General features: G+C 71.2%; 98 protein-coding genes, 1 tRNA gene, 5 pseudogenes and 1 riboswitch (1 of these 105 cut by a window edge). Of the genes and pseudogenes, 43 read left to right on the plus strand and 61 right to left on the minus strand.

All coding sequences use genetic code 11. The features are described 5' to 3' along the window. Positions 1–188 precede the first annotated feature (188 nt). On the plus strand, positions 189–422 hold the full coding sequence (locus ACZ4O3_RS13135; RefSeq protein WP_467722190.1) for a hypothetical protein: 234 nt from the start codon (positions 189–191) through the stop codon (positions 420–422). A gap of 204 nt (positions 423–626) precedes the next feature. On the opposite strand, the gene ACZ4O3_RS13140 is transcribed toward ACZ4O3_RS13135, so the two are convergent. Next, the gene (locus ACZ4O3_RS13140; protein ID WP_467722191.1) at positions 627–1,634 is read right to left on the minus strand and encodes a stage II sporulation protein M; all 1,008 of its coding nucleotides are present in this window, start codon (positions 1,632–1,634) and stop codon (positions 627–629) included. 130 nt (positions 1,635–1,764) lie between these two features. Between ACZ4O3_RS13140 and ACZ4O3_RS13145 the strand changes: the two genes are divergently transcribed. Then, the gene (locus ACZ4O3_RS13145) at positions 1,765–2,805 is read left to right on the plus strand and encodes an RDD family protein (RefSeq protein ID WP_467722192.1); all 1,041 of its coding nucleotides are present in this window, start codon (positions 1,765–1,767) and stop codon (positions 2,803–2,805) included. 29 nt (positions 2,806–2,834) lie between these two features. On the opposite strand, the gene ACZ4O3_RS13150 is transcribed toward ACZ4O3_RS13145, so the two are convergent. The 9 genes from ACZ4O3_RS13150 to ACZ4O3_RS13190 all read right to left on the minus strand — a co-directional run bounded on the left by ACZ4O3_RS13150 (position 2,835) and on the right by ACZ4O3_RS13190 (position 13,754). Continuing rightward, positions 2,835–3,497 (minus strand): hypothetical protein, encoded by a 663-nt coding sequence (locus ACZ4O3_RS13150; RefSeq protein WP_467722193.1) that lies wholly within the window; start codon positions 3,495–3,497, stop codon positions 2,835–2,837. A 259-nt stretch (positions 3,498–3,756) separates the two neighbouring features. Beyond that, positions 3,757–5,214, minus strand: coding sequence for an adenosylhomocysteinase (gene ahcY, locus ACZ4O3_RS13155; RefSeq protein ID WP_360495236.1), 1,458 nt, complete (start codon positions 5,212–5,214; stop codon positions 3,757–3,759). Positions 5,215–5,876: 662 nt separating this feature from the next. Then, positions 5,877–6,857: a cation diffusion facilitator family transporter gene (locus tag ACZ4O3_RS13160; RefSeq protein WP_362722191.1), complete on the minus strand. Its 981-nt coding sequence runs from the start codon at positions 6,855–6,857 to the stop codon at positions 5,877–5,879. A 170-nt stretch (positions 6,858–7,027) separates the two neighbouring features. Then, positions 7,028–8,179 (minus strand): mannose-6-phosphate isomerase, class I, encoded by a 1,152-nt coding sequence (gene manA, locus ACZ4O3_RS13165; RefSeq protein WP_467722194.1) that lies wholly within the window; start codon positions 8,177–8,179, stop codon positions 7,028–7,030. A 254-nt stretch (positions 8,180–8,433) separates the two neighbouring features. Continuing rightward, positions 8,434–9,561 carry an SIS domain-containing protein gene (locus ACZ4O3_RS13170; protein ID WP_385002509.1) on the minus strand — a complete coding sequence of 376 codons (1,128 nt, stop codon included), beginning with the start codon at positions 9,559–9,561 and terminating at the stop codon, positions 8,434–8,436. Positions 9,562–9,648: 87 nt separating this feature from the next. Further along, the gene (locus tag ACZ4O3_RS13175) at positions 9,649–9,819 is read right to left on the minus strand and encodes a Trm112 family protein (RefSeq protein ID WP_351329004.1); all 171 of its coding nucleotides are present in this window, start codon (positions 9,817–9,819) and stop codon (positions 9,649–9,651) included. A 78-nt stretch (positions 9,820–9,897) separates the two neighbouring features. Continuing rightward, a complete protein-coding gene (locus ACZ4O3_RS13180; RefSeq protein ID WP_467722195.1) occupies positions 9,898–11,262 on the minus strand; it encodes a phosphomannomutase/phosphoglucomutase in 1,365 nt (454 codons plus the stop codon). 333 nt (positions 11,263–11,595) lie between these two features. Next, the gene (locus ACZ4O3_RS13185) at positions 11,596–13,212 is read right to left on the minus strand and encodes an L-lactate permease (RefSeq protein ID WP_467722196.1); all 1,617 of its coding nucleotides are present in this window, start codon (positions 13,210–13,212) and stop codon (positions 11,596–11,598) included. 170 nt (positions 13,213–13,382) lie between these two features. Beyond that, positions 13,383–13,754 (minus strand): DUF3499 domain-containing protein, encoded by a 372-nt coding sequence (locus ACZ4O3_RS13190; protein ID WP_362724919.1) that lies wholly within the window; start codon positions 13,752–13,754, stop codon positions 13,383–13,385. Between the two features lie 329 nt (positions 13,755–14,083). Here ACZ4O3_RS13190 and ACZ4O3_RS13195 point away from each other — a divergent pair, with 329 nt between their 5' ends. After that, positions 14,084–14,536, plus strand: a complete 453-nt coding sequence (locus tag ACZ4O3_RS13195; protein WP_351329022.1) for a metallopeptidase family protein — start codon at positions 14,084–14,086, stop codon at positions 14,534–14,536. 48 nt (positions 14,537–14,584) lie between these two features. Here the strand turns inward: ACZ4O3_RS13195 and ACZ4O3_RS13200 are convergent, their stop codons facing one another. The 3 genes from ACZ4O3_RS13200 to ACZ4O3_RS13210 all read right to left on the minus strand — a co-directional run bounded on the left by ACZ4O3_RS13200 (position 14,585) and on the right by ACZ4O3_RS13210 (position 20,226). After that, positions 14,585–16,075: a DUF5719 family protein gene (locus ACZ4O3_RS13200; protein ID WP_467722197.1), complete on the minus strand. Its 1,491-nt coding sequence runs from the start codon at positions 16,073–16,075 to the stop codon at positions 14,585–14,587. Further along, positions 16,072–19,779 (minus strand): glycosyltransferase family 2 protein, encoded by a 3,708-nt coding sequence (locus tag ACZ4O3_RS13205; protein ID WP_467722198.1) that lies wholly within the window; start codon positions 19,777–19,779, stop codon positions 16,072–16,074. The genes ACZ4O3_RS13200 and ACZ4O3_RS13205 overlap by 4 nt, the downstream gene beginning before the upstream one ends. Before the next feature lie 183 nt (positions 19,780–19,962). Then, a complete protein-coding gene (locus tag ACZ4O3_RS13210; RefSeq protein WP_003975777.1) occupies positions 19,963–20,226 on the minus strand; it encodes a WhiB family transcriptional regulator in 264 nt (87 codons plus the stop codon). 617 nt (positions 20,227–20,843) lie between these two features. Between ACZ4O3_RS13210 and ACZ4O3_RS13215 the strand changes: the two genes are divergently transcribed. From ACZ4O3_RS13215 to ACZ4O3_RS13230, 4 genes are all read left to right on the plus strand, one after another. Continuing rightward, positions 20,844–21,338: a cysteine dioxygenase gene (locus ACZ4O3_RS13215; RefSeq protein ID WP_362727579.1), complete on the plus strand. Its 495-nt coding sequence runs from the start codon at positions 20,844–20,846 to the stop codon at positions 21,336–21,338. A 33-nt stretch (positions 21,339–21,371) separates the two neighbouring features. Then, positions 21,372–22,331 (plus strand): 2-phospho-L-lactate transferase, encoded by a 960-nt coding sequence (gene cofD / locus ACZ4O3_RS13220; protein WP_362727577.1) that lies wholly within the window; start codon positions 21,372–21,374, stop codon positions 22,329–22,331. Then, complete coding sequence (locus tag ACZ4O3_RS13225) at positions 22,328–23,683, plus strand: coenzyme F420-0:L-glutamate ligase (protein ID WP_467722199.1); 1,356 nt, start codon at positions 22,328–22,330, stop codon at positions 23,681–23,683. Before cofD ends, ACZ4O3_RS13225 begins: the two co-directional genes overlap by 4 nt. Before the next feature lie 139 nt (positions 23,684–23,822). Continuing rightward, positions 23,823–24,836 (plus strand): DNA-3-methyladenine glycosylase family protein, encoded by a 1,014-nt coding sequence (locus tag ACZ4O3_RS13230; RefSeq protein WP_467722200.1) that lies wholly within the window; start codon positions 23,823–23,825, stop codon positions 24,834–24,836. 84 nt (positions 24,837–24,920) lie between these two features. On the opposite strand, the gene manB is transcribed toward ACZ4O3_RS13230, so the two are convergent. Then, the gene (gene manB / locus ACZ4O3_RS13235; protein ID WP_362729365.1) at positions 24,921–26,003 is read right to left on the minus strand and encodes a mannose-1-phosphate guanylyltransferase; all 1,083 of its coding nucleotides are present in this window, start codon (positions 26,001–26,003) and stop codon (positions 24,921–24,923) included. A gap of 165 nt (positions 26,004–26,168) precedes the next feature. Beyond that, positions 26,169–27,292 (minus strand): annotated as a pseudogene (locus ACZ4O3_RS13240) (peptidoglycan recognition protein family protein). A 110-nt stretch (positions 27,293–27,402) separates the two neighbouring features. Here ACZ4O3_RS13240 and ACZ4O3_RS13245 point away from each other — a divergent pair. The 5 genes from ACZ4O3_RS13245 to ACZ4O3_RS13265 all read left to right on the plus strand — a co-directional run bounded on the left by ACZ4O3_RS13245 (position 27,403) and on the right by ACZ4O3_RS13265 (position 34,149). Next, complete coding sequence (locus tag ACZ4O3_RS13245) at positions 27,403–28,158, plus strand: TIGR03089 family protein (RefSeq protein WP_362722310.1); 756 nt, start codon at positions 27,403–27,405, stop codon at positions 28,156–28,158. 352 nt (positions 28,159–28,510) lie between these two features. Beyond that, complete coding sequence (locus ACZ4O3_RS13250) at positions 28,511–29,635, plus strand: LCP family protein (RefSeq protein ID WP_467722201.1); 1,125 nt, start codon at positions 28,511–28,513, stop codon at positions 29,633–29,635. 242 nt (positions 29,636–29,877) lie between these two features. Then, on the plus strand, positions 29,878–31,608 hold the full coding sequence (locus ACZ4O3_RS13255; RefSeq protein WP_362722305.1) for an LCP family protein: 1,731 nt from the start codon (positions 29,878–29,880) through the stop codon (positions 31,606–31,608). Positions 31,609–31,850: 242 nt separating this feature from the next. Continuing rightward, complete coding sequence (locus tag ACZ4O3_RS13260; protein ID WP_467722428.1) at positions 31,851–33,461, plus strand: LCP family protein; 1,611 nt, start codon at positions 31,851–31,853, stop codon at positions 33,459–33,461. Between the two features lie 154 nt (positions 33,462–33,615). After that, entirely contained in the window at positions 33,616–34,149 is a 534-nt protein-coding gene (locus ACZ4O3_RS13265; protein WP_362722303.1) for a hypothetical protein, read from the plus strand. Between the two features lie 122 nt (positions 34,150–34,271). Here the strand turns inward: ACZ4O3_RS13265 and ACZ4O3_RS13270 are convergent, their stop codons facing one another. Continuing rightward, positions 34,272–35,309, minus strand: a complete 1,038-nt coding sequence (locus ACZ4O3_RS13270; protein WP_362722300.1) for a glycosyltransferase family 2 protein — start codon at positions 35,307–35,309, stop codon at positions 34,272–34,274. 126 nt (positions 35,310–35,435) lie between these two features. Between ACZ4O3_RS13270 and ACZ4O3_RS13275 the strand changes: the two genes are divergently transcribed. Then, complete coding sequence (locus ACZ4O3_RS13275) at positions 35,436–36,941, plus strand: LCP family protein (protein WP_467722202.1); 1,506 nt, start codon at positions 35,436–35,438, stop codon at positions 36,939–36,941. A gap of 159 nt (positions 36,942–37,100) precedes the next feature. On the opposite strand, the gene ACZ4O3_RS13280 is transcribed toward ACZ4O3_RS13275, so the two are convergent. Beyond that, complete coding sequence (locus tag ACZ4O3_RS13280) at positions 37,101–37,649, minus strand: acyl-CoA thioesterase (protein WP_467722203.1); 549 nt, start codon at positions 37,647–37,649, stop codon at positions 37,101–37,103. Positions 37,650–37,768: 119 nt separating this feature from the next. Between ACZ4O3_RS13280 and ACZ4O3_RS13285 the strand changes: the two genes are divergently transcribed. After that, positions 37,769–39,040 (plus strand): LCP family protein, encoded by a 1,272-nt coding sequence (locus tag ACZ4O3_RS13285; protein WP_467722204.1) that lies wholly within the window; start codon positions 37,769–37,771, stop codon positions 39,038–39,040. Positions 39,041–39,103: 63 nt separating this feature from the next. Here the strand turns inward: ACZ4O3_RS13285 and ACZ4O3_RS13290 are convergent, their stop codons facing one another. Next, the gene (locus tag ACZ4O3_RS13290; protein WP_362727904.1) at positions 39,104–39,469 is read right to left on the minus strand and encodes a four-helix bundle copper-binding protein; all 366 of its coding nucleotides are present in this window, start codon (positions 39,467–39,469) and stop codon (positions 39,104–39,106) included. 474 nt (positions 39,470–39,943) lie between these two features. Here ACZ4O3_RS13290 and ACZ4O3_RS13295 point away from each other — a divergent pair, with 474 nt between their 5' ends. The 3 genes and pseudogenes from ACZ4O3_RS13295 to ACZ4O3_RS13305 all read left to right on the plus strand — a co-directional run. Next, a complete protein-coding gene (locus ACZ4O3_RS13295; protein WP_467722205.1) occupies positions 39,944–40,135 on the plus strand; it encodes a hypothetical protein in 192 nt (63 codons plus the stop codon). Next, complete coding sequence (locus tag ACZ4O3_RS13300) at positions 40,119–40,643, plus strand: DUF6879 family protein (RefSeq protein WP_467722206.1); 525 nt, start codon at positions 40,119–40,121, stop codon at positions 40,641–40,643. Before ACZ4O3_RS13295 ends, ACZ4O3_RS13300 begins: the two co-directional genes overlap by 17 nt. Continuing rightward, positions 40,640–41,182: pseudogene (locus ACZ4O3_RS13305) on the plus strand (Scr1 family TA system antitoxin-like transcriptional regulator); the annotation flags it as partial. The gene ACZ4O3_RS13300 and the pseudogene ACZ4O3_RS13305, both read left to right, overlap by 4 nt. Here ACZ4O3_RS13305 and ACZ4O3_RS13310 read toward each other — a convergent pair. The 3 genes from ACZ4O3_RS13310 to ACZ4O3_RS13320 form a co-directional block, all read right to left on the minus strand. Beyond that, on the minus strand, positions 41,127–42,539 hold the full coding sequence (locus ACZ4O3_RS13310) for a DUF3987 domain-containing protein (protein WP_467722207.1): 1,413 nt from the start codon (positions 42,537–42,539) through the stop codon (positions 41,127–41,129). The pseudogene ACZ4O3_RS13305 and the gene ACZ4O3_RS13310 sit on opposite strands and share 56 nt — an antisense overlap. 88 nt (positions 42,540–42,627) lie before the next feature. Further along, positions 42,628–43,350, minus strand: coding sequence for an Lsr2 family DNA-binding protein (locus ACZ4O3_RS13315; protein WP_467722208.1), 723 nt, complete (start codon positions 43,348–43,350; stop codon positions 42,628–42,630). Between the two features lie 386 nt (positions 43,351–43,736). Next, positions 43,737–44,288 carry a hypothetical protein gene (locus ACZ4O3_RS13320; protein ID WP_467722209.1) on the minus strand — a complete coding sequence of 184 codons (552 nt, stop codon included), beginning with the start codon at positions 44,286–44,288 and terminating at the stop codon, positions 43,737–43,739. A 146-nt stretch (positions 44,289–44,434) separates the two neighbouring features. Between ACZ4O3_RS13320 and ACZ4O3_RS13325 the strand changes: the two genes are divergently transcribed. Beyond that, on the plus strand, positions 44,435–45,610 hold the full coding sequence (locus ACZ4O3_RS13325) for a tyrosine-type recombinase/integrase (protein WP_467722210.1): 1,176 nt from the start codon (positions 44,435–44,437) through the stop codon (positions 45,608–45,610). A gap of 199 nt (positions 45,611–45,809) precedes the next feature. Here the strand turns inward: ACZ4O3_RS13325 and ACZ4O3_RS13330 are convergent, their stop codons facing one another. Further along, entirely contained in the window at positions 45,810–46,967 is a 1,158-nt protein-coding gene (locus tag ACZ4O3_RS13330; protein WP_362727906.1) for an acyl-CoA dehydrogenase, read from the minus strand. A 178-nt stretch (positions 46,968–47,145) separates the two neighbouring features. Here ACZ4O3_RS13330 and ACZ4O3_RS13335 point away from each other — a divergent pair, with 178 nt between their 5' ends. After that, a complete protein-coding gene (locus tag ACZ4O3_RS13335; RefSeq protein ID WP_362727908.1) occupies positions 47,146–48,489 on the plus strand; it encodes a UDP-glucose dehydrogenase family protein in 1,344 nt (447 codons plus the stop codon). Positions 48,490–48,610: 121 nt separating this feature from the next. Here ACZ4O3_RS13335 and ACZ4O3_RS13340 read toward each other — a convergent pair whose 3' ends face one another. Next, positions 48,611–49,117, minus strand: a complete 507-nt coding sequence (locus ACZ4O3_RS13340; protein ID WP_467722211.1) for a CGNR zinc finger domain-containing protein — start codon at positions 49,115–49,117, stop codon at positions 48,611–48,613. 130 nt (positions 49,118–49,247) lie between these two features. Here ACZ4O3_RS13340 and ACZ4O3_RS13345 point away from each other — a divergent pair, with 130 nt between their 5' ends. After that, the gene (locus tag ACZ4O3_RS13345) at positions 49,248–49,607 is read left to right on the plus strand and encodes a VOC family protein (RefSeq protein WP_362718569.1); all 360 of its coding nucleotides are present in this window, start codon (positions 49,248–49,250) and stop codon (positions 49,605–49,607) included. Positions 49,608–49,621: 14 nt separating this feature from the next. After that, positions 49,622–50,008: a VOC family protein gene (locus ACZ4O3_RS13350; protein WP_362718566.1), complete on the plus strand. Its 387-nt coding sequence runs from the start codon at positions 49,622–49,624 to the stop codon at positions 50,006–50,008. 41 nt (positions 50,009–50,049) lie between these two features. On the opposite strand, the gene ACZ4O3_RS13355 is transcribed toward ACZ4O3_RS13350, so the two are convergent. The 4 genes from ACZ4O3_RS13355 to ACZ4O3_RS13370 form a co-directional block, all read right to left on the minus strand. Beyond that, entirely contained in the window at positions 50,050–51,144 is a 1,095-nt protein-coding gene (locus ACZ4O3_RS13355) for a dipeptidase (RefSeq protein WP_362718563.1), read from the minus strand. Positions 51,145–51,300: 156 nt separating this feature from the next. Beyond that, positions 51,301–52,479: a dipeptidase gene (locus ACZ4O3_RS13360; protein ID WP_385002612.1), complete on the minus strand. Its 1,179-nt coding sequence runs from the start codon at positions 52,477–52,479 to the stop codon at positions 51,301–51,303. A 21-nt stretch (positions 52,480–52,500) separates the two neighbouring features. Beyond that, positions 52,501–53,025: a 5-(carboxyamino)imidazole ribonucleotide mutase gene (purE, locus tag ACZ4O3_RS13365; protein WP_362718558.1), complete on the minus strand. Its 525-nt coding sequence runs from the start codon at positions 53,023–53,025 to the stop codon at positions 52,501–52,503. Then, a complete protein-coding gene (locus ACZ4O3_RS13370; RefSeq protein ID WP_362718555.1) occupies positions 53,022–54,161 on the minus strand; it encodes a 5-(carboxyamino)imidazole ribonucleotide synthase in 1,140 nt (379 codons plus the stop codon). Before ACZ4O3_RS13370 ends, purE begins: the two co-directional genes overlap by 4 nt. A 206-nt stretch (positions 54,162–54,367) precedes the next feature. Between ACZ4O3_RS13370 and ACZ4O3_RS13375 the strand changes: the two genes are divergently transcribed. Next, entirely contained in the window at positions 54,368–54,877 is a 510-nt protein-coding gene (locus ACZ4O3_RS13375) for a GtrA family protein (protein WP_362718552.1), read from the plus strand. A 15-nt stretch (positions 54,878–54,892) separates the two neighbouring features. Here the strand turns inward: ACZ4O3_RS13375 and ACZ4O3_RS13380 are convergent, their stop codons facing one another. Both ACZ4O3_RS13380 and ACZ4O3_RS13385 read right to left on the minus strand, forming a co-directional pair. Further along, positions 54,893–56,167 (minus strand): ATP-binding protein, encoded by a 1,275-nt coding sequence (locus ACZ4O3_RS13380; RefSeq protein WP_362718549.1) that lies wholly within the window; start codon positions 56,165–56,167, stop codon positions 54,893–54,895. Positions 56,168–56,318: 151 nt separating this feature from the next. Further along, complete coding sequence (locus tag ACZ4O3_RS13385) at positions 56,319–56,996, minus strand: response regulator transcription factor (RefSeq protein ID WP_007382513.1); 678 nt, start codon at positions 56,994–56,996, stop codon at positions 56,319–56,321. Between the two features lie 494 nt (positions 56,997–57,490). Here ACZ4O3_RS13385 and ACZ4O3_RS13390 point away from each other — a divergent pair, with 494 nt between their 5' ends. Next, on the plus strand, positions 57,491–58,987 hold the full coding sequence (locus ACZ4O3_RS13390; protein WP_467722212.1) for an oligopeptide:H+ symporter: 1,497 nt from the start codon (positions 57,491–57,493) through the stop codon (positions 58,985–58,987). Positions 58,988–59,121: 134 nt separating this feature from the next. Here ACZ4O3_RS13390 and ACZ4O3_RS13395 read toward each other — a convergent pair whose 3' ends face one another. From ACZ4O3_RS13395 to ACZ4O3_RS13420, 6 genes are all read right to left on the minus strand, one after another. Beyond that, on the minus strand, positions 59,122–60,429 hold the full coding sequence (locus ACZ4O3_RS13395) for a hypothetical protein (RefSeq protein ID WP_467722213.1): 1,308 nt from the start codon (positions 60,427–60,429) through the stop codon (positions 59,122–59,124). Positions 60,430–60,431: 2 nt separating this feature from the next. After that, the gene (locus ACZ4O3_RS13400) at positions 60,432–61,502 is read right to left on the minus strand and encodes a hypothetical protein (RefSeq protein ID WP_362721059.1); all 1,071 of its coding nucleotides are present in this window, start codon (positions 61,500–61,502) and stop codon (positions 60,432–60,434) included. After that, positions 61,499–62,356: a COG1470 family protein gene (locus ACZ4O3_RS13405; protein ID WP_467722214.1), complete on the minus strand. Its 858-nt coding sequence runs from the start codon at positions 62,354–62,356 to the stop codon at positions 61,499–61,501. Before ACZ4O3_RS13405 ends, ACZ4O3_RS13400 begins: the two co-directional genes overlap by 4 nt. 29 nt (positions 62,357–62,385) lie before the next feature. Further along, the gene (locus tag ACZ4O3_RS13410; protein WP_467722215.1) at positions 62,386–63,096 is read right to left on the minus strand and encodes an LPXTG cell wall anchor domain-containing protein; all 711 of its coding nucleotides are present in this window, start codon (positions 63,094–63,096) and stop codon (positions 62,386–62,388) included. 200 nt (positions 63,097–63,296) lie between these two features. Continuing rightward, positions 63,297–63,815, minus strand: a complete 519-nt coding sequence (locus ACZ4O3_RS13415; protein ID WP_385002586.1) for an ATP-binding protein — start codon at positions 63,813–63,815, stop codon at positions 63,297–63,299. A gap of 175 nt (positions 63,816–63,990) precedes the next feature. Continuing rightward, positions 63,991–64,386: an STAS domain-containing protein gene (locus ACZ4O3_RS13420; RefSeq protein WP_362720395.1), complete on the minus strand. Its 396-nt coding sequence runs from the start codon at positions 64,384–64,386 to the stop codon at positions 63,991–63,993. 305 nt (positions 64,387–64,691) lie between these two features. Between ACZ4O3_RS13420 and ACZ4O3_RS13425 the strand changes: the two genes are divergently transcribed. After that, complete coding sequence (locus ACZ4O3_RS13425; RefSeq protein WP_362720397.1) at positions 64,692–65,585, plus strand: RNA polymerase sigma factor SigF; 894 nt, start codon at positions 64,692–64,694, stop codon at positions 65,583–65,585. Between the two features lie 236 nt (positions 65,586–65,821). Beyond that, the gene (locus tag ACZ4O3_RS13430) at positions 65,822–67,354 is read left to right on the plus strand and encodes a ricin-type beta-trefoil lectin domain protein (protein WP_467722216.1); all 1,533 of its coding nucleotides are present in this window, start codon (positions 65,822–65,824) and stop codon (positions 67,352–67,354) included. Position 67,355: 1 nt separating this feature from the next. Here ACZ4O3_RS13430 and hutI read toward each other — a convergent pair whose 3' ends face one another. The 4 genes from hutI to hutU form a co-directional block, all read right to left on the minus strand. After that, a complete protein-coding gene (gene hutI / locus ACZ4O3_RS13435) occupies positions 67,356–68,534 on the minus strand; it encodes an imidazolonepropionase (RefSeq protein ID WP_467722217.1) in 1,179 nt (392 codons plus the stop codon). A 20-nt stretch (positions 68,535–68,554) separates the two neighbouring features. Then, positions 68,555–69,916, minus strand: a complete 1,362-nt coding sequence (locus ACZ4O3_RS13440; RefSeq protein ID WP_467722429.1) for a formimidoylglutamate deiminase — start codon at positions 69,914–69,916, stop codon at positions 68,555–68,557. Then, the gene (locus tag ACZ4O3_RS13445) at positions 69,907–71,109 is read right to left on the minus strand and encodes an allantoate amidohydrolase (RefSeq protein WP_467722431.1); all 1,203 of its coding nucleotides are present in this window, start codon (positions 71,107–71,109) and stop codon (positions 69,907–69,909) included. Before ACZ4O3_RS13445 ends, ACZ4O3_RS13440 begins: the two co-directional genes overlap by 10 nt. Positions 71,110–71,225: 116 nt before the next feature. Next, positions 71,226–72,890 (minus strand): urocanate hydratase, encoded by a 1,665-nt coding sequence (gene hutU / locus ACZ4O3_RS13450; protein WP_362720405.1) that lies wholly within the window; start codon positions 72,888–72,890, stop codon positions 71,226–71,228. Positions 72,891–73,027: 137 nt separating this feature from the next. On the opposite strand from hutU, the gene ACZ4O3_RS13455 reads away from it, so the two are divergent. The 5 genes from ACZ4O3_RS13455 (at position 73,028) to ACZ4O3_RS13475 (ending at position 76,745) form a co-directional block, all read left to right on the plus strand. Then, positions 73,028–74,470, plus strand: a complete 1,443-nt coding sequence (locus ACZ4O3_RS13455) for a type III PLP-dependent enzyme domain-containing protein (RefSeq protein WP_467722218.1) — start codon at positions 73,028–73,030, stop codon at positions 74,468–74,470. Positions 74,471–74,641: 171 nt separating this feature from the next. Further along, on the plus strand, positions 74,642–75,031 hold the full coding sequence (locus tag ACZ4O3_RS13460; RefSeq protein WP_360495101.1) for a hypothetical protein: 390 nt from the start codon (positions 74,642–74,644) through the stop codon (positions 75,029–75,031). Further along, positions 75,028–75,819, plus strand: coding sequence for a transcriptional regulator (locus tag ACZ4O3_RS13465; protein WP_467722219.1), 792 nt, complete (start codon positions 75,028–75,030; stop codon positions 75,817–75,819). The genes ACZ4O3_RS13460 and ACZ4O3_RS13465 overlap by 4 nt, the downstream gene beginning before the upstream one ends. Positions 75,820–75,850: 31 nt before the next feature. Next, positions 75,851–76,354, plus strand: a complete 504-nt coding sequence (locus tag ACZ4O3_RS13470; protein ID WP_385002567.1) for a roadblock/LC7 domain-containing protein — start codon at positions 75,851–75,853, stop codon at positions 76,352–76,354. Positions 76,355–76,370: 16 nt separating this feature from the next. Continuing rightward, positions 76,371–76,745: a roadblock/LC7 domain-containing protein gene (locus ACZ4O3_RS13475; protein WP_362729318.1), complete on the plus strand. Its 375-nt coding sequence runs from the start codon at positions 76,371–76,373 to the stop codon at positions 76,743–76,745. A 16-nt stretch (positions 76,746–76,761) separates the two neighbouring features. Here the strand turns inward: ACZ4O3_RS13475 and ACZ4O3_RS13480 are convergent, their stop codons facing one another. The 3 genes from ACZ4O3_RS13480 to ACZ4O3_RS13490 form a co-directional block, all read right to left on the minus strand. Then, entirely contained in the window at positions 76,762–77,364 is a 603-nt protein-coding gene (locus tag ACZ4O3_RS13480; RefSeq protein WP_385002563.1) for a hypothetical protein, read from the minus strand. Between the two features lie 118 nt (positions 77,365–77,482). Next, the gene (locus ACZ4O3_RS13485; protein WP_467722220.1) at positions 77,483–78,325 is read right to left on the minus strand and encodes a MurR/RpiR family transcriptional regulator; all 843 of its coding nucleotides are present in this window, start codon (positions 78,323–78,325) and stop codon (positions 77,483–77,485) included. Further along, positions 78,322–79,830 (minus strand): aromatic amino acid ammonia-lyase, encoded by a 1,509-nt coding sequence (locus ACZ4O3_RS13490; protein WP_467722433.1) that lies wholly within the window; start codon positions 79,828–79,830, stop codon positions 78,322–78,324. The genes ACZ4O3_RS13485 and ACZ4O3_RS13490 overlap by 4 nt, the downstream gene beginning before the upstream one ends. 117 nt (positions 79,831–79,947) lie before the next feature. On the opposite strand from ACZ4O3_RS13490, the pseudogene ACZ4O3_RS13495 reads away from it, so the two are divergent. The 5 genes and pseudogenes from ACZ4O3_RS13495 to ACZ4O3_RS13515 all read left to right on the plus strand — a co-directional run. Beyond that, a pseudogene (locus tag ACZ4O3_RS13495) lies at positions 79,948–80,103 on the plus strand (ABC transporter ATP-binding protein); the annotation flags it as partial. Further along, positions 80,098–80,570 (plus strand): annotated as a pseudogene (locus ACZ4O3_RS13500) (glycine betaine ABC transporter substrate-binding protein); the annotation flags it as partial. The pseudogenes ACZ4O3_RS13495 and ACZ4O3_RS13500, both read left to right, overlap by 6 nt. Positions 80,571–80,717: 147 nt before the next feature. Next, a complete protein-coding gene (locus tag ACZ4O3_RS13505; protein WP_467722221.1) occupies positions 80,718–81,404 on the plus strand; it encodes a carbonic anhydrase in 687 nt (228 codons plus the stop codon). A gap of 72 nt (positions 81,405–81,476) precedes the next feature. Further along, entirely contained in the window at positions 81,477–81,896 is a 420-nt protein-coding gene (locus tag ACZ4O3_RS13510) for a hypothetical protein (RefSeq protein ID WP_385000955.1), read from the plus strand. Positions 81,897–81,959: 63 nt separating this feature from the next. Continuing rightward, positions 81,960–82,226 (plus strand): annotated as a pseudogene (locus ACZ4O3_RS13515) (MmyB family transcriptional regulator); the annotation flags it as partial. 364 nt (positions 82,227–82,590) lie between these two features. Here the strand turns inward: ACZ4O3_RS13515 and ACZ4O3_RS13520 are convergent. Next, the gene (locus tag ACZ4O3_RS13520) at positions 82,591–83,982 is read right to left on the minus strand and encodes a cystathionine beta-synthase (protein WP_362728114.1); all 1,392 of its coding nucleotides are present in this window, start codon (positions 83,980–83,982) and stop codon (positions 82,591–82,593) included. A gap of 161 nt (positions 83,983–84,143) precedes the next feature. On the opposite strand from ACZ4O3_RS13520, the gene ACZ4O3_RS13525 reads away from it, so the two are divergent. The 3 genes from ACZ4O3_RS13525 (at position 84,144) to ACZ4O3_RS13535 (ending at position 87,727) form a co-directional block, all read left to right on the plus strand. Then, a complete protein-coding gene (locus ACZ4O3_RS13525) occupies positions 84,144–85,199 on the plus strand; it encodes an SGNH/GDSL hydrolase family protein (protein WP_467722222.1) in 1,056 nt (351 codons plus the stop codon). Positions 85,200–85,439: 240 nt separating this feature from the next. Then, positions 85,440–86,660 (plus strand): acetyl-CoA C-acetyltransferase, encoded by a 1,221-nt coding sequence (locus ACZ4O3_RS13530; protein ID WP_467722223.1) that lies wholly within the window; start codon positions 85,440–85,442, stop codon positions 86,658–86,660. Between the two features lie 272 nt (positions 86,661–86,932). Beyond that, positions 86,933–87,727, plus strand: coding sequence for a hypothetical protein (locus ACZ4O3_RS13535; protein ID WP_467722224.1), 795 nt, complete (start codon positions 86,933–86,935; stop codon positions 87,725–87,727). A gap of 138 nt (positions 87,728–87,865) precedes the next feature. Here ACZ4O3_RS13535 and ACZ4O3_RS13540 read toward each other — a convergent pair whose 3' ends face one another. Continuing rightward, positions 87,866–88,177 carry a hypothetical protein gene (locus ACZ4O3_RS13540; protein ID WP_362728701.1) on the minus strand — a complete coding sequence of 104 codons (312 nt, stop codon included), beginning with the start codon at positions 88,175–88,177 and terminating at the stop codon, positions 87,866–87,868. Between the two features lie 118 nt (positions 88,178–88,295). Here ACZ4O3_RS13540 and ACZ4O3_RS13545 point away from each other — a divergent pair, with 118 nt between their 5' ends. Beyond that, on the plus strand, positions 88,296–88,526 hold the full coding sequence (locus ACZ4O3_RS13545) for a DUF4287 domain-containing protein (RefSeq protein ID WP_351706537.1): 231 nt from the start codon (positions 88,296–88,298) through the stop codon (positions 88,524–88,526). A gap of 85 nt (positions 88,527–88,611) precedes the next feature. Here the strand turns inward: ACZ4O3_RS13545 and ACZ4O3_RS13550 are convergent, their stop codons facing one another. From ACZ4O3_RS13550 to ACZ4O3_RS13575, 6 genes are all read right to left on the minus strand, one after another. Then, entirely contained in the window at positions 88,612–89,472 is an 861-nt protein-coding gene (locus ACZ4O3_RS13550) for a Bax inhibitor-1/YccA family protein (protein ID WP_467722225.1), read from the minus strand. A gap of 197 nt (positions 89,473–89,669) precedes the next feature. Further along, a complete protein-coding gene (locus ACZ4O3_RS13555; protein ID WP_467722226.1) occupies positions 89,670–90,848 on the minus strand; it encodes a 4-hydroxybenzoate 3-monooxygenase in 1,179 nt (392 codons plus the stop codon). Positions 90,849–91,082: 234 nt separating this feature from the next. Then, positions 91,083–91,757: a hypothetical protein gene (locus tag ACZ4O3_RS13560; RefSeq protein ID WP_467722227.1), complete on the minus strand. Its 675-nt coding sequence runs from the start codon at positions 91,755–91,757 to the stop codon at positions 91,083–91,085. A 70-nt stretch (positions 91,758–91,827) separates the two neighbouring features. Then, entirely contained in the window at positions 91,828–93,741 is a 1,914-nt protein-coding gene (locus ACZ4O3_RS13565; protein WP_467722228.1) for a zinc metalloprotease, read from the minus strand. Between the two features lie 105 nt (positions 93,742–93,846). Beyond that, on the minus strand, positions 93,847–94,065 hold the full coding sequence (locus ACZ4O3_RS13570) for a hypothetical protein (RefSeq protein ID WP_362726808.1): 219 nt from the start codon (positions 94,063–94,065) through the stop codon (positions 93,847–93,849). 69 nt (positions 94,066–94,134) lie between these two features. Further along, positions 94,135–94,350: a hypothetical protein gene (locus tag ACZ4O3_RS13575; protein ID WP_362726805.1), complete on the minus strand. Its 216-nt coding sequence runs from the start codon at positions 94,348–94,350 to the stop codon at positions 94,135–94,137. Between the two features lie 229 nt (positions 94,351–94,579). On the opposite strand from ACZ4O3_RS13575, the gene ACZ4O3_RS13580 reads away from it, so the two are divergent. Then, on the plus strand, positions 94,580–94,990 hold the full coding sequence (locus ACZ4O3_RS13580) for a helix-turn-helix transcriptional regulator (protein WP_362726803.1): 411 nt from the start codon (positions 94,580–94,582) through the stop codon (positions 94,988–94,990). Positions 94,991–95,235: 245 nt separating this feature from the next. Continuing rightward, entirely contained in the window at positions 95,236–95,487 is a 252-nt protein-coding gene (locus tag ACZ4O3_RS13585; RefSeq protein ID WP_362726800.1) for a hypothetical protein, read from the plus strand. A 72-nt stretch (positions 95,488–95,559) separates the two neighbouring features. On the opposite strand, the gene ACZ4O3_RS13590 is transcribed toward ACZ4O3_RS13585, so the two are convergent. The 3 genes from ACZ4O3_RS13590 to ACZ4O3_RS13600 all read right to left on the minus strand — a co-directional run bounded on the left by ACZ4O3_RS13590 (position 95,560) and on the right by ACZ4O3_RS13600 (position 101,148). After that, a complete protein-coding gene (locus ACZ4O3_RS13590; RefSeq protein ID WP_467722229.1) occupies positions 95,560–99,333 on the minus strand; it encodes a S8 family serine peptidase in 3,774 nt (1,257 codons plus the stop codon). 256 nt (positions 99,334–99,589) lie between these two features. Beyond that, positions 99,590–100,588 carry a LuxR family transcriptional regulator gene (locus ACZ4O3_RS13595; RefSeq protein ID WP_467722230.1) on the minus strand — a complete coding sequence of 333 codons (999 nt, stop codon included), beginning with the start codon at positions 100,586–100,588 and terminating at the stop codon, positions 99,590–99,592. A 477-nt stretch (positions 100,589–101,065) separates the two neighbouring features. Beyond that, positions 101,066–101,148, minus strand: a tRNA-Leu gene (locus ACZ4O3_RS13600). A gap of 425 nt (positions 101,149–101,573) precedes the next feature. Here ACZ4O3_RS13600 and ACZ4O3_RS13605 point away from each other — a divergent pair. Together ACZ4O3_RS13605 and ACZ4O3_RS13610 are read left to right on the plus strand one after the other, a co-directional pair. Further along, positions 101,574–102,392, plus strand: a complete 819-nt coding sequence (locus ACZ4O3_RS13605) for an ABC transporter ATP-binding protein (protein ID WP_467722434.1) — start codon at positions 101,574–101,576, stop codon at positions 102,390–102,392. Then, positions 102,392–104,920, plus strand: coding sequence for an ABC transporter permease (locus ACZ4O3_RS13610; RefSeq protein WP_467722231.1), 2,529 nt, complete (start codon positions 102,392–102,394; stop codon positions 104,918–104,920). Before ACZ4O3_RS13605 ends, ACZ4O3_RS13610 begins: the two co-directional genes overlap by 1 nt. A gap of 62 nt (positions 104,921–104,982) precedes the next feature. Here ACZ4O3_RS13610 and ACZ4O3_RS13615 read toward each other — a convergent pair whose 3' ends face one another. The 8 genes from ACZ4O3_RS13615 to ACZ4O3_RS13650 form a co-directional block, all read right to left on the minus strand. Beyond that, entirely contained in the window at positions 104,983–106,272 is a 1,290-nt protein-coding gene (locus tag ACZ4O3_RS13615) for a cyclopropane-fatty-acyl-phospholipid synthase family protein (protein ID WP_362727631.1), read from the minus strand. A 215-nt stretch (positions 106,273–106,487) separates the two neighbouring features. After that, positions 106,488–107,867 (minus strand): NAD(P)/FAD-dependent oxidoreductase, encoded by a 1,380-nt coding sequence (locus ACZ4O3_RS13620; RefSeq protein WP_351489219.1) that lies wholly within the window; start codon positions 107,865–107,867, stop codon positions 106,488–106,490. Positions 107,868–108,331: 464 nt separating this feature from the next. Beyond that, positions 108,332–109,327 carry a Ppx/GppA phosphatase family protein gene (locus tag ACZ4O3_RS13625; protein WP_362727633.1) on the minus strand — a complete coding sequence of 332 codons (996 nt, stop codon included), beginning with the start codon at positions 109,325–109,327 and terminating at the stop codon, positions 108,332–108,334. Beyond that, the gene (locus ACZ4O3_RS13630) at positions 109,324–109,854 is read right to left on the minus strand and encodes a DUF501 domain-containing protein (protein WP_385001008.1); all 531 of its coding nucleotides are present in this window, start codon (positions 109,852–109,854) and stop codon (positions 109,324–109,326) included. Before ACZ4O3_RS13630 ends, ACZ4O3_RS13625 begins: the two co-directional genes overlap by 4 nt. 29 nt (positions 109,855–109,883) lie before the next feature. Next, positions 109,884–110,360, minus strand: coding sequence for an FtsB family cell division protein (locus tag ACZ4O3_RS13635; RefSeq protein WP_467722232.1), 477 nt, complete (start codon positions 110,358–110,360; stop codon positions 109,884–109,886). Positions 110,361–110,466: 106 nt separating this feature from the next. Beyond that, positions 110,467–111,753: a phosphopyruvate hydratase gene (gene eno, locus ACZ4O3_RS13640; RefSeq protein WP_351320945.1), complete on the minus strand. Its 1,287-nt coding sequence runs from the start codon at positions 111,751–111,753 to the stop codon at positions 110,467–110,469. Positions 111,754–112,142: 389 nt separating this feature from the next. Beyond that, entirely contained in the window at positions 112,143–112,814 is a 672-nt protein-coding gene (locus ACZ4O3_RS13645; RefSeq protein WP_467722233.1) for a transglycosylase family protein, read from the minus strand. 3 nt (positions 112,815–112,817) lie between these two features. After that, positions 112,818–112,989, minus strand: a riboswitch (cyclic di-AMP (ydaO/yuaA leader). 208 nt (positions 112,990–113,197) lie between these two features. Then, positions 113,198–113,248, minus strand: the 3' end of a protein-coding gene (locus ACZ4O3_RS13650; RefSeq protein ID WP_362727409.1) for a transglycosylase family protein. 957 nt of this gene lie beyond the right edge of the window; 51 of the gene's 1,008 nt are visible here — the last part of the coding sequence; its start codon lies off the right edge, out of view; it ends in the stop codon at positions 113,198–113,200.

Genomic DNA, 113,248 nt, shown 5'->3' on the forward strand with positions numbered 1-113,248 from the left:
GCCAGGATCAAACTCTCCGTGAATGCTTTCCCGCTGTGCTTATCTAAAAGCGCGGGACGACACACACGAGAGCGGAACCACCGGAGGAATGATCCGATGGTTCACAGCGTCCTCGCTGTGTTTTTCTTCAAAGGAACCTCGCCCCAACCGAAGAATCGGCCGGAGACGGGGTATCAACATATCTGGCGTTGACTTTTGGCACGCTGTTGAGTTCTCAAGGAACGGTCGCTTCCTTTGTACTCACCCTCTCGGGCTTTCCTCCGGGCTTCCCTTCGGTGTTTCCAACCTTACCAGATCCGTTTTCCGTTCCGTTCCCGGTCGGAATTCATTTCCAGTGGCCGTTGGAAGGCCTTGCCTATTTGATTGCCTTCCGGCTCTCTTTCGGCGTTTCCAACTTTATCAGAAGTTCTTGGCCGGTCTGACCGGCCACTCATTTCTGAGTAAATCGGAGAGTGGCTTCGATGTTCGGAGTTGACTCTCCGTTATGAAGCAGATCGACTCTAACGATCGGCCCCGAACTTGTCCAGTTCTAGGCAACTGTTTGAATCTACCTCCCCGACGGGCCCGTGTCAACGGGTCTTCCGGGGCGAAGAGGAGACTAGCAGCTCACGGGAGGTCTTCGCACATCAAGCAGCCGTCGGGACGAACGCGCTGCGCTCGGCTTCATCAAGGTCGCCCGTCTCGCCGGCCCGGGCAGCACGGCCGCCGAGGACGAAGACGTAGGTGAGGAAGGCCAGCTCAGCGACGACCCCGATGCTGATACGGGCCCAGGTGGGCAGACCGGACGGGGTGACGAAGCCTTCGATGGCACCGGAGACGAACAGGACCAGAGCCAGCCCGATCGCCATGCCCACCGCGGCGCGCCCCTCTTCGGCCAGGGCGTTACGGCGACTGCGCGGGCCCGGGTCGATGACGGTCCAGCCGAGGCGGAGCCCGGTGCCCGCGGCGACGAAGACCGCGGTGAGCTCGAGCAGCCCGTGCGGGAGGACCAGGCCCAGGAACGTGTCGAGACGTCCGGCCGAGGACATCAGGCCGAAGCCCACGCCCAGGTTGAGCATGTTCTCGAAGAGGATGTAGATGACCGGGAGGCCCAGGAACACCCCCAGGACCAGGCACATCGCGGCGGCCTGGGCGTTGTTCGTCCACACCTGGGCGGCGAACGAAGCCGCGGGATGGCTGGAGTAATAGGTCTCGTACTCACCCCCGGGACGGGTCAGCTCGCGGAGCTGGCTGGGGGCGGCGATGGTCGACTGCACGTCCGGGTGCGTGCCGATCCACCACCCCAGGAGGATCGCGGCCGCGGTGGATATGAGCGCGGTGGGCACCCACCAGTGACGGGACCGGTAGACGGCGGCCGGAAACCCCTGACCGAGGAAGCGAGCCACGTCGCGCCAGGAGGCGCGGCGCGCCCCTGTCACCGCGCTGCGCGCGCGTGCCACGAGCTGGCTGAGCCGGCCGACGAGCTGCGGGTCGGGCGCGCTGGACTGGATCAGGGAGAGGTGCGTGGCAGTGCGCTGATACAGGGCGACGAGTTCGTCGGCTTCGGCTCCGTTGAGGCGCCGCTGGCGGCGCAGGAGCGCGTCGAGGCGGTCCCACTCGGCTCGGTGTGCGGAGACGAAGACGTCGAGGTCCATCGGGTCTGCCTGCTCCTCGGCTGGTCGTCGACTGCCTGTCTCAGCTGTCGGCTTGTCGTACTGCGGCGCGATGCGCTCTCAGCTTGGCAGACTTGCGCTGTACGGGGCAGACCAAGGGAAGGCGGCAAGCGTGAGTGAGCTGGTGACAGGCGAGGCGGTGGCGCTCGAACTGCGTCCCGCGAGGCTGCCCAGCAGGGCGCTGGCCGTTCTGCTGGACCTGGTCGTGGCCATGACCGTGTACATCGGTGTGTCCATAGGCCTGGTGGCGGCCACGGCCTCGTTGGACGATGCCGCGCAGGTGGCACTGTCGCTCGCGGCCTTCCTGTTGCTGCTGGTGGGCGGGCCGATCGCGGTGGAGACGCTGAGCCATGGGCGCTCGCTCGGGAAGATGGCATGCGGACTGCGTGTGGTGCGCGACGACGGCGGGCCCATTCGGTTCCGGCACGCTCTGGTGCGTGGTGCCCTCGGCGTGGTCGAGATTCTGATGACGTTCGGGGTCGTCGCCTGTATCGCCTCGCTGGTCTCGGCGCGCGGCCGTCGGCTGGGAGACGTGTTCGCGGGGACTCTGGTCGTACGCGAGCGGGTGCCGGTCGGGCAGACCAGGTTCATTCCACCGCCTCCTCCCTGGCTGGCGGGACGTTTCGCCGAGCTGGATCTGTCGGCTGTTCCGGACGGGTTGTGGCTTGCCGTCCGGCAGTACCTGACGCGGATGCAGCAGCTCGATCCGCAGGTCTCCTGGACGATGGCGGAGCAGCTCGCGACCGACCTCGCGGCCCGGACGGGGACTCCGGCGCCACGGGAGATTCCACCGGCGGCGTATCTGGCGGCCGTGGTGCAGGAACGGCAGGCGCGAGAGGCCCGGCGGGCCTTCGCCGGCCAGGCCCAGGCCCCCCTGGAAACCGGCGCACCGAACGCGTACGCCCCACCATCGGGCCTTCCCTACGGCTATGGCGGCCCCTCGCTGCCGGGCGCGCCCCATGGCTACGTCCCTCCCGTACCCGGTGCGCCGAGCGGCTTCGCCCCACCGGTGCCTCCGGCGCCTTCGTATCGCCCCGATCCCACCGCCCCGGCCATGTCGTATCCCCCGTCGGCGGGGCAGCCCCAGGTTCCCGGACCCGCCGCTCCCCCGGCGGACGAGCGGCCCTCCACCGGGTTCGTGCCGCCGGCCTAGGGCGCACCCGGACCCGGCGCCGCTCCGGGTCAGTCCTCGAAGGCGTCGAAGTCGTCGGTGCCGGCGGCGTTGTCGGCGTTGTCGAAGACGGACGGTGGCGACCGCAGGTCCTCCAGCTCGATCCCGGGCGCCGCCAGGACCACGTCACCGGCGAGGTGAACGGCGTGCTGCTCCCCCGTGTCCAGGGCTGTGACCTGGTATTCGTCCACGGTCAGAGGACCATTGTCAGTGGCGTGTGCTTCGCTTTTCACCAAGGCCCAGGACTGGTCCACCGTGCGGGGGGCGAGGACCGGGTCCGTGAAGGCCACGAGGCGTACGCGGGTAGCGGAGGCGGAGGGGGTGAGGCGCAGGAGACGGGCGGTGGCGACCAGGAACGCGGGAGACGTGCCGGTGAAGGCGTGGGCGCGCACATGGCCTTCGGTGGCATGAGCGCCGGTGGGGTCCGTGCGGACCCAGGTGACACCGTCGAGGGCGGCTCCGCGAACCCGCCAGCTCGCGGCGTGGAGTTCGAGGCGGATGGGGCGGCCGAGGTGGTCCAGGGCGAGATCGACCGAGCCGCTGTGGTCACCGGAGGGGGTGGTGACCTGGGAGACATAACGCCAGCCGGAGGGGCCGGGGGCGCATTGGAAGTGTTCTTCACCGAGGGGGGTGCGATCGTGCGGATCGTGGAGCGAATATCGGCCGCGGGGCATGGGGGTCCTGGGTCTTGGCGGGCTGCCGGTCCGGGGCTCGGTCCTGCGGTACGGCCGCGCGGGTAGGCCGGCGGGGCCAGTGGGGCCAAAGGGGCGGGCCCCCGACACGGGGGTGCGGGGGCCTGCCTCGATGGGCCGGAACGCTTACCTCCAGGAAGGCGCGTCAGTGCACTGCCGTGCTCTTCCGGAGGCGGGCCGCGGACTGGGCTGAGGTATCGCGGTGGCGATACCTCAGCGGCGATACTTCAGCGACGCTCTCTCAGTAGCGGTAGTGGTCCGACTTGTACGGGCCCTCGACCTTGACGCCGATGTACGAGGCCTGCTCGGGGCGGAGCGTCGTGAGCTTCACGCCGAGCGCGTCCAGGTGCAGACGGGCGACCTTCTCGTCGAGGTGCTTGGGCAGCGTGTAGACGCCGACCGGGTACTCGTCGGGCTTGGTGAACAGCTCGATCTGGGCCAGGGTCTGGTCCGCGAAGGAGTTGGACATCACGAACGACGGGTGACCGGTGGCGTTGCCCAGGTTCAGCAGGCGGCCCTCGGACAGGACGATGATCACCTTGCCGTCGGGGAACTTCCAGGTGTGAACCTGCGGCTTGACCTCGTCCTTGACGATGCCGGGGATCTTGGCGAGGCCGGCCATGTCGATCTCGTTGTCGAAGTGACCGATGTTGCCGACGATGGCCTGGTGCTTCATCTTGGCCATGTCCGAGGCCATGATGATGTCCTTGTTACCGGTCGTGGTGACGAAGATGTCGGCCTTGTCGATGACCTCGTCGAGGGTCGTGACCTGGTAGCCGTCCATCGCCGCCTGCAGGGCACAGATGGGGTCGATCTCCGTGACGATGACCCGGGCACCCTGTCCACGCAGGGACTCCGCGCAGCCCTTGCCGACGTCGCCGTAGCCGCAGACGACCACGGTCTTGCCACCGATGAGGACGTCGGTGGCGCGGTTGATGCCGTCGATCAGGGAGTGGCGGCAGCCGTACTTGTTGTCGAACTTCGACTTGGTGACGGCGTCGTTGACGTTGATCGCCGGGAACAGGAGCTCGCCGTCGCGCTGCATCTCGTACAGGCGGTGGACGCCCGTCGTGGTCTCCTCGGTCACGCCGCGGATCTCGGAGGCCAGCTGGGTCCACTTCTGCGAGCCGTCCGTGATGGTCCGGTGCAGGAGTTCGAGGATGACGCGGTGCTCGTCGGACTCGGCGGTGTCGACGGACGGCACCTTGCCGTCCTTCTCGTACTCGACGCCCTTGTGGACGAGGAGGGTGGCGTCACCACCGTCGTCGAGGATCATGTTCGGGCCGCCGGTGGGGGTGTTCGGCCAGGTCAGCGCCTGCTCCGTGCACCACCAGTACTCCTCCAGCGTCTCGCCCTTCCAGGCGAAGACGGGGACGCCCTGCGGGTTGTCCGGCGTGCCGTTCGGGCCGACGGCGATGGCGGCGGCCGCGTGGTCCTGGGTGGAGAAGATGTTGCAGGACGCCCAGCGGACCTCGGCGCCGAGGGCGACCAGGGTCTCGATCAGGACGGCGGTCTGCACGGTCATGTGCAGGGAGCCGGTGACGCGCGCGCCGGCCAGCGGCTGCGCGTCGGCGTACTCCCTGCGGATCGCCATCAGGCCGGGCATCTCGTGCTCGGCGAGGGTGATCTCCTTGCGGCCGAAGTCGGCCAGGGAGAGGTCGGCGACCTTGAAGTCCTGTCGGTTGTCGACAGTCGTCATTGCGAGCTGCTCCTCGGTATCGGGTCGAGGGTGGGTACGGCTGGTCTGCGCGGCGGCGGACACAGGGGTGCCCGAGAAGAGGACACAGGCATGCCCGCGTGCGCGCAGCGCAGTCCGTCGGAGGCCCTCTCTCCCTCGGCCGGTCCGTAGGGGACCGCCCGACCGCCATCAGCAGCGACGTCTGGCTCCGTCCCAAGCTACACCGGTGGGCGGGGCGTCCCCAGCCCGCCTCCGAACAGTTCAGGCCGTTCGAGGGGGCCGGCGCGGTCGGCCAGGCGGCCTGTGAAGAGGTGACGAGGGTCTCGGCGAGGGGTGCACAGGGGTGACCAGAGGGGGCCAACCGGGACTTTCGCGCCGTTGAGCCGGGGTGGGGGTGTCGCGGGGCGCAGGGAGATCGGGGCTTCCGATCGAGTACGCGGGATGTCCTGGGACGGCGTTTCGTGTGACGAAGGCGTTAGGAGATCGACGTGACCCGTCCGGGCCGGCGCCCCTCCCCCCACCTGCACGGCGGCGGAGAAGCTCGCGGGCCGCTCAGCGCCGCGGACGGCACCGGACGGGCGGGCGGGGCGGTGCTGGGTGCTGAGCGAGGTGGTGTGACCGGATTGACAGCGGGCCCGTTTCCCCTGGAGGGACGGGCCCGTGGCTGTGCCGCCCGGGAAGGCTCAGTGGCCGGCGGGGTGGGGGGCCGGGCCGCCCGGGGTGGCTTCCGGGTCGGGGCCCTTGGTGGCCTCGGCCTCGCTGTAGATGTCGGGTTCGAGGTAGATCACGCGGGCGATGGGAACCGCGGTGCGGATGCGGGCCTCGGCGGCGTTGATGGCGCTCGCGACCTCGGTGGCCGTGTCGTCGTGCTGGACGGCGATCTTGGCGGCGACGAGCAGTTCCTCGGGGCCGAGATGGAGCGTGCGCATGTGGATGATGCCGGTGACCGTGTCGCCGTCGACGATCGCGGCCTCGATCCTCCTGACCTCTTCGATGCCCGCGGCCTCGCCGAGGAGAAGGGACTTGGTCTCGGCCGCGAGGACAAGGGCGATCATGACGAGCAGGACACCGATGCAGACCGTGCCGATGCCGTCCCAGACGCCGTCGCCGGTAAGCAGGGCGAGGCCGACGCCACCGAGGGCGAGGACCAGGCCGATGAGGGCGCCGAAGTCCTCCAGGAGGACGACCGGCAGCTCGGGGGCCTTGGCGCGACGGATGAACTGCGACCAGGACAGCTTGCCCCGCAGTTGGTTGGACTCCTTGATGGCGGTACGGAACGAGTAGCCCTCGGCAATGATCGCGAAGACCAGGACACCCACCGGCCAGTACCAGTGTTCGACCTGGTGGGGGTGGCTGATCTTCTCGTAGCCCTCGTAGATGGCGAACATGCCGCCGACCGAGAAGAGGACGATCGAGACGAGGAAGGCGTAGATGTACCGCTCGCGGCCGTAGCCGAAGGGGTGTTGCGGGGTGGCCTCGCGCTGGGCCTTCTTGCCGCCGATGAGCAGCAGGAACTGGTTGCCGGAGTCGGCGACCGAGTGCACGCCCTCGGCGAGCATCGAAGAGGAGCCGCTGAACGCGAACGCCACGAACTTCGCTGCCGCGATCGCGAGGTTGGCGCCGAGTGCCGCCACGATCGCCCTGGTGCCGCCTGACGCGCTCATGTGTCCGCGATGTCCCTTCTCGCCGTCGTCCGTCTACGCCGCCCAGGCGTGCGCTCGTCTTTGCCCGTGCTTTGCCGGATGGGTCATTCTTGCAGCCCTGTCCGGGAGCGGCTCGTCAGGTATCCACAATCCCGGTACGACAATCCGACCCATCCGGAATCACGCATCCCTCAGACGATCACCGTGGCACGGAAGACCGTGCCCGCACCCGAGACCTCCGCCTTTTCGCCCGCGGGGACGAACACCGAACCGCCGGGGGCCAGTTCCTCCTCGCCCGCCCGGACCGCGCCGGCCGTGCAGAGCAGGATCTGCGCAGTCGGCAGGGTCAGGTCGTGCGGGGCGGACCCCTCGGGCAGGACGTACCGGGAGAGGCGGAACTCGTCGATCGGCGTCTCGTAGACCTCCTCGCCGTCCGGCGCGGCCTCGGGACGCAGCACGCCCGCGTCACCGGCCTCGAAGCGGACGACACGCAGGAGTTCGGGGACGTCGACGTGCTTGGGGGTCAGGCCGCAGCGCAGCACGTTGTCGGAGTTGGCCATGATCTCGACGCCCAGGCCGTCGAGGTAGGCGTGCGGGATGCCGGCCCCGAGGAAGAGGGCCTCGCCGGGCTGGAGACGCACGTGGTTGAGGAGCAGCGCGGCGATCACCCCGGGGTCGCCGGGGTAGTGGTGGGCGATGTCCGCGTACGGCTGGTACTCGCCGCCGAGGCGGGCGCAGGCGGCGGCGGTCTCGGCGACCGTGTGGGCCATCTCCTCGCGGTCGGCGGAGAGGATCGCGGTGAGGACCTCGCGCAGGGCCGCTTCCTCGGGGTGGGCGCGCAGCAGGTCGACGTACGGCTTCAGGGAGTCGACGCCGAGGGCGGCGAGGAGTCCGGCGCTCTGCTCCGGGGCGCGGAAGCCGCACAGGCCGTCGAACTCGGTGAGTGCGCAGATCAGTTCGGGCTTGTGGTTGGCGTCCTTGTAGTTGCGGTGCGGGGCGTCCACCGGGATCCCGCGCCGCTCCTCGTCCTCGTACCCCTCGCGCGCCTGCTCCAGGTTGGGGTGCACCTGGAGGGAGAGCGGGGCGCCGGCCGCGAGGATCTTGAGCAGGAAGGGCAGTCGCGGGCCGAACTTGGCCACGGCCGCCTCGCCCAGTTCGGCCTTCGGGTTCGCGTCGACGACGTCGACGAGCGTGCCCCGCGCGGTGCGCGAGGGGGCGCCCGGGTGCGCGCCCATCCACATCTCCGCCTGCGGCTCGCCGCTCGGCTCGACCCCGAGCAGCGTCGGGATGGCGGTCGGGGAACCCCAGGCGTAGGGGCGGATGGTGTTGTCGAGGCGGTCCATGACTTCTCTCTGCCGGTTGTCTCTGCGTACGGGGCGGCCGGCGCCCAGGGTCGCGTGGGGGCGCGGACGCGTCCGTCGTACGACGGTGTACGACGGACCATGACGGTTCCACGACCGCGCACGGCGCCGTACGGCGGGTCTCGTTCACCGCATGTTCCCCGCGGTCTCGTTCACCGCGTGTTCTCCCTGCGGTTCGCCTTCGGTACGGCCCTCAGGTCGCCCTCGGTACGGCGGCCCCGGTGCCGGTGTCCACCTCAGGCCCCCGAAGCGAGCGCCAGGTAAACGGCGGCGAAATCCGTGACGGCGATCAGTTCCGCGAGGGTCTCCAGCTCGTCGCCCTCCTCCGGCTCCAGCTCGCTGATCGGGGTGTCGTGGCCGAGGGCGAGTTCGCGGGCGGCGGGCGCGGCGGTGAGGCCGCCGAGGGGGCGGTCGCGCAGCAGCACCACGTGCGCGTGCAGTGCGGGGGCCTCCTCCACGCGGTCGCGGAAGAAGTCGTCGGGGTCGGCGCTGGCGGCGAGCGGGCCGGCGAGCAGGGCCTGATGGGCCGCCAGGGCCTCGGGCAGTTCGGCGACCAGGGCGGGGCGGCCGGACAGTTCGGCGAGGGCGGCGACGAAGCGGCGTCCCGCCGGGCCGGCCGAGACGCCCTCCGTCCAGACCACCGGGAGCGCGTCGGCGAGATCCGAGGCGAGGGTCTTGGCGGGGTTGCTGTAGGTCACGATGGCCGGACCGCAGCGCTCGGCGACCCGGTCCAGGCGGTCGGCGACCTTCTCCAGGTCGTCGGGCGGGGCGGTGACCAGGCCGATGCGGTCGAGCAGCACCAGCAGCGGGGTGAGCAGCGCCCACAGGACGCCCGGGGAGGAGCCGGCGAGCGGCTCGCCGTGGTCGTACGGAGCCGTCGCCATCGGCACGAACAGACCGTGGGCGCCGGCCACCGCCTCGGCGAGCGGGGTCTGGGCGGGCGCCACGGCGGCGACCGAGCAGCCGCGCCGGTAGGCCTGGTCGGCGAGGAGCGACAGGCTGGGTTCGGTGCCGTCCGGGGTGGCGATCAGCAGCAGGTCGACGGAGCCGGCCCAGCCGGGCAGCTCCCAGCGCAGGGCGCCGGCGGCCGGGGCCACACCGGAGGGGGCGAGCCGGATGACGGGGCTGCCGGGGCCGGCGAGCGAGCCGAGGAGGTCGGCGGTGTGAGTGGCGGCGACGCCGGGGCCCGCGATCAGGACGGCCCGCGGACGGCCGTCCGGCTTCAGCTCCTGGACACCGGCCTCGATGGCGAGCCGGGCCGCGGTGCGGACGCGGGCGCCGGCCTCGGCCGCGCCGCGCAGCAGACCTCGGCGGTCGGCCTCGGCGAGGCCCTCCGGCGTGTCGAGCAGCGATTCGTCGAGCATGGGAGCGGCCTCCGGTTGCCGGGGTCCAGGTGCGGTGCGGTGGTGGCGCGGCCGACCGCTGCCGTGGCGCGGTCGGCACGGTGGTGGCTACGCGGGGCGGCGGGCCTCGTCGACGAGGAGGACGGGGATACCGTCGCGCACCGGGTAGGCCAGGCCGCAGTCCTGGCCGGTGCAGATCAGCTCGGCGTCCTGCTCCTTCACGGGGGCGTGGCAGGCCGGGCAGGCGAGGATCTCCAGAAGGCCGGCTTCGAGCGGCATGGCGTTTCCCTTCGGGATTCGGGAGCGGGATGTTCGCGTGCGGTCAGGTTACCGCCGCCGGGCTGGGCGGGGCCGATCTCAGCCTCTGATGATCGCCAGTACCTCGTCCCGCACCTTCGTCATCGTCGCCTCGTCCCTGGCCTCCGCGTTCAGGCGCAGCAGCGGTTCGGTGTTGGACGGGCGGACGTTGAACCACCAGTCGGCGGCGGCGACGGTGAGGCCGTCCAGGTCGTCCAGGGTGAGGTCGTCGCGGTCCCCGTAGGCGGCGCGGATCTCCGCGAGGCTGGCCTGCTGGTCGGCGACCGTGGAGTTGATCTCGCCGGAGCCGACGTAGCGGTCGTACTGGGCGACGAGCGAGGAGAGCGGGCCGGTCTGGCCGCCGAGGGCGGCGAGGACGTGCAGGGCGGCCAGCATGCCCGTGTCGGCGTTCCAGAAGTCCTTGAAGTAGTAGTGGGCCGAGTGCTCGCCGCCGAAGATCGCGCCGGCCTTCGCCATCTCGGCCTTGATGAACGAGTGGCCGACGCGGGTGCGGACGGGGGTGCCGCCGTTCTCGCGGACCACCTCCGGGACGGTCCAGGACGTGATCAGGTTGTGGATGACGGTGCCCTTGCCGCCGTTGCGGGCCAGTTCGCGGGCGGCGACGAGGGCGGTGACCGCCGACGGGGAGACCGGCTCGCCCCGCTCGTCCACGACGAAGCAGCGGTCGGCGTCCCCGTCGAAGGCCAGGCCGAGGTCGGCCGACTCCTCGCGGACGCGCTGCTGGAGGTCCACGATGTTGGCCGGGGCGAGCGGGTTGGCCTCGTGGTTCGGGAAGGTGCCGTCCAGCTCGAAGTACATCGGGACCAGGGTCAGGGGCAGGCCCTCGAAGACCGTCGGGACCGTGTGACCGCCCATCCCGTTGCCCGCGTCGACCACGACCTTCAGGGGGCGGATGGAGGTCAGGTCCACGAGCGAGCGCAGATGCGCCGCGTAGTCCGGCAACGTCTCGCGGGAGGTGATGGTTCCGGGCGTGGCGGCCGGCTCCGGCGCGCCCTGCCGGGACCAGCGCTCCGCCAGCTCCCGGATCTCCGTCAGGCCGGTGTCCTGACCCACCGGGGCGGCTCCGGCGCGGCACATCTTGATGCCGTTGTACTGCGCCGGGTTGTGCGAGGCGGTGAACATCGCGCCGGGCAGACCGAGTGCGCCCGAGGCGTAGTACAGCTGGTCGGTCGAGCAGAGGCCGATCTCGGTGACGTCGACGCCACGGGCCGCCGCCCCGCGCGCGAAGGCGCGGGACAGGCCGGGCGAGGAGGGCCGCATGTCGTGGCCGACGACGATCGCGGCGGCGCCGGTCACCTGTACGAAAGCGGCGCCGAACAGCTCGGCGAGCGCCTCGTCCCACTGGTCCGGAACCACCCCGCGCACGTCGTACGCCTTGACGATCTGCGACAGATCAGCAGCCACGGCCCAACCCTCCTGAAGTCTTATCGGTCGCCCCAAACTACCTGCCCTGGCGTACGGCGCGGACGCAGGTATCCGCCGTCGGCGCTCCGGCGGGCTGCGGGCGGTCTGCGGCGTTTTCCCGGCGGTCTCCTGGCCGTGTTCTGCGGTGACCGGCAGTGAGCGGTGATGGATCCACAACGGTCCGATGTGATCCCGCGCGATCTCATGCGGTCCTACGCGATCGCGTGTGGCCACCTGTGATCGCGTACGGCCCCCTCGGGATCCGTCGGTGCCGACCCGGGCAGTCCGGCCGGGCCGCCTCGCACGGCGGGTCAGGCCGCCCCGCCCAGCGGGTCAGGGCAGCATCCACCCCAGCACCGGCGAGCTCTGTCCCGCCACGATCAGGCACATCACCAGCAGCAGTCCAAGGCTCCACGGCAGCACCCGGCGCAGCAGGTCCCCCTCCCGCCCCTCCAGGCCCACCGCCGCGCAGGCGATCGTGAGGTTCTGCGGGGAGATCATCTTGCCGAGCACGCCGCCGGAACTGTTCGCGGCCGCGAGGAGGTCCGGCGAGAGTCCCGACTCGTGCGCGGCGCTCACCTGGAGGGCGCCGAAGAGCGCGTTGGCCGAGGTGTCGGAGCCGGAGACGGCGACGCCGAACCACCCGAGGACCGGCGAGAGGAAGGCGAGGCCGGCGCCCGCGGCCGCCACGAACTGGCCGATGGTGGCGGCCTGTCCGGAGAGGTTCATGACGTAGGCGAGAGCGAGGACGGAGGTCACGGTGAGAATCGCGAACCTCAACTCGCGTACCGTCGAGACCCATTCCGTGACCGCCACGCGCGCGTGCACGCGCAGGACGGCCGCCGTGGCGAGGCCGGCGATCAGCACGAGCGTGCCGCCGGTCGACACCACCGGCCAGGTGAAGAGATTCCCGCCGACCGGTTGGCCGTTCGGGCCGGCGACGTCCAGGAAGGGCCAGTCGTAGACCCGGGTCGCGCGTGCCAGCCAGTCCTTGACGGGCGGGATCTGCGCGACGGAGAAGACGACGACGATGAGGGCGTACGGGGCGTACGCGCGCAGGACTTCGGGGCGCGGGTCGGTCTCGTCGAGGTCCGCGCTGCGGGCGCCGGTGAGCACGGCCGCACGCACCTCCTCGGCGGCGGGCACGCGCGCGCGGGGCACGGCGGCGAGCGCGGCCGCGCCGGCCAGCGCGGCGCAGATGTCGGCGAGTTGGGCGGAGAGGTAGTTGGAGGCGGCGAACTGGGCGGCGGCGAAGGCGATTCCGCACGCCAGGGCGGGCACCCAGGTCTCACGCAGCCCGCGCGCGCCGTCGACGAGGCCGACCAGGACCAGCGGCACCACCAGGGCCAGCAACGGTGTCTGACGGCCCACCACGGAGGCCACCGAGTCCAGTGGCAGTCCGGTGACCTGGGCGAGGGTGACCACGGGCGTGCCCATCGCGCCGAACGCGACCGGGGCGGTGTTGGCGACCAGGGAGACCACGGCCGCGCGTACCGGGTCGAAGCCGAGGGCGACGAGCATGACCGAGCAGATCGCGACCGGGGCGCCGAATCCGGCCAGCGCCTCCAGGAGCGCGCCGAAGCAGAAGGCGATCACCAGGGCCTGGATGCGCAGATCGTCGGAGAGTCGCCCGAACGAGCGGCGCAGGATGTCGAAATGACGGGTACGGACCGTCATCCGGTACACCCACAGGGCGTTGACCACGATCCACAGGATGGGGAACAGGCCGAACACGGCGCCCTGGGCGGCGCTGGAGAGCGTCTGGCCGAACGGCATGCCGTAGGCGAGGCAGGCGACGAGTACGGCCGCCACAAGGCCCGTCAGGCCCGCGAGGTGGGCTTTCACCCGGACCCCGCCGAGCAGGATCAGGACGGTCACCAGGGGCAGGGCGGCCACCAGGGCGGACAGGCCCAGGGAGCCGGCGACGGGTTCCAGGTCCTGGACGTACACGGGCGCCTCCCCGATTCCGGCATGCGGAAACCAATTTCCCGCCGGTCATCCGGAATGGTCGTGTCCGCGACAAGGGCGCGTCAATGGGTGTGCAGCACCGAAAGAGGCGGAGCGCAGTGGGCCGAACGGGTGAGAACGGCGGGGAACCCGGAGCGACCTGCGGGTACGGCTCAGTTGTCGGGTGACCGCAGAACCCGCAGATGGCCGCGCCGGGCGACCTCCATCGGATCCGCGCCACGTCCGCCGCCCGCCTCGGCCGCCCGCTCCTGGGGACGGGCCGCCTCGCGCACCGCGTTGGCGAGCGCTTCCAGGTCGTCGCCGCTGGGACGGGCCGGGGCGGAGCCGTCGATGAGCCGGACGACCTCCCAGCCGCGCGGGGCGGTGAGGCGCTCGGAGTGCTCGGCGCACAGGTCGTAGCAGTGGGGTTCGGCGTAGGTGGCGAGCGGGCCGAGGACCGCGGTCGAGTCGGCGTAGACGTACGTCAGCGTCGCGACGGCGGGTCGGCCGCAGGCGGTTCGCGAACAGCGACGTACAGGGCTCACGATGTTGGACGGTACCGCACTCTTGAGCGGGCCGCGACGACTCTCCCCCGGGTCACTCCACCGTGTCGGGTTGTGAAGCGCCCCACACACCTCCCCGGACACGCCTCGCTGACCTGCGCGGACGGCGCCGCCCTGGCTCCCGGACGGTATCGCATCCGGTCATGAGTCGGCACAAACACCGTCAATTGCCTTGAGGTCACCGGTCTTGTGGAGATACGGAAACGAGCCCAACCTTGGCTGGAATGGTCATCCTCCGACATGTCACCCCAGGTGGTGTCGAGACGGGAGGCGGCGCGCCGGGAGCCCGCGAGGACTACGCTTCACCAGTGATGGACAACCGTGTACCGCCCCGTGCCGCCGGCCCCGGGCCCCGTCGCCGCGACCGCCACGGTCGGGGCATGCGCGGGCCGATCGCACCCCCTCAGGTGCCGCTGGCCGCGAGCCGCGCCGACGTGTTCGCGGATCTGGTGCAGGACTCCGTGGAACGCCTGGAGCGGCGCTGGCCGCAGCTCGCCGACATCGATTTCCTGGTGCTCGAAGTGCCCCGGCTCCAGGACCGGCACGACGAGAGCTGGAGCGACGAGGCGGTGCCGCTGGGCGGGATCATTCCCGCGCGCGAGGGACGCCGCGCGCGGGTGGTCGTGTACCGGCGGCCGGTCGAGATCCGTACCAAGGGCCGCGACGAGCGGGCCGCGCTGGTGCACGAGGTCGTCGTGGAACAGGTCGCCGAACTGCTCGGGCTCACGCCGGAGACGGTGGACCCCCGCTACGGCGAGGAGTGAGCGGGGGTCCTTCGGCGTGCACCGCCGGCGCGGCCTGCCTCGCGCGGCCTACTTCTGCAGCACCGACACGTCCTGGTCCGCCTCCGGTACGGCCACCGTGCCGCGGTCGTCGGGGAGGGTCTGGATCGTGAAGCCCGGGATGCCGTCCTCGGTGGCCGCCAGCGTGCGGGAGCCGTAGACCGGCCCGCCGGAGATCGGCTCCACGGTCAGCGCGTAGGTGCCCTTCAGTCCCGAGGGGACCGGGGCGTCGACGTCCTGGGTGGTGCCGGACTTGATCGTGAAGGTCTTGGACACCGCCTTGCCGCCCTCGCTGCCCGCTGACGCCGTGACCTTGACCTGGGCGGTGCCGGTGGGCGCGGTCAGGGAGAGGGTGCTGCCCTTGCCGCTGTTGTCGGCGGACGTCGCGCGCGTACCGACCGGCGCGGTCGCCGGGATGTACGCGGTCTCCTGCTTGCCGCTCTTGCCGCGGGTGACGCGCAGCGCCGCCACCACCGGGACCGACTGGTCGGTGGGCGTGAGGACCAGTGAGCCCGCCTCTCCGCGGGTGACGTCACCGAGGTCGGTGGCGGTGGTCATGCCGGCCTTCACGTGCAGCGTCTCGTTGCCGGCCGGGGTGATCAGGCCGTCCGGGGAGGCGAGGCGCACCTTGAGGTCGGCGTCGGCGTCACCGTCGGTGAAGGCGATCAGCCGGACGTCCGTGGCGTCCTTGGGGATGCCCGGCAGCACCAGGCTGCCCGACGGGTCGGCGGAGGCGGCCAGCCAGTCGCCGCCGGTCTTGTCGTCCAGGGCCTGCACACTCGCGCCGACCCGCCCGCTGCGCACGTTCACGTGCACGGTCAGGTCGGTCTGCTTCTCGTCGGAGAGCGTGGACAGCAGGACCGGTTCGCTCGCGTGCGGCGCGACCGTGATGCCCTCCCCCACCGAGGACTTGAGCTGGCCGTCCTTGCCGTACAACTCGATGTCGACCACGGCGGCGCTGTCGTCGGGATTGGTGAGGTGGACGTAGTCGGTGCGGCCGGCGGCGGTGCTGGTGCCGGGGAACCAGAAGTCGGTGTCGGCCCCGGTGCAGTTGACCCCCTGGAGGCCGCGTCCGGTGCCCGCGGCGACCTCGGTGGTCTCCTGGACGCTCCAGCCCGGGGCGTACCTGCCCTCGGCGGTGCCGACGTAGGCGGGGCCGTCGGAGCCGGAGGTGTCACCGGTGGCCGGGGTGCCGGGTGTCTTGGGGGTGAGGACGGGCTTGGGCGCCTTCTTCTTCTTGCCGCTCGTCCCGTCCGCCGACTGCTCGGTGGCCGCCTGGAGTTCGGCCTTGCCGTCGCTCGTCGTGCCCTTGGTGACGGGCGTGAACGAGGTGTACGAGGTGTCGGCGATGTCGGACAGGCTCGGCGCCGGGCACAGCAGGGTGGTGCGCTCCACGGGCAGCTGGGCGGCCGCCTCGGCGGTGTGCGCGGGTGCGGTGGCCGGCGGGTTGAGCGCGGCGAACCCGGTGACCGCCGCGAGGGCGGCCGTGCCGGCGAGCAGGGACAGGGTGGTGCGGTTCACTGCTGGCTCCCGTCGTGGTGCTCGCCGCCGGTGCCGTGGTGGTGCTGGGCGGCCGGGTCGTAGGCGGGGTCATAGGCGGGGTCGTAACCCTGCTGGTACGTCGGGTCGTACGCCTGCTGCCCCTGCTGCCCCTGCTGCCCGCCGTAGGCGTAGGGGTCGTACTGGCCGGTCTGGTACGGGTCGTACGTCTGCTGGTCGTAACCCTGCTGGTACTGGCCGGCGCCGGTGTCCTGGTACTGGTCGGCGTAGCCCGACTGGTAGCCGTCGCCCGCGGGGTAGGAGGCCGGGTCCCACTCGTCGTAGGACGGCTGCTGCGGGACCGAGGCCTGCGCCTGCTCCCCCTCGGAGACCGGGAACTCGTCGGTGGCCGGGAACTCCTCGGCCTCCTCGGCGGTCGCCGCCTCCTCGGACTCCGCCTGGGCACGCAGGCGGCGGGCGCGGCGGCCCTCGCCCTCGACGGGCTGGGCGGGGATCTGCTCCTCCTCGGGCAGGTCGTCGTCGACGTCACGGCGGCGGCCGGGCAGGGCGAGGACGACCAGGACGACGGCGAGCGCGCCCTGGATCCACAGCCAGACGCCGTGGGTGAACGGGGTGTCGTAGGTGACGTCCAGCTTCCCGCCGGAGGACGGGAGTTCGAAGCCCTGGGCCCAGCCGTCGACCGTGGTGCGGGTCAGCGGCTTGCCGTCCAGGGTGGCCGTCCAGCCGGGTGCGGCCGAATCGGCCAGACGCAGGATGCGGCCCTCGGCGCCTGCCGGGATGGTGGTGTGGATGTCGACCGGACCGGCGGCGACGGCGGCCGGGGTGCCCGAGCCGTTCGCGGCGACGACGGCCGCGCGCGAGACCTGCTGGTCGACGCGCCACAGGGCGCCGCCGTTCTGCTGGCTGAGCCGGGACAGGCCGGGTGTGGCGTCCAGCACGCGCGTGACGTCACGCGGTGCGCCCTTGTGGACGAGGACGTAGCGCACCGCGAACCCGCCGAGCTGGTCGGCCTGGTCGGCGCCGGAGCCGGCGACCAGGTTGGCGACGACCTTGTCGAGCTTGGCGTTCTCGCCGTCGGCGGCGGTCACCTCGGCGTCTCCCATGCGGGCGCCTGAGCCGCGTACCAGCATGTAGTCCACGCGCGCGGTGCTGTCGCTGTCGAGGACGAGGGTGCGGACCTGGTCCGTGGTGGCGCTGTCCTCGGCGACGAACGCCGGCACCTGGGTGGCGTCGCGCCGCTCGACCGGGCCGTCGGCGCCCGCGATCATCCAGCCGGCGGCGAGCAGCAGCGGGCCGGCGGCGGAGGCGAAGGCGATCAGGGCGGCCACCGGCTGGCGCCAGCCGAAGCTCTGCTCGGCGACACGGGAGCGTGCCCCGTCGGCGCCGAGCGCGGCGGCGGAGACGATCGCGATGCCGTAGACGAGGGTCGCGGGACCCGCCCAGGCGGACTTGTTGGACAGGACCGCGAAGACCAGTCCGACCAGGGCGACGGCCCAGGCGATGCGGACGGCCGACTGACGCTCGGAGCGCAGCAGGGCGGCCAGCGCGGCCAGGACGATGCCGATGAGCATCAGCCCGTCGAGCGTGCCGGGGCCGCCCGGGCTGGCGCCGAGCAGGTCCAGGGCGGAGGCGGCCGAGGGGCCGTACTCCAGCCCGGCCTCCTTGAAGAAGCCGAACGGCAGCAGGGTCAGCGACCAGGGGGCGAGGACCAGCAGCGGGGTGCCGAGCTGGGTCAGCAGCCGCAGGCCGCAGGCGATCAGGTCGGAGCGGCGGAGGGCGAGCACGACGACGCCGAGGACCAGGGCGATCGGCCAGACGATCGGCGTGAACGCGGTGGTGATGGTCAGCAGCAGCGCGTACGCCCAGGTGGCACGCCAGCTGCCGCGTCCGCCCGAGGCGTTGGTGAGGCCGGCGGCGGCGATGCCCGCGCGGGCGATCAGCGGCAGCAGGACGGCGAGCACGGCGGTGCCGATGCGGCCGCCCGCGAGCGAACCGGTGGCGGCGGGCAGGAAGGCGTAGGCGATGGCCGCCCAGGCGCGCAGCAGGCGCGAGGTGACCAGCGGCCGGGAGGCGAAGTAGGCGGTGAACCCGGCCAGCGGCACCGAGGCGACCAGCAGCACGGTCACCGCGAGCCCGGTCGAGCCGAACAGCAGGGAGGCCAGTGTGGCGACGATCGCGAGGTACGGCGGGGCGGCCGGCGTGCCGCCCGCGCCGACCGCGTGCCAGGCGTCCAGGTAGCGGGACCACAGCTCGCCGGAGGTGCCCGGTGCGGGCAGCAGCGCGCCGCCCGCGAGCGCGCCGCCGCCGAGCAGTGCGCGGCAGGCGACCAGCGAGAACAGCAGCAGCACCAGGAAGAGCACCGGGCCCGGTTTGCGGGCGATGCGCTTGACGCGGGCGAACTGCTCGATCTCCAGGAAGTCGGCGTCGTCGCCGCCGGGCCCGGACTCGACCCCGCCGCCGTGCCGGCCGGCGGTGGTCACTTCGTCGTCGGCGCCGAAGAAGTTGCCCGCGACCTGCTCGACGGTGGCCCGCACGGTCGCGCCGGGCGGCGGGAACAGCGGGCGCAGTTCGCCCTTGTCGAGCTGGGAGGGGCCGCGCCTGCGCCGTCCGGCGATGATCCGCTCGGGGCGCAGCAGGATGCCCAGCAGGCCGCGGATCTCGTCGAGGGCCTGTCCGGGGACCTTGCCGACGAGGTTGGCGACCGTGCGCAGCAGGGTGCCGAGGACCAGCCGCAGCAGGATCCAGGGCAGCGCCGCGGTACGGGTGTTGACGAGCAGGGTGTAGACGGCGCCGGCCTTGTCGACCTTGTGCGGGGAGGCGGTGGTGCGGCCGGCGCAGTCGACGGCGCGGCGCTCGCGGGAGGCGGCCTCGGCGTGCCGTACGACGGCCTCGGGGGCGATCAGGACGCGGTGGCCCGCGTCGTGCGCGCGCCAGCACAGGTCGACGTCGTCGCGCATCAGGGGGAGCCTGCGGTCGAAGCCGCCGAGCTCCTCGAAGACGTCGCGGCGGATCAGCATGCCGGCGGTGGAGACGGAGAGCACGGGCCGGACGTGGTCGTGCTGTCCCTGGTCCTGCTCACGACGGTCAAGGCCGGTCCAGCGACGGCCCGAGTGGGCGATGGTGACGCCGACCTCCAGCAGCTGCCGGCGGTCGTACCAGCCGCGCAGCTTCGGGCCGACGACCGCCACGTCGTCGCGGCCCAGCTCCATCTCGTTGTCGACGACCCGGAGCAGCTGGGCGAGGGCCTCGGGTTCCGGGGCGCAGTCGTCGTGCAGCAGCCACAGCCACTGGACGGGCTCGCCGTACGGCAGCTCGGGCATGTCGTAGGCGTCGTCGCGCCACTGGCGGGTGACCGGGTCCCAGCCGCTGGGCCGCTTCAGGTACGGCAGGTCGTCGGGGGTGAGGACGGGCGCGGTGCGGCTCGCCTCCTCGACGGCCTGACCGAAGCCGGTGCGGCGGGCGAGGTGCACGACGTTGGCGTCGCCGAGGGACTCGGTGAGCAGCCGGGCGGAGTCGTCCGCGCTGCCGGTGTCGGCCGCCACCGCGTACTGGACGGGGCGCTCCTGGCCGAGCAGCCCGGCGAGTGCGTGGGGCAGCCAGCGGGCACCGTCGTGGGAGACGAGGACCGCGGTCACCACGTGACGCGGGAACTCGGGCGGGCGGGTCGGGTCAAAACCCGCTGCGGCAGCCGTTGGGTCGGCGGCCTGGTGGCTGTGGACGGACATCGAGGTACGGGCCCCGGTTCGATGGACTGCGGTGGACTCCTGCGCCCGCTGGTGGCGGCGAGGCGTCTCGGACGAGCGCCCACACTATCGGCTGGGCATGTCGACGGCCCGCCCCCTGTGGACAACCCACGGGCGACGGGCCGTTCGCGCAGCTCAGTTGTGTGCGTCCGGTGGCTGTCCGGTTCAGACGGCGGCCTTCTTGAGACGGCGGCGCTCACGCTCGGACAGTCCGCCCCAGATACCGAACCGCTCGTCGTTGGCGAGGGCGTACTCGAGGCACTCGGAGCGCACCTCGCAGGCGAGGCAGACCTTCTTGGCCTCTCTGGTGGAGCCGCCCTTCTCGGGAAAGAAGGACTCGGGGTCGGTCTGGGCGCACAGCGCGCGCTCCTGCCAGCCGAGTTCCTCGTCCGCGTCGTCGACCAGCAGTTGCTGCACCAGCTCGGTCATGTGCGCCCCTCGTCTGTCTTTCACGTCCCCGTGCCCGGCCGTTACCGATTTCGGCTGAACGACACGAGTGAAATTACAAGTGTGCTGCTCCGGGCGAGTCAAGCCGAGATCTGCTATTGGGCCCGTTATTCACTCTGCGGAACCAAGGCCGTGCGGAAAGTGTTCAAATCGCCATAAACCTTGACATGCAGACGAGGCCCATCAGGGCCCCCGACCCCATACAGAGCTTGTACGGAGAAGGACGCCCAGATGTTCGATCGCGTTCCGCGGTGGCACGCGCGCCCAGTTGTGCGCCATGTGTCCCGGGTGCCGGATGAACAAACCTTTCGTCAGAGAGATGAACCGGATGAGGTGAAACATGTCCCACATACCGGGCGTCGAGTTGACACTGCGGGTGTGAACCGATGTCCTAGTGGGCATGCTCGCGAACTTGGCATTCACCTCGACCCGCACCGCCGGGTCCCACGGTGCTGCCCGCGCTCGCTGTAGCTGTTGCTGTTCCAGCTGTTGAGCCGTAGCCGTATCGCACCGCTCCAGCTGCTGACCGGGCCCCCGAGGGCTCGGTTTTCGCATCTCGTTCCCCGCTGACCTTCTTCACTGAGGAACCACCGCACCCCATGAACAGCGACAACGACCTGCAGATCGCCGGCGACATCCTCGAAGTCCCCCACCTGCTGCAGCCCCCGCGCGAGCACCCGGTCACCGTGGCCGAGTTCGCCGGGCTGGCGCGTGCGATCGCCGCCGACCGCGCCCAGTGGGCTCACCTCGTGCGCTACGACGCCACCACGCGCTGGTACCACCGGCTGCGCACCGGCCCCGGCTACGAGGTGTGGCTGCTGTCCTGGGTGCCCGGGCAGGGCAGCGGATCGCACGACCACGGCCGTTCCTCCGGCGTACTGACCGTGCTGGAGGGCACGCTCACCGAGCACACCGCGCGGGGCACGCGCGCGCTGACCGCCGGCGCACAACGGGTCTTCGCGCCGGGGTACGTGCACGAGGTGGTGAACGACGCGCTGGAGCCGGCGGTGAGCCTGCACGTCTACTACCCGGGCCTCACCGAGATGCCGATGCACGCCGCGCAGAGCTGCGAGGCCCGACCCGTGACCGCGTGACGCGTTGTCGGACCCGCCTGCGAGACTTGGCGCATGCGCATTGTGGTTCTGGCAGGCGGTATCGGCGGTGCCCGGTTCCTGCGCGGTCTGAAGCAGGCCGTGCCGGACGCCGACGTGACCGTCATCGGCAACACCGGGGACGACATCCACCTCTTCGGCCTGAAGGTCTGCCCGGACCTCGACACGGTGATGTACACCCTCGGCGGCGGCATCAACGAGGAGCAGGGCTGGGGGCGGGCCGACGAGACCTTCCATCTCAAGGAGGAACTCGCCGCCTACGGGGCGGGACCTGACTGGTTCGGTCTGGGCGACCGGGACTTCGCGACGCACATCGTGCGCACCCAGATGCTGGGCGCCGGCTACCCGCTGAGCGCGGTGACCGAGGCGCTGTGCGACCGCTGGAAGCCGGGCGTGCGGCTCATCCCGATGACCGACGACCGGGTGGAGACCCACGTGGCCGTCGAGGTCGACGGCGAGCGCAAGGCGGTGCACTTCCAGGAGTACTGGGTACGGCTGCGGGCGTCGGTGCCCGCCGAGGCGGTGGTGCCGGTCGGCGCCGAGCAGTCCAAGCCGGCCCCGGGCGTCCTGGAGGCCATCTCCGAGGCGGACGTGATCCTTTTCCCGCCGTCCAACCCGGTGGTCTCGGTCGGCACGATCCTCGCGGTGCCCGGCGTCCGGGAGGCGATCGCCGGTGCCGGGGTGCCGGTGGTGGGCCTCTCCCCCATCGTCGGGGACGCGCCGGTGCGCGGGATGGCCGACAAGGTGCTCGCCGCGGTGGGCGTGGAGTCGACGGCGGCGGCGGTCGCCGAGCACTACGGCTCGGGGCTGCTGGACGGCTGGCTCGTCGACACGGTGGACGCGGGCAGCGTGGCGCGCGTCGAGGAGGCCGGCATCCGCTGCCGGGCGGTACCTCTGATGATGACCGACCTGGAGGCGGCCGCTCAGATGGCGCGGGAGGCGCTGGCGCTCGCCGAGGAGGTGCGCGGGGCATGACCGAGGAGACCGACGACAAGACCGGCACGATCGACACGACCGGGGACGCGGTGCCGGAGTACCGGGTGTGGGCCCTGGCCGGGTTCCCGGAGGTCCAGCGGGGCGACGACCTGGCCAAGCTGATCGCGGCGGCCGGACCGGGGCTGGCCGACGGGGACGTGGTGATCGTCACGTCGAAGATCGTCTCCAAGGCGGAGGGACGGCTCGTCGAGGCGACCGACCGGGAGGCCGCGATCGACGCCGAGACCGTGCGGGTGGTGGCCCGGCGCGGGCCCCTGCGGATCGTGGAGAACCGGCAGGGTCTGGTCATGGCCGCGGCGGGGGTGGACGCCTCCAACACTCCGTCCGGGACCGTGCTGTTGCTGCCCGAGGACGCCGACGCCTCCGCCCGCGCGATCCGCGCGGGGCTGCGCGACGCCCTCGGCGTCAACGTCGGGGTCGTCGTCACGGACACCTTCGGGCGCCCCTGGCGCGCGGGACTCACCGACGTGACCATCGGCGCCGCCGGGGTCCAGGTGCTGGACGATCTGCGCGGGGGCGTGGACGCGTACGGCAATCCGCTGGTCGCGACCGTCGTCGCCACGGCCGACGAACTCGCCGCCGCCGGTGATCTGGTCAAGGGCAAGGCGGCGGGGCTGCCGGTGGCCGTGGTGCGCGGGCTCGGGCACATCGTGACCGCGGCGGGTGACGAGGGCGAGAGCGCGCGGGCACTGGTCCGGGACGCGGCCAGTGACATGTTCCGGCTCGGCACGTCCGAGGCGGTCCGGGAGGCGGTGACGCTCCGGCGGACGGTGCGGGCGTTCACCGACGACCCCGTCGACCCCGGGGCGGTGCGGCGGGCGGTCGCCGCGGCCGTGACGGCGCCGGCGCCGCACCACACGACGCCCTGGCGGTTCGTGCTGCTGGAGTCGGAGGAGTCACGCCTGCGCCTGCTGGACGCGATGCGGGACGCGTGGATCGCCGACCTCACGAAGGACGGCAAGTCGCCGGAGTCCATCGGCAAGCGGGTGCGACGCGGTGACGTGCTGCGGAACGCGCCGTATCTGGTGGTGCCCTGTCTGGTGATGGACGGGTCGCACACCTACGGGGACCCGCGGCGGGACGCGGCCGAGCGGGAGATGTTCGTGGTCGCGACGGGGGCGGGTGTGCAGAACTTCCTGGTCGCGCTGGCCGGGGAGCAGCTGGGGTCGGCGTGGGTCTCCTCGACGATGTTCTGCCGGGACGTGGTGCGGGAGGTGCTGGCGCTGCCGGCGGGGTGGGATCCGATGGGGGCGGTGGCCGTGGGGAAGGCGGCGCAGGAGCCGCGGGCCAGGGCCGAGCGGGATCCGGAGGACTTCATCGAGGTGCGGTGACCCACGCCCGCGGTCCGGGGAGAACCGGGCCACGGGCGGGTGCGGGCCACCTGTGGCCGGCCGCGCCCAGGCGGCGGCGGTCGCATGTCGGACACGGTCCGCGCCCCTGAAAGGGCGCCTGGCGCCTAGGATCTCTTGAGTGGCTGGACGTTTCGCTCCGCGGCCCACCCGGGTGACTGTGCGGGGTGGGCAGGTGGTCGTGCCTGCGGCGGGTGTTCCCCGGCAGGCGACCGCGCCCGGCCGGGTGCGGCTGTGGAGGCCGGCCGGAGATCTCGATCTCGGGCTCGTGCTGGGGCCGTTGCGGCGTGGGCCCGGGGATCCGACGTTCCGGGCCACCTCCGACGGGTCCGTGTGGCGGGCCAGTCTCACGCCTGCCGGTCCCGGCACGCTGCGAGTCGCCGTGTACGGCGGTGAGGTGCGCGCGGAAGCGTGGGGAGTCGGTGCCGAGTGGCTGCTGGAGCAGTTGCCGGAACTGCTCGGCTCCGCCGACGACCCGTCCCTGTTCGTGCCCCGGCACCGCGTTCTCGCCAGCGCCCGGCATCGGCGGCCGGGGCTGCGGCTGACCCGGACCGGGCTGGTCCTGGAGTCGCTGATCCCCTCGGTGCTGGAGCAGAAGGTCACCACCGACGAGGCGTACCGGGCCTGGCGGTTGCTGGTACGGCGGTTCGGGGAGCGGGCGCCCGGACCCGCGGGCGTGGGCGAGCGGCCGATGTGGGTGATGCCGGCACCGCGGACCTGGGCGCTGATTCCCTCCTGGGAGTGGCACAAGGCCGGCGTCGACGACAAGCGGGCGTCGACGATCCTGCGCGCGGTGCGGGTCGCCGCACGGCTGGAGCAGGCGGTGGGGATGGCCGCGGAGGCCGCGCAGGCGCGGCTGGAGGTGGTGCCGGGGGTGGGGCCCTGGACGTCCGCGGAGACCGTGCAGCGCAGCCACGGGGCGGCGGACGCGGTGACGGTCGGGGACCTGCATCTGCCGGGAATCGTGGGATTCGCGCTGGCCGGGGACCGGCATGCCGACGACGAGGCCATGCTGCGGCTGCTGGAGCCCTACGCGGGGCAGCGGCACCGGGCGGCCCGGCTGATCCTGCTGAGCGGGCAGGTACCCAAGCGGCGGGCACCGCGGATGCCGCGCGGGGACATCGGCCGACTGTGACGTACGGGCGGGTGACGCACCCTCCAGGGGCGGGGCCCCGGCCGGTGCGCGGCCCCGCCGCGGCCGTACCTGCTCAGCAGCCCCCTACTGGTCCGAGGAGAACCGCACCGCCCCCGCCGGGATCATCGCGTCGCACCACACCCGCGCGCCCTCCCGCAGCTCGTTGTCCGCGCCGACGGTCGCTCCGTCGCCGATCACCGTGCCCGTCAGGACCGCGCGCTCGCCGACCCGGGCGCGGTGGCCGATCAGGGAGTCGGTGATCACCGCGCCGGGTTCGATCACGGCGCCCGACAGGATCGTGGAGCCGAAGACCCGTGCGCCCTCGGCCACGAACGCGCCCTCTCCCACCACCGTGCCACCCGTCAGCTTCGCGTCCGCCGCGACCCGGGCCGTGGGCAGGATCAGGCGGTCGCCGCAGCGGCCGGGGACGGCCGGGGACGGAGCCCGGCCCAGGACCAGGTCCGCCGAGCCGCGGACGAAGGCCGCCGGGGTGCCGAGGTCGAGCCAGTACGTGGAGTCCACCATGCCCTGGAGATGGGCCCCGGCCGCCAGCAGGTCGGGGAAGGTCTCCCGTTCCACCGACACCGGGCGGCCCTGCGGGATCGTGTCGATGACCGAGCGGCGGAAGACGTACGCCCCCGCGTTGATCTGGTCGGTGACGATCTCCTCGGGGGTCTGCGGCTTCTCCAGGAACGCGAGGACCCGGCCCGTCTCGTCGGTGGGGACGAGACCGTACGCCCGCGGGTCCGTGACCTTGGTGAGGTGCAGGGACACGTCTGCGTCGGTGCTCTCGTGCATCTCGACGAGCGCCCTGATGTCCAGGCCGGTCAGGATGTCGCCGTTGAAGATCAGGACCGGCTCGTCGGGGCCCGAGCGGAGACGGGCCGCCACGTTGCGGATGGCGCCGCCGGTGCCGAGCGGTTCCGCCTCGGTGACGTACTCGATGTGCAGGCCGAGTGCCGCGCCGTCGCCGAAGTACGGCTCGAAGACCTCCGCCAGATAGCTCGTCGCGAGGACGATGTGGTCCACGCCCGCCGCTCTGGCTCTGGCCAGCTGGTGCGTCAGGAACGGTACGCCCGCGGCCGGGACCATGGGCTTGGGCGTGTGGACCGTGAGCGGGCGCAGCCGGGTGCCTTTGCCGCCGACCAGGAGAATCGCTTCTGTCACCTGTCGTCTCTGCTTCCTGCCGGGACCGGCCGAACTCTCTTCTGTCGGCCGGCCAGTGTATGCAGACCGTGCGACGGCGCCCTCGACGGCCGCGCGGTGCCACGCGGCATCGGTGTGCGGTTTCCCCCGACTGCCCCCGACGGCGGTGAACGCGGTCCCCCGTCCTCAGCGTCCCTGGAGGTGCGCGGAGCCGGTCCGGGCCGAGCCGAGTTCGGCGTAGAGCTTCGCGCCGGGACACTCGGTGGCGTACCCGTCCCTGTGGCCGGAGATCACGTTCAGTCGTACGTTCTTCCCCTTTGGGTAGAGATTGCCACCGCCGGACTTCAGATATGTCTCCCCCGTCGGATTGGCCCCGAAGAGCCCGAGCTTCCACGATGTCCCGCCAGCCCATGCTCACCACGTGGCAGCGGTGGACACCGCGGATGACGGACGGGGCCTGGGAGCACTTGTACCCGTTGCCGGAGGAGGTGTGGTGGACGAAGGCCGCCTTGACCTTCCCGGTGTACACGAACCCCTTCTCGCGCAGTGACTCGTCGGCGCCCCGGCCACGGCGGGCGACGATCCTCGTTCAGAGCCGGGATCTCGCTGACGCCGAACGGTGCCAGGTCGGTGTCGGCGGCCGCCGACGCGTCCGCCTCGGTGCCGGTGCGGGGAACGTCGGCCGGCGGGCCCTGCGGAAGGGCCTCCTCGCCGGGGCCGACGAGTTCCAGACGCAGGCCGGCCGGGAGCAGGTCGCGCCCGCCGGTGGGGTGCTGCCGCGCGGGCCGGGATGGTCATCGAGTTCGGCACGCACCCGTACGTCGACGCCGTCCGAGTCACCCGCCCACAGGGGGGCGGTGCCGCCGTGCACACGACCCGAGTCGGTTCTTGCCGTGCCCGGGTCGGCGCCGTGGTCGGCGTTGTGCGTGTCGACGTCCTGCCGGCCCGTCCAGTCGCCGGTGGCGGCCGACCGCGTGCGGACCTGGAACAGGCCGTGCAGTTCGGTTCCGGGGTTGTCCCAGCTGACGCCGACGAGGGAGAAGTGCTCCAGGTCGTCGCGGTGCAGGCCCTGTTCGGGGGCCTGGCCGAGGACGCGTTCCCGGGTGCGGGGTGGTGAGGGGCAGTGACCGGTGCCGCCGGTGGGGGCGGCACTCCCGGTGGGGCGGCCGGTGCTCGTCGCGGCCCCGCTCCGCCGCCGCGGCGGCCGCGGACGGCATGGTCAGCGCGACGGCGGGGAGGGCGAGGGCCGCCGCGCAGGTGACGCCGATCGAGGAAGCCTGGAATCCACGCACGCCTCTGATCTCGGACATAATCGATATGCATGCCCATTTCGTGACTGGCGGTCCGTCGAATGCGACCGCGTCGAACCGGTGGCCCCGCCGGGCGGTGGTCGCGTCGGCCGCGGCGTACGCTTTCCCGGGTGAACGCCACCGATCGCACCCCCGCCGACCTGCTGCGTTCCGCGCTCGCCGCGGACCCCGGCCGCCCCCTGGTGACCTTCTACGACGATGCCACGGGCGAACGCGTCGAATTGTCCGTGGCCACCTTCGCCAACTGGGTGGCCAAGACCGCGAACCTGCTCCAGGGTGACCTCGCGGCCGGGCCCGGTGACCGGGTGGCCCTGCTGCTGCCCGCGCACTGGCAGACCGCGGTGTGGCTGCTCGCCTGTTCGTCGGTGGGCGTGATCGCGGACGTGGGCGGGGACCCCGCGGCGGCCGACGTGGTGGTGAGCGGGCCGGATTCGCTGGCGGCGGCCCGGGCCTGCCGCGGGGAGCGGGTCGCTCTCGCGCTGCGGCCGCTGGGCGGGCGTTTCCCGGTGGTCCCGGACGGCTTCGCCGACTACGCGGTGGAGGTGCCGAGCCAGGGGGACCGGTTCGCTCCGTTCGCGCCCGTCGATCCGGAGGAGCCGGCGCTGATCGTGGCCGGTGCGGAGATGAGCGGGGCCGAGGTGGTGGAGCGCGCGCTCGCGGACGCGCCGGGTCTGGACCTGACCGGTCCCGGGTCACGACTGCTGTCGGGGCTGGACTTCGACACGTGGGAAGGCCTTAGTGCGGGTCTGTACGCGCCGCTGGCGGTCGGGGGGTCGGTGGTGCTGTGCCGGCACCTGGCGGAACTGAGCGAGAAGGACACCGCCAAGCGAATCGAGAGCGAACGGGTCACGGCGACGGTCCGGTAATCCCACCCACCGACCACAAACCGTCGAGCCCGTCCACGGACCGCCGCCCGCCGCCCGCCGCGGACGGACGGGCCCGCTCCCCAGCCGCGGACCGGTGGGGCCGTTCGCCGGACGGATCGACGGGGGCCGTCCTCCGACCTCGGGCGCTGAGCGCCTTCATCAGCCACGGACCAGCGGGGTCGCGTGCCGGGCGACGGCAAGTGACGTCCTCGCCGGACGAGCCGGCAGGGCCACCCGCCGGACGCGGGTCCGTGCGGCGTGCGTGCGCCGCAGGTCAGTGGGGGTGGGGCCGCTCACCCTTGTGGAGTAGTTACCGCCGCCCTGCGCCCTCACCCCCGGGCACTCTGGAGGAGTGACCGACGTCGGAGGGGCAACCGCGACCGGGGACGGCATTGCCCGGCGTCTGCGGCGGCGTTGGCTGCGGGGTGCGGCGGTGGTCGGCGCGCTGCTCGGCACCGGCACGCTCGCCTGCGGCTGGGTGCTGTACGACCGGCTCAGCCACAACATCACCCCCGACGAGGCGGCCGCCGCCGAGCTCGCCCGCTACGAGCGGGAGCGCCCGACCGCGCTGGTGCGCGGCGCGCAGAACATCCTCCTCATCGGGTCGGACACCCGTGCCGGGAGCGGGAACCGCCGTTACGGCAAGGACCTGGGCACCGAGCGGTCCGACACGACGATCCTGCTGCACCTCGCCGCGGACCGGCGCAGCGCCACCGCCGTGTCCCTGCCCCGGGACCTGATGGTGCACGTACCGAGCTGCCTGCGGAGCGACGGCCGCCGCAGCGAGCCCTCGTTCACGCTGTTCAACTCGGCGTTCGAGGTCGGAGGTTCGGCCTGCACCATCCGCACCGTCGAGAAGCTCACCGACATCCGGATCGACCATCACGTCGTCGTCGACTTCAGCGGTTTCAAGAACATGGTCGACTCGATCGACGGGGTGCAGGTCTGCCTGAAGGAACCGATCGACGACAAGGCGGCCAAACTGCGGCTGCCCGCCGGGCGGGTAACTCTGAACGGGGAGCAGGCTCTGGGCTACGTACGGGCGCGCAAGTCCCTCGGAAACGGCAGTGACACCGAGCGGATGGAACGGCAGCAACTGTTCCTGGGGGCACTCGTCAACAAAGTCCGGGGCAGTGACGTACTGCTGAACCCGGCGAAGCTCTATCCGCTGCTGGACGCGGCGACCTCCGCGCTCACCACCGACCCGGAGCTGGCCAGTCTGCGCGGTTTGTACCAACTCGTCCGCGGATTGCGTGACATCCCCACCGAACAGGTGCAGTTCCTCACCGTCCCGCGCGAGCCGTATGTGTACGACTCCAATCGTGACCAGCTCGTGGAGGGCAGGGCGGACGCCCTTTTCGCACTGCTGCGGGCCGACAAACCGGTGCCGGTCACCAAGAAGAACACTTCCTCCTCGGAAGACTCCGAGGCATCCGGGTTTCACGGGAACACCGCCGCCGAGGACAGTTGCGGGTAATGCACCCGCCAAGGCGGCGAACTTCGGCGCCGTTCGTTGTCAGTTAAATGAGGCGGATTGCCCGGTTGTAGGGAGGATGAATTTGTCACTGGCGTCCCTTGACGCTGAACTGGACGGATAGTGTGAGCCCTCCGGTGCACCCGGCCGCGAGGTCCGTCCTGGGGCCGTGCACTGTTAACCGTGACCGAGCGCCTTGATGGGGGGAAGGCGCCGCGTGGCCCCGACGGAGGATTCGGACAACCGTGGACGCGCAAGGCCGTGGGCGGGCGGACAACATCGATCCCGCAGACCAGTGGGTACTCAATCCGGACACCGGCGAATACGAGCTGCGACTGACACCTTCCGCACCGCAGTCGTCGGTCCCCGGGCCGCGCCGGCCGACATCGTCGCGCACCGGCACGGGCGCCGACGCACCGCGGGAGACCGCGGGCCGGGAGACTCCGGGACAGGTGCCGGGGCAGCGCAGGCGGCGTGCCGAGCCCGAGCCGCCGCCCGGGCGGCGCTCACGGCGGCCGGTGAAGAAGAAGTCGAAGGCCAAGAAGGTGCTGCTGTGGACCGGCGGCTCGATGGCCTTCGTCCTGGTCGCCGTCTCGGCCGCCGGCTACCTGTACGTGAAGCACCTCAACGACAACATCACGTCCGTCTCCGACGACGGCGCGAGCACCGGCGGCTTCAGCAAGGACAAGGCGATCAACCTGCTGGTGATCGGCACCGACAAGCGCACCGGCAAGGGCAACGAGGGCTACGGCGACACGGGCAGCGTCGGGCACGCCGACACCAACATCCTGCTGCACATCTCCAAGGACCGCTCCAACGCGACCGCGCTGAGCATCCCGCGCGACCTGATCGTGGACGTCCCGGACTGCCCGACCGAGCAGGCCGACGGCACCCAGAAGGTCATCCCGGGCACCACCGACGTCCGCTTCAACACCAGCCTCGGCCAGGACGGCCGTACGGCCAGCTGCACGGTGCGCACGGTGACCGAGCTGACCGGGATCACGCCGGACAACTTCATGGTGGCCGACTTCAACGCGGTCAAGACGCTGACCGACGCGGTCGGCGGGGTCGAGGTCTGTCTGGCCAAGGACATCGACGACTCGGACTCGCACCTGAAGCTGTCCAAGGGCACCCACAACATCTCCGGCGAGACCGCGCTGGCCTTCGTGCGCACCCGGCACTCGGTGGGCTTCGGCGGTGACCTGAGCCGGATCCAGCTGCAACAGCAGTTCCTCAGCGCCCTGATGCGCAAGCTCAGCTCCAACTCGACGCTCAGCAGCCCCACGAAACTGCTGAAGCTGGCCGAGGTCGGCACCAAGGCGCTGACCGTCGACTCCCAGCTGGACAGCATCGGCAAGCTGAAGGACCTGGGTCTGGAGCTCGGCAAGCTCAACCCGAAGAACCTGACCTTCACCACCGTCCCGGTGATCGACAACCCGGCCGAGAAGGTCAAGGCGACCGTCGTGCTCAACGACACCAAGGCGCCGCCGGTCTTCGCGGCCATCAAGGACGACGTCTCCTTCACCGCGGTCAAGAAGAAGCAGGCGCAGGCCAGCAAGGACGCCGCGGCCGCCCGCCTCAAGGGCCCCAAGTCCGCGGCCTCCGAGGTGCGGGTGCGGATCCTCAACGGCGGCGCCCCGGCCGGCAGCGCCCAGGAGACCCTCAGCTGGCTGCAGAACGACAAGGGCGTCCTCAAGTCGGAGAACTCCGGCAACGCGCCCGCCGAACTCGCCAAGACCACGCTGGAGTACGGTCCCGACCAGGCTTCACAGGCCCGCGAACTGGCCTCCCTGATGGGGCTGTCCGGCTCGGCGCTGAAGCCCGGCAAGAGCGTGACCAACTCCCAGGGGGTGCCCGCGATGACCCTGACGCTGGGCAAGGACTTCCAGGGGGCGGGGGTGTCCCTCACCACTCCGACAAAGGCGCCGGACGTGGACAGCAAGACCACCGCGGACAAGGTGACCTGCGCCAAGTAGGAGCAAGCGGCGTGCGGTGGCGGTGAGTTGCTCTCCGATGACACCAAGTCACAGCAAATTGGCAGGTAACCCTATGGGTCCGTCACGCGTCTAACCGGGCGCGGGGCGGACCCGTGCGGTCCGTGGCACGTCCGATGGGGGGCGTCGGCGGCGGGCCGGTGCGCGTGAGCGCGCAGGGCGGGGAGGGCAGGGAGTTGACGCAGAGCGACGTGCGCGGGGAAGTGCCTGCGGTCGAGGACACGATGTCCCTCGCACCGAAGGCGTCCGAGGCGGCGGGCGGCCGCGATGCCGGCCGTGGGGGCGGCACCGGCGGGTCACGAGGCCAGAACGGCGGCCGTCGCAGACGCGGACGGCGCGTGCTGCGCTGGTCGGCGACCGGCCTCTCGGTGGTGATCCTCGGTACGGCCGGCGCCGGATACCTCTATTACCAGCACCTGAACGGCAACATCCACAAGGGCCAGCGCAGCAGCGGTGACTCCAAGGCACGCAGGACCGCGCCGAACGCGGCCGGGCAGACTCCGATGAACATCCTCCTGATCGGCTCCGACAGCCGTAACTCCGCGGAGAACGTGAAGCTCGGCGGCAGCAAGGACAACGTGGGCAACCCGCCGCTCGGCGACGTCCAGATGCTCATCCACCTGTCCGCGGACCGCAAGAGCGCGTCGATGGTGAGCATCCCCCGGGACACCCGCGTGGACATACCCAAGTGCACGGACCCGAAGACCGGCAAGGTGTTCCCGGCGACCAACAGCATCATCAACGAGTCACTGGCCCGCGGCGGCGCCGGCTGCACGCTGGCCACCTGGGAGAACCTCACCGGGGTCTACATCGACCACTGGATGACGATCGACTTCGCCGGTGTGGTGAAGATGGCCGACGCCATCGGCGGGGTCGAGGTCTGCGTCAACCAGAGCGTGTGGGACCACCCGACACCGCAGGTGCCCGGCGGCTCCGGGCTGAAGCTGACCGCCGGCAGCCACAAGGTGCAGGGCAAGCAGGCCCTGCAGTGGCTGCGCACCCGGCATGCCTGGGGCAGCGACCTGATGCGGGCCCGCGCCCAGCACATGTACCTGAACTCGATGATCCGGACGCTCAAGGGGCAGAACGTCTTCACCGACACCCCGCGCCTGATGGACCTGGCTGAGGCGGCCACCAACTCGCTGACGGTGTCCGAGGAGATCGGCACGGTCAAGAAGCTGTACGACCTGGCCATGCAGCTGAAGTCGGTGCCGACCAACCGCATCACCAGCGTGACCATGCCGAACGTGCCGGACCCGCAGAACGACGACCACGTCGTACCGGACACCGTCAACGCCGACAAGATGTGGCAGATGCTCCGCGACGACGTGGCGTTCGACAAGAACGGCGACGCGAAGGAGAGCGGGAAGAAGAGCAGCGGGAGCGCCCCGGCGACCAAGTCGCCTTCCGTACCCGCCGATCAGCTCGGGGTGCTGGTGCGGAACGCCACCGGGACCTCCACCGAGGCCGCGGTCTCCGGCCGGGCCCGGACGATCGCCACGCAACTCGGCGCCAAGGGCTACACCAGGGCCGCCGCGGACACCTCGGGGACCGCCGAGTCCGTGGAGAAGACGGTCGTGGAGTACCCGAGCGCGGACCTGCTGGGCGATGCGCAGGCGGTCGCCAAGTCACTGGGGATCCCGGTCGGCCAGGTGAAGCAGACCACCGATGTGTCGGGCGTCACGCTCGTCGTCGGTGCCGACTGGCGTGAGGGGACGGCGTATCCCAAGCAGTCCGCGCCGAAGGCCGGTGACCTGCCGGACAACTCCGACGCCATCAACGGCTCCGACACCAAGCAGTGCATGGACGTGTACGCGCCCTATCGGTGGCAGTAGCCCCCTCCCCCGCCCCCGCACAGGCAGGCACAGGCAACTCCTAAGCGACTGCACGACACTGCCGTCGTGCCCGGGTGTCCGAGACGGACCCGGGTGCGGCGGCGGTGACGAGCGGAGGGCGGGCAGGTGGTGCGCGGGGCAGAAGCCCCTGAACATGCCGCTGATCGGCTCGGACGCCCGGGACACCGCCGAGAACCGGAAACTGGGCGGCGCCAAGGACATCGGCACCGCCGCCCGCGCCGACGTGCAGATACTGCTGCGGGTCTCGGCGGACCGCACCGACATGTCGGTGGTGTCCATGCCCCCGCGACACCCTCGTCGACATCCCCCGGCGCGCGGACGCCGACACCGGCAAGGTGTACGACGGCCCCGGCACGGTCACCGAGTTCTACGACCTGAGCAGGGAGCCGAAGAGGTCCCCATCCGGCGCATCACCGTGACGACCAGGCCGTGGGTGTACTCCTCGGACGGCAATCGCGTCCTGCCCAAGCCCGCCGACGCGGCCAGGCCGTGGCGGCTGGTCCGCGAGGACATCGCGCTGGAGGGCAAGGACAAGAAGAAGACGGCGGCCACGACGAAAGATCACCGACGAGGCGGCCGCCGACTCCTCGGCGCCGCTCAGCGAGGACCGGACGCCGGTGCGCCATCCGAGCGCCGGCCTGGCGGGCGACGCCCAGCGGGTCGCTGAGGCACTGGGTGTGCCGGCCGGCCGGTGAAGAAGGCCACGGACGTCGACGGGGTCAAAGGCCTGCATGCACGTCGGCCCGGACTACACCTGGCAGTCCGGGCCGCGCCGGAGCGGGCGGGTGCTCAGCCGGAGGAGGAAGGGGTGAGCACCGCAGGACGGCGGGACGCGATGACCCGCCTCGCCAGGGACCGGGGGCTGGTCAGGAAGCCGTACCCCCATGCCATGTGCATGGTGGCGAGGGCGAGCGGGATCTGGAGCCGTGCCTTGAGCGGCAGGCCCTTGCCGGCCGGGACGGATCCGGCGGCTATCGCGGCGAGGTAGCCGCCCGGGATCACGAACCCGAACGGGGTGACCAGGGCGCCGACCACGATCCCCGCGGCTATCGCGCACACCGCCGTCGGCGGGGCGAGGTAGCGCAGGTTGATGGAGCCCTCGTGGTAGCGGGCGACGACGTGCCGCCAACGGCCGTAGTCCTTGTACTGCTTGGCGAGGGCCTTCACCGACGGCCGCGGCCGGTACGACACCTTCAGCTCCGGCGAGAACCAGATCAGCCCGCCGGCCTCGCGGATCCGGAAGTTCAGCTCCCAGTCCTGGGCGCGGATGAACTCCTCGTTGTAGCCGCCCTGTTGCTCCAGGGCCTCGCGGCGGAAGACACCGAGGTAGACGGTCTCGGCGGAACCGGCCTCGCCACCCGTGTGGAAGGCGGCGTTGCCCACCCCGATCTTCGAGGTCATGGCCGCCGCGACCGCGTGCTCCCAGGCGTTCTCGCCCTCGGCGTGCATGATGCCGCCGACGTTCTGCGCGCCGGTCTCCTCCAGCAGCCGCACGGCGGTCGCGATGTAGTTCGGGGAGAGCATGCCATGGCCGTCCACGCGCACCACGATCGGATGCCGGGAGGCCTTGATCGCGGCGTTCAGCGCGGCCGGGGTGCGGCCGGTCGGGTTCGGGACGGTGTGCACGCGGGCGTCTTCGGCGACGAGCTGCGCCGCGATCTCGTCCGTGCGGTCCGTGGACGGACCGAGGGCGATGACCACCTCCAGCTCACCGGCGTACTCCTGCGCGAGGATCGCTTGGACGGCCCCGCGCAGATGCCGCTCCTCGTTGAGGACGGGCATGATCACAGAAACTGCGGGGTGCCGCACGTCGGGCTTGGCGTTCATAGGGGGCTCACGTTACCGCGAACGGGCGACACCGGTGCGCGGCGCCGGTGCCAAGCCGCGGGCTGAAGGTCGTATCGGCCTACCGTGCTCACGGATCCCACGTACGGCCCCGTCCGGAGGTGTCCTTTGGCCGCCAGCCCGCCCCGGTCCCCCGCCCGGCCCGCCCGGCCGCAGCGGCGACCGCAACCCACCCGCCAGGCCCCGCGGCCGCCGGTACGACCCGCGAGGCCCCGGCGGCCGCGCTGGGCCATGCGGGCCGTGACCACACTCTCGGTGGTGGTGCTGGCGTCGGCCGGGATCGGGCACTCGGTGATGGCCAGTCTCGACGCGGACATCGCCCGGGTGGACCCCTTCAAGGACATGAAGAACCGGCCCCGCCAGGGCCACGGCATGAACGTCCTGCTGGTCGGCACCGACGGCCGCGACAAGATCACGGAGAAGGAGCGCCGGAAATACCGGCTGGGCGGGGCACCCTGCCACTGCACGGACACGATGATGATCGTGCACATCTCGGCGGACCGGGAGCGGGCGACGGTCGTCAGCCTGCCGCGCGACTCGTACGCCGAGGTCCCGCCGCACACCGACGCGACGACGGGCCGCACGCACGGCGCCCACCCCATCAAGCTGAACGCGGCCTACGCGGAGGGCGGCCCGCAACTGACCGTCCGCACGGTCGAGGACATGACCCATCTGAAGATCGACCACTATCTGGAGGTCGACTTCATCACCTTCATGCGGACCGTCGACGTGCTCGGCGGGGTCCAGATCTGCACGCCGCAGCCGCTGAAGGACTCCTACACCGGGCTCGACCTCTCCTCCGGCACGCACATGCTGCACGGCGGGCAGGCCCTGCAGTACGTCCGCTCCCGGCACGTCGACGCGGCCAGCGACCTCGGCCGGATGAAGCGGCAGCAGCGGTTCCTGGCCTCGCTGATCGAACAGGCGTCGTCGTCGGGCGTGCTGCTGAACCCGATCAAGTTCCGGGACGTGACGCGGGCGGTGCTGGGCTCCGTACGGGCCGACACGGGCTTCGGCACGGACGAGCTGCTGGACCTCGGCCGGGCGATGCGCAACTTCTCCCCGTCCTCGTCCGAGTTCACGACCGTCCCCGTCGCGCAGCTGGGGTACGCCGTGAAGGGCATCGGCTCGACGCTCAAGTGGGACCAGGCCGGGTCGGACCGGCTGTTCCAGTCCCTGCGCGAGGACAAGCCGCTGGCCCCGCCGGCACCCAAGCGGCCCGCCGGGCCGACGCCGGTGACCGTGGAGGTGGCGCCGCAACAGATCCGGGTGCAGGTGGAGAACGGCACCGGGACGGTGGGGCTCGGGCGTCGGATGGACGCGGCGCTGACGACGGCGGGGTTCGCGGCGAACCACCAGCCGGTGACCGCCGTCCGGCACGACGTGCGGCGGACGGTGATCTCCTACGACCCCCGCTGGGACCGCTCGGCCCGGTCGCTCGCGGCGGCCCTGCCGGGGAGTGAGCTGCGGGCGGTGCGCGGCATGGGACCGGTGCTGCGGGTGACGGCCGGGGCGGACTTCAAGGGGCCGGAGAGTGTGCGGAAGGTACGGGTGGAGGCGCCGGTTCCGCAGGGCGAGGCGGCGGTGGTGCGGGGGGACGAGACGGTGTGCTGAGCGCGGGGCTTCGCCTGCGGGCCGGTGGGGGCCGTTCGCGCAGTTCCCCGCGCCCCTGATGAGCAGGGCGCTGCACGAGCGCCCCCGAAAGGCACGGGAAACTGCGCGACAAGCCCAAACCGGCCCGCGGCCGACCGGGCACGGGCCGACAGGCCCTAGCTAGTTCTCGAAGCCCTCCGCGATACTGCGTTCGCGCAGCTCGCGTATCTCGCGTCGTCTCGCCAGGCGGTGCGTCCGGCGGATCTGGGCCTCCTGGTAGCGGCGCCGGTCCCGGTCGGTCTCCGGAACCACCGGCGGTACCCGGCGGGGCTTGCCGTCGGCGTCGACCGCCGCGAAGACCAGGTAGGCCGAGCCGACCTGGGTGGCGGGGTTCGACTCGTTCCAGCGCTCGGCGAGAACCCGCACGCCGACCTCCATGGACGTCCGGCCGGTCCAGTTGACCTGCGCCTTGACATGGACCAGGTCGCCGACCCGGACCGGCTCCAGGAACGCCATCTCGTCCATGGACGCGGTGACGGCGGGTCCGCCCGAGTGGCGCCCGGCGACCGCGCCCGCCGCGTCGTCGACGAGTTTCATGATCACGCCGCCGTGCACCGTGCCGAGGAGGTTGGTGTCGTTGTGGGTCATGATGTGGCTCAGCGTGGTCCGGGACGCGGACGTCGGCTTGCCGGGAATATCGGACTCCGCCTCGGGGGCCTGGTCTGTCATGCCCCCTACCTTATGCCGAAGTGACAATCACGGAATTTGTGTCGGGTTGGCAACAGCGGTGCCCTGATTTCCCGACGACCCTTGTAAGAGGTACAGGCGCTGCCTGCACACTGGGGCCCATGAGCGAATGGCCCGAGGGACGGTCGAACGACAACCGCGGCAACCGGTACGGACGCGGTAGCGCAAGCGCGCAGCCTGAGGGCGCCCGCGTGATGCGCCAGGTACGACGCGGGGAGCCGTCGGCGCCGCCGTACGGCGCGCCGCAGCAGGGGGGCGGCGGCTACGCCGGCGTCCCGCAGCAGCCGGCGTACGGCAACGGGTACGACAGCGGCTACAACACCGGCCAGGTCTACGGCGGCGGCCCCGGGGGCGGGGGACCCGGCGGCACTCCTGAGCGCGGCCCGCGTCCGGCTCCGAACTGGCGCAAGCGGATCAAGTGGACCGCGATCGTCGTGGTGAGCGTGCTGATCGTCACATCCGTCGCGACCTACTTCTGGGCCGACTCCAAGCTGCACCGGGACGTCGACCTGTCGAAGGTCATCGACCGTCCCTCCGCCGGTGAGGGCACCAACTACCTGATCGTCGGTTCCGACAGCCGCAAGGGCATGTCGGACGAGGAGAAGAAGAAGCTGCACACGGGGTCGGCCGAGGGCCAGCGCACGGACTCGATGATGATCCTGCACGTCGGTGACAACGGCGACACACTGATCTCCCTCCCCCGCGACTCGGACGTGGAGATCCCCTCGTACCAGGGGTCCACGTCCGGCAAGGTCTACCAGGGCACCGGCCGGCACACGAAGCTGAACGCGGCCTACGCCGAGGACGGCCCGACCCTGCTCGTGCGCACGGTCGAGTTCAACACCGGGCTGCGCATCGACCACTACGTGGAGATCGGCTTCGCCGGCTTCGCGGACATCGTGGACGCGGTCGGCGGGGTCACGATAGACATCGACAAGGGCTTCACGGACAAGTACTCGGGCGCCGACTTCAAGGCGGGCAAGCAGACCCTGAACGGCGAGGAGGCCCTCGCCTTCGTCCGCACCCGGCACGCCTTCGCCGCGTCCGACCTCCAGCGCACGAAGAACCAGCAGAAGTTCCTGGCGGCGCTGGCCCACCAGGTGGCGACCCCCTCGACGATCCTGAACCCCTTCAAGCTCTACCCCACCCTCGGCGCGGGCCTGGACTCCCTCACCGTCGACAAGGACATGAGCCTGTGGGACCTGGCGTCGATGTTCTTCGCGATGAAGGACGTCAACGGCGGCGACGGCACCTCGATGAACATGCCGGTCTCCGGCTCCACGGGCGGCAACCTCGTCTGGGACAAGGCCAAGGTCAAGACACTGGTCGACGAGTTGAAGAACGACCAGAAGGTCACCGTCACCGACAACTGAGACGGGTCGTACACGGTTCGGGGGCACCCTGCGGGGCGCCCCCGACGCCGTTTCAGCGGGGTGTCACATGGACGCGCCCGCCATCGAGCGGCACATCTCGGCGCAGTTGCGACACGCGTCGGCGCAGCGCTTCATCTGCGGGTCGTCCGGCATGGACATACACGCCTCGGCGCACATGTCGCAGGCCTTGGCGCACATGGCGCACATCTCGGCGGACAGCGGCGAGCGCCGCATCATCATGTCGGCGCACATCCGGGTCATCTCGGAGCAGTCCATCAGCGCGCGCATGATGCGCATGTGCGCCTGGCCGCCGTCCATGGACATGCAGGAGCTCATGGTCTCCTCGCACATCGTGTGCGTGGCCATGCACATGTTGACGCACTCCTGCATCTGCTTGCTCATGGCCGTCATGGGTCCGGTCTGGGTCATGGCTCCTCCAGGGGAGAGAGGGAAGGGCCCGGGGCAGGCCCCGTTCGTCTTCCTTCTAAGCCCGACCGATCGGTAGCGCCATTCGGCGACAGCACGGGAAAAGGCGCCCCGAAGGACGCCTTTCCGGTGGTTTCCCCGCCGGTTACGGCAGGTTCCGGGCCATCACGATCCGCTGGACCTGGTTGGTGCCCTCGTAGATCTGCGTGCTTTACAGGCCATACGGCTCTGGCCTGCACGAACACCCCTCCCAGAGGGGGCCTCCCCAGCATTTCCCCATGATCGTAAACAGTCTCCGCAGGCAGGAGGCGCGCTGGAGGCACCACCACCAATCGCGCCGCATACGAACAGGCCGGGCGCAGGTTACGCGGTTTCCCGTTCCGTCAACCGTGATCGCTTGACCCTTGCGCCACCCCTCGGGAGCATCAACCCAGATGCGGGGCACTGACAGCGGTACGGGAGAGGGGAACCCAGACCATGAAGGTCACCAAGCTGGTCAGCACGTGCGACATCAAGGACTGCCCGACGATCTACGCCACGGATCGTGGCACCTTCCTGGTACAGGGTGAGACGCCGACCGACCACGGGCTTCAGATTCCCGCCCACGAAACCCTGGTCGAGATCCCGATGGAACTGATCCAGAAGGCCATCCGTGAAAACCTCATCTAGGACCCTCGGCGACCTCTTCGACACGTTCGAGCGCGAGGCATTCCGGCTGGAGACCCTGGACGACTACAGCAGGTCCGGGAGCGTCGACGCCTACCAGGCATTCCTGGCCGGGGAGCCACAGCCGGACGACTACAACGCGGGATGGGTCAAAGAACTACGCTCGCACACCGAGAAGGGGAAGCGGGTATACCGGGTCCATATCCTGTCCCGCCCGCTCACGGACTATCTTAGGTTCGAACTCGGGTGGGGCTACCACAAGAACGTGAGCGGGGGCGAAGAGTTCTTCATCCTCGACATCACCGACAAACCCAACCCCTTGCAGAACGTCCCGGATTTCTGGTTCTTCGACTCCGAATCCGTGGCCGTGATGAACTACGACGGAAGCGGAAAGTACCTGGGTTCGGAAGTGCTACCGCCGGAACGAACAGCGCAATTCACGCGGTACCGCGATGCGGCTCTCGCGCACGCGGAACCGTTCGCCGAATGGTGGGCTAAGTACGGGACGTGAACAGAGCACAGCTTGGAGCCGCGCTGCGGGCGCTGCGAGTGGCATCCGGCAAGGAAGCCAAAGCGGTGGCCCGCAGCGCCCTCATGTCTCCGTCCAAGCTGTCGAAGATCGAGAATGCGAAGCTGGCACCCAGCGCGACGGATGTAGAGCGCATCCTGACCGCCATCGGCGTTTCGGACGAGGTCAAAGCGGAGTACGCGGAAGCCGCACGCGCGTCAGCGACGGAGGCGATGGCGTGGCGCCTGCTCAAGCGGATCGGGGTCCACAAGGGCCAGCAGGCCGCCAAGGCTCTGGAAGCCCAGATGTCTGTACTGCGGCTGTTTCAACCCGCGCTCGTTCCGGGCCTGCTCCAGACTCCCGAGTACATCCGGGCCATTCTGCAACGCCACAACCTGAGTGAAGACGCACTCCAGCGAACGATCAATGGACGACTTGAACGGCAAGCGGTTCTCTACGACACCGCAAAGTCACTTCGGTTCATCATCACCGAACCTGTTCTGCGCTGGCGCATCGTGCGACCGCAGATGATGGCTGCTCAGTCGGTTCCTGCACGGGCTCGGCAACCTGCTTGGGTGCCGGGCGGTAGGCGTCCAGGCGGACGACGCATGCACGGTTCTGCTCACGCTCTGCGCTGGCCGGCTGCGCCTCCGCGTGACGGGAAGTGTCCTCGTTCCTGTCGCTGCCTGTGCTGGCCGGCTGCGGCACAGAGGCACCGGAAGTGTCACCGCGGAGTGTGAAAACGGTGGCCGGTCGGCCACTCTTACCCGCCCGTTCCACAGTAACGACGATTCCCGACAGTGCCTTAACCGCTTCAGCCGTGGCGCCCACATACGGGAGCACCTGGGAGGAAGTGGCCCGACCGCCGTGCATCTCGATCCGGGCCCGGACCTTGTCTTCAAGGCTGAGCGGCTGACGCTTCACCTTGGGAGAGGTCGCCCCCTTGGTGATCCGGACGGCATCCTGGACCGACCGGCGCACCAGGCTGAAGGCGGCCGACAGCATCTCTTCAGTGACCGTCTCCGAGCACTCGGACGCTGCCAGGCAGGCCGCAACCCTGAGCGTCTGTTCTGCCGTGCGCTCGATGAACACGGCCTGTCCCTCGGGCAGGGTCTCACCCAGGATGCGGGCGTATCGGCGCACGATCCGCCACAGCGGCCGGGCATCCTCCGCAAGCGTGATCACACGCGGCCGGGCAGTGGCCCACCCGTAAGCGTCGGCCAGCTCTCGCCCGTCCACCTCGGGCAGGCTCACCCGGTCGTCGTCCAAGAGCGGCACCGATCCGAGCAGGAAGGGAAGGATGCGGTTGTACGAGCCACCCGCCGCTTCCGACTCCCCGACGTACTTGGCCCAGTCAGAGGGCGTGACGTGACAGTGCAGAACCATGGCGGGGTCACGTACTTCCTGCGCCTCATCCTTGGTGGTGTTCCGCAGCGTCGCACCGTCCCACGCGGTCCGCAGCTTGGTCGTGAACGATGAATCCCGCTTCACCCTGCGGAGCACTTCCGACCACTCTTCTTCGACCACCAGAGTCCGCACGTCCCGCCCATGCTCGGTCTCGGCCGTCGCTTCCTGCTGCTCCCACAGGTGGTTCACCATGCTCGCCCCGGAAGTGATCCCGGACGTGGTGTGTGTGGCCAGGAAGCGACCCAGGGCCTTGTCCAAGACATGATGAGCGGCCCGGAGCGCGGTTCCCTTGCCGCGCCCCGTACCGGCCACCAGAGCGGACCACAGCAGCACGGGCCGGGGGCCACGGGAAGACACCTTGACCGAGCCACCGATAGCGGCCGACCACATCGAGAGGGCGGCCACATACACCCCCAAGGGGTCCGCTTCCAGGAACGGGGAGATCCTGCGGACCGCGCGACCGATGGGACCGTACAGAACGGGGGTGCTCATGCTGCCTCAATCTCGAACAGGGTTGCTTGTGTGGCTTCTGGCCGGGGAGGCCGGGCGCACTCGGCGCCCGGCACGGTGGGAGCGGCGGTCAGGCCGCGACCGCTTTTCCCTCCGATGCGTCCCGGTGCTCCCACGCATGGCGCACATGCATCGGGATTCGGCCCTTGGTAGGCACGGTGAAGCCGTTCTCGCGTGCCCACGCTCGTACGGCACGGTTGCGCTCTCGCTCACTCATCCCGGAGAGGGCAACCTTGGCAGGCTCCGGAAGCGGGTCGCCACCGACCAACTCACCCGAGCGAACAGCCGACTTGAAACGTCCCGGTTTCCGGACGTCCATCACAGGGATGCCACGCTCGGAAGCGTCGCGCAGCTTGGTGGCATTCCGGTCGCCACCCTCACCCAGGATCAGCAGGACCGTGCTGTCATCGGCACGGCCGACCACCTCATAGCCCATGCGCCGAACGGCCTCTCTGGCGTCTTCCCACGAGTAACCGGGCACCTCTCCGGCCAGCATCACGGATGGGACCGGCTCGGGGTCAGGCTCCCCCACGGGTGCCGCTTCCGGCTCCGGCTCCGGCTCCGGGACAGCCCCAACAATCGGCAGGGGCTCAACCGGCGCACTCTTGGCAGTCTCAGGCACGCCAAGAGCGTCCATCAGGTACCTGCCGAACAGGATGTCGTGCTCAAGGCAGAGGTCCCACGTGTGCGCACCCAAGGTAAGAGTCGTTCCCGCTTCTTCCTCACTGCCATCACGCGCTATGTGGGCGTCGCACAGAACCTTTTCCACGGGCATGAGAACGGTCTTACGCATAGCGCTGCATTCCTTTGATGGGGCGGAAGTCTCAGCGAGTGTCCGGAGCGTTGCTCTGACGGCCTCCTCGCTTGACTTCTATTCTTCCCCACCCCTACCACGGAACGGTAACCAACAAATAACTGAGACATTACTCAATATGGGGTAATGGTAATTCGATAAAGAAAAGGACCCACCGGGGTGCCTCCCTTCGATCGCGTTCGCCAATCAAATCCCCAAATCCTCGGAACGGCACACGTGACACTTCTTCGGCTGGTGCTTCAATTCGCCACCCCACGGTTTAGAGCTGGCGGTCAGTTGCCGTCTTAGTCACGCAGTCCTCTCAGCAAACAAAAAAGGCCCCCGAATACCCTCGGGGGCTCAATGCGCATGAAGTGTTATGTAGTTCAGCCGCCTTGGCTAGCTGCTTCAGTCATTTCCTCAAGTACTGCTTTGGCCTTGTCCGTCAACTCTCCACCCGCCTTACCGGCAACGGTGGTCAGGAAGCCGTCCCTTCTGGCCCGCTTCAGGTGATCCTTCACCGTCTCAGGTCGGCGGCCAATGAGCCGCGCCAGCCACGGAATGGGTGCAGGAGCCCCAAAGTCCGCCATGGCGGTGTACGTGGCAACTAGCAGGGCCAAGTACCGCTCTGAGACGCCTTCGCCCTCCAGGGCGAGCCCCGCCGCCCCTCCCATCCCATTCAGCTTCCCTGCCACCTCCTCCAACGTCCGCTGGGCTTCGGGAGCCTGCTTGGCCAACTCCAGGGCTGCGGCTACATCGAGCCTGCGCAGGACAGTGGTCGAGATACCCCGCGCCACCTCACGAGCAGGGGCATCTTCGGCCGGCTCGATGGTGATCCGCTGTGGTCCCCCGTTGACCGGCCCCACGGGCCACCACATGCGGACCACCCACGCGCCCTGCTGCTGAGTGATCTCGAACCCGCTGTCATCCGCTTCCATATCACTCAAGCTAACACACCCAGGGGGTTCCACCCTGTGTTGACAACCCAGGGTGGTCGATGGCCAAACTTGAAAACGCCGGGGAGTGACCGGCGCGACGGCGGGGCGGGCCCGTACGTCGGCAGCAGCAGGAGGGGGCCGCTTCAGTGGCAAGGGCATGGGTCGCACGGTCAACGGACGACCCGAAGAAGTGGACGACGTACTGGTACGACCCGGACGGCAAGCAACGGCAGAAGACGTTCGAGACCAAGAAGCGGGCTGACGACCAGCGCAAGCGCAAGGAGCAGGAACTCGACGCCGGGACCTACCTGGACGACCGCTTGGGCAAGCAGCCCGTGACGGCCGTGTGGGAGCAGTGGACGAATCAAAGGAAGCTGGAGAACAGCACCAAGAAGCAGTACCGGTCGATCCTCAACACGACCATTGAGCCGTTCTTCAAGGCCCGTTCCATCGTGTCCCTGAAGGTCGCTGATGTTGAGCAGTGGCTCTTGTGGATGGAGCAGGACCGGAAGCTGTCCGCCCGCACACGGCGTCAGCGGTTCTCGTTCTTCTCCGGGATGATGGACTGGGCTGTCGTCAACGAGATCGTCGGCCGGAACCCGTGCAAGAAGGTCAAGGGCGCGGGCAGCCGCGCCAAGGAGATCCGGGAGCAGAAGAGCACCGCAAGGGGGCTCACGACGCGGGAAGTTCTGGCGATGCTGGATGCCGCTCCTCCGCGATACCGCGCGATGCTGTGGCTCATGGCCGGGTGCGGCCTGCGACTCGGTGAGGCCATGGCGGTGTCCCGCGATCAGATCGACTTCAAGGCCGAGACGCTTCGCGTCGACTTCCAGATTGCAGAAGACGGAGACACCGAGTCGGGGAAGAACAGCGCGATCCAGCGTCGGCACATCAAGGCTCGTGACGAAGGCGAGCCAGGGCGTACCGTCCCCCTCCCGCCGAACGTCGCCTTCGAGCTACGGCGGCACATCAAGAACCACGGCGTATGGGGGCCGGAGCGGCTCCTCTTCCCCAACGTGACGCGGACTGGCTACCTCTACGCGTCGTACTTCTACCCGAAGATCTGGATGGAGGCTCTGGGCAAGGGACAGGTGAAGTACTGCAAGGCCCACTCACTCCGGCACTACTACGGGTCGCGGCTGCTGTACGCCGGAGTCCCCGAGAACGACGTGGCCGACTGGATGGGCCACAGCAGTACTGACGTGCTCAGGGAGCACTACCACTACATCTTCGAAGGGGCCGAGCAGCGTGGCCGGGCCGCCATCGCAACAATGTTGACGCCCGGCGCCGACGACCCGACAGAGGCGTCAGAGGTCGCCTGATCCGCGTACGACAACAGCCCCCGGCGTCGCGCCGGGGGCTGTGTTGTTTGTGCAGGTCAGGGGCCGTTTTCAGTCCGGCATCTGCCCAGGATTCCCCCAGCATGACGCCCAGGAACGGCCCTGATCGGGCGGCAACGGACAGAAAGCCAGGGGCACCCCTCCGGACCTTCGGAACAGCTTCTGACCTGCAAAAACCCTGCTAGGGAAGGTTCCTCGCCATCACGATCCGCTGAACTTGGTTCGTGCCTTCATAAATCTGCGTGATCTTGGCGTCGCGCATCATGCGTTCGACCGGGTAGTCGCGGGTGTAGCCGTAGCCGCCGAGGAGCTGGACGGCGTCCGTGGTGACCTCCATGGCGGTGTCGGAGGCGAAGCACTTGGCCGCCGCGCCCTGGAAGGTGAGGTCGGAGTCGCCGCGCTCGGAGGCGGCCGCGGCCTGGTAGGTGAGGGCGCGGGCGGCGGCGATCTTCATGGCCATGTCGGCGAGCATGAACTGGATGCCCTGGAAGTCGCCGATCGGCTTGCCGAACTGCTTGCGCTCCTGGACGTAGCCCTTGGCGTAGTCCAGCGCGCCCTGGGCGACACCGAGGGCCTGGGCGGCGATGGTGATGCGGGTGTGGTCCAGGGTCTTCATCGCCGTGGCGAAGCCGGTGCCCTCGGCGCCGATCATGCGGTCGGCCGGGATGCGCACGTTGTCGAAGTAGACCTCACGGGTCGGCGAGCCCTTGATGCCGAGCTTCTTCTCCGGGGCGCCGAAGGAGACTCCCTCGTCCGACTTCTCGACCACGAAGGCGGAGATGCCCTTGGAGCGCTTGTCGGGGTCGGTCACGGCCATCACCGTGTAGTACTCGCTGACACCGGCGTTGGTGATCCAGCGCTTCACGCCGTTGAGGACGTAGTGGTCGCCGTCGCGGACCGCCTTCGTCTTCATGCCGGCCGCGTCGGAGCCCGCCTCCGGCTCGGAGAGGGCGTACGAGAACATCGCGTCGCCCTTGGCGAGCGGTGCCAGGTACCTCTTCTTGAGGTCCTCGGAGCCGGAGAGGATCACCGGGAGCGAGCCCAGCTTGTTCACGGCGGGGATGAGGGAGGAGGAGACGCAGGCGCGGGCCACCTCCTCGATCACGATGACCGTGGCGAGCGCGTCGGCGCCGGAGCCGCCGTACTCCTCGGGAACGTGCACGGCGTGCAGGTCGTTGGCGACCAGCGCGTCGAGCGCCTCCTGCGGGAAGCGGGCCTCCTCGTCGACCGCGGCCGCGTACGGGGCGATCTTCGCCTCGACCAGCGCGCGGACGACGTCGCGGAGCATGTCGTGCTCCTCGGACGGGCGGTACAGGTCGAAGTCAGCCGATCCGGCCAAGGTCTCTCACTCCAGACGCAGTGGTGCTGACGCTAATTACTGTTAAGTAACTCAAAGTTTAGGGCGCGGCCCGCACAACGGTGACGTGAGGTACGCGACAGCGGGAAAGTTGCCCGCAGGAGGGCCCGGTTATGCTCGGCCCCGCAGCAGCACCAACATCCCCGAGCTGGAGCATTCCATGAGCCTCAAGATCACTGTGATCGGCACCGGTTATCTCGGCGCCACGCATGCCGCGGCCATGGCGGAGCTCGGCTTCGAGGTGCTCGGTCTCGACGTCGTACCCGAGAAGATCGCCATGCTGGAGCGTGGCGAGACCCCGATGTACGAGCCGGGCCTGGACGACCTGCTGCGCCGGCACGTGGCGGGCTTCGAGGGCTCCAGCGGGCGGCTGCGCTTCACCACCGACTGGGCCGAGGTGGGCGCCTTCGGTGACGTCCACTTCGTCTGTGTGAACACCCCGCAGAAGCACGGCGAGTACGCCTGCGACATGTCGTACGTCGACTCCGCGATCGCGTCGCTGGCCCCGCATCTCACCCGGCCCGCGCTGGTGGTCGGCAAGTCGACCGTGCCGGTCGGTTCGGCGGAGCGGCTCGCCGCCTACCTCGCCGAGAACGCGCCGGCGGGCGCCGAGGCCGAACTCGCCTGGAACCCGGAGTTCCTGCGGGAGGGCTTCGCCGTCCAGGACACCCTGCACCCCGACCGGATCGTGGTCGGCGTGCGCGGCGAGCGCGCCGAGAAGCTGCTGCGCGAGGTGTACGCGACGCCGGTGGGCGAGGGCACGCCGTTCGTGGTCACCGACTTCCCGACGGCCGAGCTGGTGAAGACGTCCGCGAACTCCTTCCTCGCCACCAAGATCTCCTTCATCAACGCCATGGCCGAGGTGTGCGAGGCGGCGGGCGGCGACGTGGCCAGGCTGGCCGAGGCGATCGGGCACGACGACCGGATCGGGAAGAAGTTCCTGCGCGCCGGGATCGGGTTCGGTGGCGGCTGCCTGCCCAAGGACATCCGCGCCTTCATGGCCCGCGCGGGCGAGCTGGGCGCCGACCAGGCGCTGACCTTCCTGCGCGAGATCGACTCCATCAACATGCGGCGCCGGGGGCAGATGGTCGAGATGGCCCGGGAGGCGCTGGGCGGCGGGTCGTTCCTCGGGAAGCGGGTCGCGGTGCTCGGCGCCACGTTCAAGCCGGACTCGGACGACGTACGGGACTCGCCGGCGCTGAACGTGGCCGGGCAGATCCATCTGCAGGGCGGGCAGGTGACCGTGTACGACCCGAAGGGGATGGACAACGCCCGGCGGCTGTTCCCGACGCTGGGCTACGCCGGCAGCGCCGAGGAGTGTGCGCGGGGGGCTGATGTGGTGCTGCACCTCACCGAGTGGCGGGAGTTCCGGGAGCTGGATCCCGCCGCACTGGGCGCGGTGGCCTCGGCGAAGGTGATCCTCGACGGGCGCAACGCGCTGGAGCCGGAGGTCTGGCGGCGGGCGGGCTGGACGTACCGTGCGATGGGGCGTCCGACCGCCTAGTCCCGTACGGGGTGCTCGGACCAGGGCGACACCGGTTCGGCCGAGGCTCAGTCGGCCGAACCGGTGTCTTGTCGCATTCTGCACCACGCGGCACAGGCGCGGCCGATGAACCGCCTGGGCCTTACCTGTCCTTGGCCCGGTACCGGCGCATCTTGGCGCGCGCCCCGCACACCCGCATCGAGCACCAGCGGCCGCGGCCGGCCGGACTGCGGTCGTAGTAGGCCCAGTGGCAGGTGTCGGCCTCGCAGGCCTTGAGGCGGGTCCAGGTGCCCTCGACCAGCGCACCGGCGACGGCGGCCGCGACCCGCGAGACCAGGGGGCCCGCGTCGGCGGGGGCCAGGGTGGCCGAGCCGTCGGCGGGGTCCACGGCCACGCGGAGGGGGGCGTCGGCCAGCAGCTCGCCCAGCGGGGTCACCTCGCGGTGCGGCGGGTGGCCGGCGTGGGCGAGGAGCGTGGCGCGCAGCGATTCGCGCAGGGCGCGCGCGGGTGGCAGTTCGGCCTCCGTGATGCCGAGGCGCTCCCTGCCGTCCGGCGTGTCGAGCGCGTCGGCGCCCGACTCGATGTCCAGCGTGTTCACCAGGGCCTCGACCAGGGTCAGGCCGCCCGGCGCGGGCGATCTCTCGCTCATCCCTGCCAGCTACCTCCGAATTCCCTTGCGAGGTTACCTCCACTGCGGGAGCATGCGGTAACGGTGACTGGTTACCCGGCTCTACAGGTAACCAGCAACTCGGACACACTCGGACTTCGAGGAGGAAGTCATGGCTCTCGCCAAGCTCGGTGCCGTCGTCCTGGACTGCCCTGACCCGTCCGCGCTCGCCGGTTTCTACGCCGGCGTGCTGGGCGGCAGCGTCGAGGGGGACGAGGAGTGGGTGGACCTGACGGTGCCCGGCGGACGGGTGCTGGCCTTCCAGCGGGCGCCCGGTTTCGTGGCGCCGAAGTGGCCCGCGCCCGACGACTCCCAGCAGTTCCACCTGGACCTGGTGGTGGACGACCTGGACGCGGCCGAGAAGGGGGTCCTGGAGCTGGGCGCGAAGCCGCTGGACGCGGCGGACCGGGAGCGGACCTTCCGGGTGTACGCCGACCCGGCTGGGCACCCGTTCTGTCTCTGCGCCTGCTGACCCGGGGAGGACCCATGGCGATCGTCGCCCGACTGCGCAACGTGGTGATCGACTGTCCCGACCCGCTCGCGCTGGCCCGCTTCTACGCCGCCGTGGCCGGGGGCACCCCGGTGGCGGAGGACGACGAGTGGGTCGTCCTTCAGGTACCGCAAGGACCGCGGCTGGGCTTCCAGCGGGTGGCGGGGTACACGCCGCCCGAGTGGCCGCGGGCGGACCGCAACCCGCAGCAGCTCCATCTCGACTTCGACGCGGGGGCGACCTGGGAGGAGGTCGACGCGGCCCACGAGAAGGTGCTGGCGCTGGGGGCGCGCCCGCTGGACCTGGAGGACCGGGAGAAGAAGGACTTCCAGGTGTACGCCGATCCGGCGGGCCACCCCTTCTGTCTGTGCCGGATCCCCTGATCACGTCCTGTGCTCACGTCGTGCGGACCGGCCGGGCGGGGTCACTTCTCCGGCTCGGCCGGTCTGCCCGGGACCGGCTCGCGGCGGCGTTGGGCCGCGCGGGCGGTGAAGTCGGCGCTGCGCAGGACGCGCTGGACGTTCCCCCAGGTCAGCAGGGACAGCTCGGTCTCGGACCAGCTTCGCCTGAGCAGTTCGGCGATCAGGTGCGGGTAGCGGGAGGGGTCGGCGAGGTCGCGGGGGTGGGCGGCGCCGGAGTCGTAACTGCCGGACAGCGCGACGCACTCGGGGCCGGCCACGATCCGCACGTGGTCGAGATGGTCGGCGACGTCAGGGACGGTCGGCCCGGACTGCTCGGCGGCCAGCGGCACCATGCACAGCCCCCGCTGCTCGCCGAGCTGGGCCAGCAGCCCGTCGGAGAGGTTGGCGGGGTGCGGGCGCACGGAGGCCGCGCCGGAGCGGGTGCACAGGACCGGCGTCTTGGACAGGGCGAGCACCCGGGCGAGGACGCTCTCGGGGGCGCCGGACAGGTCGGCGAGCACGCCGAGCCGGTTCATCTCACGGATCACCTCCTCGCCGAACCGGGTCAGCCCCTCCCGGTCCGCCCAGTCGGCGCCGGCCAGCGAGAGGACCCGCAGGCCGAGGGAGTTCAGGACACGCAGGATGCCGAGGGAGCCGTCGACGGCGGCGGCGGAGGCGGGACCGAGCACCACGGCGACCCGGCCGCAGTTGCGGGCGTCGATGACCTGCCCGGCGGTGCGCACCAGCCGGAGCCCCTCCGGATGCCTCTCGACCACCCGGCGCACCAGGTCCAGCCGTTCCAGCGTGGCCCCCACGGCCCGGTCGCGGTGCTCCGAATCCGGCTGGTCCAGCGACCAGAACAGCGCGCCCACGTGCCCCTCGCGCAGCCGGGGCACGTCCGTGTCCACGGCGGCCTCGCCCAGCTCCAGGTCGTACCAGGGCAGCGGTCCCAGCGCCCGCGAAAGCCCGCTGTAGCCGTCCGCGACCGGGTACGCGTCCAGCAGGACGTGGGCCTGTGCCAGGAACTCGGTGTCGGACACCACGGGGAACGGGTCGTACGGGAGGCTGTCGTCCTCGCCGACCTCGGTCGTGGTGGGAACGTCGTGGAGGTCGGCCATTTGCGGGCTCCGTACGTCGTCGTGAGCTACGTCGTGATGGGGCTGTAGCCCACCGTCGCACGGCCGACCGGGAGGGTTCCTGGTGGACGGGGCGTTCGGGGGTACGACCGGGGGCGGGGCAGCCGGTACACCGGTCCGCCCCGCCCCCGGGTCCCGTCAGCCGTCCAGTTCGGCGATCGTCGCGTTCGACGGCCCCCGGGTGCCCTGGAGGTCCCGGGCCACGTCCTCCGCCGCGCCCAGCACGCGGACCGCGTTCTGCCAGGTGAGCTTGGCCAGGTCGGCACGGGACCAGCCTCGGTCGAGGAGTTCGGCGATCAGGTTCGGGTAGCCGGAGACGTCGTTCAGGCCGTCGGGGGTGAAGGCGGTGCCGTCGTAGTCGCCGCCGATGCCGATGTGGTCGACGCCGGCGGTCTCGCGCATGTGGTCGAGGTGGTCGGCGACCGTGGCGGTCGTCGCGACGGGGCGGGGGTGGCTCTCCTCGAAGGCCCGGTGGATCTTCATCGCGTCCTCGCCGGTGTCGAGGTGGTGGAAGCCGTGCGCGCGCATGTTGTCGTCGGCCGCCGCCGTCCAGTCGACCGCCGCCTGGAGCACGAACTTCGGTACGAACGTCACCATGGCCACACCGCCGTTGCCGGCGAGGCGTTCGAGGACGTCGTCCGGGATGTTGCGCGGGTGGTCGCAGACGGCCCGGGCGGAGGAGTGCGAGAAGATCACCGGCGCGGCGGTGGTGTCCAGGGCGGCGCGCATGGTCGTCGGGGCGACATGGGAGAGGTCCACCAGCATGCCCAGGCGGTTCATCTCCCGGACCACCTCGCGGCCGAACGCGGACAGGCCGCCGACCCTGGGCTCGTCGGTCGCCGAGTCCGCCCAGTCGTTGTTGTCGTTGTGGGTGAGCGTCATGTAGCGCACGCCCAGCTCGTACAGACCGCGCAGGGTGCCCAGCGAGTTGTCGATGGAGTGGCCGCCCTCCGCACCCATGAGGGAGGCGATCCGGCCCTCGGCGCGGGCCGCCTCCATGTCGGCGGCGGTCAGCGCGGCCCGCAGGTCCGCCGGGTAACGGGCGATCAGCTGCCGTACGCAGTCGATCTGTTCCAGTGTCGCCGGGACCGCGCCGGGCAGGTCCGAGCGCACGTACACCGACCAGAACTGGGCGCCCACCCCGCCCTCGCGCAGGCGCGGGATGTCGGTGTGCAGGTGCGCGTTCTGGTGCGTGGCGATGTCACGGGAGCCGAGGTCGTAGCGGACCTGCTCGCGCAGTGCGTACGGCAGGTCGTTGTGCCCGTCGACCACCGGAAACTCGCGCAGCAGGGACCGGGCTTCGTCGGATGAGGTCATTGCGTATTGCTTCCCGGAGTCCTACTTGCCGAAGCCGAAGCCGTTTGAGCCGCCGTCGACCTTGGCCCGCAGGCGCTTGCCCTTCTCGGCCGCCTGGTCGTTGAGGTCCTGCTGGAAGTCCCGCATCCGGGCCAGCAGGTCCTCGTCGTGCGTGGCCAGGATACGGGCGGCCAGCAGGCCCGCGTTCCGGGCGCCGGCGACCGAGACCGTGGCGACCGGGACACCGGCCGGCATCTGCACGATCGACAGCAGGCTGTCCATGCCGTCGAGGTACTTCAGCGGGACCGGGACGCCGATGACCGGCAGGGGGGTGACGGAGGCGAGCATGCCCGGGAGGTGGGCCGCTCCCCCGGCACCCGCGATGATCACCTTCAGCCCGCGCTCCGCCGCCTGCTCGCCGTAGGTCACCATCTCGCGCGGCATGCGGTGCGCGGAGACGACGTCGACCTCGTACCCGATCTCGAACTCGTCCAGGGCCTTGGCTGCGGCCTCCATGACGGGCCAGTCGGAGTCGGAACCCATGACGATGCCAACAACGGGGCTCATTCGGTGATCGTGCCTCTCAGGTAGCCGGCAGCGTGACGTGCGCGTTCGAGAACGTCGTCCAGGTCGTCGCCGTAGGTGTTGACGTGACCGACCTTGCGGCCGGGCTTCACGTCCTTGCCGTACATGTGGATCTTCAGTTTGGGGTCGCGGGCCATGCAGTGCAGGTACGCGGAGTACATGTCGGGGTAGTCGCCGCCGAGGACGTTGACCATGACCGTCCACTTCGCGCGCGGGCGCGGGTCGCCCAGCGGCAGGTCCAGGACCGCGCGGACGTGGTTGGCGAACTGGCTGGTGATCGCGCCGTCCTGGGTCCAGTGGCCGGAGTTGTGCGGGCGCATCGCCAGCTCGTTGACGAGGACGCGGCCGTCGCGGGTCTGGAACAGCTCGACGGCGAGGTGGCCGACCACGCCCAGTTCCTTGGCGATCCGCAGCGCCATCTCCTCGGCCCGCAGGGCGAGCGCCTCGTCCAGGTCGGGGGCGGGCGCGATCACCGTGTCGCAGACGCCGTTCACCTGCCGGGACTCGACCACCGGGTAGGCGACGGCCTGGCCGTGCGGGGAGCGTACGACGTTGGCGGCGAGTTCGCGGACGTAGTCGACCTTCTCCTCGGCGAGGACGGGCACGCCGGCCCGGAACGGGTCGGAGGCCTCCTCCGCCGTCTCCACGACCCACACGCCCTTGCCGTCGTATCCGCCGCGGACCGTCTTGAGGACCACGGGGAAGCCGTCGCCCTCGGCCGCGAACCGGACCACGTCCTCCGGGTCGGCCACGATCCGGTGGCGCGGGCAGGGGATGCCGAGCGCGTCGAGCCTCGCCCGCATCACGCCCTTGTCCTGGGCGTGTACGAGAGCGTCGGGGCCGGGGCGCACGGGGATGCCGTCCGCCTCCAGGGCCCGCAGGTGCTCGGTGGGCACGTGCTCGTGGTCGAAGGTGATCACGTCGCAGCCGCGCGCGAACGCGCGCAGTGTCTCCAGGTCGCGGTAGTCGCCGATGACGACATCGCTCACCACCTGGGCCGCGGAATCCTGAGGAGTGTCACTGAGGAGCTTGAACCTGATGCCCAACGGGATGCCCGCTTCGTGCGTCATACGCGCGAGCTGGCCCCCGCCGACCATGCCGACTACCGGGAACGTCACACCCCCAGGGTATCGGCCGCGCCACGGTGGCCGGTTTCCCCGCCCGCCACCAGGACTCTTACCGACCGTTTCGTCGCTTCTTGCCCCGCTTTTCCGGGCTTCTTTCCAAGCCGTTCCCGACCTGTGCCGTCATCCACGGGCGTGGGACATACTGGCTCGTTAGAGTGGCTGGGTCGCAATATCTACGGACGGGAGCCCGCACAACCATGGAACGTGGTTCCTCGGGGCTGCAACGGCTCGTACGCGAGGTCGCCAAATTCGGCGCCGTCGGCGGCGCCGGCATTCTCGTCAATCTCGGCGTCTTCAACCTGGTCCGGCATCTCACCGAGCTTCCGGTGGTGCGGGCGAGCGTGATAGCGACCGTCGTCGCCATTGTCTTCAACTACCTGGGCTTCCGCTACTGGACGTACCGGGACCGTGACAAGGGCGGCCGCACCAAGGAACTCACCCTGTTCCTGCTGTTCAGCGCGGTGGGCCTGGTGATCGAGAACGGTCTGCTGTACCTGGCGACCTACGGCTTCGGCTGGGACAGCCCGCTGCAGAGCAACGTCTTCAAGTTCGTCGGCATCGGCGTGGCCACGCTGTTCCGCTTCTGGTCGTACCGCACCTGGGTGTTCAAGGCGCTGCCGGCCCGGGAGACGGTCGCCGACGCGGAGGCGATCCTGGAGCGGGCCGCCGACTCCCCGGAGCCCAAGCCCAGGCAGCGGGTCTTCTGACCCCTTCTGGACCCCCTAACGGACCGTCGGCAGGTCCTCGTCCGCCGGCTTGTGCGCGGGCGGTGTGCGGGACAGGAACAGACCGAACACCGGCGGCTGGGCCTGGAGCAGTTCCAGACGGCCGCCGTCCGCCTCCGCGAGGTCACGGGCTACGGCCAGGCCGATCCCGGTGGAGTTGCGGCCGCTGATCGTCCGCTCGAAGATCCGGTTGCCGAGGTCGGCGGGCACCCCGGCCCCCTCGTCGGTCACCTCCACGACCGCCTGGTTGCCGGTGACCCGGGTGCGCAGGGCGACCGTGCCGCCGCCGTGCATCAGCGAGTTCTCGATCAGCGCGGCGAGCACCTGCGCGACCGCGCCGGGGGTGCCCACCGCCCGCAGATGCCGCTTGCCCGAGCTGACGATCGCCCGGCCGGAGCTGCGGTAGGCGGGCCGCCACTCGGCGAGCTGCTGTTGGATGACCTCGTCCAGGTCGAAGGTGACGGCCGAGCCGGTACGCGGGTCGCGGGAGTTCGTCAGCAGCCGCTCCACGACGTCGGTCAACCGCTCCACCTGCGTCAACGCGACATTCGCCTCCTCCTTCACGATGTCCGGGTCGTCGGTGAGGGTGATCTCCTCAAGGCGCATGGACAGGGCGGTGAGGGGCGTGCGCAGCTGGTGGGAGGCGTCCGCGGCCAGCCGCCGCTCGGCGGTGAGCATCCGCCCGATCCGCTCGGCGGAGGAGTCCAGCACGTCGGCGACCCGGTCCAGCTCCGGGACGCCGTACCGCTTGTGCCGCGGGCGCGGGTCGCCGGAGCCCAGCCGCTCGGCGGTCTCGGCGAGGTCGGTGAGCGGGGAGGCGAGCCGGTTGGCCTGGCGGATGGCCAGCAGCACGGCGGCGATCACGGCGAGCAGCGCGACGGCCCCGATGATCAGCAGCGTACGGCCGACCTCGCGGGTCACCGTGGACCGCGGCTCCTGGACGGTGACCGTCTCGCCCTCCTCACCGTCGGCGGTGTAGTGGATGACGTCGCCCTCGGGCCTGGCCCCGAGCTCGATCGGCGCCTTGCCCGGGATGCGGATGACGGCGTACTGGTCCTTGCCGACCTGGCTGTGCAGTATCTCGGCGGTGACGTCCTCGTCCCCGAGGATGCGGCTGTCGACGATGCTGGCGAGCCGGAGCGCCTCGGAGTCGACGCGCTCCTGGGCGCTGTTGCTGATGGTCCGCGACTCGACGATGACGAGAGACACGCCGAAGACGGCGATGACGACCAGCACGACGGCGAGGGTGGACTGGATCAGACGACGACGCACGGCACTCTCCGGGAAACGGCCACGTCAGCGCCCCGAAAGGGGCGCGGGGTGCAAACATGTGCGGCTCCGCCGCGTGTGCGCGACCGGCCCGCCGTGACGGTCGGTCGCGCACACCGCACCAGCCGGCCACGGCGCAACGCGCGTAGCCGACCTAGCTCTTCTCGAAACGGAACCCGACACCACGCACCGTAGCGATGTACCGCGGGTTCGCCGCGTCGTCGCCGAGCTTCTTGCGCAGCCACGAGATGTGCATGTCGAGCGTCTTCGTCGACGACCACCACGTCGTGTCCCAGACCTCGCGCATCAACTGGTCACGGGTGACCACTCGCCCGGCGTCCCGTACCAGCACCCGCAGCAGGTCGAACTCCTTCGCGGTGAGCTGGAGTTCCTCGTCCCCCATCCAGGCCCGGTGCGACTCGACGTCGATCCGCACCCCGTGCGTGGCCGGCGGCTGCGCGGGCTCGGCGGCGCCGCGGCGGAGCAGCGCCCGCACCCGGGCGAGCAGTTCGGCGAGCCGGAAGGGCTTGGTCACGTAGTCGTCGGCACCCGCGTCCAGACCGACGACGGTGTCCACCTCGTCGGCCCGCGCGGTCAGGATGAGGATCGGTACCGCGTGGCCCTCGGCACGCAGCCGGCGCGCGACCTCCAGGCCGTCCATGCCGGGCAGCCCGAGGTCGAGCACGACCAGGTCGATGCCGCCCTGCATTCCGGCGTCGAGCGCGGTGGGTCCGTCCTCGCGCACCTCGACCTCGTAACCTTCCCGGCGCAGTGCGCGGGCCAGCGGCTCCGAAATGGACGCGTCGTCCTCGGCGAGCAGTACACGGGTCATGAGGTGATGGTAGTCCGATTACGCGCTGTGCCGGGGTGTGATGGGCGCCCGGGATTCTTACCTTGGGGCACAGTGGTACGAACCTGTGGGCGAGAGGTGAGACGGGAGGACGGGCCTTCGAAAGCGGGTGCACGGTTCCCGCGACACCTGTGATCCGTGTCTCAAGTCCTTCCATATCCGCCAGTGTCCTGACGTACAGTGACGTGAACGCCTGTAGTACACCCGGGGACCTTTGGTGGGCTTCTTGACACTGAAGGTCTCTTTTGTGTGCGGGTCGGCCCAGGCCGGCCTCGAAAGGAATGACCTCTGGCCGGGCTCCGGACGCGACACAGCGTCACGGGGCGTGGATCCCGGTGGTCGCCGTCCCCCGCTCCGTGGTCCGGGGTGGACTCCCCCCGGGCGTGGGGTTGGACGGTCCGACCCGCCGGTGCCGGCCGCTCCCCCCACGGGCGCGCACAGCCCCACCGCGCGTCCCGAGCAGCAAGGAACGACCCATGGCGTCCAGCCTGACGAAGGACTCGGTCCGACCGGGCACCCCCGGTTCCGAGAAGACCTTCTTCGGCCACCCCCGCGGACTGGCCACCCTCTTCATGACCGAGATGTGGGAGCGTTTCTCCTACTACGGCATGAAGGCCCTGCTTCCGCTGTACCTGGTCGCTCCCGGCGGCCTGCACATGACCGCGGCCACCGCGACGGCGATCTACTCGGTGTACCTGTCGCTCGTGTACCTGCTCGCGCTGCCGGGCGGGTGGTTCGCCGACCGTGTGCTCGGCCCCCGCAAGACGGTCGCCGTCGCGGGCGTGATCATCATGCTCGGCCACCTGACGCTGGCGCTGCCCGGCTCGGGGACGTTCTTCGCGGGTCTCGGTCTGGTCGCCATAGGGTCAGGCCTGCTGAAGGCCAACATCTCCACGATGGTGGGTCACCTGTACGACGGTCCGGACGACCCGCGCCGTGACGGTGGCTTCACGCTCTTCTACATCGGCATCAACGTGGGCGCCTTCGCCGCGCCGCTGGTCATCGGCACGGTCGGCGAGAACTACAACTGGCACCTGGGCTTCGCGCTGGCCGCGCTCGGCATGGCGCTGGGTCTCGCCCAGTTCCTGCTCGGCACGCGGCACCTGAGCTCGCGTTCGGACATCGTCCCGACGCCGCTGTCCGCGGCGGAGAAGAAGGCGACGCTGACGAAGGCCGGCTTCTGGGCCGCCGTCGCCGCGGTCTTCTACGTCGTCGTGGGTGTCTCCGGCGTCTACACGCTGAACTGGCTGCTGGTCCCGATCACCGTCGCCGGTCTGCTGATCCCGGTCGTCGTCATCGCCCGCATCAAGCGCGACAAGGACCTGGACCGCGCCGAGCAGTCCAAGATGAGCGCGTACATCTGGTTCTTCGTGGCCGCGGCCGTGTTCTGGATGATCTACGACCAGGGCGGCTCGACCGTCTCCCTGTTCGCCGACGCCTCCGCCAAGAACACCATCTTCGGCTGGAACTTCCCGGTCTCCTGGTACCAGTCCGTCAACCCGGTCATGATCATGGCGCTCGCGCCGGTCTTCGCCTGGGCGTGGCTGGCGATGGCGCGGCGCGGCAAGGAGCCGAGCACGGCCGTGAAGTTCGCCGGCGGCCTGGTGCTGATCGGCGCGTCGTTCTTGCTGTTCGTCGCGCCGCTGTCGATCGCGGACGGCGGTCACAAGGCCGCCGCGCTGTGGCTGGTCGGGATCTACTTCGTGCAGACCGTGGGTGAGCTGATGCTCTCTCCGGTGGGTCTGTCCGTGACGACCAAGATGGCGCCGGCGAAGTACGCGTCCCAGATGATGGGCGTGTGGTTCCTCGCGGTCACCGCGGGCGACGCGACGACCGGTCTGCTGTCCATCGCCGGGGTCGACCTCAACAAGACGGGGATCGTGGCGTTCCAGGCGGCGCTGGCGGTGCTCGCCGGTGCGGCGGTGTTCATGTACCGGAAGAAGGTCCGGGAGCTCATGGGCGACGTTCACTGATCGTCTTCTGACAGAGGGCCACCGCATTCTCCGGAATGGGGTGGCCCTCTCGTGTTCCGGCTGCCCGCCCGACGTGGCTGGTCGCGCCCACGCGGCGGAGCCGCATATCAATGCAGCCCGGCGCCTCTAAGGCATCACCGCGTCCTCTTTCGAGGCATGAACGTGAAGACCGCGCCACCCAGCAGGATGGCCGTTCCCGCCACCAGGCCCAGCGCCTTCACCGCGCCGTTGCTGCTGTCGCCGGTCTCCGCGAGGCCGCCGCCGCTGCTCGAACCGCCCGCCGAGCCGCCGGACGTCGACGAACCCCCCGACGCCCCGCTCGCCTGCTCGCTCGTGTCCAGCGTCAACGACACCTCCGACTTGGTCGGCGTGCAGGTCGTCGTCGTACCGAGGGCGTTGACCGTCAGGACGCCCGGCGAGAGCGTCGACGTGCCGCTCGCACCCGGCTTGTAGGTGCCCGTCAGGTCCGGGATCTCGATCGGGTCGCCGGACTTGATCGGGGCGGAGTTGGTGGGGCCCTCCACATGGACCGTGCCCTTGTCGGCGCCGCCCAGGACCACCTCCATCGACGGTTTCACCGAGTCCGCCGGGATGTCCGCGGGGCTGTCCATCACCGACCCGTTGAACTGCACCGTGAGATCGAAACTCCCGCCGTTCTTCCTGGCGTTGATCTGCACCGGCGAGGTCGCGTTCTTGTCGCCGATGGGCGTCTTGCAGGCGTAGGGGACCTGTACCTCCTTGCCCGTGAAGTCGGTCTGGCCGGAGCCCGTGCCGTCGGAGGACGAGACGGACGGGGACGGCGACGCGGACTGCGACGGCGAGTCGGAGGGGCTCACCGAGGCCGACGGAGAGGCCGAGCCGGTGCCGGTCGGTGTCGGCGACCCGCTGGAACCGCTGCCGGTCACCTCGATCGTCGCCGCCTTCGGAACGGTCGCCGACGGCGTGCACACGGTGTCCGTGCCGAACGCGTTGACCTTGTATCCGTCCGGGGTGAGCGTCACCTCGCCGGGCGAGGTCAGCTTCAGGGTGCCCGTCATGTCGGACAGCACCATGTCGCCGCCCTTGGGGATCGCCGGGTTCTCGCGCGGCCCCTGCACGGCGACGTCGGCGCTCTGGGCGCCGGCCGCCTTGAGCGTGCCGGACGGCTGGACCGAGTTCGCGGGCAGGTCGATGATGTCCGGGTTCTTGGACGCGGCCTGCACGAACTTCCAGGTGATGTCGACCGTGTCGCCGACCTTCGCGGTGGCGGGTGCGGTGATCTCCACCTTCGTGGTCCCGTCGACGGGGTCGGCGACCCCGGCGGGCGGGACGCAGTGGGTCGCGAACGACACCTCGGCGGCCTGTGCCGTCCCGGCAGCCGCGCCCAGCAGCAGGCCCGCGCCGCCGAGGACCAGCGCGGCCGCCGCCGCACCCGCTCTGACCGGTGTCACTCTCCTTCGCATGGTCACGTGGTTCCCTTCCTGGTGGGAGTCGTGGGACTCGTGGGACTGTCGTCGTGCGGTGCGGAGAGCCGGCCGGCCGCCGTGCCCGGATCGCTGTCCGGGGTGAACCACGGCAGGGTCGAGGTCGTGTCGGGCGCGGGCTCGGGCGCGCGCAGGCGCGGCAGGCGCAGGGTCGGGCGGTGCACGCCCCGGTGGCGGATGCCGCCCGCGCGGGGCGGTCGTACCCGGTCCACCACCGCCATGCCGATGCGGAAGACGGCGGCCGGTACGACCACGCAGAGCAGGATCCAGAACAGGGTCACGCCCCAGGGACGGCCGACGCCCCACGGCTGCTCGGCGAGGACCGTGCCGTCGTACCTGAGGGAGACGGTGTAGTCGCCGTGCGCCCCGGCGGAGAGTTCGACGGGCAGCTTGATCTGCGCCTTCTTGCCGGGGGCGAGGGTGCCGCGCCACTGCTGCTCGTCCCACTGGGGGGCGAACACGCCGTGTGCGGTGCCGACCTGGAAGACGGGGTCCTGAAGGGTGGTCGAGCCCGCGTTGCCGATGGTGAAGACGAGGGTGCGGGAGGGGGGTGCGCCGAACCAGGTCAGCAGACCCGAGGAGCCGTCGAGGCGGGTGTCGGTGAGCATCGAGAGGCGTCCGCCGGTGGGCTCGGCGGGCAGTGCCTTCACGGGGTGCCCGGCCACCTGGAACACGGCGTCCGCGTCGGCCTTCGCACCCGTCACGGTGGCCACGTGCACCACACAGGGGCAGGGTACCGGCGGTTCACTGACCGGGAGTCGCCTGCCGAAGCCGCCGTTCGCGTCGGTGGTGACGGCGCGGCCGTCGGCGTTGGCGCAGGAGTTGGTGCCGCCGATCACGCCCCGGGCGGGCGTGGCCTGGCCGCAGATCAGCATCATCAGCAGGGTGTGCGGCCGCCAGCCGGTGCCGCTGACGGTGACCGAACCGCCGGTGCCGGCCTGCGGCTCGGAGACCTTGACGGCCGGCCCGCCGGCGGCCGCGGCCAGGGGCGTCAGGAGCAGTGCGAACACCGCCGCCAGCGCCGTCGATATCGCGATCGCACGCGCTCTCACCTCGCCGCTCCCGTCAACTCGGCCTCCGTAAAATGGGGTTCGGGCACGCGTCCGCGTCGGCACCCGCGCAGCCGTACGACCGTCACGGCGGTGCCCGCCGCCAGCGCGCCCGCGAAGCCCGCGACCGCGCCCCAGGGCACGAACCGCGCCCCGGCGCCCGCCGTGTCGTGTGCGCCGCCGGCCGCCGTCACCGTCAGCCGGACGTCGACCGCGTCCAGTGCCGGGTGGCCGGGCCAGGGCTCGCTGAGTCCGGTACGGCTGCCCGGCGCGAGGCGGACCGGGAGGGTGCGCGGGGGCCGGTCGAGCAGGCCCCGGCCGAAGACACCCTCCGCGTGCACCGCGAGCCGCGGTACGAGGACGGTCGTGCCCCGGTTGACCAGCTGGTAGGTGATGCGGTCACCGTGGACGGCGACATGTTCGACGGTCAGCGCGGTCAGGGTGGGTCCGCCGACGCGCAGCCGGACCCGGACGGTGGCGGTGCGGCCGTCGGTGTCCTTCGCGACGAGCGTGCCCGCGCGGTCGCCGGGCGCCGCGCCGGCCGGCACGGTCAACGTGAAGGGGACGTCGGCCCGGGTGCGGGCGGGGACGCGGACCCCCGCCCCGGCGAAGGTGACGCGGACGCCGGTGCCGGACAGCCGTACCGTGACCGGGTGCCCGCCGCGGTTGGTCACCGACACGGTGTCCTGGAGAACGGCCCCGGGGGCGCCCTCGGCGTAGAAGGACGGGCGGCCGCCGCCCGCGGGCGCGAGCGACCAGCTCCCGGCCGCCGCCGCGTGCGGGGCGGTGGCGAGCACGGTCAGCAGGGCCGGCACGGCGAGGCCGAGCACACGGACGGCGAACTGGGCGGACGGCATGGGCGGCTCCAGCGGTCGGACCCCGGGGGTCAGCGGCGTACGGGCTGTTTCCGCCGGGTCAGCCACAGGGCGCCGGCCGCGCCCGCGAGCAGCACGGTGCCGCCGAGGGTCCCGAGCGCGACGAACGAGTCCTCGGGGCCGGTCTTCGGGAGGGTGCCCGCGGAGTCGGCGCCGGTGCCCCCGGACGACGAGTCGGAGCCGGTCGATCCCGTGGACGCGCCCCCGCTCGCGGCGGTCACGTCCAGCGTCAGGGACGGGCCGGGGCTGTTGCCGGGGGTGCAGGTCGTCGTCGTACCGAGCGCCTTGATGGTGAGGATGCCCGCCGTGAAGGTCACCTTGCCGGTCTTCTTCGGCGTGTAGGTGCCGCTCAGGTCGTTGATCTTGATGGGGGTGTTGGCGGGTATCGCCGCCTGGTTGGGCGAGCCGGTCACGTTCAGGGTCCCGCTGTCGGCGCCGCCGAGCTTGATGGTGGCGCTCGGGTTCATGGCGCCCTTGCCGAGTTCGACGGGGCTGGAGGAGACGCCCTTCTGCCAGGACATCGTGATCTTGTAACCGCTGCCGCTCCTGACGCCCTTGATGTCGATCGGGGAGACGGCGCTCTTGTCGCCGATCGGCGTCTTGCAGGCGTAGTTGACGTCGACGACGGTGGCGTGCGCCGCCGGGGCGGCGAGCAGCACCGCCGAGCCGGCCAGGGCGGCGGCGGACGCGAGCACGGCGGTGCGTTTCGGGTACGACGACACGGTCGGTCCACCCCATTCGCTACTGACGAGGTATCAGATTCGGCCGTCAAGGTACGCCGGGCCTCATGAGGAGGGAAGAGAAAGGGAGTGGCAGAAGTGTGGGGATGCCGAAGCGCCCCACAGGGGGGCGCGAGAACTGCGGGGACGGGCGGGACGGGCCGGCGGCCGCGGGGCGGCACCGTTCTGCGCAGGCCGTACGCCTACGCCGGCGCCCCCAACTCCGCCCAGACCGTCTTTCCGGCCTCTCCGGACGCCCGTACGACCCCCCAGTCCAGGCACAGCCGCTGCACGATGAACATCCCGTGCCCCCCCGGCCGCCCCGCCCGGTGCGGGGTCCGCGGCGCCGGCTGCCCGGCCCCCCGGTCGGACACCTCCACCCGGATCACCTTGTTGTCGCAGGCCAGGAACAGCTCGTCCGGCCCCTCCGCATGCAGGCACGCGTTGGTGACGAGCTCCGAGACGACGAGCAGGACGTCCTCGGCGGCGGCTCTGCGGTCGGCCGTCTCGGCCGGCAGCCAGCCCCACGCGTACAACGCCTGGCGGGTGAAGTCGCGGGCGAGCGGTACCACCCCGCTCTCCCCCACAAGGCGCAGCCTGCGGACCTGACGACCCCCCGACGAGGCGGGCGGCACGTCGGACGCCGCCGCCTCGGACATCCCGGAAACGCCGCTGGTCTCCGGGCCGCGGTCGCCCGGCGGGTAAGGCCGGGTGGTGCTCATCAGCGCTTCACCTCACCGTTTCACCGGTTCACAATTCAAAAAATTTCGCGTTGCTGCACTTCGTACGGACCTGTCGGTGCGGCCCACTCGACCCTGGACCGTCGGCCGCCGACAGATCTCTCCTGCCCGGGCGATCCGCCGGGACACCCACCGGTTGCGAACACCGGTCAAGGACTCAGGTCTCGTCGCCGGCCGAGCCGGCTTCCCCGGCCAGGGCCGCCTCGACCGAGTCATGGACGGTGAAGACCGCTTCGGCCCCCGTGATCTCGAAGACCCGGGCGACGACGGGCAGCATCCCGGCGAGGTGCACCCGGCCTCCGGCGGCCTCGGCACGAAGCCGGGCACCGAGCAGCACGTTCAGCCCGGTGGAGTCACAGAACTCAAGGCGTGAGCAGTCGACGACAAGGCGCGAGAACCCCTTGTCGAGGAGATCGTCGAGCGGCTCGCGCAGCAGATCGGCGGTGTGGTGATCGAGCTCACCCGCCGGAATCACGACAGCGCTGGAGCCCTCTTCCCGCACTTCCACCAGAAGCCGGCCCGACTGTGCGCTGCCGACCGTCCCGTGGTCCATTGCCGTCTCTCTCCCGAGGTCGTGACCGCTTCTGCCATCGTCTGACCGATGTCTGACGATGCCCACCGATGTCTGCCGAACGCCGTGTCGACGCCCTCGAACATTACGCCTTCTGCACGGACTCCGACACCCGAACAACCTCTCACAAACGGACAAATGATAATAGAACGGACTTGCGAGTGGCTCGACGGAGCGGGTAGGCCTAGTACGGACACGAAAACCGACACGGCCGGCTTTGGAGGCGCCGCACTCCGCAGTGCACGCACGGCTTCGGCAGCCTTATGCCGAGAACGATGGAGGACACCATGTCACCCCGGCTCGACGCATCGCATACCCGGACGGCGACGTCGACACCCCCACCGGAACAACTGGATGCCATCGAGGGATCCGTCGCGGGGCTCGACCTCCCGGAGATCCCCCCGTACGACGAGGTCGACGCGGTCGACGCGAGAGCCCTGTCCAAGACCCTCTTCGAGCGGCTGGAGTCGCTGGAGGAAGGCACGCACGCCTACTCGTACGTACGCAACACCCTCGTCGAGCTGAACCTCGCGCTCGTCAAGTTCGCCGCCTCCCGGTTCCGCTCCCGCAGCGAGCCGATGGAGGACATCATCCAGGTCGGCACGATCGGCCTGATCAAGGCGATCGACCGCTTCGAACTCTCCCGCGGCGTCGAGTTCCCCACTTTCGCGATGCCCACCATCATCGGCGAGATCAAGCGTTTCTTCCGCGACACGTCGTGGTCGGTACGGGTCCCGCGCCGCCTCCAGGAGCTGCGTCTCGACCTCGCCAAGGCCGGCGACGAGCTGGCCCAGAAGCTGGACCGCGCCCCCACGGTCACGGAACTCGCGGAGCGCCTCGGCCTCTCGAACGAAGAGATCGTCGAGGGCATGGCCGCCTCCAACGCCTACACGGCCTCCTCCCTGGACGCACAGGCGGACGAGGACGAGTCCGAGGGCGCCCTGGCGGACCGCATCGGCTACGAGGACCACGGCCTCGAAGGCATCGAGTACATCGAGTCCCTGAAGCCGCTGATCGCCGAACTCCCGTCCAGGGACCGCAGGATCCTCTCGCTGCGCTTCGTCGGCGGTCTGACCCAGTCGGAGATCGGCGAGGAACTGGGCATCTCGCAGATGCACGTGTCCCGGCTGCTCTCCCGCACTCTGGTGCAGCTGCGGAAGGCGCTGACGCTGGACGAGTGACGGGCGCGGTGCCCCGGATTCGTACGGCTGCGGGCGCGTGGGGACCGGTCGTCCCACGCGCCCGCAGCCGTGTTCCGGGCCCGGCCACCACGCCCCTGTACGCCTGCACCCCCGGAGGGGCGATTCCCGGCCGTCTCTTTTCGCCAAAGGCCTCCCCCGCGCCCCGCCCACACCCCAAACTGGCCGGTACGTCAGCAGGGACGGGCCCACGGCGGGCCGGCGCGAAGGGGTGCAGCATGGTCCAGGACAACCCGCCCTCGGCCGGCCCGCCCTCAGCCGACCCGCTCTCGGACGGGCGCCTGACCGAACTCCTGCGCGGGCCCGCCGCCACCGCCTACCCGGCCCTCCAGGAACTGCGCGCCCGCCATCACGCACCGGTCCTCGGTCACGCCCGGCTCTGCACGGCCGGCGACGCGGCGGCCCACCGGCTCACCGCGCAGACCTTCACCACCGCCGCCCGGGACATCGCGCGCGGTGCCGAGCCGGTCGTCCCCCTCCGCCACCACCTGCTCCTGCTGACCGCGCGGCTGGCCGCCGAGTGGGCGCACGACGAACGCTCCGCCGCGCTGGACCCGACCCTCCTCCTGGTCCTGAACTCGACGGGCAGCCCCGCCCCGCCCGCCCCGCCACTGCTCGCGGCCTTCCAGTCCCTGTCCTCCCGCACCCAGGGCCTGATCTGGTACGGCGTACTGGACCAGGAACCCCCGGCCAGGACCGCCACCCACCTCGGTCTGACCCCCGAGGACGTCCGGTACGACACCCCGCCCGCGCTCCAGTCGCTGACGCAGGCCTGTCTGCGCAGCCGTCTGGCCGCCTCCGACGACGCCCGCTGCGCGGACTTCCGCCGGCTCATCGAGGAGTCGGTGCGCCCGGAGAACCCGCGGCACAGCCCCGACCTGCATGCGCACATGGCCCACTGCCCGCACTGCACGGCCGCGTTCGAGGACCTGACCGCGCTCCGCGACAGTCCGCGCACGGCCCTGGCGGAGGGCCTGCTGCCCTGGGGCGGAGCCGCCTACGCACGGCAGGAGATCCCGGCGCAGGCTCCCGCCGGGCCCGGTCCGGAGCACGGCCGACGGTCCCCGTCCCGCCGCGTCCTGCTGACCTCCACGGCGCTGGGCGTGGCCCTCGTACCGCTGCTGCTGGTGCTGCTGACCCGCCCAGCCGCGCACCCCGGCGGTCCGGCGGCCGCGACCCCGGCCGCCACCCCCCAGGTGACCGTGACGGCGACGGCGACCCTCTCCCCGCCGCCCTCCCCCACGAAGCCGTCGCACAGCCCGGCCCCGGCACGGACCCCGACCGCGACGCCCACCCCGACCCCGACGCACTCCGCCGCGCCGCCCCCGTCACCCGCCCCGAAGCCGCCGGGCGCCGGCTACGCCCAGGTCGTGAACGCCGCCACCGGCCGCTGCCTGGACGTCCGGGACGGCGACTTCGACAACGGCACCGACGTCGTCACGGCCACCTGCTCCGGCTCCGCCACCCAACGCTGGCGGGTCGACACCGAGCGGGGCGTGCTGCAGTCCGCCGCGGACCCCGACTTCTGCCTGGACAGCCGGGGTTCGGTCGACAAGGGCGTGGGCATCTGGACGTGCTCGTCGGTGGACGGCGACCACGGCGGCAACCTGCGCTTCACGGTCCTCTCCGACGGCGAGATCCGCCCGGAGACCGCCATCGAGACGGCCCTCACCCCGGACGGCGACGACCAGCTCTCCCTGGACCCGGTGGACGACGGCACGGCCCAGCTCTGGCGGGCCGGGGCGAGCTGACTCAGCCGACGGCCCGGACGCCCCTGCGCCACACCCCGGCGACCAGCGGAACGCCCGGCCGGTAGGCCAGGTGGACGTGACTGGGGGCGTCCAGCAGGGTCAGGTCGGCGTAGGCGCCCGGAGTGAGCCGGCCGATGTCGTCCCGCCGCAGGGCGCGCGCGCCGCCCGCCGTCGCCGACCACACCGCCTCGTCCGGGGTCATGCCCATGTCCCGGACGGCCAGCGCGACGCAGAACGGGACGGAGGAGGTGAAGGAGGAGCCCGGGTTGCAGTCCGTGGACAGGGCCACGGTCACCCCCGCGTCCAGGAGGCGCCGGGCGTCCGGCCACTGGGCCCGGGTGGAGAACTCGGCCCCCGGAAGGAGGGTGGCAACCGTCGAGCCGTTGGCCAGGGCGTCCACGTCCGCGTCCGTGAGGTGGGTGCAGTGGTCGGCGCTCGCCGCGTCGAGTTCGACGGCCAGCTGCACGCCGGGGCCGTAGGAGAGCTGGTTGGCGTGGATGCGCGGGGTCAGGCCCTTCGCCCTGCCCGCCGTGAGGATCGCGCGGGCCTGGTCGCCGTCGAAGGCGCCCTTCTCGCAGAAGACGTCGACCCAACGGGCGTACGGGGCACAGGCGTCGAGCATCTCGCCGGTGACCAGGGAGACGTAGGCCGCCGGGTCGTCGGCGTAGTCCGGGGAGACGATGTGGGCGCCGAGGTAGGTCACCTCGTCGGTGTGGGCGGCGGCGATGCGCAGGGCCCGGGCCTCGTCCTGGACCGTCAGGCCGTAGCCCGACTTCGTCTCGAAGGTGGTGGTGCCCTGGCGGAGGGCCTCGGCGAGATAGCGGGTGAGGTTGCGCTCCAGTTCCTCGTCGGTCGCCGCGCGGGTCGCGGCGACCGTCGTGCGGATGCCGCCCGCGGTGTACGAGCGCCCGGACATCCGGGCGTTGAACTCCTGGGTGCGGTCGCCCGCGAAGACCAGGTGGGAGTGCGAGTCCACGAAGCCCGGCAGCACCGCCCGGCCGCCCGCGTCGACCCGCTTGTCAGTGGCGGGTGCTTTGCTGGATTCACCGGTCCACACGACACGGTCGCCGTCGATGACGACGGCCGCGTCCTGGATCAGACCGAGAGGGGAGTTGTCACCCAGGGAGGGGTCGTTGGTGACCAGCGTGGCGATGTTGGTGATGACGGTGCTGCTGCTCATGGTGTCCTCGTGGGTGGTCGTCAGGCGCGGAGGGCTTCGACGGCCCGCGCGAGGGCTTGCGGCACATCGGGGACGAGGGTGTGCGCGCCGTCTCGTACAACGTGCCGCCCGCCCACGACGGTGTGCCGTACGTCCGCTCCCGTCGCCGCGAATACGGCCGTCTCGGCGCCCAGCCGGGGCAGTGGCCCCGCCGTTCTGACCGAGTCCAGCGCGATCGTCGTCAGGTCGGCGAGCATGCCGCGCCCGATGGCGCCCGCGTCCTGCCAGCCGAGTGCAGCGTGGCCGTCGACGGAGGCGGCGCGCAGCAGGGCGGCGGCCGTCCAGTGGCCCCGGGTGCGGGTGCGCAGCCGCTCGTTGAGCTCCATCGCACGTGCCTCTTCGAACAGGTCGATGACGGCGTGGCTGTCGGAGCCGAGGGAGAGCGGCGAGCCCGCCCGCTGGAGGGCGACGGCCGGTCCGATGCCGTCGGCCAGGTCCCGCTCGGTCGTCGGGCACATGCAGGTGCCGGTGCCGGAGCCGCCGAGCAGCGCGATGTCCTCCTCGGTGAGGTGGGTGTTGTGCACGCCGGTGGTGCGCGGGCCGAGGACGCCGTGGTCGGCGAGCAGGCGGGTGGGGGTGCGGCCGTGGGCGGCCAGGCAGGCGTCGTTCTCCGCCGTCTGCTCGGACAGGTGCACGTGGAGCGGGGCCCGCCGCTCCTCGGCCCAGCGGGCCACAGTGGCCAGCTGGCCGGCGGGCACGGCCCGTACGGAGTGGATCGCGGCCCCGATCCGTGCGTGATCGCGTTCCTTGAGAACGGAACAGCGTGCGGCCCAGGCCTCCGCGCTGCCGTCGGAGAAGCGCGACTGGTGGGCGTTGGGCGGCTCGCCACGGTGCTCGCTCAGAATGCCCGCGGAGAGGTAGGCGGTGTCCAGGAGGGTGATGCGGACACCGGCGTCGGCGGCGGCCGCGATCAGCGCCTCGCCCATGGCGTTGGGGTCGGCGTACGGGATGCCGCCGGGGGCGTGGTGCACGTAGTGGAACTCGCCGACGCAGGCGATGCCCGCCAGCGCCATCTCGGCGTACACCGCGCGGGCGAGCGCGTGATAGGTCTCCGGGGTCAGCCGGTCGGCGATGGAGTACATCAGCTCGCGCCAGGTCCAGAAGGTCCCGGAGCCCACCTGGACCGTGCCGCGCAGGGCGCGGTGGAAGGCGTGCGAGTGGGCGTTGGCCAGGCCGGGGAGGGTGAGACCGCGCAGGATCTCGGCTCCCGGCGGCGGGGCGGGGGTGTCCGTGCGGACGGCGGTGATCCGGCTGTCCGCCACCTCCACGGCGACACCCGGCTCGACGTGCGTGTCCAGCCAGGCGTACTCCAACCAGTACGTCGTCCGTGTCGTCACCCGCAGGCCAGCCCTTCCAGTACGTCGGCGAGCGCGCTCACCCCGGCCACGCAGTCGTCCTCGGCGGCGGACTCGGCCGGGGAGTGCGAGACACCGGTGGGGTTGCGCACGAACAGCATCGCGGTCGGGATGCTCCCGGAGAGGATCCCGGCGTCGTGTCCGGCACCGGTACCCAGGACGGGCACGGTGAGGCCGGTCTCCCGGCCGAGGATGCGGCCCAGTTCGTCCCGCAGGGCGTGGTCGAACTCGACGACCGGGGTGAAGGACTCCCGGACCACGTCGAGATCGATGCCGTGCGCCTGCGCGTACTCCCGGGCCGCCTTCTCGATGCCGCCGACGACGGTGTCGAGGGTGGCCTGGTCGGCGGCGCGGGAGTCGAGCCAGCCGCGCACCAGGGAGGGGATGGCGTTGACGCCGTTCGGCTCGACGGCGATCTTGCCGAAGGTGGCGACGGCACCGGCGAGTTCGGCCTCGCGGCGGGCGGCGAGCACGGTCTCGGCGTACGACAGCATGGGGTCGCGGCGGTCGGCCAGCCGGGTCGTGCCGGCGTGGTTGGCCTCGCCCCGGAAGTCGAACCGCCAGCGTCCGTGCGGCCAGATGGCGCTGGCGACGCCGACCCGGTCGCCGGACAGGTCCAGCGCCCGGCCCTGTTCGACGTGCAGTTCGACGAAGGCGCCGATACGGGCGAGCCGCTCGGGGTCGGCCCCGATGGCGTCGGGGTCGTAGCCGGCGGCCTCCATGGCCCGGGGCAGGGTGGTCCCGTCCCCGTCGGTCAGCCGGTGCGCCTGCTCGACGGTGAGGTGTCCGGCGGTGAGCCGTGACCCGACACAGGCGAGTCCGAACCGGGCGCCCTCCTCGTCCCCGAAGTTGACGATGGCGAGGGGCCTGGTGAACTCCGCTCCCCTGCGGCGGAGTTCGTCGAGCGCGGCGAAGGAGGACACCACGCCGAGGGGACCGTCGAAGGCCCCGCCGTCCGGCACGGAGTCCAGATGCGACCCGGTGACGACGGCATCCCCGGCGGCGGGATCCCCGAGCCAGGCCCACTGGTTGCCGTTCCGGTCGACCTCGTGGACCAGGCCACGCGCCTCGGCCTGCTCCCGGAACCACGCCCGGCACTCGGCATCGGCGCCGGTCCAGGCGAAGCGCCGGTAGCCGCGGGATTCGGGGTGGCGGCCGACGGGGAGCAGCTCCCGCCACATCTCGTGGAAGGAAGCCGAGCCCCGCACAGGCTGCGTGCCCTCGCCCGCACCCGCGCCCGGCGACGAGGCGTCGGCCCCCACCGGAGCGCTGCCGCCACGTCCACCCTCACGGGGGTTCACGCGTCGTCGCCCTCACGCATCGGCACCCGCACGCCCCGCTCGTCGGCGACCGACTCCGCGATGTCGTAGCCCGCGTCCACGTGCCGGATGACACCCATGCCGGGGTCGTTCGTCAGGACCCGGCGGATCTTCTCTCCGGAGAGCTTCGTACCGTCGGCCACCGTCACCTGCCCCGCGTGGATGGACCGTCCCATGCCCACCCCGCCGCCGTGGTGGATGGAGACCCAGGACGCGCCCGACGCCACGTTCACCATGGCGTTCAGCAGCGGCCAGTCGGCGATCGCGTCGGACCCGTCCAGCATGGCCTCCGTCTCGCGGTAGGGCGAGGCCACGGAGCCGCAGTCGAGGTGGTCTCGGCCGATCGCCAGCGGCGCCGCCAGCTCGCCGCTCGCCACCATGTCGTTGAACCGCTCGCCGGCCTTGTCCCGCTCGCCGTAGCCGAGCCAGCAGATGCGCGCGGGCAGGCCCTGGAAGTGGACCCGCTCACCGGCCAGCTTGATCCAGCGGTGCAGGGACTCGTTCTCCGGGAAGAGGTCGAGGATCGCCTTGTCGGTCTTGGCGATGTCGGAGGCCTCACCGGACAGGGCCGCCCAGCGGAAGGGGCCCTTGCCCTCGGAGAAGAGCGGGCGGATGTAGGCGGGGACGAAGCCGGGGAAGGCGAAGGCCCGCTCGTAGCCGGCCAGCTGCGCCTCGCCCCGGATGGAGTTGCCGTAGTCGAAGACCTCGGCGCCGGCGTCCATGAAGCCCACCATGGCCTCGACGTGCCTGGCCATCGACTCACGGGCGCGGGTGGTGAAGCCCGCCGGGTCCTTGGCCGCCGCGTCCGCCATGTCCTCGAAGGCCACGCCCACCGGCAGGTAGGCCAGCGGGTCGTGCGCCGAGGTCTGGTCGGTGACGATGTCGACGGGCGCGTCCATCGCGAGCAGCTGCGGGACCAGTTCGGCCGCGTTGCCGAGGACGCCGATGGAGAGCGGGCGGCGGGCGTCACGTGCCTCGGTGGCCAGCTGGAGCGCGTGGTCGAGCGAGTCGGCCTTCACGTCCAGGTACCGGTGCTCGATGCGGCGCTCGATGGCGCGCGGGTCGACGTCGATGCAGATCGCGACGCCGTCGTTCATGGTGACGGCGAGCGGCTGGGCGCCTCCCATGCCGCCGAGACCGGCGGTGAGGGTGATGGTCCCGGCGAGGGTGCCGTTGAACTTCTTCGCGGCGACGGCGGCGAAGGTCTCGTAGGTGCCCTGGAGGATGCCCTGGGTGCCGATGTAGATCCAGGAGCCGGCGGTCATCTGGCCGTACATGGTCAGGCCGAGGGCCTCCAGGCGGCGGAACTCCTCCCAGTTGGCCCAGTCGCCGACCAGGTTGGAGTTGGCGATGAGGACGCGCGGGGCCCACTCGTGGGTCTGCATCACGCCGACCGGGCGGCCGGACTGGACCAGCATGGTCTCGTCCTGCTTGAGGGTGCGCAGCGTGCGGACCATGGCGTCGAAGGAGCGCCAGTCGCGGGCGGCCTTGCCGGTGCCGCCGTAGACGACGAGCTTGTCGGGGTGCTCGGCGACCTCGGGGTCGAGGTTGTTCTGCAGCATCCGCAGGGCGGCTTCCTGCTGCCATCCCAGGGCGCTCAGTTCCGTACCGCGCGGTGCTCGTACGGGGCGGGGTCCTGACATGGTCTGCCTCCTGGCGAATGACGGCCGGTGAAATGTTCCTGCGGCTATTCGGTTATTCACATCCTGGCCCGCTGAATAGAACTAGTCAATACATCGGTCCGCCAGCGCGGCCGCGTCCCGGATGTTTGGCTGGACTTATGGGCCTTAACGGTGCGGACGACGACATGTCGGGGGACGGCGTGGCGAACGGCAGGACGAACGGCGGAGCGGGCGAGGACGGCTGCGTGGACGACAGTGAGCGGGCGGTACGGCGGGACGACGCCGTGCGGGCGGCGGTGGAGCAGGGGCTGCTGGGGCCGGACGCGCCGATCGCCGGCCTGCTGGACGTGACCGGCATCCGCGCTTCGGCGGCGGCGCTGCACCGGGCGTTCCAGGCGGTCACGGCGCCCGGCACCCCGGTGTTGCACGCCTTCGCGGTGAAGGCGAACCCGCTGGTGCCGGTGGTGCGGCTGCTGGCCGGGGAGGGCATCGGCGCCGAGGTGGCCAGCGCGGGCGAGCTGGCGCTGGCCCGCGCGGCCGGGGTACAGGTGGGGCGGACGGTGTTCGACGCGCCCGCCAAGACCGAGGCGGAGCTGCGCGAGGCGCTGGCGCTGGGGATCGCCGTGAACGCGGACAACCCGCAGGAACTGCGGCGCATCGACGCCCTCACGGGCTCCGGGCGCCCCCGCTCGCCGCTCGGGATCCGGGTGAACCCGCAGATCGGGGCCGGGACCATCGGCGCCACCTCCACCGCGACGGCGACCTCGAAGTTCGGGGTGGGTCTGCGGGACGAGGGGGCGCGGGAGTGGGTGGTCCGGGCGTTCGCGGAGCGGCCGTGGCTGACCCGGCTGCATGCCCACATCGGTTCGCAGGGGATCTCGCTGTCGCTGCTGGCGCGGGGCGTGGCGGAGACCTACGCGCTGGCCGAGGAGATCAACGCGCGGATCGGCCGGCGGCAGATCGACACCCTCGACATCGGCGGCGGGCTGTCGGTCAACCTCGCCTCGGAGGCGACGGAGCCGACGTACGCGCAGTACGCCCGGCTGCTCGCGGAGGCCGTGCCGGGGCTGTTCGACGGCCGGTACGGGCTGGTGACGGAGTTCGGACGGTCGCTGCTGGCCCGGCACGGGACGGTGGTGGCCCGGGTGGAGTACACCAAGACCTCCGGCGGGCGGCGGATCGCCGTGACGCACGCGGGCGTACAGGTGGCGGCCCGGACGGTGTACGTGCCCGGGGCGTGGCCGCTCAGGATCGCCGCGTACGACGACAAGGGGCGGCCCAAGGAGGGCCCGCCGGTGGTGCAGGACGTGGCGGGGCCGGCCTGTTTCTCGGGCGACCTGCTCGCCGAGGGGCGCGCGCTGCCGGCGCTGGAGCAGGGGGACCACGTGGCCGCGCTGGACACCGGCGCGTACTACTTCGGCACCCACTACTCCTACAACTCCCTTGCCCGGCCCGGGGTTTACGGCTTCGCGCCGGACGACGCCGGGGGCGTGGCGTTCGCCCTCGTACGGGAGCCGCAGACGGTCGCGGAGATCGTGGCCGACGCCGGAGGGGCGCACGCCGACGCGCTCACCACCCCGCGTGCAACCGGAAGCCGTTGAGAGGCTCCATACGGAGGGATCAACTGGCGCGAGAGGCAGCCCAGTTGACCAACACTAGCCTGCCGCGGGCATGTCCCACTGGAAAATGCCAAACGCACCCCTCCCGTCGCACACGTTGCGTAGTGTCTGCGTCACTCAACCGGAGAACCAGGCGGCGGGAGGGGAGCCACGGTGCCCGGAATCGACGAGTGCTTACTGGAAGCGATGCGGCTGCCCGGAGCCCGGGGGGCCGCGTTGGTCGACTGGACGAGCGGGCTGGCCCTGGGCACGGTCGGGGAGGCACCCGGCGGTGACCACGAGACCACCGCCGCGGAGGCCGCCGAACTGGCCCGGCTGGCCGCCGAACACGGGGCGTTCAGCACGGAGGACGACACCGAGGTGAATCCCCCGGTGGAGGACCTGATCGTCAGCAACCGGGACAGCTACCACCTGCTGCGGTTCGTGGTCACGTCCTTCGACGCCACGGTGTTCCTGCATCTGTGGCTGGCCCGCGAGGACGGCAACCTCGCCCTCGCCCGGATCCGGCTCGGCGAGATGGCCGAGCGGCTGGTGCTGGGATGACCGTGGTCGACATACCTCCGCCGCTGCCGGTCCGGGGCCGCACGGCCCCGCACGACGGTCCGGCCGGCGCGCTCTCGCCGATGCTGATACGCCTCGCCGAGGAGCGGGCCACCGGCGTCCTGGTCCGCGAGCACGGCACCCTGCACCTGGCCGAGGGCCGCGTGGTGTACGCCGAGAGCCCCCTGGCGCCCGGCCTCGACGTGCTCCTCACGGCCCACGGCACGCTCGACGCGGCGGTCTGGCCCTGGACCGACGACATACCCGCCGCGGTGCACCGGCTGCTCGAGGCCGGTCTGCTGCCGAAGGGCGCCCTGGAGCTCTGCCACCTCGGCGCGCTGTACGACGCCGGGTACTTCGCGCTCGCGCCCAGCAGCACACCGGGCCGGTTCCGGTACGGCACCCCGGTCGCCGCAGGCTCGTTCCCTGCGGTCCCCGTCACCACTCTGGAGCGCGAGACCCTGCGCCGCCGCGAGCTGCTGCACCGGATCTGGCCCGACCCGTCGACGGACGGCGCCCCGTTGATCCGCGCCGACCCGGTCGCGGCACCGCCGGCCACCCAGCGCCAGCGGGCGGTCCTGGACCGGGTGGACGGCGTCCGCACCGCCCCCGAGATCGCCCGGGATCTCGGCCGGCCGGCCTTCCACACGCTGGTGGACACCCGGCGGCTGGCGGCGGCCGGACTCCTCGCCCCGAGGAGAACCACGGCCGCCCCGCCCCTGCTGCCCCCGGTCACCGACCCCGACATCGCGCTGCTGAAGAGGCTCAGGGATGCGCTGGAGGCCCTTTGAACGGCACCGCCCCGCCGAGAGGAGACAGCTGATGGCGGCAGAACCCGGCAGCTCCGGCAGAGAGGCCGTCCTCGACGAACTGCGCCGGTTACGCACCCGGATGCCCCAGCTCACCGGTGCCCTCGCGGCCGGCGTCGACGGCCTGGTCGTCGCGCACGACTGCCCGGGCGTCGACCCGGAGGGCCTCGCCGCCCTCACCGCCGCCGAACTGGGCGTCGCCGTGCGGGTCTCCGACGCCACCGGCAGGGGCGAGCTCAGGGAGCTGCTGGTGCGCGGCGAGGACGGCTACGTCGCCACCTACGCGGCCGGCCGCAGCGCCGTGCTCACCCTGCTCGCCGAGGACCGGGTGAACGTCGGCCGGCTCCACCTGGAGGGCCGCCGGGCCGCCGCCCGGATCGGCGACCTGGTCGACGCCGCCGAGGCCGCCGCCAAGGCCCTGCGCCCGGCCCGCAGCACGGCGGCGACACGGACCAGAAACACGCGCACGCCACGGACCAGCACCACCACGGACACGCGCACCACCACCGAAAGTTGAAAGGAAACAGAGAGTCATGGCCAACACCGAAACCGCGCTGAAAGAAGCCCTCACCTCCATCGAGGGCGCCACCGGCGTCGCGCTCGTCGACTACACCACCGGCATGGCGCTGGGCACGATGGGCGGCAGCAAGACCTTCGACCTGAACGTGGCCGCCGCCGGCAACACGGACGTGATCCGCGCCAAGATGCGCACCATGGAGCACCTGGGACTCAAGGGTGAGATCGAGGACATCCTGATCACGCTCTCCTCCCAGTACCACCTGATCCGGCTGATCAAGGGCCGGGGCGGCAACGGCCTCTTCCTCTACCTGGTGCTGGACATCAACCGGTCCAACCTGGCGATGGCCCGGCACCAGCTGAAGAAGATCGAGGAGGACCTGGAGGTCTGACCTCCGGGCACCGGATTCACACCAGTGCCGCGGTGCGGCGGCGGGCCCCGCCGGGGGCCGCGTCGCCCGCCGCGATGCCGGTGCCGCGGTACGCCTTGACGGCCTTGCCCACCGGGCGGCCGCCGCGCCCGTCGAGCCAGTCGACGCGCAGCCACACCAGCTGCTCCTCGGCCCGCTCCCGGCGGCCCAGCCAGGCCGCCTTCAGCCGCAGCCCGGTGCCGGTCCCGGCGAGCAGCATGCCGCCGGCGGCCGGCACCGCGAAGGCGCTGCCGACCGCGACGGCCCAGGCCAGCAGCAGCCACCAGCGGTGCCCGCGGCGCCAGTTCCGCACGGTCACCGCCCGGTCCTGGAGCACATCGTGCTTCCCGGCCCGGGCGGTCCCGCGCAGCAGCAGGGTGTACCGCTTGCGGCGGACGAGCGCCACCACGGCGGCGCCGACGAGGAACAGCACGGCCCCGGCCATGACGCCGATCCGGCGTCCGGTGATCCCCTCGGGCAGCACGCCGATCCCGGCCGCGAACACCCCGGACCACCACAGCGGGGCGGCCCCGGCCCGTACGACCACGGCCACCCGGGCCAAGCCCTGTCCGCCCCGTGCCCCTCGTACCGCACCCGCCATGTCCGCAGCCTCCTCGCCCGTGCCGGCCCATCGGTCCCTCGGGCGGGACGGTAACCAGCGAACGTGAGACGAGTCTTAAAGCCGGTCCTCCGGTGGGCCGCCCGTCCGGCCTGGCCGGCTATTCGACGAACAGTCCCCGGGCCGCCGCCCGCGCGTCGAACTCCTCCAGGCGGGCCTGCGCGTCCGGCAGGTCGTCGGCCATCGCCTCCAGGAGCACCCGGCCCAGCAGCATCGGCGCGCACGCCGTGTCGAAGGCGAGCCCGGTGCCGACGGCGGCCGGCAGCAGCAGGTCGGAGACCTTGGCCACGGGCGCGAAGGCGGAGTCGGCGACGGTCACCACGGTCAGCCCGGCCGCCTTGGCATAGCCCAGGGTGTCCACGACCTCGCGCGGATGCCGGGGCAGCGCGAAACAGAGCAGGGCCGTCGCACCCGCCCGCAGGGCCGCGTCGATGCGGTCGTGGATCATCGTGCCGCCCTCGTCGAGCAGCCGGACGTCCGGGTGCACCTTGGCGGCGAAGTAGGCGAAGCCGTACGCCTGCGACGCGGCGGCGCGCAGCCCGAGCACCGGCAGCGGCCGGGACGCGGCCAGCACCCGGCCGGCCCGCTGCACCGGGCGCGGGTCGGCGAGCACCTCGGCGAGGTGCCGCAGGTTCTCGATCTCGGCCTCGACGGCCTGCTGGTACTCGTTGTACGACGCGTTGCCGGCCGACTGTTCGGCGGGCACCACCTCGCGCAGGTGCTTGCGCAGCGCCGGGTAGCCGTCGAAGCCCAGGGCGACCGCGAACCGGGTCACGGACGGCTGGCTGACCCCGGCCAGGTCGGCCAGCTCCACGCTGGACAGGAAGGGCACGTCGGCGGCGCGCCGCACCATGCTGTGCGCGATGCGCCGCTGGGTCGGCGTGAGCCGGTGCCCCTCGAAGAGCGCCTGCAACCGTGTCGCAGGGCTGTCGGTCACGTTCATGACGTGCTCCCCCTCCAGATGTCCGTGAACCGGTCGAGCAGTCCGGCCGCCGCCGTGACGTCGTCCGTGAGCGGCCGGTCGGCCGGGTCCGCCTCGAGCACCGCCTCGGCGAGCTCCAGTGCCAGCCCCACCCCCAGCCCGGGTTCGGGCCGGAGCTCGCGCTGGCGCAGCGCCCGTACGCCGGCGACGAGTTCGCAGCCGACCACCAGACGGTACGCACGGCAGGCGCGCAGCGTTTGACGGGCGGCGAGCGAGGCGAAACTGGCCTGCTCCTCGACGCCTCGGGAGAGTACAGCGTGCCCGAGGGAGGCGGGCGCGGAGAAGGCGCGCAGATCGCCGAGGGCGGCGCCGGCGGCGTACTCCAGGATCATCACGCCGGAGGAGGCGGGCTCCTGGTCGGCGAGGAAGGGGCGCAGACGGGTGAAGGCGGGTTCGTTGAGGGAGGAGAGCCGGGAGGTGGACAGGCGCGCGACCTGGGTGACGGCGAGCCGGAAGTGGTCCAGGGCGAGAGCGAGTTGGGCCTGGTAGAAGCCGCCGTGGTGGTAGGCGGCCAGGTCCGCGGGTGAGATGAGGGGGTTCTCGGCGGCCGCGTTGATCTCGACGGCGAGGACCTGCTCCAGGGCGTCCGCGGCGTCGTGGGCGGGGCCGTGGATCTGGGGCAGGCAGCGGAAGCCGTACGGGTCCTGGATCCGGCCCAGTGGCGGGGTGGGCCGGTCGGCGGCGCCGATCAGCTCCCGCATCCGGCGGGCGACCTCGACGGTGCCCCGGTGCGGGCGGGCCGCGTGCACGGGCGCCGCGTACGCCTCGTGGGAGCCGTCGACCGCGAGCAGCGACAGGGCCGCCACCACCTGGGTGGCCTCGATCAGTCCGCGCAGTTCGTGCAGGGCGAGCGCCGACTGGCCGAGGGTGAGGGCGTTGCTGCTGATCAGGGCGAGGGCGTCGTTGTTGTCGAGGGGCTGGGGATCCGGGGCCTTCTCGCCCCGCCAGGGGTGTTCCCCGGCCAGCGCCAGTCCCACCTGGGCCAGCGCGGCGATGTCCCCGGTCCCGACCGAGCCGAACTCGTTGACGACCGGATACGCCCCCGCCTCCAGCGCCTCGCACAGGGCGCTGACGACGGTGGGCCGGAGGCCCGCGCCACCCGCCAGCAGCTGGTTGGCCCGTACCGCGAGCATCGCGCGCACCTGACGGGCGGGCAGTTCCTCGCCGATCGCGCCGGCGTGGCTGCGCAGCAGCCGCAGTCCGTGTCCCGCGGCGGCCTCGGTGGGCACGTCCTCGTTCCGGTTGGCGCCGACTCCGGTCGAACGGCCGTAGACGCGGCCGGTGGCGGCGATCTGGCGGGCGGCGTTCCAGGACTCCTCCGCGCGCCGCATCCCGTCCGTGCCGGGGACCGGCCGGGCGGCGCCGTCGGCCAGTCGTACGACATCCTCGACGCCCATTCCGATGCCGTCGAGGATCACCAGGTCGGAAGGTGTCACTCCGGCCGCGTCCACGATACGAGACGACAACACGCCCAAACTCCCCTCAACGTGGACAGCTGGTCTTGCTTTGCGGTCATCCGTTACCCCGGATCAACGCCAGACCGTTGACAAGCTATTCACCTACGAAGAACTCTGCATGACGTTATACAGCCGGGCAAGGGACATCTCATGATCCAGTTCGACGCGGTCCACAAGCGCTTCCCCAATGGCACGACAGCAGTCAATGATCTCTCCCTGGAGATGCCGGAGGGCGGGGTGACCGTCCCGGTCGGTTCCTCCGGCCGCGGCAAGACCACCACCCAGAAGTACGGCCCGGCCTCGCCGGCCGACCTGGCCAGGCAGAACGGCAGGCTGGTCATCGGCGCGGCCCCCGGGGTGAAGAAGCGCCGGGTGGGCGCCATCGGCCTGCGGGACGTGTACGGCGTCCAGTTCAAGGAGTTCACGTCACCGGACCCGGACGGGCCGCCGGTCAAGGCACCCTGAAGAAGGGCGACGTGGACGTGGCGAACCTGTTCACCACCGACACCGGCATCACGGCCGACGACCGGGTGGTGCTCACCGACCCGAAGAACCTGATCCCCAGCCAGCACATCGTCCCGGCGATCGCCGACCGCAAGGCCGACTCCACGGTCCGCAAAGCCCTCGCCCGGCTCGGCAACCTCCTCACCACCGAGCAGTTCACCGAGCTCAACAGCCAGGTGGACAACGACGAGAAGGACCCCGAGGACGTGGCGGACGCGTACGCCGAGCAGCACGGGCCGACCTGATCACGAAGCCGTATCGCATGATCGATGAGCCGATGACGGGAGTACCAAATGTCCGCAAACAGGCACGCGGAGTGACCGCACGTGTGCTTACGGTGAGGAGGTGTCAACAGCACCGCACCTGATCTCTGTGAACTCTGAGGAAGCGTCATGGCCTCGAACCGCAGGGCCTTCCTGACCGCCACCGCAACCGTCACCGCGGCCGGCGCACTGGCCGTCGCCCCCGCCCCGGCGGCGTCCGGCACCGGCCGGCCGCACTCCCGGGGACCGGCCACCGCCGGCGCCGCGCTGGACGAACTCCTCGCCGGCAACCGGCGGTACGCGGCCGGCCGGCCGCACCGACCGCGCGACATCGCCGGCCACCGCCGGCTGCCGGCCGGCGGACAGCACCCGTTCGCCGTCGTCCTCGGCTGCATCGACTCCCGGGTCGTCCCCGAGCTGGTCTTCGACCAGGGGCTCGGCGACCTGCTCTGCATAAGGACGGCCGGGCAGGTGCTGGACGAGGCCGTGCTCGGTTCCATCCAGTACGGCGTGGAGGAACTGCGCGTCCCGCTGGTCGTGGTGCTCGGCCACGAACGCTGCGGGGCCGTCGCGGCCACCCTCGGCCAGCTGCGCTCCGGCGCGGCCGTCCCCGGCCACCTGGAACTCCTCGTCGAGGAGATCACCCCGGCCGCCCGCCGCACCAGGTCGCTGCCCGGCGACTGGGCCGAGCACACCATGCGGGCGCACACCGCGTGGGTGCGGGACGCGATCCGGGCGGACCCCGCCTTCGCGGGGGCCTCGGTGGTGGCGGCACGGTTCGACCTGGACAGCGGGCTGGTGACGCTGCTGCCCTGAGGGCGGGCCCCCGGAGAATTGCGGGGGCTTACCCCAGTGCGCCGGGCACCCCGGCTCCCTACCGTGGGCTCCATGACGGACGCGCATGACACCGACCTGAAGAAGGAACTCGCCGCCACCCTGCACGCCCGCAGGGATCTGGGGCCCGAGTACGAGTCGGAGCTGGCCGACTCCTTCCTGGAGAAGATCGACCAGCGCATCGACGGCGCGGTCGAGCGCCGGCTACGCAGGACCCTGGCCGAGCAGCAGATGCAGCAGGCCCGGGGTTCGCGCGGCGCCAAGGGCAGCGACTCCTGGGGTGAGCGGTTCGGCTTCGGGATCGTGTCACTGGTGCTGGCGATCCCGCTGTCGGCGATCGGCGGCGGCATCGCGCACCTGCCGGGACTGGTGGCCGCCTGGGTGGGCATCGTCGGCATCAACGTGGCCCAGGCCGTCCGCCTGAACCCCGGCATGTTCGGCCGGGGCGGCCGGGGCGGCCGGGACGGGATGTGACCGGCCGGACCCGGCGCTGCGCTCACACCTGACGGATCGGCAGCACGACCACCTGACGCAGCCGACGATGCCCGCATGGCCGCACTGGTCGGCGAACTGTCCATGAAGAGCGCGGACTTCCGCCGCCTGTGGGCGGACCACGAGGTCAAGGAGTGCGCGTACGGCGTGAAGCGCATCCAGCACCCGGTGGCGGGCCTGCTCACCCTCCCCTACGAGACCCTCACGGTCCCGACGCCCCCGGACCGGACGATCGTGGCATACACCCCGGAACCGGGCTCGGGGACGGCTGAGCGGCTTTCGCTGCTGGGGAGCTGGGCGACGACCGGCTGAACCGGGCCGGGAGAAGCGGCGTACCGGGAAGAGCCGGGAAGAGTAATGCGCGGGGACCGCCGCACCCCCGTTACCGGGGGGCGGGACGACGGCGGTCCCCGCGAGGGACGCGAGCCGGGTCAGGGCCGGGCTGGCACGTCCAGGCGTCCATGGAGGTCCGGGAGCCGCTCCGGAGGTCCTTGGACGTTCGGTGTCGGCCGAGGCGGGGAGCCGCTCCCGCCCTGCCGACATCCACCAATGTGCCGGACCCGTGTTAAGCGTGTGCTGCGTGGACGTGACACGCTCGTACCACTTCCGCGAAGTCCACCGCTCGGACGCGGGACGGCAAGTTCCCCGGTGTCACGGCCGGTTCACCGGACGTTCGTCAGTGCTTGCCGCCCTTGGCGAGAAACGCCAGCAGGTCCTGACGGCTGACCACGCCCTTGGGCTTGCCCTCGACGAGGACGATCGCCGCGTCGGCCGCGCCCAGCACCGACATCAGGTCGCCGACCGGCTCGCCGGAGCCGACCTGCGGCAGCGGCGCGCACATGTGCTTCTCCAGCGGGTCCTCCAGGGAGGCGCGCTTGCTGAACAGCGCGTCGAGCAGCTCCCGTTCGACGACCGAGCCGACGACCTCGGCGGCCATCACGTCCGGGTGCCCGGCGCCCGGCTTGACGACCGGCATCTGCGAGACGCCGTACTCGCGCAGCACCTCGATGGCCTCCCCGACGGTCTCCTCCGGGTGCATGTGGACGAGGGAGGGGATGGAGCCGCCGGCCTTGTCGCTGAGCACGTCGGCGACGCGGGCACTGGGGCCCTCGTCCTCCAGGAAGCCGTAGTCGGCCATCCACTCGTCGTTGAAGATCTTGCTCAGGTAGCCGCGGCCGCTGTCCGGCAGCAGGACGACGACGACGTCGTCCGGGCCAAGCCGCTCGGCCACCCGCAGCGCGGCCACGACCGCCATTCCGCAGGAGCCGCCGACCAGCAGGCCCTCCTCCTTGGCCAGCCGCCGGGTCATCTGGAAGGAGTCCTTGTCGGACACCGCGACGATCTCGTCGGCCACGGTCCGGTCGTAGGCGGTGGGCCAGAAGTCCTCACCGACGCCCTCGACCAGGTACGGCCGGCCGGACCCGCCGGAGTACACGGAGCCCTCCGGGTCGGCGCCGACGACCTGCACCCGGCCGTCGCTGGCGTCCTTCAGGTAGCGGCCGGTCCCGGAGATGGTGCCGCCGGTGCCCACGCCCGCCACGAAATGGGTGATCTTCCCCTCCGTCTGCTCCCACAGCTCGGGGCCGGTCGAGTGATAGTGCGAGAGGGGGTTGTTCGGGTTGGAGTACTGGTCAGGCTTCCAGGCGCCCGGGGTCTCCCGGACGAGCCGGTCGGAGACGTTGTAGTACGAGTCCGGGTGCTCCGGGTCGACGGCGGTGGGGCAGACGACGACCTCGGCGCCGTACGCCCGCAGCACGTTGATCTTGTCGGTGCTGACCTTGTCGGGGCACACGAAGATGCACTTGTACCCCTTCTGCTGGGCCACGATCGCCAGCCCGACTCCGGTGTTTCCGCTGGTCGGCTCGACGATGGTGCCCCCGGGCCGAAGCTCCCCGCTCTTCTCGGCGGCCTCGATCATCCGCAGGGCGATGCGGTCCTTCACGGAACCGCCCGGGTTGAAGTACTCGACCTTGGCGAGCACGGTGGCCTGAATGCCCTGGGTGACACTGTTGAGCCTCAGCAGCGGGGTGTTGCCGACGAGGCTGATCATCGAGTCGTGGAATCGCACCGTTGTCTCCGGTTGCTTGCAAAAGGGGTGGTCCTGGTGGTGTCGCCAGCCTAGGGCCTTTCCCGCGACCCGATCCGGAGGTTCACTCCCCGTTGAGATTGACGCACGGCCTGTACGGGGCAAGGAGTGGATGAGCGGCAACGAGGAGGTGGCGGCGGCGCATGACGAACATGTCGAGGGCGCGGGTGGCCCGGCGGATCGCGGCCGGGGCGGCGTACGGCGGCGGCGGGGTCGGGCTGGTCGGCGCGGCCGCGGTGGGTCTGGTGCTGGCCGAGGTGCGGATGGCCAGGACGGCGGTGGGCAACGGCAACAGCGGCGGCCGGGTACCGGTGGCGGACGGCCGCTACGGCGACGCGTACGGCACCGGTGAACCTCCGCTGCGCCTGACGATGCTCGGCGACTCCACGGCGGCGGGGCAGGGTGTGCACCGGGCCGCGCAGACCCCGGGCGCGCTGCTCTCGTCGGGCCTCGCGGCGGTGGCCGAACGCCCGGTCGAGCTCACCAACGTGGCCCTGCCCGGCGCCCAGTCCGACGACCTGGACCGCCAGGTGGCGCTGGTCCTCGGCTCGGCCTCGCCGGTCCCCGACGTCTGCGTGATCATGATCGGCGCGAACGACGTCACCCGCCGCATGCCGCCGACCCGCTCGGTGCGTCACCTCTCGGCCGCGGTTCGCCGGCTGCGCACGGCGGGCGCGGAGGTGGTGGTCGGCACCTGTCCCGACCTGGGCACGATCGAGCCGGTACGGCAGCCGCTGCGCTGGCTGGCCCGGCGGGCGTCGCGCCAGCTGGCGGCGGCGCAGACGATCGGCACGGTGGAGCAGGGCGGCCGCACGGTGTCGCTGGGCGACCTGCTGGGCCCCGAGTTCGCGGCCAACCCCCGCGAGCTCTTCGGCCCCGACAACTACCACCCCTCGGCGGAGGGGTACGCCACGGCGGCGATGGCGGTGCTCCCCACGGTCTGCGCGGCCCTCGGCCTGTGGCCGGCGGACGAGGAGCGCCCCGACGCCACCCGCCGCGAGGGTTTCCTCCCGGTCGCCCGTGCGGCGGCGGAGGCGGCGGCCGAGGCCGGCACGGAGGTCACGGCGGCGATGCCGACGGGGCCGCGGGGACCGTGGGCCCTGCTGAAGCGCCGCCGGCGCCGGCACGTGGAGCCGCCCGCCCTCCCCACCGGCCCGGCCTCCGAGGAGGCGAGGTCGAGGGCGGGCACGTCCGAGTAGGGCACGGCGGGCCGGGGCCGGGGAATGCCGGGTACCGGCAGCGCCCCCGTGAGGGGCGCGGGGAACCGTGCGACCAGCCACGGCGGTCCCGCACCCGACGGGCACCGCACCGCACCCCGCCCAAGCAAGCGCTTAGAAAGTGCGGCCAGTGTCACACCGCGCTACCGATGACCAACCCCATACGTACGGGTAACTTCCCAAGCAGCCCTGTCAGTCCCCGCACGCCACTGGAGCCGTGAGATGCCAGAAGCCGTCATCGTCTCGACCGCCCGTTCCCCGATCGGCCGTGCCGTCAAGGGCTCCCTGAAGGACCTGCGCCCGGACGACCTCACCGCCACGATCATTCAGGCCGCCCTCGCCAAGGTCCCCGAGCTGGACCCGAAGGACATCGACGACCTGATGCTCGGCTGCGGCCTCCCCGGCGGCGAGCAGGGTTACAACCTCGGCCGGATCGTCGCCGTGCAGATGGGCATGGACCATCTCCCCGGCTGCACGATCACCCGGTACTGCTCCTCGTCCCTCCAGACCAGCCGCATGGCGCTGCACGCCATCAAGGCCGGCGAGGGCGACGTGTTCATCTCGGCCGGCGTCGAGACGGTCTCCCGGTTCGTCAAGGGCAGCTCCGACGGCCTCCCGGACACCACCAACCCGGTCTTCGCCGAGGCGCAGGCCCGTACCGCCGCCACCGCCGCGTCCACCGGCTCCACCTGGCACGACCCGCGCGAGGACGGCCTGGTCCCCGACCCGTACATCGCGATGGGCCAGACCGCCGAGAACCTGGCCCGCGTCAAGGGCGTCACCCGCCAGGACATGGACGAGTTCGGCGTCCGTTCCCAGAACCTCGCCGAGGAAGCCATCAAGAACGGCTTCTGGGAGCGCGAGATCACCCCGGTGACCCTGCCCGACGGCACGGTCGTGAGCAAGGACGACGGCCCGCGTGCCGGCGTCACCATGGAGGGCGTTTCCGGTCTGAAGCCGGTCTTCCGCCCCGACGGCCTGGTCACGGCCGGCAACTGCTGCCCGCTGAACGACGGCGCGGCCGCCGTGATCATCATGTCCGACACCAAGGCCCGCGAGCTCGGCCTCACCCCGCTCGCCCGGATCGTGTCGACCGGCGTCACCGGCCTCTCCCCCGAGATCATGGGCCTCGGCCCGGTGGAGGCCTCCAAGCAGGCCCTCGGCCGCGCCGGCCTGACCGTCGACGACATCGACCTGTTCGAGATCAACGAGGCGTTCGCCGCCCAGGTGATCCCCTCCTACCGCGACCTGGACATCCCGCTGGAGAAGCTGAACGTGAACGGCGGCGCCATCGCCGTCGGCCACCCCTTCGGCATGACCGGCGCCCGCATCACCGGCACGCTCATCAACTCCCTCCAGTTCCACGACAAGCAGTTCGGCCTGGAGACGATGTGCGTCGGCGGCGGCCAGGGCATGGCCATGGTCATCGAGCGCCTCAGCTGAGTCCCTGAGTAACCGTCACGGGACCCAACGTGACGCCACGGCCCGGTGTTCGAGAAAGCCCCGAACGCCGGGCCGATTTGTGATCCAATCTCCCCCAGGATGTGACCTATCTCCCTCCGTGGACATATCGCCGCAGGTCAGTGTGGCCGTCGGGGCAGATGCGCCAGCCAAAGTCCTGTCCATTTCGTGACGTTACGCACTGACAGGTTGATAGTCCACCCTTCAAGCTGATGTAGGAAGTCGGGGGTCGACTTTGAACCGGGAGTACGTCAGTGAGCGCCATGCCGATCGCCTTGCTGCTCACCACGGCCGCCACGGGCGCCGTGGGCGTCGCTGTCCTGCGCACCGTGCTGAAGCTGCGCCGTCAGGTCGCCGAGCTGCACACCCAGCTTGCTCAGAACCAGGCCGCCGCGATGCGCGCGCTGCTGCCGGCCGCCCGCAGTCATGCGGACGCCGAGCAGATACGGGCCGCCGTCGCCGAGGCACTGGCCGAGGAGCGGGAGCGCGAGCTGGCCGAGGCACGGGCCTTCTGGGCCGCGCAGGAGGCGCGGGACGCCTCCGACACGCCGTCGCTGCTGGGCCTGGCGGACGGTGAGCCGTTCCTGCCCCGGCACAGCGACTTCGTGGGCCTGGAGCCGGTCGCCGAGCAGGCGACGGAGACCGACGACTTCGCCGGGAGCGCCGGCACCGAGTCGCCGGAGCTGGCCGCGGCGCGCCGCCGGCACCCGTCCCACCCGGACTTCGTGCCGGTGCAGTCGCCGGTGGTGAACGACCACGAGCGCACGGTGGCGACGCTCGAGCAGTTGGCCGAGTTGCAGGTCGAGCTCTCCGACGTGCGCCCGGGGCCGCTGGGCACGCTGGACGTCTACGTCTTCGCCGACGGCACCACGCTGTGCATGACGCCGGGGCACCGGGAGACGGCGGAACGGCTGGCCGCTGCGCTGAACGCGGGCGAGACGCCGTACCTGCTGGGCGGGTCCGGGATCTCCGGCGCCTACACGCTGACGTTCGCGTGCGGCGAGGAGAACGTGTACATCCTGGCGGACCGGGTCATAGCGTCGCTGTGAGGCGTTGAGGGCACGGGCACGCCGCCGGGTGCGGGACCGTGGGGGTTGTTGGCGCAGTTCCCCGCGCGCCTTTCTGGGGCGCGGGGCACTGCGCGACCAGCCAGGACGGCCGCACCCGGCAACGCGCACCCCCGGCCCTCACACCCCCGCCTTCTTCTGCGCCTCCTCCACCAGGCGTACCGCGTCGTCGACCTCCGCGTCGCTCTCCAGGACGATCGCCAAGTCGTTCCCGGCCACGGTGATTTGGTCGGCGACCGCGAACATCCCCGCGTCCGGCATCTCCCGGGCCTGACCGCCCGGATCCTCGACGTCCTGCGCCCAGTCGGCCAACCGCCTGGCCAGCGCAAGCGCCTCCGCGGCCGCTCCCCTCTGCAACCGGCTCTGCGGCGCCGCCCTCAACTTGTCTGCGAAGTGCTCCACGGCACGGGTAAGAGGCGTCGTATCAACCACGCCGTGAGCGTAACGCCTGGCGTCGGCTGTCCTGTCCCGACTGTTGCCAACACGCCAACACTCAGGCACGGTGGCGTGAAGGACCGGCTACAACCCCCTTTGCGCACCGGAGGCGCCGATGTCCCAAGTCTTCTCCGAGGAGACCCATCGCAACATGCTCGCCCGCATCCCCCACTGCACCGGTCGTGAAGTGTCCGACTGGCTGCGCACCGTGGCCGAAGGCCCGTCCCTCTTCCGCTTCGAGGAGAAGGTCAGCTGGCTCCGCCACGAGCACAATCTCGCGTACGGCCACGCGAAGGCGTTGATCCATGAGTACGACCTGAGGAGGGCCGCGCGCAAACTTCTCTAGGCGCGCACAGACGAGAAGCAGGGACGGGAAAGGGCCCCAGGGGTGCCCCGGGGCCCTTCTCGGTTCGCTTGCTCCCTTACGGGCGCTAGTCGTTGCTGCTGAAGATCGCCACCAGGCGCAGCATCTCGACGTAGATCCACACCAGCGTCAGGGTGAGGCCGAACGCGGCCAGCCAGGCCTCGTTCTTCGGGGCGCCGTACGCGATGCCGTCCTCGATCTGCTTGAAGTCGAGGGTCAGGAAGAACGCGCCGAGCAGGATCGCGATGATGCCGACGATCGCACCGAGCGGGCCGAAGCTGCGCAGCCCGCCGTTCTCCGCGACGCCGAACGCGACCAGCAGCAGGTTGACCGCCATCACCAGAACGAAGGCGATCGCGATGGCCATGCCGACGCGGGCGTAGCGGGCGGTGACGCGGATCCAGCCGGCCTTGTAGACCAGCAGGGTCGCGGCCGTGACCGCCATCGTGCCGAGCACCGCCTGGAACGGGGCGCCGCTCCACCGGCTGTTGTACATCTCGCTGATCACGCCGAGGAAGACGCCCTCGAAGGCGGCGTATCCCAGGATCAGCGCGGGCACCGGGGTGCGCTTGAAGCTCTGGATCAGGGCCAGGACCATCGCCACGATGGCGGAGCCGAAGGCCAGGCCGTAGCTGGTGGTGGAGATCGGCAGCAGCGCCCAGGCGAGGGCCGCGCCGACCGCGACCGTGCCCAGCGTCGTCGCCGAGCGCAGGACCACGTCGTCCATGGTCATCCGGCCGGTGGTGGCCGGGGCCTGCGGCGGGGCGCCCTGCTGGACGTCCTGCTGGGCGTAGGGGTTGTTCGCGTACGGGTTCTGCGCGTACGGGTTGCCCTGCGAGTACCCGGCCTGCGGCGCGGTGTTGAAGCCCGCGTAGCCGTTGTCGCGGCTGAACCCCCGTCGCGAGAAGACCGGGTTACTGCTCCTCATTTCACTCCTCCATGGCCGCCTTGCGAGGCCTTGGCATCAAGAGTAATGGATTGGCAAAAGAACGACCCTCGTACTTGGGGAGGATCTTTCCCTCGTCGTGCTGCGCAACACGCTACGCGGACCCCTCATTCCCGGCCACGGAGGGCTTCATTCCATGACGGGGCCGCGACACGGCCGGAACCGGCCGGAGATATGCCTCAGCCGTCCAGAGGGAAGCCCGTGTACGCCTCCGCGAGGTCCGTCTCGGCCGCCCGGTGGGAGGTGATCCGGCCGAGCCGGGCCAGCTGGAGCCGGGCGTCGAAGGGGGCGTCCTCGGGGCCGCGGTGGAGCAGGGTCGTCATGTCGTAGGAGAACCGCTCGGCCTGCCAGACCCGGCGCAGGCAGGTCGCCGAGTAGGTCTCCAGGAGCTCGGGCGAGCCCGTCTGCCGCTCGTGGGCGAGGGCGCGGGCGAGGGTGACGACGTCCCCGACGGCGAGATTGAGCCCCTTGGCCCCGGTCGGCGGCACGATGTGGGCGGCGTCCCCGGCGAGGAAGACCCGGCCGTGCCGCATGGGCTCGTGGACGTACGACCGCATGGGCGTGACCGACTTCTGGGTGATCGGCCCGCGCTCCAGGCACCAGTCGTCGTCGGTCCCGAAGCGCCGCTCCAGCTCGTCCCAGATCGCCTCGTCGCTCCACTCCTCGGCATCCGTGCCGGCCGGCACCTGGAGGTAGAGGCGGGAGACGGACGCGGAGCGCATCGACAGGAGGGCGAAACCGCGGTCGTGGCGGGCGTATACCAGTTCGTCGTGAGAGGGGGCGACATCGGCGAGGATGCCCAGCCAGGCATACGGGTAGGTGCGCTCGAAGACCCGGGAGAGGGATGCGGGGAACACGTTCCGGGCCACCCCCCAGAAGCCGTCGCAGCCGATGACGTACGCGCACTCCAGCACGTCCTCCCGGCCCTCGTGCCGGAACCGCACCCGCGGCCGGCCTCCCTCGGCGCCCTCCACCGCCACCGCCTCCGCCTCGAAGAGCAGCGGACCGCCCTCCTTGAGCTGGAGCGCGATGAGGTCCTTGCAGACCTCGGTCTGCGCGTAGACCATCACGGACCGGCCGCCGGTGAGGCCGGGGAAGTCCACGCGGTGGCGCTGCCCGGCGAACCGCAGTTCGATGCCGTCATGGCGCAGGCCCTCGCGGTCCATGCGCGCCCCGGCACCGGCGGCGCGCAGCACGTCCACCGTGCCCTGCTCCAGGATCCCGGCGCGCTGGCGGTGTTCCACGTAGGAGCGGTCGCGGCTCTCCAGGACGACCGAGTCGATGCCGGCGTTGTGCAGCAGCCGGGCGAGCAGGAGCCCGGCGGGTCCGGCTCCGATGATGCCGACGGTGGTGCGCATCGGGTCGTTCCTTCCGTGGACGGGGCGTCGTCGCCGGCTTCGGGGACCCGGGAGTTCGCCGGGCCACCTGGTTCGTCTGGTGAAATTTCCTTCACTTAGACACGCCGAGTCTCCGTCCGCGCCCACACCCTGTCAATGGTGCGCGCCTGGGGTCCGTCGGCACGCGGCCGGCCGCCCGGCCCGCCTGAGGCGGGGTGGGCCGGGCGGCCGGTGCGTGCGACGGTGGGACGGGGGTCAGCGGCCCGGCCAGCCGTCCAGGTGCCGGTGCATGGTGACGTCCTTGTGCGGGTTGCCCTTCGGGGCGTTCGCGACCGCGTCGTGCAGCACGGTGGTGACCTCCGCGGCGAGCCCGTCGGCCTTCGTACGCAGTTCGTCGGCGGGCAGCGTGGAGCGCGTCAGCTCGTCGAGCCGGTGGTGGATGTCGGCGAGCTTGCCCCGCGCGGCGGCGTCGAGCAGCAGCGGGTCGGGCGTGGCGACCACGAACTGGTAGGCGCCGGCCAGGGTCTGGCAGCCCGTGCACTCCTTGTTGGCGGCGTCGCTGAGGTTCACCGCGTTCAGCCGCGTGTGCTCCCCGGCGACCGTGACGATCTGGAAGGACAGCGCGACCGAACGGCAGTGGTCGTCGGCCGAGCAGCCGGCCGAGACGGCGTTGGCCTGGTTGCGCACGGCGGCGGCGTTGACCTTGCCGAACTGACGGACCGTGAACGAGTCCCGGACCTGGGTGTGGTGGCCCCGGTCGGCGTGGCTGAAGACGTGGTCGGAGGCGACCGCGGCATGCGGCACGGCGGTGGCCGCCTGCGCGGGCACGGCGGCGGCCGCACCGGCGACCCCGGCGGCGAACAGGCCGATCCGGACGGCCCGCCGGGTGAGCGGACCTGAGGTGGTGCGTGGTTTTCGGTGACTGCTCATGGATGCTCCAGTGCTCCAGTGCTTCTGCGGAAGGTGGTTCGACGGCCGTACGACGGCCCGGGACCGCCGGTCAGGACGAGGCCGGGGGCGGACTGGCCGGGTCGCTGGCCGGCGGCGGGGACAGGCTGGGCGTCGCGGACACCGGGATGCTCTCCGACGGCGTGGGCGACGGCGCGGGCTCCGTCGTGCCGGGTCCGTCGGACGGCGAGGGCACCGGATCGGCGACCGTTCCCCCGCCGGACGGCACCGGCGACCCGGAGGCATCCCCGCCGGATCGGCCGGACACGGAGGCGGACGGCGACGCCGCGGCGGAGGCCTGGCGCGAGGACTCCGCCGGCGAAGGACCGGCGCTCGCCGCGGCCGAGTCGTCCGGCGCACCGGCCGCCGGGTCCGACGGGCTGCCGGAGTCCGTCGGACGGTCCGGAGTGTCGGCCTGCCGGGCCGGCGGTGCCTCGGTCGGCACGCCCGGCTGGAGGATCGGCGCGATCGGCGGCTGCTTGGGCAGCGGCTTCGGGGTCACCCCGGACATCCAGGCGTAGCTGAGACCCGTGAGTCCGGCGAGAGCGAGCGCGCAGATCACGAGCCGCAGCCTGGGCCGCCCCTGCGTGGTGCGTTTCGCGGCCCGGATGATCCGCCCGCCGATCTTCACGGACAGATAGACGACGCCGGCCATCGGGCACAGCAGCATCACGCTGCCGATGGTCCCGACCAGTCCCTCGACGATCTTCCCGTCCACGAACGCCGAGCCCGTGCCGACGAGCTGCTCGGTCAGGGAGCGGGTCATGGTGGTGAGGATCCGCGGCAGGTTCCACAGTGCGTACCCGAGTTCACCGATGATCAGCGGGACCATCGTCAGCACCCAGGTGGCGACGATGGTGCGCGCCGACTTCTTCAGCCCGGCGACCTCCGTGCGGGCCTTGTCCCCCCGCGGCCCCGGCACCAGCGACAGCAGGATCGGCTTGATCTTGCCGTACAGGTCCGGGACCCCGGCCAGGTCGCCGAGGATGTAGTAGCCGTCCAGCCGTACGGCCGGCATCAGCTGTTCCAGGATCTCGAAGTGCCCGAGGTAGACGGTGGCCAGGAAGAACTGCGCCCCGGTGGCGAAGTAGGCACCGGCCATGGCCAGCATGAAGACGATGTTGAAGTAGACGCCGCCGAGGTCGGTGCGCAGCCGCCCGGCCCGGCCGATCCGGTAGACGTCGGTGACGTCGGTGTACATCGAGGGCCAGATGAGGAAGAGCCCGCACCCGATACAGCCGGGGCGGGCTCCGCCGTATCTGCACGCGGAGGCGTGGCCGAACTCGTGGAAGACGAGGGAGGCCACGGTGAGCGCGAAGACGACCAGGATCAGGACGGGCTGGTCGAGCACCTGCAGGACGGGTTCTATCGCCCCGAAGAACCCGAACAGCCAGACGTCCAGTGCGACGACCGAGGCCAGCACCAGGGCCACCACCACCGGTCGGTGCAGCCAGGTCAGCGAACGGGCGATCTTCGCCGTACGCCGCTCGTCGAAGATCACCCGATGGCCCTTGAGGGCGAGCAGCAGGTCGGAGCGCGGGGCGTCGACCTCGTCGTCCTCCTGCCCCTCCGGGACCGTCACGCCCAGCGGTTCGAGCTTCTTCTCGACGAGGAAGCGGATGTTCTCCCCGCTGACCTCGCGGCCGAAGCGGGCGCTGACCCGGTGGGCGATGGCCTCGGCATCGCGGACGCCGTCGACCGACGACGCCACCAGGTACAGCAGCCTGGACAGCTGCACGACCTGCCCGTCCCCCCGACGGGCGATGTACTTGGGCTCGGTGAATCCCGACCCCTGGTACTCGCCGTGCAGCCGCAGTCCCGCGCTCAGCCGCGGGGCCGGCGACGGCGGGTCGATCACCGGCAGGTTGCCCGTCGCCACCTGCTCGTAGGTGACCGGCCAGCCGCCGGGTCCGGGCACCGGGCCCGTGTCGTACAGTGCGGCGGTCCCGTCTCCGAGCACCGTCATGTGTGGTCTCCCCCCGGATCCCGCATGCAGTTCCCCCCTCTGGCGCCCGGCCGGCGCCGGCCGCGAGCGCCACCGCCGGGGCGACGGCGGTGGCGCTCCCGGGGACTACTGGGTGACGCTGATCGTCTGCGCGGCGGACGAGCTGGCCGACGACCACGCGGAGTGGTCGTTCAGCGCGGCGGACTGGTTGGACGCCTCGATGTTGGCGACGTGCTTGGTCACGTTGACGGTCCTGCCGAAGCTGAACTTCAGCTTGCCGAGGGCCTCGCGGCCCGGCAGCAGCTCGGCGGACTCGTTCTCCAGCTCGTTCATGTCCATGCTCATGACGGATGTCCTTTCGTTTCCTGCGCGATGAGGTCGAGGCGGGCACCGGCGCCGTGCGCCGGCACGGTGTTACTGGTGGACGTTGATGCTCTGGGCGGCGCCGGAGTCGGCCACCGACCACGACGAGTGGTCGTTCAGCGCGGCGGACTCGTTGGCGGCGCTGATGTTGGCGACGTGCTTGGTGACGTTGACCGTCTTGCCGAAGCCGAACTTCAGCTTGCCCAGGGCCTCACGACCCGGCAGCAGCTCCGCGGACTCGGCCTCGAGCTCATGGGCGTCCATCATGATCGCTTCCCCCTCAGGGATAGACATTTCCGATCGGACCGAGTCAGGTTCCCCCCGGACTCTGTCCAATCTGGTCGGACGTGCTGTCCAACGAGATTGGACACTAGGCCCTCGGAGACCCCCCGCGCAACCCGTTCGGGAAATCACCCTCTCGGCCGATCGGGGCGACGACCGTAGAATCGGCGCGACATGACGGACTCCGCAGGTGGCGAGCAGGAAGTGACGGTCAGTGGCCAACGCACTGCAGCAGTTGATCCGTGAGCACCTCGACCGCAAGGGCTGGTCCTACGGTGACGTGGCGCGGCGCGGTGGCGTCCCCCGCTCCACCGTCCACCACCTGGCCACCACCGAGCGGGTGGTCCGCATGCCCCAGGCGAGCACCCTGGAGGGCCTGGCCAAAGGGCTGGAGCTCCCGCTGGAGAGCGTGCGCCGGGCTGCCGCCGAGGCGTGCGGGATCCACGTGTACGACACCTCGCCGGGCGCGGAACCGAACGAACCGCACGGCGCGGCCGCCGCCGACCCCGAGGTCGCGCTGCTCATCGCGAGCGTCCAGAAGCTGTCGGCGGACGACCGCCGCCACGTCACCGCCCTGGTGGAGTCCCTGCTGGACCGTTCCTCCAGACCCGCCAAGGACAAGTGACCGCGTCCGGACCGTCTCCGGACCAGGTCCGGGACCTTCCGGACCGCCTCGCCGCCGTCCCGGGGGGGGGACCGTCTCCGGTCCGCCGCCGGACCGCTCCTCGAACGCTCTCGGACTGTCTTTCGCCAAGTCGGAAAAAGAATCCGACTCCGCACGAAACCGTGAAGATCCAGGACTAGTCTCTCGTTCTGCCCGGGACGCGAGAGCCGCACGACCACGGGCTCTCAGGGGGAAATGTGTTGTTCGTGCACGGCGGACCGGCGACGGCCGTGGTCCGGGGACCCGACGGTGAGTCCGTCGTCCTGCTGTCCGGGGAACTGCCCGAGGTACTGACCGACGCCTCGGTGAGCGAGCTGCTGGACCTGGCCGCCGCCATCCTGGACGCCGGCGAACTCACCCTCTTCGAGGAGTGCCTGCGCGCGCTGCGCCGCAACGGCATGCGAGCGGGCCGCCGCATCGAGGTCGACGGCGCGGTCCTGACCGTCTACGAGGGGTGAGCCGACGCCGCGGACGACGGAGCCCCTGCCCGCCCGGAGGCGGACAGGGGCTCACAGACCGTTCTGGCGGCCCTACTTGATGCCGAAGGCGCGGATCACGGTCTGGTCCACCGTGTTGCCCTTCGCGTCCTTCGCGACCGCGCGCAGGCTCGCGAAGCGGGCCTTGGACGGGGCGTTCAGCGTCGCCGTCCAGGCCGAGCCCTGCCGACGCGGCGTGGTCCGGTGCCAGGTCACCCCGTCGTCGTAGGAGACGTCGAGGGTCACGGTGCGGATGGCGCCGGCGCCGGCAGCGCCCGCGAGGTGCGAGGGCGTGACGGACACCGCTGCCCGCCGTCCGGCCCGGCCGGACAGGTCGGTGCTCACCGCGTAGTCCAGCTGGACGAGCGGCAGGGGCGACAGGACGGTGACGTCCGCGGTGCCCGAGGTGAATCCCCAGTCCGTGCGGGTGCGGGTCGAGTACGGCCGGCCCGGCACGTTCCGGTTCCCCTCCACCACCAGGTGGTAGGGCAGCGCCTGCGTGGGCAGGCCCTCGACGCCGAAGATCCCCTCGTTGGCCGTTTCGCCGAGCAGCCGGCCGCCCTGGTAGAGCGAGACCTTCGAGGTGTCCCCGTCGGCCCACACCACGCCCGCGTGGCCGCCGGAGTCGCCCCAGGCTCTCACCGACGACGAGCTGATGATGTCGCCGACCCTGAAGGGCGCCGTGTTGACGGAGTCGTTGAGCAGGCGCGGGTGCTGGACGGGCGAGAACCAGGTCTCCCGGGACGTGCTGCGCCCCTTGTACGAACGCGGTGCGCCGCCCTGGCCGAGATCCGCCATGCCCGCGCCGGAGACCCACTCGACACCGGGAGCCGCCGTGACCCACGAGGTGAGCGCGCCCTGCGCCGCGACCGGGACCGGCCGGCCGAGCATGGGCCGCCTGGTGCCGACGGAGAGGTCGTCACGGGACTCGACGGCCTCGCCCTGCTTGGTGTCGCGGAACGAGTCGTCGATCCTGGCGAGTTCGTCCGGGCCGGGCCGGTACGTCAGCGTCCGCGGGATCGCGCCGTCGTAGTGCCGGACCAGGTCGTACAGGTACCGCGGGTGGGGGTGCGAGACGACCCTGAGCGATCCCGGTCCGGACCGTCCGATGCGGTCGCGCAGCCGGACGCTGTCGTCGGTGCCGAGCGAGGCCACCGGCAGCGGGGCCGCGTCGGGCAGGTCGGCCCACGGGTCCAGCCTGCCGTAGCCGTCGTTGAGTATCAGCAGCAGCTTCGCACCGGCCTTCGCCGCGGCGGCGGCCTGGTCGGGGGCGGACACGGAGTCACTGCGGCGGACGACCGCCACCTGGCCGCGGACCTTGACCTTCGCGAACTCCGCCGCCGTGCCGTCCCCGGCCCAGACGGCCCGGTACGCGCCGCTGCCCTCGGGCAGTACGGGCGACATGCTCTGCACCACGGCGCTGTCGTAGGTCTGGGAACCCAGCGAGAGGGTGAGCGGGGGCTGTGTCTGCCGCCAGCGCGTGGTGAAGGTGTACGCGCCGTGCGTCACCTTGGGCGTCGGTGCCGCCCAGAGGCTGTCGTACCGCCAGTACTCCGGCATGTAGCTGTCCATGAACGGGTACAGATCGCCGTTCGACCGGTACTGGTCGACCCGCATGAAGCTGTTGGCGGTGGGCTGCGGCGTCAGCGCCGCGGCCCGGTGGAGGCCGGCGGCGTCGAAGCGCAGCGACTGGTCCTCGTTCAGGTCGATCTGCGGCGCGGAGAACAGGCCGAGGCCGAGGGTGTGGGTGCCGTCGACGCCGGGTACGTCGGCGTACATCCAGGCCGCGTAGTTGCTCGGGACCAGGCTGAGGTCGAGCTTGCCGGAGGAGTCGACGTCGTACACCTGGGGAAGCGTGTTCCGGTCGACGTCCTTCAGCACGAGCATGCCGGGCAGCCCCGCGCCCTTGCGGTCCTTCGAGTCGACCGACAGGGAGACCCGCCGGCCCACCTTGTTCACGCCGACCGGGGTACGGGCGAGGACCGCGCCGTCGGGGCCGGTCGCGGTGAGCCGGCTGGTGTAGGCGGCGTCGTCCGCGGCCAGGTCGAGGTGGGTGACGACGCCGACGGCGGCCGAGCCGTGCGCGGGTACCGTCAGCTGGTCGGTGGTGAGGGTGAACAGCCCGTCGGGGATGCCGGCCGCGCTCAGGCCGAGGGTCAAGGTGACCGGCTGGTCGGCGGTGTTGGTGTACGTGACGTCCTTGCGGACCGTCTGGCCGGACGTGTACGGGTACTGCGTCTGGGCGAACGCCGAGCCGGAGGCGATCACGCTCGCCCGGACGGCCGCGGCGATGTCGAGCCGGCCGCTGCCGCCCTGGTAGGGGCTGTACCTCGCGGTGCTCGCGGTGGTGCCGACCAGCACGTCCTTGAGCTGCTGCCCGCTCCAGTCGGGGTGCTCGGCCGCCAGCAGCGCCGCCGCGCCCGCCACATGGGGCGTCGCCATGGAAGTGCCGCTCATCGTCTGGTACGCGCCCTCGCCCTCGGGCGCGTACTGCGAGCGCGCGGCGAGGATGTCGACACCTGGCGCGGTGAGGTCGGGCTTGACGGCGTTGTCGCCGACGCGCGGGCCGCGGCTGGAGAACGCCGCGAGCTGGTCGACGCCCTTGCCCGGTCCGTTCACCGCGCCGACCGTCAGCGCGGCGTCGGCCGCGCCCGGTGCGCCGATGCTGTAGGGCGCGGGACCGGAGTTGCCGGCCGCGATGACGAACAGCGCCCCGGTCTCCGCGCTGAGCCGGTTCACGGCCTGGCTGAGCGGGTCGGTGCCGTCGGTGGGCGCACCGCCCAGGCTCATGCTGACGATCTTGGCGTGCTGGTCGCGGGTCGCCCACTCCATGCCGGCCAGGATCCAGGAGTCCTGGCCACTGCCGTCGTTGTCCAGGACCTTGCCGATGTGCAGCGAGGCACCCGGGGCGACGCCCTTCTCCTTGCCGCCGGACGCGGCGCCGGTGCCGGCCACCGTCGAGGCGACGTGGGTGCCGTGGCCGTGGCGGTCGGTGACGTCCTGGTCGGGTACGAAGCTCCGGGACGCGGCGATCCGCCCCGCGAAGTCCGGGTGCGCGGCGTCGATCCCGGTGTCCAGGACGGCGACGTCCACGCCCTGCCCGGTGTCCCCGCTCTGCCAGACCTCGGGCGCACCGATCTGCGCGGTGGTGTCGGCCAGCGTGGCCTTGGCCTTCCCGTCCAGCCACACCTTGGCGATACCGCCGGTCAGCCGGCCGGACGGCGCCGCGCCCGCCGTGCTCCTGGCGGCCGAGCCGGTGAGGGAGGACCAGAAGTCCGCCGCCCGCGCGTGCTCGGCGGAGATCGCGGCTCCCGTGATGCTGCTGAGTGTCAGCGTCTTGCGCGCGCCCTCGGGGGCTTTCGCGCTGCGCGCGCGGGCGGCCGCGTCGGCACCGCTGTAGGTGACGATCAGCGGCAGCCGGTCGCTGTGGCCGTCGTCGTAACCGTCCTTGAGCAGCTCGGTGACGTTGAACAGGTGCTCGTCGAGCGCGCCCGAGGCGATCCAGGGCAGGGCCTCGTCGGGGTACACGTAGGTGTCGGACCCCACGGACATGACATGGGCTCCGCCGGGCCTGCCCTGCGGATCGGTCACGGTCGCGGTGGTACCGCCGGCACCGACGGTCACCTCGACCCTGTCGCCGGTGATCAGCGTGACGGTACCGGCGGCATCGGGACGGGCGGTGACGGACGCGGCGGTGACGGTGGACGCCGCGGGAGCGGAGCCGGCGGTGCGGATCCCGGCCGACGCGGCCGGCCCCGTGGTAGCCAGGGCCACCAGGGCGGCGGCCGCGACGGTCAGCCCGCGTCGAGGGGGCGGAGGTATGCGCAAGGGGACCTCAAGAGGCTAGGCGTGCGAAAGATGTGCGTAGTCAGCCACCCTTCTGCCTCGGTGTAAAGAAGAGGTCATGTCCCTTGGGTGCCATTGTCCTCACCTGGACAGACGGCAGTTCCGCGCTCCGCAATTCCCCGGTTTGTTACGGACATGTTGACGACAATTGATGTACCGTCAATTACCTTCCCGGACACCCGTATTGACCGAGGCCCAACGCCCTGACCTGCGGCTCCGGCGGGACTGACCGTCCGCCTCAGACCCAGTTCCGGCGAGCCGCCGCCACCCCTGCACCGAAGCGGCTGGTCGCCCCCAATTCCGCGTAGAGGTCCTGAATACGCCGCCGTAGGGTCCGCGAGGAGATCCCGAACTGCCGGGCGATCGCCTCGTCCTTGACCCCGGCCGCGAACAGCGCGAGGAGATTGCGTTCCTCGTCGGTGGGTTTGCGGCACTCCACCGCGGGATCGGCCGCGGAGGGCCGCGGTTCGCCCGGGCCGGAGGTGCCGGCCAGGGGGGAGGCGGCCGCCCAGTACCGCTCGAAGAGTTCCACGAGCGCTTCCAGAAGCGGGGGCGACTCGGTGTAGAGGCACTCGGTGTTCCCGGGATCCAGGCTCAGCGAGACCATCGCCGCCGCACGGTCGGCCATGGCTAGCTTGATCGGCAGCGTCGGGATGATCCTGGCCTCCTCGCCCCGTGACACCAGGCTGCCCAGCTCCTGCCACTCGCCGTCCGCGGCGAAACTGGCCGCGGCGTAGACGGCGCGCACCCGCACCCCGCGGCCCACCGCCGCCTCGTCGATCGGCCCGTTCGGGACCAGCAGGAAAGGGGGGCGGTCCAGGCAGCAGATCTCGGTGCGCGCGGCCTGCTTCAGCCGGTAGTAACGGTCACCGACCGTCTCCGGCCCGCTGATCACCAGCGTTCCGTGGCTGCCGGACCCGGCCCGCTTCGCGGTGTCGAAAATCGCGCCGAGCGACCCTGCCGTCTCGCGTACGGAGGCCAGTTGCCGTTCGCGCGACTCCACCAGCACCCGCAGCGCGTGCCGGGGATCGACGGTCAGGAACTCCCCGGAGGTACGGCGGCTGACCAGCCCGAAGCCGTGCAGCCGCTCCAGCAGCGCCAGCCCCTCCGGGTACGTCATCCCGAACTCGGCGGCCACGTCGTCGACCGTCCCCGCGCCGCGCGCCAGCAAGTGGCGATAGGCCCTCTCGGCCTCGGGGTCCACCCCCACCAGGTCCAACGGCGCAGTGTCTTCCATCAGAACCTCCCAGTCGCCTGCCACCGCCCCCGGTTGTCACGAACCTAACAAGCCAACGCGGCGGACGTAGGCTGATTTTCGCCCCTCTTTCCGGGGTCGGGTCACCGCGCGGAGGGCGCGCTCCGGCGAGCACGGACGGCGGGTCCCGTGTCGCGTCCCTTCACGGCCGAAGACCGGGCGCCTCGGCCCGAACCACCGCGGGCCCCGAAGCACCCGGACGCCGCCGACGAATCCGCGGGGGCCGGCCCTCGCCCCTCCCGTGGAACCGTTCCGCCCGTGCGGCCCGCGCACGGGAGCCGCCCGGCCGTCACACGACGCCGCAGCCGGCGGTGATCTCGTCCCGGCCGTTCTTCAACGCCGTCACGTCCGCGCCATGACGGCAAGCCGGGGAGGGCGGGCACCAGCGGTGCACCGACGAGAGGCGAGTGACACGGCCATTCGGCCGTTTCGCCAGGTAAGCTACAGAACAGGTTGAAGTGCCCGGAACCGGACTTGAACCGGTACGCCCGCGAGGGGCAGCGAGGTTTAAGCTCGCCGTGTCTGCATTCCACCATCCGGGCAGGCCATGGGCTCCGCAACGAGATTCCGAGCCTATCGGGAGGCGTCCCCCGAACAGCGGGCGGGCGACCCGATGTTGTCTTATTTTATTGACGTCTGAGGGTGCATCAGCCACCGGAACGGGCCATCCGCACTTGCCAATAGCGTTACGCGGGGTGGGTGCGCGCGTACGGGGAATGACGGAATTTCACCGTACGAACAAGGGGGCTCCACCTGTTCTCGACGGGCCGGCCTAGGGGTCCGCCGTCATCCCCAGGTATGACTCGGCGCCCTCCGGTCCCCCCGTGGTCGCCCCCCGGAACCGGAACTGCGGCTGACTACACGGGCCGCCGCGGCCGGGACGATGGTCCTGTCCCCATGAACCCCGTCGTCCCGTCAGGAGCGCCCTTCCGTGTCCACCACACCCTCCCCCAAACTTCTTCCGGGGGTGCCCCCAGCCGACCGGCGGACCACCTCGGTGGCCGCTCGCGCCACGGAGCTGTCCAAGATCTACGGGCAGGGTGAGACGCAGGTCGTCGCCCTGGACCGGGTCACCGTCGAGTTCCGGCAGGCCGAGTTCACCGCGATCATGGGGCCGTCCGGTTCCGGCAAGTCCACCCTGATGCACTGCGTCGCGGGCCTGGACACCTTCTCCTCCGGGTCCGTGCGGATCGGAGACACCGAACTCGGCTCCCTGAAGGACAAGCAGCTCACCAAGTTGCGCCGGGACAAGATCGGGTTCATCTTCCAGGCGTTCAACCTGCTGCCGACGCTGACCGCACTGGAGAACATCACCCTTCCGATGGACATCGCAGGGCGGAAACCGGACAGGCAGTGGGTCGACGGCGTCATCCAGATGGTCGGCCTGAAGGACCGGCTGAGCCACCGGCCCGCGCAGCTCTCCGGCGGCCAGCAGCAGCGCGTGGCCGTGGCCCGCGCCCTCGCCTCCCGGCCGGAGATCATCTTCGGTGACGAGCCGACCGGAAACCTGGACTCCCGCTCCGGTGCCGAAGTGCTGGGCTTCCTGCGCAACTCGGTACGGGAGCTGGGCCAGACCGTCGTCATGGTCACCCACGACCCGGTGGCCGCCGCCTACGCGGACCGCGTCGTCTTCCTCGCCGACGGCCGGATCGTCGACGAGATGTACCGCCCGACGGCGGACGGTGTCCTCGACTTCATGCGCCACCTTCCCGGGGGCGGCGGCACCAGCGGCTCCGCCGCGCGGCCCCAGGCCCCCGAGTTCGACGCGAAGGGCCGGACCAGCTGATGTTCCGCACCGCCCTGCGCAACGTCCTCGCTCACAAGGCCCGGCTGCTGATGACCGTGCTCGCCGTGATGCTCGGCGTGGCCTTCGTCTCCGGCACCCTGGTCTTCACCAACACCATCTCCGACGCGTACCAGAACAGCTCCGCCAAGGGCTTCGACGGCGTCGACGTGGCCGTTCAGGCCAAGTACCAGGACTCCAAGGGCGATCAGGTCGGCAAGACCCCCGACCTCACCCAGGCCCTGCTCGACAGGGCCGCGAAGGTCCCCGGGGCCGCCTCCGCGATCGGCGTCGTCTCCGGTTTCACCGCGATCGCCGACAAGGACGGCAAGCTGATCGGCGGCGGCTGGCAGTCCGAGGGCGGCAACTACTGGGGCACCGAGGACACCCGCTACCCGCTGGCCGGCGGCCACGCGCCGAGCGGCGCGAACGAGGTGCTGATCGACTCCAGGACCGCCGAGCGGGCCGGCTACGAGGTCGGCGACACCGTGCGCATCTCGGTGAACGGCCCGGTCCTGACGCCCACCGTCGCCGGCATCTTCACCACCGACGACGGCAACGTCGCGGCCGGCGGCAGCCTCGCCCTGTTCGACACGGCGACCGCGCAGCACCTGTTCGGCAAGAAGGGCGCGTACGACGAGATCGACGTGACCGCGAAGTCCGGCACCGGCCAGGGAGCCCTCAAGGCCCAGCTGGACCGGGCGCTGCCGAAGAAGCTCGTGGAGACCACCACCGGGCAGGAACTCGCCGACGACCAGGCCGAGGCCATCTCCAGCAGCATGAGCGGCCTGCGCCAGGGTCTGCTGGTCTTCGCCGGCATCGCGCTGTTCGTCGGCACCTTCATCATCGCCAACACCTTCACCATGCTGGTCGCCCAGCGCACCAAGGAGCTGGCGCTGCTGCGCGCGGTGGGCGCCTCCCGCCGCCAGGTCACCCGCTCGGTGCTGATCGAGGCGTTCGTGGTGGGTGCGGTGGCCGGGGTCGCCGGCCTGGTCGCGGGCATCGGCATCGGCGCCGGGCTGCGCGCGCTGATGGGCACGTTCGGCGCGACCGTCCCGGAGGGCCCGCTGGTCGTCAGCCCCGGCACGGTGGCCGCCGCCCTCGCCGTCGGCGTCGTCATCACCATGCTGGCCGCCTGGCTGCCCGGCCGCCGGGCCGCGAAGATCCCGCCGGTGGCCGCGATGAGCGCCCTGCACGCCACCCCGACCACCAAGTCGCTGGTGCTGCGCAACACGGTCGGCGCCCTGTTCTCGGCGGCGGGCGTGGCGGTCATCCTGGCGGCGACGACGATGAGCGGCAGCGACGGCCAGGCCCCGATGGGTCTCGGCGCGGTCCTGCTCATCATCGGCGTCTTCGTCCTGACCCCGCTCCTGTCCCGGCCGCTGATCGCGGCCGCCGCCCCGCTGCTGCGCGGGTTCGGCGTCTCCGGCAAGCTCGCCCGGCAGAACTCGGTGCGCAACCCGCGCCGTACCGCCGCGACCGCCTCGGCGCTGATGATCGGCCTGACCCTGATCACCGGCATGACGGTGGTGGCGGGCAGCCTGCAGAAGTCCATCGACAAGATGGCGAGCTCGGCGATCCGCGCGGACTACATCGTCTCGATGGCCAACGGCAACGCGCTCTCCCCCGACGTGGCGAAGAAGGTCGCGGCCGCCGACGGCGTGACCGCCTCCAGCCCGCTGCGCAACGCGATCTCCCGGATCGACGGCAGGACCGAGTTCCTGACCGGCGTCAACGGCACGGAGATCGGCCGGCTGACCGACCTCACGGTGGACAGCGGGTCCTTCAGGGTCGCCGGCCCGGACGTGGTCGTGGACGACGACACCGCCAAGTCGTACGGCTGGAAGGCGGGGTCCGGCTTCACCGTCCACTACGAGGACGGCAAGGCGCAGCGGATGACGGTCGCCGGGGTCTACGAGGGCAACGAGGTGATCCGCGGGATCATGCTCGACAACGCCACCCTCACCCCGCACGTGACCGACCCCGCCGACATGCAGGTCATGGTCAAGACGGCGGACGGCGCGTCGTCCGCGGCCAAGGACGGGCTGGAGAAGGTCCTCGGCTCGAACCCGGCGATCAAGGTCCAGGACAAGCAGGACCTGTCCGACTCCATCGCCAAGGCGTTCACGCTGATCCTGAACATGGTCTACGGCCTGCTCGCGATGGCGGTGATCGTCGCGGTCCTCGGTGTCATCAACACCCTGGCCATGTCGGTCTTCGAACGGCAGCAGGAGATCGGCATGCTCCGTGCGATCGGCCTGGACCGCAAGGCGGTCAAGCGGATGGTCCGTCTGGAGTCGCTGGTCATCTCGCTCTTCGGCGGGGTGCTGGGTCTCGGCCTGGGCGTGTTCTTCGGCTGGGCGGCCGGGCAGCTGGTCGGCGCGAGGATGCCGACCTACGAACTGGTCCTGCCCTGGTCCAGGATGGCGCTCTTCCTGGTGCTGGCCGGCGTGGTCGGCGTGCTGGCGGCCCTGTGGCCGGCCCGGCGGGCGGCCCGGCTGAACATGCTCGCGGCGATCAAGTCCGAGTAGCCGCGGACGCCGCGAAGGGGCCCCGCACCACGCGTGCGGGGCCCCTTCGCCGTCCGGCGGCCCTACCGGTTCCAGGTACGGCTGCGCAGCGGCAGTCCCGACGCACCCGACTCGGGGGTCCTGACCGCCAGCACCTGGTTGACGCCGATCCGGTTGCGCTCGAAGGCGAGCGCGGAGGCGGCCATGTACAGCCGCCACACACGGGCCCGCCCGGGGCTGGTGAGCCGTACCGCCCGTGCCCAGTCGGCCTCCAGGTTGACCACCCAGCGGCGCAGGGTGCGGGCGTAGTGCTCGCGGATCGACTCCACGTCCCGCACCTCGAACCCGGCCAGTTCCAGCTGGGTGACGGTGGTGCCGATCGGGGCGAGTTCCCCGTCCGGGAAGACGTAGGCGTCGATGAACCGGTCCACGTGGTAGGCCGTCTCGTCGCGCTGCGGGCGCCGCGCGATCTGGTGGTTGAGCAGCCGTCCGCCGGGCTTCAGCAGGGCGTACAGACTGCGCGCGTACTCCAGGTACTTCTCCGCGCCCACGTGCTCGGCCATCCCGATCGACGAGATGGCGTCGTACGGGCCGTCCCTGACGTCCCGGTAGTCCTGGACCCTGATCTCCACCCGGTCCGTCAGACCCTCGTCAGCGACCCGTTTACGGGCGTACGCGGCCTGTTCCTGGGAGAGGGTGACCCCGACGACGCTCACGCCGTGCTCGCGGGCGGCGTGGATCGCCATCGAGCCCCAGCCGCAGCCGACGTCGAGCAGCCGCTGACCGGGTCTCAGACCGAGCTTGCCGCAGACGAGTTCCAGCTTGTCGCGCTGGGCGGTCTCCAGGGTGCCGTCCTGCTCCCAGTAGGCGCAGGAGTAGACCATCGAGGGCCCGAGGACGATCTCGTAGAAGTCGTTGCCGACGTCGTAGTGGTGGCTGATGGCCTGCTTGTCACTGCGGCGGGTGTGCAGATGGCCGCGTCTGCGCACCTCCTCGCGGGGCGGGGCCGGCGGGAGCGGCGGTCCGGCGAGCCTGAGCAGCTCCCGGGCGGCGGCCCGCACCTCGGGGTCGCGCAGGGCCTGGGCGAGGGTACGGCTGTCCTCCCCGCGCTCCCAGATCAGTCCGGACATCACCGCGAGGGCGCTGTACAGATCGCCCTCGATGTCCAGATCGCCGGCGACCCAGGCCCGGGCCAGGCCCAGTTCCCCCGGCTTGAACAGCATGTAACGCAGGGCACGGCGGTTGCGGATCACGATCGCCGGGGCGTCCGGCGGTCCGGCCTGCGATCCGTCCCAGGCCCGCAGCCGTACCGGGAGCGGAACTCCCAGCACCTGCTCGGCAACACTCCTCAGCCGCGACGCGGCGTCGGCCATGGCGTACACCTCCAAGACGACGATCCCGGATGCCGGTTACCACGTAAACACCGTGAGGGCAGCATCGCAGTCCCGCGAAGGAGTTACGACTGGGCAAAAGAAGCTGTAGCGGCCATGCAGTTGCGGGCGGCCCGGGAATGCCGAAGGACCTCCCGCACCACGGATGGCGGGAGGTCCTTCGGGTGGTTCTCGGCAGACCGTCGGGCAGGCTCGGGCTAGGAGGCCTTGGCCTTCTCCTCGGTCTTCGGGGCCGCGACCGGGGCCGGCTTGGCCGCCTCGTAGAACTCCTCGCGGGGGTTCTCCATGGCGCCCAGGGACACGACCTCGCGCTTGAGGAACATGCCCAGCGTCCAGTCCGCGAAGATGCGGATCTTGCGGTTCCAGGTCGGCATCGCCAGACCGTGGTAGCCACGGTGCATGTACCAGGCCAGACGGCCCTTGACCTTGATCTTCGTCTTGCCCAGGACGATCATCGCGACGCCCTTGTGCAGACCCAGACCGGCGACCGCGCCCTTGTTGGCGTGGCTGTACTCCTTCTGCGGGAAGCCCCGCATGCCGGAGACCACGTTGTCGCCGAGGACCTTGGCCTGACGGAGCGCGTGCTGCGCGTTCGGCGGGCACCAGGCGTTCTCGACACCGGCCTTGCGGGCGGCGACGTCCGGTACCTGGGCGTTGTCGCCCGCGGCCCAGATGTAGTCGGTGCCCTGCACCTGGAGGGTGGGAGCGGTGTCCACGTGGCCGCGCGGGCCGAGCGGCAGGCCGAAGCGGGCGAGCGCCGGGTTCGGCTTGACGCCGGCGGTCCACACGATCGTGTTGGAGTCGACCTCCAGGCCGTTCTTCAGCACGACGTGGCCGTCCACGCAGGAGTCCATCGAGGTGGAGAGGTAGATCTCCACACCGCGGCTCTCCAGGTGCTCCTTGCCGTACAGGCCGAGCTTGGGGCCGACCTCGGGGAGGATCTTGTCGGCGGCGTCGACGAGGACGAAGCGCATGTCCTCACGGGACACGTTCTTGTAGTACTTCGCCGCGTCGCGGGCCATGTCCTCGACCTCGCCGATGGTCTCCGCGCCCGCGAAGCCGCCGCCGATGAAGACGAAGGTGAGCGCCTTGCGGCGGATCTCCTCGTCGGTCGTGGAGTCGGCCTTGTCCAGCTGCTCCAGGACGTGGTTGCGCAGGCCGATGGACTCCTCGATGCCCTTCATGCCGATGCCCTGTTCGGCGAGGCCGGGGATCGGGAAGGTGCGGGAGACCGCGCCGAGTGCGATGACCAGGTAGTCGAAGGGCAGCTCGTACGCCTCGCCCACGAGGGGGGCGATCGTGGCGACCTTGCGGTCCTGGTCGATGGTGGTGACCCGGCCGGTGAGGACCTCCGCCTTCGGAAGCACGCGTCGCAGCGGGACGACGACATGCCGAGGAGAGATGCTGCCGGCGGCGGCTTCGGGGAGGAAGGGCTGGTAGGTCATGTACGACCGGGGGTCGACGACCGTGACGGTCGCCTCGCCGTAGCGCATCTTCTTGAGGATGCGCCGAGCTGCGTACAGGCCTACGTACCCACCGCCTACTACGAGGATCCTGGGACGCTCCGTGGTGCTCATGGCATCGAGTATCCACCCGCCTCAGGGGGGCCGCTCGTGCGCCCCTTCACAAGGTTCTCCAGGGGTCGTGCTACACTCCGCCGCCCACGTGACGCAGGTCATGGCCGCCAGCGGGAACCGACTTCCGATACGACCCGTTGTCAATGCCGTGTGAGCTGCTCCTCCGGGCCTCCGGGGGCACCCCGGAGACACCGGATGTCACCCGCACGAACACCTCCGGAAACACCCTCGAAACGCTCTCCTGAGCACGCGCCCGGGGCCGTTGAGCCCCCGAACGGGCCAATGGGGACCCCCGGACCCCCCACCTGCACCGAATTCCTTGTGAAGAACTTCACGAAGTTTTCCGCGGGGGTGTCGTGGCACGGCGTGTCACGCGCCGTCCGGGGCGCTCACCCGCCACCCCGCACGCTCATCCGAGGAGGTCGGAAGGGTCGGCGAGGTGACGGGAAGCCCGCTCGGACGGGTCAGGCGATGGACCAGGCGATGCCGTCCAGGATGTCGTGCTCGCTCACCACGACCTCCGCCGCGCCCACCCGCTCCATGATCGACAGGAGTACGAGGGCGCCGGCGCCGATGACGTCGACACGTCCGGGGTGCATGGACGGGACGGCGGCCCGCTCGGCGTGGGTGGAGCCCAGCAGCCGCTCGGTGATCTCCCGGACCCGGGCGTAGGGGATGCGGGAGTGGTGAATGGCGGCGGAGTCGTACTCCGGCAGGTCCTGGTGGATGGCGGAGAGGGTGGTGACCGAACCGGCCAGGCCGACCAGGGTGCGCGCCTCGCGCAGCGGCACGGTCCGCTCCGCGAGGTCGAGGGCGTGCTCGATGTCCGCCCGCATGGCGGCGATCTCCGCCTCGCTCGGCGGGTCGCTGACCTGTCCCCCGTGCACCAGGTGCCGCTCGGTCATCCGGACGCAGCCGACGTCCACGGACCGCGCGGCCCGCACCCGCTCGGACCCCACGACGAACTCGGTGGAGCCGCCGCCGATGTCCACGACGAGGAACGGCTTGGCGAGGTCGCCCATCCGTCGCCCACCACCACCCTCGGTCGAAGGGCGCTCCGCGCCACCTTGGTTTTGCCCCGTCAGCTCCTTCGTCGCGCCCGTGAAGGAGAACTCGGCCTCCTGGTCGCCGGTGATGACCTCCGGCTCGACGCCGAGGATGTCCAGCACGCCGCGTACGAACTCGGCCCGGTTCTCGGCGTCCCGGGAGGCGGAGGTCGCCACGAACCGCAGCCGCTGCGCCCCGTGCTCCTTGATGACGGCCGCGTACTCCCGGCAGGCTGCGAAGGTCCGCTCCAGCGCCTCCGGCGCGAGCCGTCCGGTCCGGTCGACCCCCTGCCCGAGCCGCACGATCACCATCCGCCGGTCCAGGTCGACGAGTTCACCGGTCTCGGGGTCGGCGTCGGCGACGAGCAGCCGGATGGAGTTGGTACCGCAGTCGACGGCGGCGACACGGGTCACTGGTCGTCCTCCTTGGCCGGCGTCACGCACGTACCCTTGGCCCACCACTGGGGCAGCATGGCGATCGCCTCGTCGCCCAGCGGGTTCACGCCGGGCCCCGCGGCCAGCGAGTGCGCCACCAGCACATGGAGGCACTTCACCCGGTCCGGCATCCCGCCGGCGCTCGGAAACCCCGTCAGTTCCTCGATCTCGTCCCGGCGCCGGATGTAGTCCTCGTGCGCGGCGCGGTACGCCGACGCCAGTTCCGGATCGCTCTCCAGACGCGCCGTCATCTCCTTCATCACGCCGTTGGCCTCCAGGGTGCCGATGGCGGAGGCGGCCTTGGGGCACGTCAGGTAGTACAGCGTCGGGAACGGCGTGCCGTCCGGCAGCCGCGGCGCGGTCTCCACGACGTCCGGCTGCCCGCACGGGCACCGGTGCGCGATCGCCCGCAGCCCGCGCGGCGGCCGCCCGAGCTGCTGCTTGAAGGCCTCGACGTCGGCGTCGGTCGGCTCGGTGCGCGGAGTGGAGGGCGGGGGCGTTTGCATGACTGTGTTCTGCGTGGCTTTCTGTCGGTTCACTGGTCGGACGCGTCGGACTTGTCGACGCCGTCCCAGACGTTCGCGTACCAGGGCCGGTCGGCCGCTCCGAGGTAGGCGTGCGCCTGCTTGGCGGCAGCGGGGTCGATCACGATGTAGCCCGTCTCGCCCGGCATCACGTAGTGCAGCCGCTGCCGGATCTGCTGCTCGGCGTAGGAGTCGTCCTGCCACCGGGCCTTGACGTCCCGCAGCTGCTCGACCCGCTGCCGGGCCTGCCTCTGCTGACGTTGCAGGTCGGCGATCTCGGCACGCTGGGAGACGTACTGCCGCATCGGGTACGCGAGCGCGACGACCATCGTGCACAGCACGATCGCGAGCAGCGCGGCACGGCTGGTGAGCCGGGAGCGGCGGGCCTGCCGCTTGGTCTGGGAGCGGTAGACCCGGGCCGCCGTCTGCTCGCCGAGCAGCTTCAGCCTGGTCGCGGTGGAGAACCGGTCCCGGTCCTTCGCGGCCATGTCCCCGCCTCCCTGATACGTGCGTACGTCCCCGGACACGGTACGGGACCGGGTACGGGGACGTACGTACGACTGGCTAAGCCTTACCCTCTACGGGCCCTACGGCTCAGCCCTTGAAGCGCGGGAAGGCGCTGCGGCCGGCGTACACCGCGGCGTCGTCGAGGATCTCCTCGATGCGCAGCAGCTGGTTGTACTTGGCGACGCGCTCGGAGCGGGCCGGGGCGCCGGTCTTGATCTGGCCGCAGTTGGTGGCGACGGCGAGGTCGGCGATGGTGACGTCCTCGGTCTCGCCGGAGCGGTGGGACATCATGCACTTGAAGCCGTTGCGCTGGGCCAGCTCGACGGCGTCCAGGGTCTCGGTGAGCGAACCGATCTGGTTCACCTTGACCAGCAGGGCGTTGGCGGCGCCGTCCTCGATGCCGCGGGCCAGGCGCTCCGGGTTGGTGACGAACAGGTCGTCGCCGACGATCTGGACCTTGTCACCGAGCTTGTCGGTGAGGACCTTCCAGCCGGCCCAGTCGTCCTCGAACAGCGGGTCCTCGATGGAGACCAGCGGGTAGGAGGCGACGAGCTCCTCGTAGTACTCGGTCATCTCGGCGGCCGAGCGGGACTTGCCCTCGAACTCGTACTTGCCGTCCTTGTAGAACTCGGACGCGGCGACGTCGAGCGCGAGCGCGATCTGCTCACCGGGGACGTAACCGGCCTGCTTGATCGCCTCCAGGATGAGGTCGAGCGCGGCGCGGTTGGACTCCAGGTTCGGGGCGAAGCCGCCCTCGTCGCCGAGGCCGGTGGACAGGCCCTTGTTCTTCAGGACCTTCTTCAGGGTGTGGTAGACCTCGGCACCCCAGCGCAGCGCCTCGGAGAAGGACTCCGCGCCGATCGGGGCGATCATGAACTCCTGGATGTCGACGTTGGAGTCCGCGTGCGAGCCGCCGTTGAGGATGTTCATCATCGGCACCGGCAGCAGGTGCGCGTTCGGGCCGCCCAGGTAGCGGAACAGCGGCAGGTCGCTGGCCTCGGAGGCGGCGTGCGCGACGGCGAGGGAGACGCCGAGGATGGCGTTGGCGCCGAGCGAGCCCTTGTTGTCGGTGGCGTCCAGGTCGAACATGGCCTGGTCGATCAGGCGCTGCTCGGTGGCGTCGTAGCCGACCAGCTCCGGGCCGATCTGCTCGATCACGGCGAGGACGGCCTTCTCGACGCCCTTGCCGAGGTAGCGGTTGGGGTCGCCGTCACGGAGCTCGATGGCCTCGAAGGCGCCGGTGGAGGCGCCGGAGGGAACGGCGGCACGACCCGTGCTGCCGTCGTCGAGGCCGACCTCGACCTCGACCGTGGGGTTGCCTCGGGAGTCCAGGATTTCCCGGGCTACGACGACGTCGATGGACGGCACGAGCATCTCCTTCTTGGGATGTGACGCTGGTTGTGCGGGCGCACGCGGGCCTGGTCGGCCCTTGCTCAGCCTTGCGACTAGAGCCTAACCGTCCCGGGCCCGTGAGCCAGCCGACCGACCGGCCCGTGGACACACAGACGGTACTCATTGTTCATGCACGGAACAAAGGGGGGTCCGATGAAGAACGGAAGAAGAGCGGGTCAAGGAGAGGACCGCCGCACGAGGACAAAGACAAACCCCGCTCCGGTGCGTACGGGGGAAGACGCACCGGAGCGGGGAGCCGTGGGGGACGGGGGTGGCCCTCATGTGGTCCTCACCGCGGGGACCACGGTTGTGTGAGCGCTGTGGTTCGGCCGGGCGCCGCCTGCCACTTCGGGGCGCCCGCCTCCCGGGGCCTACTTGAGGTGCAGCTGCTGGCCCGGGTAGATGAAGTCGGCGTCGTCGACGATGTCCTTGTTCAGCTTGAACAGCGCCTGCCAGCCACCCTTGACCTTGTGCTTCTCGGCGATCGAGCTGAGCGTGTCGCCCTTGACGACCTTGTACTCGCCGTCGCCCTTCTTGACCTTCTTGCCGGTCGGGGTGGTGACCGTCTTCTTGGCGGCCGGACGCTCGGCGGAGCGGGAGGCGGCCTGGGTGTCGGTCGAGCGGGTGGCGGTGCTGCTGCTCGACGAGCTGGTGCTGCCGCCGGTGTGGGCGGCGCCGGACAGGCCCGTGCCGCAGACCGGCCAGGCACCCTTGCCCTGCGCGCCGAGAACCTTCTCGGCGATCTCGATCTGCTGCGCCTTGGTGGCCTGGTTGGCCTGCGCGGCGTACTGCGTGCCGCCGTACGCGGCCCAGGTGGAGGCGGAGAACTGCAGACCGCCGTAGTAGCCGTTGCCGGTGTTGATGGCCCAGTTGCCACCGGACTCGCACTGGGCGACGGCGTCCCACTCGGAGGCGGTGGCGGCCGAGGCGGTGCCGGTGGCCATCAGCGGAGCGGCGATGGCGACACCGGTGACGCCGGCGAGCGCGGCGACGCGGGCGGCCTTGGACGGACGACGGTGCTTGCCCTTGCCGGAAAACAGCATGGAGGATCCCCTCACCGACGCCTGCGAGGTGAGCTGTCGGGTTCGGGCCGAATGAGTTGCCCGGCCGCACACCTCACGGTGCGCGGCTTCACCCCGAGCCGGACACGGCAGCCTCAACCACCGGTCCCGGCACTTACCTTGGGTCCCCCGCTCCTGCCTACGGCGCTTGACGCGACGACTGTTCCCGGGTGGCCGCTGGCAGGACTCGGCGTTGCGACGGCCGGGGCTCGTGGTGACGAGCGGCCTCGACCGTAAACAGGCGATCCGGCGAATATCAAAGATGATCAGGGCTTCTGAGACTCATCCCACACTTTCACCAAAGCGGACATTTGGCTTCGAAACAGGGCGGGTGGAAGCGTCAACTCCCGCCGGTTTCAATCCGTTTAGCTACCGAGTTTCAGGGTCTGACCGGGGGCGATGTGGTTCGGGTCGGT

It is taken from the genome of Streptomyces sp. NPDC026515, assembly GCF_055567595.1.

Coding starts and splice junctions, on each gene's coding strand:
- ACZ4O3_RS13285 (WP_467722204.1), top strand. CDS start 37,769: ATGAGCGAATGGCCCGAGGGACGGTCGAACGACAACCGCGGCAACCGG.
- ACZ4O3_RS13315 (WP_467722208.1), bottom strand. CDS start 43,350: ATGCGTAAGACCGTTCTCATGCCCGTGGAAAAGGTTCTGTGCGACGCC.
- ACZ4O3_RS13375 (WP_362718552.1), top strand. CDS start 54,368: ATGGAACGTGGTTCCTCGGGGCTGCAACGGCTCGTACGCGAGGTCGCC.
- ACZ4O3_RS13395 (WP_467722213.1), bottom strand. CDS start 60,429: ATGCGAAGGAGAGTGACACCGGTCAGAGCGGGTGCGGCGGCGGCCGCG.
- ACZ4O3_RS13555 (WP_467722226.1), bottom strand. CDS start 90,848: ATGCGCACCACCGTCGGCATCATCGGAGCCGGACCCGCCGGGCTCCTG.
- ACZ4O3_RS13205 (WP_467722198.1), bottom strand. CDS start 19,779: ATGTCCGTCCACAGCCACCAGGCCGCCGACCCAACGGCTGCCGCAGCG.
- ACZ4O3_RS13470 (WP_385002567.1), top strand. CDS start 75,851: ATGGCGGCAGAACCCGGCAGCTCCGGCAGAGAGGCCGTCCTCGACGAA.
- ACZ4O3_RS13280 (WP_467722203.1), bottom strand. CDS start 37,649: ATGACAGACCAGGCCCCCGAGGCGGAGTCCGATATTCCCGGCAAGCCG.
- ACZ4O3_RS13225 (WP_467722199.1), top strand. CDS start 22,328: ATGACCGAGGAGACCGACGACAAGACCGGCACGATCGACACGACCGGG.
- ACZ4O3_RS13260 (WP_467722428.1), top strand. CDS start 31,851: ATGTCCCTCGCACCGAAGGCGTCCGAGGCGGCGGGCGGCCGCGATGCC.
- ACZ4O3_RS13620 (WP_351489219.1), bottom strand. CDS start 107,867: ATGAGCACCACGGAGCGTCCCAGGATCCTCGTAGTAGGCGGTGGGTAC.
- ACZ4O3_RS13415 (WP_385002586.1), bottom strand. CDS start 63,815: ATGAGCACCACCCGGCCTTACCCGCCGGGCGACCGCGGCCCGGAGACC.
- ACZ4O3_RS13405 (WP_467722214.1), bottom strand. CDS start 62,356: ATGCCGTCCGCCCAGTTCGCCGTCCGTGTGCTCGGCCTCGCCGTGCCG.
- cofD (WP_362727577.1), top strand. CDS start 21,372: ATGCGCATTGTGGTTCTGGCAGGCGGTATCGGCGGTGCCCGGTTCCTG.
- ACZ4O3_RS13475 (WP_362729318.1), top strand. CDS start 76,371: ATGGCCAACACCGAAACCGCGCTGAAAGAAGCCCTCACCTCCATCGAG.
- ACZ4O3_RS13385 (WP_007382513.1), bottom strand. CDS start 56,996: ATGACCCGTGTACTGCTCGCCGAGGACGACGCGTCCATTTCGGAGCCG.
- hutU (WP_362720405.1), bottom strand. CDS start 72,890: ATGTCAGGACCCCGCCCCGTACGAGCACCGCGCGGTACGGAACTGAGC.
- ACZ4O3_RS13265 (WP_362722303.1), top strand. CDS start 33,616: ATGCCGCTGATCGGCTCGGACGCCCGGGACACCGCCGAGAACCGGAAA.
- purE (WP_362718558.1), bottom strand. CDS start 53,025: ATGAGCCCCGTTGTTGGCATCGTCATGGGTTCCGACTCCGACTGGCCC.
- ACZ4O3_RS13510 (WP_385000955.1), top strand. CDS start 81,477: ATGACGGACGCGCATGACACCGACCTGAAGAAGGAACTCGCCGCCACC.
- ACZ4O3_RS13530 (WP_467722223.1), top strand. CDS start 85,440: ATGCCAGAAGCCGTCATCGTCTCGACCGCCCGTTCCCCGATCGGCCGT.
- ACZ4O3_RS13645 (WP_467722233.1), bottom strand. CDS start 112,814: ATGCTGTTTTCCGGCAAGGGCAAGCACCGTCGTCCGTCCAAGGCCGCC.
- manA (WP_467722194.1), bottom strand. CDS start 8,179: ATGGACCGCCTCGACAACACCATCCGCCCCTACGCCTGGGGTTCCCCG.
- ACZ4O3_RS13485 (WP_467722220.1), bottom strand. CDS start 78,325: ATGAACGTGACCGACAGCCCTGCGACACGGTTGCAGGCGCTCTTCGAG.
- ACZ4O3_RS13150 (WP_467722193.1), bottom strand. CDS start 3,497: ATGCCCCGCGGCCGATATTCGCTCCACGATCCGCACGATCGCACCCCC.
- ACZ4O3_RS13480 (WP_385002563.1), bottom strand. CDS start 77,364: ATGGCGGGTGCGGTACGAGGGGCACGGGGCGGACAGGGCTTGGCCCGG.
- ACZ4O3_RS13550 (WP_467722225.1), bottom strand. CDS start 89,472: ATGAGGAGCAGTAACCCGGTCTTCTCGCGACGGGGGTTCAGCCGCGAC.
- ACZ4O3_RS13335 (WP_362727908.1), top strand. CDS start 47,146: ATGAGCCTCAAGATCACTGTGATCGGCACCGGTTATCTCGGCGCCACG.
- ACZ4O3_RS13455 (WP_467722218.1), top strand. CDS start 73,028: ATGGGCCTTAACGGTGCGGACGACGACATGTCGGGGGACGGCGTGGCG.
- ACZ4O3_RS13560 (WP_467722227.1), bottom strand. CDS start 91,757: ATGAGCAGTCACCGAAAACCACGCACCACCTCAGGTCCGCTCACCCGG.
- ACZ4O3_RS13445 (WP_467722431.1), bottom strand. CDS start 71,109: ATGTGGCGGGAGCTGCTCCCCGTCGGCCGCCACCCCGAATCCCGCGGC.
- ACZ4O3_RS13360 (WP_385002612.1), bottom strand. CDS start 52,479: ATGACCTCATCCGACGAAGCCCGGTCCCTGCTGCGCGAGTTTCCGGTG.
- ACZ4O3_RS13175 (WP_351329004.1), bottom strand. CDS start 9,819: ATGCCGCTCGAAGCCGGCCTTCTGGAGATCCTCGCCTGCCCGGCCTGC.
- ACZ4O3_RS13170 (WP_385002509.1), bottom strand. CDS start 9,561: ATGCTCGACGAATCGCTGCTCGACACGCCGGAGGGCCTCGCCGAGGCC.
- ACZ4O3_RS13320 (WP_467722209.1), bottom strand. CDS start 44,288: ATGGAAGCGGATGACAGCGGGTTCGAGATCACTCAGCAGCAGGGCGCG.
- ACZ4O3_RS13340 (WP_467722211.1), bottom strand. CDS start 49,117: ATGAGCGAGAGATCGCCCGCGCCGGGCGGCCTGACCCTGGTCGAGGCC.
- ACZ4O3_RS13635 (WP_467722232.1), bottom strand. CDS start 110,360: ATGGCCGCGAAGGACCGGGACCGGTTCTCCACCGCGACCAGGCTGAAG.
- ACZ4O3_RS13140 (WP_467722191.1), bottom strand. CDS start 1,634: ATGGACCTCGACGTCTTCGTCTCCGCACACCGAGCCGAGTGGGACCGC.
- ACZ4O3_RS13615 (WP_362727631.1), bottom strand. CDS start 106,272: ATGGCCGACGCCGCGTCGCGGCTGAGGAGTGTTGCCGAGCAGGTGCTG.
- ACZ4O3_RS13345 (WP_362718569.1), top strand. CDS start 49,248: ATGGCTCTCGCCAAGCTCGGTGCCGTCGTCCTGGACTGCCCTGACCCG.
- ACZ4O3_RS13595 (WP_467722230.1), bottom strand. CDS start 100,588: ATGGAAGACACTGCGCCGTTGGACCTGGTGGGGGTGGACCCCGAGGCC.
- ACZ4O3_RS13465 (WP_467722219.1), top strand. CDS start 75,028: ATGACCGTGGTCGACATACCTCCGCCGCTGCCGGTCCGGGGCCGCACG.
- ACZ4O3_RS13160 (WP_362722191.1), bottom strand. CDS start 6,857: ATGAGCGCGTCAGGCGGCACCAGGGCGATCGTGGCGGCACTCGGCGCC.
- ACZ4O3_RS13310 (WP_467722207.1), bottom strand. CDS start 42,539: ATGAGCACCCCCGTTCTGTACGGTCCCATCGGTCGCGCGGTCCGCAGG.
- ACZ4O3_RS13575 (WP_362726805.1), bottom strand. CDS start 94,350: ATGATGGACGCCCATGAGCTCGAGGCCGAGTCCGCGGAGCTGCTGCCG.
- ACZ4O3_RS13545 (WP_351706537.1), top strand. CDS start 88,296: ATGTCCCAAGTCTTCTCCGAGGAGACCCATCGCAACATGCTCGCCCGC.
- ACZ4O3_RS13570 (WP_362726808.1), bottom strand. CDS start 94,065: ATGAGCATGGACATGAACGAGCTGGAGAACGAGTCCGCCGAGCTGCTG.
- hutI (WP_467722217.1), bottom strand. CDS start 68,534: ATGAGCAGCAGCACCGTCATCACCAACATCGCCACGCTGGTCACCAAC.
- ahcY (WP_360495236.1), bottom strand. CDS start 5,214: ATGACGACTGTCGACAACCGACAGGACTTCAAGGTCGCCGACCTCTCC.
- ACZ4O3_RS13430 (WP_467722216.1), top strand. CDS start 65,822: ATGGTCCAGGACAACCCGCCCTCGGCCGGCCCGCCCTCAGCCGACCCG.
- ACZ4O3_RS13565 (WP_467722228.1), bottom strand. CDS start 93,741: ATGACGGTGCTCGGAGACGGGACCGCCGCACTGTACGACACGGGCCCG.
- ACZ4O3_RS13420 (WP_362720395.1), bottom strand. CDS start 64,386: ATGGACCACGGGACGGTCGGCAGCGCACAGTCGGGCCGGCTTCTGGTG.
- ACZ4O3_RS13425 (WP_362720397.1), top strand. CDS start 64,692: ATGTCACCCCGGCTCGACGCATCGCATACCCGGACGGCGACGTCGACA.
- ACZ4O3_RS13505 (WP_467722221.1), top strand. CDS start 80,718: ATGGCCTCGAACCGCAGGGCCTTCCTGACCGCCACCGCAACCGTCACC.
- ACZ4O3_RS13195 (WP_351329022.1), top strand. CDS start 14,084: ATGGACAACCGTGTACCGCCCCGTGCCGCCGGCCCCGGGCCCCGTCGC.
- ACZ4O3_RS13350 (WP_362718566.1), top strand. CDS start 49,622: ATGGCGATCGTCGCCCGACTGCGCAACGTGGTGATCGACTGTCCCGAC.
- ACZ4O3_RS13390 (WP_467722212.1), top strand. CDS start 57,491: ATGGCGTCCAGCCTGACGAAGGACTCGGTCCGACCGGGCACCCCCGGT.
- ACZ4O3_RS13210 (WP_003975777.1), bottom strand. CDS start 20,226: ATGACCGAGCTGGTGCAGCAACTGCTGGTCGACGACGCGGACGAGGAA.
- ACZ4O3_RS13215 (WP_362727579.1), top strand. CDS start 20,844: ATGAACAGCGACAACGACCTGCAGATCGCCGGCGACATCCTCGAAGTC.
- ACZ4O3_RS13630 (WP_385001008.1), bottom strand. CDS start 109,854: ATGCAAACGCCCCCGCCCTCCACTCCGCGCACCGAGCCGACCGACGCC.
- eno (WP_351320945.1), bottom strand. CDS start 111,753: ATGCTCGTGCCGTCCATCGACGTCGTCGTAGCCCGGGAAATCCTGGAC.
- ACZ4O3_RS13525 (WP_467722222.1), top strand. CDS start 84,144: ATGACGAACATGTCGAGGGCGCGGGTGGCCCGGCGGATCGCGGCCGGG.
- ACZ4O3_RS13270 (WP_362722300.1), bottom strand. CDS start 35,309: ATGAACGCCAAGCCCGACGTGCGGCACCCCGCAGTTTCTGTGATCATG.
- ACZ4O3_RS13355 (WP_362718563.1), bottom strand. CDS start 51,144: ATGGCCGACCTCCACGACGTTCCCACCACGACCGAGGTCGGCGAGGAC.
- ACZ4O3_RS13295 (WP_467722205.1), top strand. CDS start 39,944: ATGAAGGTCACCAAGCTGGTCAGCACGTGCGACATCAAGGACTGCCCG.
- ACZ4O3_RS13290 (WP_362727904.1), bottom strand. CDS start 39,469: ATGACCCAGACCGGACCCATGACGGCCATGAGCAAGCAGATGCAGGAG.
- ACZ4O3_RS13610 (WP_467722231.1), top strand. CDS start 102,392: ATGTTCCGCACCGCCCTGCGCAACGTCCTCGCTCACAAGGCCCGGCTG.